We start from the raw sequence: 111,323 nt of genomic DNA on the forward strand, positions 1-111,323 counted from the left end.
GAATCGAGCAGTTATCATCAAGAACCATGCTTGCAGCACGTTGCTTGAACTCACGGGTATAGGTCTTTCGTTCTTGCATGGAACCTCCTGATTGGGCGAATCATATCGCCCTTAAGAGGTGTCCGGGATCATTAGGCCAGTTCAGCATGCCCGCGAAAGGGCCGGTGCAGGCGCAATACATCAGCTACGGATAAACGCCAGCAAATCCGCATTGATCACATCAGCATGGGTAGTCGGCATGCCATGCGGGTAGCCTTTGTAGGTTTTCAGTGTGCCATTGGGCAGCAACTTGGCCGACAGCACCCCGGAGTTTTCATAGGGCACGATCTGGTCATCGTCCCCATGCATCACCAGTACCGGCTGCTGAATGCCCTTCAGGTCTTCAGTAAAGTCCGTCTGGGAAAACGCCACGATGCCATCGTAATGAGCCTTGGCGCTGCCGATCATGCCCTGGCGCCACCAGTTTGCGATGATGCCTTCGCTGGCTTCGACACCGGGCCGGTTGTAGCCGTAGAACGGCCCGGCTGGCACATCCCGGTAAAACTGCGCCCGGTTGCTGGCTACCTGGTTCTGGAAATCATCGAACACCGACTTGGGCAGGCCGCCGGGGTTGCCGGGCGTCTGTACCATCAATGGCGGTACCGCGGCGATCAGCACCGCTTTGGCCACCTTGTCTTCAGGGTAGCGGGCCATGTAACGCACCACCTCGCCACCACCGGTGGAGTGGCCGACATGCACGGCGCCCTGAGTGCCCAGGTGGGTAACCACGGCGGCTACGTCGTCGGCGTAGTGATCCATGTCGTGGCCATCCCATACCTGGCTGGAGCGGCCATGACCTCGGCGGTCGTGGGCCACCACGCGGTAGCCCTGAGCGAGGAAGAACAGCATCTGCGCGTCCCAGTCGTCGGCACTGAGCGGCCAGCCGTGGTGAAAATGGATCACCGGCGCGTCGCGCAGGCCCCAGTCCTTATAGTAAATCTGTACGCCGTCTTTCGTGGTTACATGGCTCATGGTCGGGTCTCCTGTGTGCAGGAACCTAAGGGAGCTATTGAGAATAGGAGGAATTTTGCATGGCACCGGGATTTGTGGTGGCTCAGCCCTGCGCGGCCCCTTGTAGGAGCGGCCTTGCGTCGCGAAAGGGCTGCAAAGCAGCCCCAGGGTATCAGCGCAGATGCACAAATTGCCGGGGCCGCCTTGCGGCCCTTTCGCGACGCAAGGCCGCTCCTACAGGGGACCGCGTTAGAGGGTCAGGCGCGGTCGCGCATTCTGTACCAGGCTTTGGCGGCAGCCTCCAGCGGTGCTGCCAGCAGATCTCCGCCGGGGAAGCGGCCGTTGTCGATGCCTTGGTACAGCGCCAACAGATCGTCGTCGCCAAGAATGGCATCGCTGACCGCTCGCGCCGCGGCCAGGGTCGGCAGTACGCCATGGCCGGAGAAACCCTGCAGCCAATAACGCTGGCCCTCGCGCCCGACGTCCGGGGTGCGCTGGATGCTGCAATCGATATGGCCGCCCCAGGCATAGTCGATGGCCACCCCGGCCAGTTGTGGGAACACCCGCTCCAAGTAGGGGCGGGTGGCGCTGGCGACGTCCTTGGGAATGCCGCCCAGGTACGTACAGCCGCCGCCGAATAGCAGGCGGTGGTCCGGGGTGAGGCGGAAGTAGTCGGGCACGAACTGGTTGTCGATCACGCAACTGTTACGCGGAAGAAGCGACTGGGCGAAGTCGGGGTCCAGTGGCGCGGTGGCTACCTGATAAGAGCCGACCGGCAACAGGCGGCGCGACAGGCCACGGTCGAGGCCGTCGATGTAGGCGTTACAAGCCAGCACCAACACTTGGCAGCGCACTTCGCCGGTTTCGGTTCGGGCGACATAGCCGTTGCCGGCTTGCTCATAGCTGAGTACCCGGCTCTGTTCGTAGATGCGCCCACCGCCAGCTTCGATGGTGCTGGCCAGGCCTTGGGCCAGCTTCAGCGGGTTGAGGTGGGCGCCTTTGGCGTCATACAGCGCAGCCTGGTAGCGCGGGCTGTCGATCCATTGCGGCAGCTCGTCGCGGCCGATCAGGCGCAGGGCGTCGTAGCCCCATTTGTGTTCGGCGTCGTGCAGGGCTTCTTCAAGCATTTTCACCCGGCGCGGCAGTACGGCGGTCCAGAGGCTGCCCAGCCGGTAGTCGATATCGAAACCATGGCGCCGGGGCAGCTCGCGCATTTCGTCGGCGGCCCAGCACATGCTGGCCCACAGGCGTTGGGTGCGTTCCACGCCCAGGGCCTTTTCCAGTGGCGGCATGTCGCACGACCAGCCCAGCAGTGCCTGGCCGCCATTGCGCCCGGAGGCAGCCCAGGCCACCCGGCTAGCTTCCAGCAATGTTACGCGCTTGCCGGCCTGGGTCAGGCGCAGGGCAGTGTGCAGGCCGCTGAAACCGGCGCCGATAATCAGCACGTCGGTGTCGTGGGTGCCTTGCAGGGTAGGGCGCAGCGGAATGTTGGCGGGGTAGGTCTGGGCGTAGTAGCTGGCGACGTGCTGGGCGGATTGTTTGAACATGCAGAAGCCTCGTGAAAATTATTGTGATTATTTTCATGAAAACTTAGCAGGGAAATTTCATGGTGCCAATGTGTCGGGCAGGGTTTTGTGGTTTGCCTGTTATTAATTTGCTGCCTGAGCTGGCCCTATCGCCGGCAAGCCAGCTCCCACAGGTACCCCACAGGCTTCAGCACCTGTACAAGACTTGGGCTCTCACAAGTACCCCACAGGCTTCAGTACTTATGCAGGCTTGTGGGAGCTGGCTTGCCGGCGATAGGGCCAGTAATGCCAGTGCAAAAACTTCAGGTTGTCGCTTTTTTCCGGGGCTGACGCGGCTTGCTTGCTGCCGACTTGCTCCCGGCGGCTTTGCTTTTCCCACCTCCACCGCGACGCTTCTTCTTCCAGGGCGGCGCTGCTCCGGCTGCCGGCCCGCTGATGGTCATGCGCATGCCGCTGCAACGCTCGACCAGCTTGCCCATCCACGCCGACTGCCGGGCCACGAACTCTTCCAGGCTCATCTCGCCGCTTTGCACCATGTCCAGCGCCTGCTCCCAGATCGCCGTGGTGCCGGGGTCGGCAATGGCGCGGGGGACGGCATCGATCAGGCTGAAGGCCGCAGGCGTGGCCGCCAGCGCCTTGCCGTTCTTCACCAGATAGCCGCGGTCTAGCAGGCCCTGGATGATGCTGGCGCGGGTGGCCTCGGTGCCGATGCCGGTGGTTTCCTTGAGCTTCTGCTTCAGGCGCGGGTCGTCCACCAGCTTGGCCACGTTTTTCATTGCCTTGATCAGGTCGCCTTCAGTGAACGGCTTGGGCGGCTGGGTCCACAGGTCTTTCAGTTGCAGGCCTTGCACGTTGCAGTCCTGGCCTTCGCGCAGCGCTGGCAGCACCTGGGCTGGTGGTGCCTCGCGGCCTTTGGCCGGGGTAAGCGCTTCGGGCAGGGCGCGGCGCCAGCCCGGCTCGACGATCTGCTTGCCCACCGCGCGCAGGGCATGGCCGGCGCAGTCGAAGTCGGCCTGGGTGCGATCATATTCATGGTTGGGCAGGAACTGCGCCAGGTAGCGGGCGCGGATCAGGGTGTACACCGCCTTGTGCTTGGCCGGCAGGCGCGAAGGGTCACTGGCAGCGGCGGTGGGGATGATGCCGTGGTGGGCGCTGACCTTGGCGTCGTTCCACGCCCGCGAGCGGCGCTGCGGCTCCAGGTGGGGCTGCAGTGGCGCGAGGCTGGCATCGGCCCGTTGCAGGGCGGCGAGGATGGCCGGCGCTTCGGTGTGCTGGCTCAGCGGCAGGTAGCCGCAGTCGCTGCGCGGGTAGGTGATCAGCTTGTGGGTTTCGTACAGGGCCTGGGCAATGTCGAGGGTTTCCTGGGCGCCGAGGCCGAACTTTTTCGAGCACAGCTCTTGCAGGGTGCCGAGGTCGAAGAGCAGGGGCGCGGCTTCACGCACGCGCTCGGTGGTCACCTTTACGGCCCGTGCCGTGCCGGCATTACCGATGGCGGCGGCGGCCTGTTGCGCCAGACCCTGGTTCAGGCAGCGGCCCTGGTCGTCGCAGGCGTCCTCGGGCGCACGCCACTGGGCGTTGAAACCCTGGCCTGCGTGTTCAAGCGGTACGTCGATGGCCCAGAACGGCACCGGCACGAAGTCGGCGATGCTGCGGTCGCGGTCGACCACCAGGCGCAAGGTGGGGGTTTGCACCCGGCCCACCGGCAGCACGCCCTGGTAGCCGGATTGGCGGCCAAGCAGGGTGAACAGCCGGCTCATGTTCATGCCGATCAGCCAGTCGGCGCGGGAGCGGCCCAGCGCCGAGTGGTACAGGTTGAACGTTTCGTGGCCTGGCAGCAGGCGTGCCAGGGCCTTGCGGATGGAGGTGTCATCCAGTGCCGACAGCCAAAGGCGCTGCACCGGGCCGCGGTAGCGGCAATGCTCGACCAGCTCCCGGGCAATCATTTCGCCTTCGCGGTCGGCGTCGGTGGCAATCACCAGTTCCCGCGCTTCGCCGAGTAGGCGCTTCACCGCCTTGAACTGGCTGGCGGTCTTGGGCTTGACCAGCATCTTCCACTTGTCGGGGATGATCGGCAGGTCGGCCAGGTTCCAGCGCTTGTAGCGTTCGTCGTAGCTGTGGGGCGGGGCGGTTTCCAGCAGATGGCCGATGCACCAGGTTACGCAGACGTCAGTGCCTTGCCAGCAGCCGTCGCCCTTGCGGGTGGCGCCGAGCACTTTGGCGATGTCTTTTGCCTGTGAGGGTTTTTCGCAGAGGAACAGGCGCATGGCCGGGGACGCTTCATCGGGGGTGATGGGCACTAGGATGCGCAAGCAGGGGCGCGGAGGCAAGTTTTATCTGGATGGATGTACAGGTTTTTGTGAGCGGGGGGTGTCATTGACCTGTACTGGCCTCTTCGCGGGCAAGCCCGCTCCCACAGGGACCGCACAGCATTTGGAAACTGTGGGGTCCCTGTGGGAGCGGGCTTGCCCGCGAAGGGGCCGGTGCAGTTATGGATCAGACGCGCGAGTCGCGCACCATGTCCACGTGCGGGATGCCGGCTTCGAGGAATTCCTCGCTGACTACGCGAAAGCCAAGCCGCTCGTAGAACGGCGTAGCGTGTACCTGGGCGCTGAGCATCTGCTGCTTCAGGTCGCGGTCCTGCGCTTCGACGATCACTGCGTTCATCAGCGCGTCACCCACCTTCAGGCCGCGCCAGTCTTTCAATACCGACACTCGACCGATGGTGCCGTCTGGCAGCAGGCGGGCGGTGCCGATCGGGTAGTCGCCTTCCAGGGCCAGGAAATGTGCGGCGCTCGAGTCATCCGCGTCCCACTCCAACTCTGGCGGCACGTGCTGTTCGGCAATGAACACGGCCTCGCGGATACGGCGGATGTCGGCGTTGTCTTTCTGCCAGTCGGCCAGGCGAACGCTGATCTTATTCATTGGCGAATCCCAGGCTTCCTTGTTTGACCAGTTGCTGTAGAAGCATAAGGCCATCTTCGTCCTGCAGCCAGTCTGCGAGGTTGTCGATGTGCAGGGCGTCGGCCGCGCACACCAGCTTCAGCAGCTCGCGCAGTTTGCCTGGCAGCGGGCAGCTGCGGCCGCTGGCGAACAGCAGCAGGTCGTCTTCGAACTCCGACCAGGCCATGCGCGCGCTCGGGTTGCGGATCAGGATGGCGCCTTGCTTAAGGGCGTCCACCAGCTCTTCCTCGCTCAGCTCTTCGCCAACGATCTGCTCGGGGTAGCGCGGCTCGGTCATGAACTGGCCGAACCAGGTCAGCAGCAGGTCCTTGTCGCCCATGTGCTTCTCGAGCAGGGCCTTGAGGCGGTCGAGGGCGTCGTGCTGGATCTGGTGCGGGTCGCTGACCGGCTGGGCGTCGGCGTCACTGTAACGCTCTTCGTCCGGCAGGAACTGGCCCAGGAAGTCGGTGAAGTGGGTCAGCACTTCGGCGGCGCTTGGTGCACGGAAGCCCACCGAGTAGGTCAGGCAGTCGTCCACGGCCACGCCGTAGTGGGCCAGGCGTGGTGGCAGGTAGAGCATGTCACCTGGCTCCAGAGTCCACTCTTCGCTCTGCTCGAATTCGGCAAGAATGCGCAGGTCAGCGTGCTCCAGCAGCGGGCTGTCGCTGCTGCACATCTGGCCGATCTTCCAGTTACGCTCGCCGTGGCCTTGCAGCAGGAACACGTCGTAGTTGTCGAAGTGCGGACCAACGCTGCCACCAGGGGCGGCGAAGCTGATCATCACATCGTCGATACGCCAGCTGGGCAGGAAGCGGAAGTTTTCCAGCAGTTCGGCCACTTCCGGGACGAACTGGTCCACGGCTTGTACCAGCAGGGTCCAGTCTTTTTCCGGCAGCTCGGCGAAGGTGTCTTCGTTGAACGGGCCGCGGCGCAGTTCCCACGGGTGCGCGCCGTGCTCGAGCACGATACGCGACTCGACTTCCTCTTCCAGGGCCAGGCCAGCCAGTTCGTCGGGGTCGATCGGGCTGATGAAGTCCGGGAAGGCCTGGCGCACCAGCAGGGGCTTCTTCTGCCAGTAGTCGCGCATGAATTCGCGGGCCGAGATGCCGCCGAGCAGCTGCAGTGGAGTATCAGGATTCATGTTCAACCTATTGAAAAAACGTAATTTTCGTCCGGGAATAAAAACGCCCGGCCAGGCCGGGCGTTGCACGCGACGGTCAGCTTAGATGCGTTTGGCCTGGGCTGCCGCGTTACCGATGTAGGTAGCGGGGGTCAGCTGCTTGAGCTCGGCCTTGGCTTCGGCTGGCATGTCGAGGCCGTCGATGAAGGTGAGCAGCGCGTCCGGGGTGATGCCCTTGCCACGGGTCAGCTCTTTGAGCTTCTCGTAGGGGTTTTCGATGTTGAAGCGGCGCATTACGGTCTGGATCGGCTCGGCCAGTACTTCCCAGCAGGCGTCCAGGTCGGCGGCGATGCGGGCTTCGTTGACTTCCAGCTTGCCGATGCCTTTCAGGCTGGCTTCGTAGGCAATGACGCTGTGGGCGAAGCCCACGCCCAGGTTGCGCAGCACGGTGGAGTCGGTCAGGTCGCGCTGCCAGCGCGAGATCGGCAGCTTGCTGGCCAGGTGCTGGAACAGTGCGTTGGCGATACCCAGGTTGCCTTCGGAGTTTTCGAAGTCGATCGGGTTGACCTTGTGCGGCATGGTCGACGAGCCGATTTCGCCGGCAACGGTTCTCTGCTTGAAGTAGCCCAGCGAGATGTAGCCCCACACATCACGGTCGAAGTCGATCAGGATGGTGTTGAAGCGGGCGATGGCGTCGAACAGCTCGGCGATGTAGTCGTGCGGCTCGATCTGGGTGGTGTACGGGTTGAACTGCAGGCCCAGCTCGTCTTCGATGAAGGCGCGGGCGTTTTCTTCCCAGTCGATCTGCGAGTAGGCCGACAGGTGGGCGTTGTAGTTGCCCACGGCGCCGTTGATCTTGCCCAGCAGTGGTACGGCAGCGACCTGGGCGATCTGGCGCTCCAGGCGGTACACGACGTTGGCCAGCTCTTTACCCAGGGTGGTCGGCGAAGCCGGCTGGCCGTGGGTGCGCGACAGCATCGGCACGTCGGCGTGGGCGTGGGCCAGGGCGCGGATGGCGTCGGCAATTTGGCGCATCAGCGGCAGCAGCACGTCGTCACGGCCGGCGCGCAGCATCAGGGCGTGGGACAGGTTGTTGATGTCCTCGCTGGTGCAGGCGAAGTGGATGAACTCGCTGACCTTGGCCAGCTCAGGCAGCTTGGCGGCCTGCTCCTTGAGGAGGTATTCGATCGCCTTGACGTCGTGGTTGGTGGTGCGCTCGATTTCCTTGACGCGCTCGGCGTGCTCAAGTTTGAAATCGGTGGCCAGGTTGTCCAGCAGGGCGTTGGCTTCGGCGGAGAACGCCGGCACTTCGCCGATCTGCGGGTGGGCGGCCAGGCGCTGCAGCCAGCGCACTTCGACCAGGGCGCGGAAACGGATCAGGCCGAATTCGCTGAAAATGGGGCGCAAGGCCTGGGTTTTGCCGGCATAACGGCCGTCTACAGGGGAAACCGCAGTGAGCGAAGAAAGCTGCATGGGGTGTTCTCGGACAGTCAGGCTTTTGGAGGGCGCATATCATACATGAAATTTGCGCCCGGGTCGGGTGGCTGACCAAAGGTCGGCCCAATTTGACTCCGGTGGCAGACCCTGTGGGAGCGGGCATGCCCGCGAACACCGGCGTAGCCGGTGCCATCCACCGAGTCGCCTGCTTCGCGGGCACGCCCGCTCCCACAAAGGGGCAGCTCAGCCGTTAGTTGGAGCTGCGCATCATGTCGTACAGTTCGTTCAGCAGCTTGCGCCGGCTGAACACCAGCTGCCAGCGGTGCCCGCCCAGCTGGCGCCACAAGCGTGCGGCGCGGATGCCGGCCAGCAGCAGGGCGCGGATCTTCGAGGCATTGCTGGGCTGTTGCAGGAAGCGCATGTCGCCATGCACCTGAATGCGCTGGCGCAGAGTGCTCAGGGTGTCCTGGTACAAGGCTCCACTGGAAGCAATGACGTTTTCATGAACCAGGCCAAAATGGTCGGCCTGGGACTGGATTTGCGGCAGGCGGTTGCCGATGGTGTCGAGCAGGTCGCCACGCTTGTTCAGCTGGCGCTCCAGGCCCAGCATCGACAGTGCGTAGCGCAGTGGCTCGCGCTGCAGGCTGTTGGGGTCGCGCTCCAGGGCGCCGATCAGCGCGCGGTAGCCGTCGCGCAGGTTCAGGTCGTCACCGCCGAACACCTCCAGGGTGTCCTTGGGGTCACGTACCAGCAGGCTACCAAGCATGCAGCCGATGTTGGCCTCACTGGCCTGGCCGGTGCGGGCGATGCGGTCTACCAGTACAGCGGCCTGAAACACACCGCCCAACGCGATCAGCTGCTCCTGCAGGTTGCTCATGCGCGCGGGCTCCACGGCTCGGCGGCTTCGATCACGCCGCCGCCCAGGCACACTTCACCGTCGTAGAACACCACAGATTGGCCTGGGGTAACGGCGCGCTGCGGCTCGTCGAACACCGCGCGGTAGCCGCTGGCCGTAAGTTCCAGGGTGCACTGCTGGTCGCTCTGGCGGTAGCGTACCTTGGCGGTAAGCTGGCGCGGGCTGCTGAGGTCGATGGGGTTCACCCAGAAAATTTCCGAGGCGAGCAGGGCGCGGGAGAACAGCCAAGGGTGTTCGTTGCCCTGGCCGACCACCAGCACATTGCGGGTCAGGTCCTTGTGCAGCACGTACCAAGGTTCGTCACCGGCATCCTTCAGGCCGCCGATGCCCAAACCCTGGCGCTGGCCGATGGTGTGGTACATCAGGCCGTGGTGGCGGCCGATCACTTCACCTTCGGTGGTTTCGATTTCGCCCGGCTGGGCTGGCAGGTACTGCTTGAGGAAGTCGCTGAAGCGGCGCTCGCCAATGAAGCAGATGCCGGTGGAATCTTTTTTCTTGGCAGTGGCCAGGCCGTGTTTTTCGGCGATGGCGCGCACTTCCGGTTTTTCCAGCTCGCCGACCGGGAACAGGGTGCGGGCAATTTCCTTGCCGCCGACGGCGTGCAGGAAGTAGCTCTGGTCCTTGTTCGGGTCCAGGCCCTTGAGCAGTTCGGTAAGCGCGCCGGTGTCGCGGCGGCGCACGTAGTGGCCGGTGGCGATCAGGTCGGCACCCAGCGACAGGGCGTAGTCGAGGAACGCCTTGAACTTGATTTCGCGGTTGCAGAGGATGTCCGGGTTGGGCGTGCGGCCGGCCTTGTATTCTTCAAGGAAGTGCTCGAACACGTTGTCCCAGTATTCGGCGGCGAAGTTGGCGGTGTGCAGCTTGATGCCGATGCGGTCGCACACGGCCTGGGCGTCGGCCAGGTCTTCACGGGCGGTACAGTATTCGGTGCCGTCGTCTTCTTCCCAGTTCTTCATGAACAGCCCTTCCACCTGGTAGCCCTGCTCGATGAGCAGAAGGGCGGAGACGGAAGAGTCCACGCCGCCGGACATGCCGACGATGACGCGGGTCTTGGCGGGGTCTTTGAGTGCTGGGCTGGTCATGGGTACCGGTGTGTATCAAGGGAAAAACGTCGATTCTATCAAACCCGTGGCGACGCGTCAGTCGCGGAGCAGGGTAAGGCTGTGCAAGGGGCCGTTGAGGTAGTCGTCGAGGCAACGCGGCACCAGCTCGCTGCGCCAGCGGGCCGGGTCGGCCAGCAGCTCGTCGCGGGTCAGCCACACGGCGCGAACGATGTCGCTGTCCAGCGCCAGGTCGGCGTGGTGGCGTACCGGGCGGGCGGCGAAGCAGATGCGCTGGTAGGTCACCCCGTTGCTGGGGGCGGTGTACAGGTAGATGCCGACCACGCCGGTGAGTTCGACTTCCCAGGCGGTTTCTTCCAGGGTTTCGCGCAGGGCGGCCTGGGGCAGGGTCTCAAAGGGTTCGAGGTGGCCGGCGGGTTGGTTGAAGACGTGCTGGCCGGCTTTGAATTCTTCGACGAAGAGGAACTTGCCTTCGTGCTCGACGATGGTGGCGACGGTGATGTGGGGTTGCCAGGACATGAGCATTTCCTAGGGTTGGCGCAGGTTCTGTAGGAGCGGCCTTGCGTCGCGATGGGCTGCGAAGCGGCCCCAGATTTTCGGCTTCGCAGCGGATATCGGCGGGGCCGCTTTGCGGCCCATCGCGACGCAAGGCCGCTCCTACAGGGAGCCGTGTACGCACTTTAAGAAAGCAAAAACCCCGGTGCGTGGCCGGGGTTTTTGCTGTTACTTCAAGCGAACCTTACAGGGCAGCAATGGCGCTGTTCAGGGTCTGGCTTGGGCGCATCACCTTGGCGGTCAGCTCGGCATCCGGGGCGTAGTAGCCACCGATGTCGGCCGGCTTGCCCTGAACGGCGTTGAGCTCGGCGACGATGGTCTCCTCGTTCTCGGCCAGGGTTTTTGCCAGGGGGGCGAAGCGTGCCTGCAGGGCAGCGTCGTCAGCCTGGGCAGCCAGGGCCTGGGCCCAGTACAGGGTCAGGTAGAAGTGGCTGCCGCGGTTGTCGATACCGCCAACTTTGCGCGAAGGCGACTTGTTGGTGTCGAGGAACTTGCCAGTGGCTTGGTCCAGGGTGTTGGCCAGCACTTTGGCGCGCGGGTTGTCGTAGGTGTTGCCCAGGTGCTCCAGGGAAGCGGCCAGGGCCAGGAATTCACCCAGCGAGTCCCAACGCAGGAAGTTCTCTTCCACCAGCTGCTGTACGTGCTTCGGTGCCGAGCCGCCGGCGCCGGTCTCGAACAGGCCACCGCCGTTCATCAGCGGTACGATCGACAGCATCTTGGCGCTGGTGCCCAGTTCCATGATCGGGAACAGGTCGGTCAGGTAGTCGCGCAGCACGTTGCCGGTCACCGAGATGGTGTCCTTGCCTTCGCGGATGCGGGCCAGGGAGAACTTGATGGCGTCGACCGGGGCCAGAACACGGATGTCCAGGCCAGCGGTGTCGTGATCTTTCAGGTACTGCTGCACCTTCTCGATCATCACGCCGTCGTGGGCACGGGCCGGGTCCAGCCAGAACACCGCAGGGGTGTTGCTCAGGCGGGCACGGTTGACGGCCAGCTTGACCCAGTCCTGGATCGGCGCGTCTTTGGTCTGGCACATGCGGAAGATGTCGCCGGCTTCGACGTTCTGCTCCAGCACAACGTTGCCCTTGCCATCGACCACGCGCACGACGCCGTCGGCCTTGATCTGGAAGGTCTTGTCGTGGGAACCGTACTCTTCGGCTTTCTGCGCCATCAGGCCAACGTTCGGCACGCTGCCCATGGTGGTCGGGTCGAAGGCGCCGTGCTGCTTGCAGTCTTCGATGGTGGCCTGGTAGATACCGGCGTAGCAACGGTCAGGGATCACGGCCTTGGTGTCTTGCAGCTCACCGGCGGTGTTCCACATCTTGCCCGAGTCACGGATCATGGCCGGCATCGAGGCGTCGACGATCACGTCGCTCGGCACGTGCAGGTTGGTGATGCCTTTGTCGGAGTTGACCATGGCCAGGGCCGGGCGCTGTGCGTACAGGGCCTGGATGTCGGCTTCGATCTCGGCCTGCTTGTCGGCTGGCAGGTCTTTGATACGGGCGTACAGGTCGCCGATACCGTTGTTGGCGTTGAAGCCTACTTCAGCCAGGGCTGCGGCATGCTTGGCCAGCACGTCGTTGTAGAACTCTTCGACGATGACGCCGAACATGATCGGGTCGGAAACCTTCATCATGGTGGCTTTCAGGTGCACCGACAGCAGCACGCCGGAGGCCTTGGCATCGGCGATCTGTTCGGCGATGAAGGCTTTCAGGGCCTTGCGGCTCATGGTGGCGCAGTCGATGATTTCGGCGGCCTTGACGGCGGTTTTTTCTTTCAGGACGGTGGTGGTGCCGTCTTTGCCGACCAGCTCGATGCGCAGGCTGTCGTCAGCTTCGATCAGTGCGGCTTTCTCGCTGCCGTAGAAGTCGCCCTGAGTCATGTGGGCGATGTGCGACTTGGAGTCGGCGGCCCAGGCGCCCATCTTGTGTGGGTGCTTGCGGGCGTAGTTCTTGACCGACAGCGGCGCGCGGCGGTCGGAGTTGCCTTCGCGCAGCACCGGGTTCACGGCGGAGCCCTTGATGCGGTCGTAGCGGGCACGGGACTCTTTCTCGTCCGCGGTGGCCGGCTCGTCGGCGTAGTCAGGGATGTTGAAGCCCTTGCCTTGCAGTTCCTTGATCGCGGCTTTGAGCTGCGGTACCGAGGCGCTGATGTTAGGCAGCTTGATGATGTTGGCTTCAGGGGTGGTAGCCAGTTGGCCCAGTTCCGCCAGGTGATCGCCTACTTGCTTCTCTGCGCCCAGTTGCTCCGGGAAGGCGGCAAGGATACGGCCGGCCAGGGAGATGTCGCGAGTTTCGACGGCGATGTCAGCCGAAGCGGTAAAGGCTTCGACGATCGGCAGCAGCGAGTAGGTGGCGAGGGCAGGGGCTTCGTCGGTGAAGGTATAGATGATCTTGGAACGGGTGGGCATGCGGGTTAACTCTCTGTGTGCTGAGCGTGCTCGAGTCTCGTGGTGCGCAGGGTAGGCGCATCGCCCTGGCAGCGCCATGAGCGGAAAGTCGAGAGGCTGCGAGCGGTGATGGTGGATGCATCAGTCGAGCGTCAATGCTGAGCTGCGGTAACAACCCAGGCTTTTCGGCCATTCATGGCCAAGGGCGGTCCGCATTTTCCTGGGATTCGCCCCGATGACCCTACGGTCGCGGCGGAGTATATCAAACCATTCGGGCTAATCAGCAAGGCCAAGTGATATCGGCCCATTTATAAGACCAAAGACGTAGCGGCAATGTGGCGGGTTGTCGCATGCCTTGCAGGTCGGCAGATGTGGTTTAGGCTCAGTGGATCGCACGATGTCCAATCACACCCGACAGCGGAGTAGTGCAAGCATGGGATACCAGAAAATCAAGGTTCCGACCGACGGCGCCAAGATCACCGTCAATGCAGACCATTCGCTCAACGTTCCTGACAACCCCATCATTCCTTATATCGAAGGCGACGGGATTGGCGTCGATGTCTCGCCGGTAATGATCAAGGTGGTCGATGCCGCCGTCGAGAAGGCGTACGGCGGCAAGCGCAAGATTGCCTGGATGGAGGTATATGCCGGCGAAAAAGCCACCCAGGTTTACGATCAGGACACTTGGTTGCCGCAGGAAACCCTCGATGCCGTGCGTGATTACGTGGTGTCGATCAAAGGCCCACTGACCACCCCGGTGGGGGGTGGCATCCGTTCGCTCAACGTGGCGCTGCGCCAGCAACTGGACCTGTATGTGTGCTTGCGCCCGGTGCTGTGGTTCCAGGGTGTGCCGAGCCCGGTGAAAAAGCCCGGTGACGTGGACATGGTGATCTTCCGCGAAAACTCGGAGGACATTTATGCCGGTATCGAGTGGAAGGCCGGCTCGCCAGAGGCGAACAAGGTGATCAAGTTCCTCAAGGAGGAGATGGGCGTCACCAAGATCCGCTTCGACCAGGACTGCGGCATCGGCGTCAAGCCGGTATCGCGCGAGGGCACCAAGCGCCTGGTGCGCAAGGCCCTGCAATACGTGGTGGACAACGACCGCGAGTCGCTGACCCTGGTGCACAAGGGCAACATCATGAAGTTCACCGAGGGTGCCTTCAAGGACTGGGGTTACGAAGTGGCCCGGGACGAGTTTGGCGCCGAGCTGCTCGATGGCGGCCCGTGGATGAAGTTCAAGAACCCCAAAACCGGCCGCGAGGTGATCGTCAAGGACGCCATCGCCGACGCCATGTTGCAGCAGATTTTGCTGCGCCCGGCCGAGTATGACGTGATCGCCACCCTCAACCTCAACGGTGACTACCTGTCCGACGCCCTGGCGGCGGAAGTGGGCGGTATTGGCATCGCGCCGGGCGCCAACCTGTCCGACACCGTGGCCATGTTCGAGGCTACCCACGGCACCGCGCCCAAGTATGCCGGGCAGGACAAGGTCAACCCGGGCTCGGTGATCCTCTCGGCAGAGATGATGCTGCGGCACATGGGCTGGGCCGAGGCGGCCGACCTGATCATCAAGGGCACCAACGGGGCCATCGGGGCCAAGACCGTGACCTACGACTTCGAGCGCCTGATGGACGGCGCCACGCTGGTGAGCAGTTCAGGCTTTGGCGACGAAATGATCAAGCATATGTAAGGCAATACAAAACCGGCCGCTTCCTGTAAAGAAGCGGCCGGTTTTTTCGTATACCGGCAGAAAGCAGGGATCACGCATTAGCGGTCGTGGGCGAGTTCGGTACTCCCGTTGAAGCGCTGACGTTGGCGCCCTTGATTTCGACAGCATGCAGGCCCTTGGGGCCCTGGATGATGTTGAAAGTCACGGCCTGTCCGGCTTTCAGCGTCTTGTAACCGTCCATCTGGATCGCCGAATAATGGGCGAACAGATCTTCGGTTCCGCCGTCTTCATTGATGAATCCATAGCCCTTGGCATTGTTGAACCACTTGACTTTACCGCTTGCCATCCCTATGTCCCTCTGCAAAGGACTCCATCACTGGAGTATCATCCACTTCATCCGCATACGAACCTTGCGAAAAATCTGGTTGACTGCGCGGATCTTTATCGACCACGGTGGGTTCTTATTGGTTGTAACACCGTTTTGCCGATAGTCAAGGTCGCCCGGCGCCTGCGCTGGCCGTGGCCTATGCCGTCAACCCACAACCTTAACCTGACGCTCATGATGAAATTCTTTCCATGCATGCACCTAGTGAGATTCGACTAACATTCAATCAGGATCGCCCGCAAACGAATGAGGACGACGGCTCGGGTCTTGCAGTCCAGGAAGCCAAGCCGATCCTGCAGGCGCCACCGATGTACAAGGTGGTTTTGTTCAACGATGACTACACGCCAATGGATTTCGTCGTCGAAGTGCTCGAGACGTTCTTCAGTCTGAACCGCGAGCTGGCGACCAAGATCATGCTGACCGTCCATACAGAAGGGCGGGCAGTGTGCGGATTGTTTACCCGTGACATCGCCGAAACAAAGGCTATGCAGGTCAACCAATACGCCAGGGAAAGCCAGCATCCGCTACTCTGTGAAATCGAGAAGGACGGTTAATCGCCGACCACTTGGGTATGAGGTGAAGCTATGTTAAACCGCGAGCTCGAAGTCACCCTCAATCTGGCCTTCAAGGAGGCCCGTTCGAAGCGTCATGAGTTCATGACCGTCGAACATCTGCTGCTGGCACTCCTTGACAATGAGGCTGCCGCGACCGTTCTGCGCGCCTGTGGCGCCAATCTCGACAAGCTCAAGCACGACCTGCAAGAGTTCATCGATTCCACCACCCCGTTGATCCCTGTCAACGACGAAGACCGTGAAACCCAGCCGACCCTGGGCTTCCAACGCGTGCTGCAGCGTGCCGTGTTCCACGTGCAAAGCTCTGGCAAGCGCGAAGTGACCGGCGCCAACGTGCTGGTGGCGATCTTCAGCGAACAGGAAAGCCAGGCCGTGTTCCTGCTCAAGCAGCAGAGCGTGGCCCGCATCGACGTGGTCAACTACATCGCCCATGGCATCTCCAAGGTGCCGGGGCATGGCTCGCAGTCTGACAGCGACCAGGAAATGCAGGACGAAGAGGGCGGTGAAACCTCCTCTTCGAGCAACCCGCTGGATGCCTATGCCAGCAACCTGAACGAGCTGGCCCGTGCCGGCCGTATCGACCCGTTGGTCGGCCGCGAGCAGGAAGTTGAGCGCGTGGCGCAAATCCTTGCCCGTCGGCGCAAGAACAACCCGTTGCTGGTGGGTGAGGCGGGCGTGGGCAAGACGGCCATCGCTGAAGGCCTGGCCAAGCGCATTGTCGATGGCCAGGTACCCGACCTGCTGGCGCAGAGTGTCGTGTACTCCCTCGACCTTGGCGCACTGCTGGCCGGTACCAAGTACCGCGGCGACTTCGAGAAGCGCTTCAAGGCGCTGCTCGGTGAGCTGCGCAAACGCCCGCAGGCGATCCTGTTCATCGACGAAATCCACACCATCATCGGTGCCGGTGCGGCTTCAGGCGGGGTGATGGATGCCTCCAACCTGCTCAAGCCGTTGCTCTCGTCGGGTGAGATCCGTTGCATCGGCTCCACCACCTTCCAGGAGTTCCGCGGCATCTTCGAGAAGGATCGTGCCCTGGCACGGCGCTTCCAGAAGGTGGACGTCAGCGAGCCGTCGGTCGAAGACACCGTGGGCATTCTGCGCGGCCTGAAGGGTCGCTTCGAAAGCCACCACAACATCGAGTACAGCGACGAAGCCCTGCGCGCCGCCGCCGAACTGGCCTCGCGCTACATCAACGACCGGCACATGCCGGACAAGGCCATCGACGTGATCGACGAAGCCGGTGCCTACCAGCGCCTGCAGCCGGAGGCTAATCGCGTCAAGCGCATCGAGGTGCCGCAGGTCGAGGACATCGTCGCCAAGATTGCGCGGATTCCGCCGAAGCATGTCAGCAGTTCCGACAAGGAGTTGCTGCGTAACCTTGAGCGTGACCTGAAACTGACCGTGTTCGGCCAGGACCCGGCGATCGACTCGCTGTCTACCGCCATCAAGCTGTCCCGCGCCGGCCTCAAAGCGCCGGACAAGCCTGTCGGTTCGTTCCTGTTTGCCGGCCCTACCGGCGTCGGCAAGACCGAAGCGGCGCGGCAGCTGGCCAAGGCACTGGGCGTGGAGCTGGTGCGTTTCGACATGTCCGAGTACATGGAGCGCCACACCGTGTCGCGCCTGATTGGTGCGCCGCCTGGTTACGTTGGCTTCGACCAGGGTGGTTTGCTCACCGAGGCGATCACCAAGCAACCGCACTGCGTATTGCTGCTTGATGAAATCGAGAAGGCCCACCCGGAAGTCTTCAACCTGCTGCTGCAGGTGATGGACCACGGTACCCTGACCGACAACAACGGGCGCAAGGCCGACTTCCGTAACGTGATCCTGATCATGACCACCAACGCTGGCGCGGAAACCGCGGCACGGGCCTCGATCGGCTTCACCCATCAGGACCATGCGTCCGATGCCATGGAAGTCATCCGCAAAAGCTTCACGCCAGAGTTCCGCAACCGCCTGGACACCATCATCCAGTTCGGCCGCCTGAGCCACGAAACGATCAAAAGCATCGTCGACAAGTTCCTTATCGAACTGCAGGCGCAGCTGGAAGACAAGCGTGTGCTGCTGGAAGTCAGCGATGAGGCACGCGGCTGGCTGGCGGCGTCTGGCTACGACGTGCAGATGGGTGCGCGGCCGATGGCGCGGTTGATCCAGGACAAGATCAAACGGCCGCTGGCCGAGGAGATCCTGTTTGGTGAGCTGGCCGAGCATGGCGGTGTGGTGCACATCGACCTGCGCGATGACGAACTGGTGTTCGACTTCGAGACCACGGCTGAGGTTGCCTGATAGCGGGGCCCCTGTGGGAGCGGGCGTGCCCGCGAACACCGGCGAAGCCGGTGTCATGCACCGCGGAGTCTGCTTCGCGGGCACGCCCGCTCCCACAGAAGGCGACGCAATACTGCAATCATGAAGGCACAAAAAAGCCCGGCACATGGCCGGGCTTTTTCATGGCTGGAGCTTAGCGCGCACGGTAAGTGATGCGGCCCTTGCTCAGGTCGTACGGCGTCAGCTCGACGCGGACCTTGTCGCCAGTGAGAATACGGATGTAGTTTTTGCGCATCTTTCCGGAGATGTGCGCGGTTACGACGTGCCCGTTTTCCAACTCCACGCGGAACATGGTGTTGGGCAGGGTGTCGACGACAGTACCTTCCATTTCGAAGCTGTCTTCTTTCGACATGCAGTTGAGCCCTCGGATCCAGTGTTAGCCCGACGCATATCCGCACCGGGCAAAAAAGTGGCGCCGATTATGCCGGAAATCTGCGTGTCAAGCCAATGCTTTCAGTTGAGGGTGACCCAGCGCTGGTTTATCAGCAGCTCGATAGGTCGATACTGCGTCTTGTAGTTCATTTTCTTGCAGTTCTTGATCCAGTAACCCAGGTAAACCGCTTCCAGGTCCTGACGCACGGCCTCGGTGATCTGCCAGAGGATGGCAAAGCGGCCAAGGCTGCGTCGCTCCTCGTCCGGCTCGTAGAAGGTGTACACCGCCGACAGGCCATTGGGCAGCAGGTCGCACACTGCCACCGCCATCAGCCGGCCTTGCAGGCGAAACTCGTAGAACCAGCAGAACGGCAGGTCGCGCACCAGGAAGGTGGAAAACTGGTCGCGGCTGGGCGGGTACATGTCACCGTCGGCGTGGCGCGTTTCGATATAGCGCCGGTACAGCTCGAAGTACTCCTCCTTGAACGTCGGGCGCGCTGCGCTAACGGTCAGGTCGGCGTTGCGCTTGAGAATGCGCCGCTGCTGGCGATTGGGGATAAAGCGCGCCGCCGGGATGCGCGCCGGCACGCAGGCGTTGCAGTTTTGGCAGTGGGGGCGGTACAGGTGGTCGCCACTGCGCCGGAAGCCCATTTCCGACAGGTCGGCGTACACGTTCACGTCCATCGGCTGGCTGGGGTCGAGGAACAGCGTGGTCGCTTGCTCGTCAGGCAGGTAGCTGCAGGAGTGGGGCTGAGTGGCATAGAACTTCAACCGCGCCAGCTCTGTCATGATCAACCCCCCTCGGTGAGACTTTGTTTTAAGTGTAAGCCAGCTATGGGAACTCGACTAGGGCGCCCATGTAGCGCTGTTGGGCTGATCGAGGTGGCGTGCCAGGTAGCTGGCGAATTCGGCGCGGCTGATGGCATGTGCGCCCAGGCTGTGCAGGTGGTTGGTGGGCATCTGGCAGTCGATCAGCACGAAACCGGCCTGGCGCAGGTGATTGACCAGCGTCACGAAGCCGACCTTGGAGGCGTTGTCGGCGCGGCTGAACATCGATTCGCCGAAGAACAGCTGGCCCATGGCCAGGCCGTACAGGCCGCCGACCAGCACGCCGTTCTCGCGTACCTCCACCGAATGGGCGATGCCACGGCGGTGCAGTTCGCAGTAGGCGTTGCGCATGGTGTCGGTGATCCAGGTGCCGTCGGCGTAGTCGCGCGGTGCGGCGCAGGCAGCGATGACGGCGGCAAAGTCGGTGTCGAAGCTGACCTGGTAGCGGCCCTGACGGATCAGCTTGGCCAGCGAGCGCGACACGTGCAGCTGGTCGGGCAGCAGCACCGTGCGCGGGTCGGGTGACCACCACAGGATCGGCTGGCCGTCCTGGTACCACGGGAAGCAACCATGGCGATACGCCTGCACCAGGCGCTCGGGGCTCAGGTCGCCGCCGGCGGCCAGCAGGCCGTTGGGGTCGTGCAGGGCCTTTTCCAGGGGCGGGAAGGTCAGCGAGTCGCGGGTCAGCCAGGTGAGCATGGTCTATCGTGCGGTGGGGGAGGGGAGAGGGCAGCATGGCGCGGGTGAAAAGCAGGGTCAATCTCTTTGGCTTCTTCGCGGGCATGCCCGCTCCCACAGGAACATCACGGTCTTCTGGTTTGCGCGGGACCTGTGGGAGCGGGCGAGCCCGCGAAGAGGCCGGCACAGGCGATGAAATCAGGCAATTTCCTGCACATTCATGAAACCGCAGGCACCATCCGCTACATTTGCTGTCACACCTGTGCAAAAACACAGCATAAGCCTTTGTCACAAAAGAAAATGCATGCTCAAATTGCAGCCATGTGAAAGTCGCCCCCGGCAAACCCCCATGCGGCGTGCCGCCATGGCGGCTGGCGGGCAGTAATGTTAAAAGTAGTGGTTCATTGGCCGCACCGCCGGCCGATCACTATTGGACGCGCACCACGCGCAGGAATAGACGCGTTTTGAAGAAATCCACCGCAACCCCAGCTCCTTTGCCTGTGCCCCTGTGGCGGCAGCAGCTGCATTACCGCCTCAAGGAAGGTGCGTTGATCGCGATCGGCGCCCTGTGCCTGTACCTGTGGATGGCGCTGCTGACCTACGACACCTCCGACCCGGGCTTCAGCCATACCAGCAACGCCGACCAGGTGCAGAACGCCGCCGGGCGAGCCGGTGCCTACTTCGCCGACATCCTGTTCATGGTGCTGGGTTACTTCGCCTACATCTTCCCGCTGTTGCTGGCGGTCAAGACCTGGCAGATTTTCCGCGAGCGCCATCAGCCGTGGGACTGGAGCGGCTGGCTGTTCTCCTGGCGATTGATCGGCCTGGTGTTCCTGGTGCTGTCCGGTGCAGCGCTGGCCCATATCCACTTCCATCCGCCGGCGACCATGCCGTTTTCCGCGGGTGGCGCGCTGGGCGAAAGCCTTGGCGAACTGGCGCGCAACCTGCTGAACGTGCAGGGCAGCACGCTGATGTTCATTGCCCTGTTCCTGTTCGGCCTGACCGTGTTCACCGATTTGTCGTGGTTCAAGGTGATGGACCTGACCGGCAAGATCACCCTCGACCTGTTCGAGTTGGTGCAGGGCGCCGCCAACCGCTGGTGGGAGGCGCGCAACGAGCGCAAACGCCTGGAGGCGCAGCTGCGTGAGGACGAACCGGTGTTCAAGGCGCCGCCGATGGCCGCCGACAAGCGCGAGCCAGCCAAGCCGGCGCTGCGTGAGCGTATTTTCAAGCGTGAAGAAGCGCCCGCCCAACCTGTTGTGCAACGCGAACCGACCCTTGCCCGTGAGCCCGTGGTGCCGCGCGAGCCGGTAGTGGCGCGTGAAGCCGTGGCGCCCCGCGAGCTGCCTGCGGCCCCGACCATCGTGCCACCGGCAGCGGCCAGGGCGCCGGAGCCGAGCAAGCGCGTGATGAAAGAGAAGCAGGCGCCGCTGTTCGTCGACAGCGCCGTTGAAGGCACCCTGCCGCCGATTTCTATCCTTGACCCTGCCGAGCAGAAAAAGATCGAGTACTCGCCAGAATCCCTGGCCAGTGTCGGCCAGCTGCTGGAAATCAAGCTCAAGGAATTCGGCGTTGAAGTCGCGGTGGACTCGATCCACCCGGGCCCGGTGATCACCCGTTATGAAATCCAGCCGGCCGCTGGCGTGAAGGTGAGCCGCATCGCCAACCTGGCCAAGGACCTGGCGCGTTCGCTGGCCGTGACCAGCGTGCGGGTGGTTGAGGTCATCCCTGGCAAGACCACCGTGGGTATCGAGATCCCCAACGAAAACCGGCAGATGGTGCGCTTCTCCGAAGTGCTGGCCACGCCGCAGTTTGAGGAGCAGAAATCGCCGGTCACCCTGGCCCTGGGCCACGACATCGGCGGCAAGCCGGTCATCACCGACCTGGCCAAGATGCCGCACCTGCTGGTGGCCGGTACCACCGGCTCCGGTAAGTCGGTGGGTGTGAACGCGATGATCCTGTCGATCCTGTTCAAATCGGGCCCGGAAGACGCGCGTTTGATCATGATCGACCCGAAAATGCTCGAGCTGTCGATCTACGAAGGCATCCCGCATCTGCTGTGCCCGGTGGTCACCGACATGAAGGACGCCGCCAACGCCCTGCGCTGGAGCGTGGCCGAGATGGAGCGGCGCTACAAGCTGATGGCGGCCATGGGCGTGCGTAACCTTGGCGGTTTCAACCGCAAGATCAAGGATGCCGAGGAAGCCGGCGAGGTCATTCATGACCCGCTGTTCCGCCGCGAGAGCATGGACGACGTGCCGCCTGCGCTGAAAACCCTGCCGACCATCGTGGTGGTGGTCGACGAATTCGCCGACATGATGATGATCGTCGGCAAGAAGGTCGAAGAGCTGATCGCCCGTATCGCCCAGAAAGCGCGGGCGGCCGGTATCCACCTGATTCTTGCCACCCAGCGCCCGTCGGTGGACGTGATTACCGGCCTGATCAAGGCCAACATCCCGACCCGCATGGCATTCCAGGTGTCGAGCAAGATCGACTCGCGCACCATCATCGACCAAGGTGGCGCGGAGCAGCTGCTGGGCCACGGTGACATGCTGTACATGCCGCCGGGTACCAGCCTGCCGATCCGCGTGCACGGTGCGTTCGTCTCCGACGACGAAGTGCACCGCGTGGTGGAAGCGTGGAAGCTGCGTGGCGCGCCGGACTACAACGACGACATCCTCAACGGCGTGGAAGAGGCCGGCAGCGGCTTTGAAGGCGGCGGCGGCGGTGGCGATGGCGATGATTCGGAAAGCGACGCCCTGTATGATGAGGCCGTGCAATTCGTGCTGGAAAGCCGCCGCGCGTCGATCTCGGCCGTGCAACGCAAGCTGAAGATCGGTTACAACCGCGCCGCCCGCATGATCGAAGCCATGGAAATGGCCGGCGTGGTCACCCCGATGAACAGTAACGGCTCGCGGGAAGTGATTGCCCCGGGCGGCCCACGCGACTGATGAACACCTTGCCGGGCGCCAACGGTGGCGCCCGGCCTTTTCAATGCTCAATGAGGATTACCATGCGCGCGATTCGCATGCTGTTGGTTTCTGCCCTTGCTCTGGGCAGCGTTTCGGCTTTTGCCGGTGAGCAAGATGTACAACGCCTGACCCAGCTGCTGGAAAAGTCGCAGACTATCGAGGCCAACTTTTCCCAGCTGACCTTGGGTGCCGACGGCACCAGCCTGCAGGAGACTGCTGGCCAGATGATCGTCAAGCGCCCGGGCCTGTTCTACTGGCACACCAATGCGCCACAGGAGCAGGTGGTGGTGTCTGATGGCAAGATGGTTACCCTGTGGGACCCGGACCTGGAACAGGCCACCGTCAAAAAGCTCGACGTTCGCCTGAACCAGACCCCGGCACTGCTGCTGTCCGGTGACGTGTCGAAGATCAGCCAGAGCTTCGACATCGCCTCGAAAGAGCAGGGCGAAGTCATGGACTTCACCCTCAAGCCGAAGACCAAGGACACCCTGTTCGACTCGCTGCGCGTGTCGTTCCGCAAGGGCCTGATCAATGACATGCAGCTGATCGACAGCGTCGGCCAGCGCACCAACATCCTGTTCAATGGCGTCAAGGCCAACCAGGCGGTGCCGGACAGCAAGTTCAAGTTCGACATCCCCAAAGGCGCGGACGTGATCAAGGAGTAACCGGAGCTCGTCATGGACCTGTTTCGAAGCGAACCCGTCGCCCAGCCACTGGCCGCCCGCCTGCGCCCGTCCAACCTGGACGAATACGTCGGCCAGGAGCACCTGCTGGCACGCGGCAAACCGCTGCGTGAGGCGCTGGAGCAGGGTGCGCTGCACTCGATGATATTCTGGGGGCCGCCTGGGGTGGGCAAAACCACCCTGGCGCGGCTGCTGGCGCAGTTCTGCGATGCGCACTTCGAAACCGTGTCGGCGGTACTGGCCGGGGTCAAAGAGATTCGCCAGGCGGTCGAGGTGGCCAAGCAGCAGGCAGGCCAGTATGGCCGGCGCACCATCCTGTTCGTCGACGAAGTGCACCGCTTCAACAAGTCGCAGCAGGACGCCTTTTTGCCCTATGTGGAAGACGGCACCCTGCTGTTCATCGGCGCCACCACCGAGAACCCGTCGTTTGAGCTGAACAACGCGCTGCTGTCGCGGGCGCGGGTGTATGTGCTCAAGAGCCTGGACGAGGCGGCCCTGCGCAAGCTGGTCAACCGTGCGCTGACCGAAGAGCGTGGCCTGGGCAAGCGCAACCTGCGGGTGGGCGACGACGCCTTCAAGATGCTGATGGCCGCCGCCGACGGCGATGGCCGGCGCATGCTCAACTTCCTCGAGAACGCCTCGGACCTGGCTGAAGACGGCAGCGAAATCGACGTCGAGATGCTGCAGAGCCTGCTGGGTGACAGCCGTCGTCGCTTCGACAAGGGCGGCGAGGCGTTCTACGACCAGATTTCCGCGCTGCACAAGTCGGTGCGCGGCTCCAACCCCGATGGTGCCCTGTACTGGTTTGCCCGCATGCTCGACGGCGGCTGCGACCCGCTGTACATCGCCCGCCGCGTGGTGCGCATGGCCAGCGAGGACATCGGCAACGCCGACCCGCGTGCGCTCAGCCTGTGCCTGGCAGCCTGGGATGTGCAGGAGCGCCTCGGCAGCCCCGAGGGCGAGCTGGCGGTGGCCCAGGCCATCACCTACCTGGCCTGTGCGCCGAAGAGCAACGCGGTGTACATGGGCTTCAAGACCGCCCTGCGCGAAGCGGCCGAGCATGGCTCGCTGGAGGTGCCGTTGCACCTGCGCAACGCCCCGACCAAGCTGATGAAGCAACTGGGCTATGGCGACGAGTACCGCTATGCCCACGATGAGCCCGACGCCTACGCCGCCGGGGAGGATTACTTCCCTGATGCGTTGGAGCCGCGCCAGTACTACCAGCCGGTGCCCCGTGGCCTGGAGCTGAAGATTGGCGAGAAGCTGCGCCACCTCGCCGACCTCGACCGCAACAGCCTCCGCCAGCGGAGAAAACCGTGATTGCACTCATTGCTGCGGTCAGCGCGGGCGGTATTGCCGGTACCTTGTTGCGCTTTGCTACCGCCAACTGGGTAGCAGCCCACTGGCCACGGCACTTCTATGCCGGTACGCTGGCGGTCAACCTGGTTGGCTGCCTGCTGATCGGCCTGCTCTATGGCTTGTTCTTGCACAAGCCGCTGGCGCCGGTCGAATTGCGCGCTGGCCTGATTGTCGGCTTCCTCGGTGGCCTTACAACCTTTTCTTCCTTCTCGCTCGATACCGTGCGCCTGATGGAAAGCGGGCAAGTGCCCCTTGCCTTGGGCTATACCAGTATCAGCGTGGTGGGCGGGCTGCTCGCAACCTGGGCCGGCCTGTCCCTGACCCGATTCTGAACCAACACCTACCTATAACGAGAGAACGATATGCTCGATTCCAAACTGTTACGCGGCCAACTTCAGGAAGTGGCGGAACGCCTGGCCTCCCGTGGCTTTAGCCTGGATGTCGCGCGCATCGAATCACTGGAAGAGCGCCGCAAGGCGGTGCAAACCCGCACCGAGCAGCTGCAGGCTGAGCGTAACGCCCGTTCCAAGTCCATCGGCCAGGCCAAGGCCAAGGGCGAAGACATCGCGCCACTGATGGCCGACGTCGAGCGCATGGCCAATGAACTGGCCGCCGGCAAAATCGAACTGGACGGCATCCAGGCCGAACTGGACGGTATCCTGCTGACCATTCCCAACCTGCCGGACGCCAGCGTACCGGTCGGTGCCAGCGAAGACGACAACGTTGAAGTGCGCCGTTGGGGTAAGCCGACCGCCTTCGATTTCGAAATCAAGGACCACGTCGCCCTCGGCGAAGTGAGCGGTGGCCTGGACTTCGAGGCCGCAGCCAAGCTGTCTGGCGCCCGCTTTGCCGTGCTGCGTGGCCCGATCGCCCGCCTGCACCGCGCCCTGGCGCAGTTCATGATCAACCTGCACACCGGCGAGCACGGCTACGAGGAGCACTACACCCCGTACCTGGTGCAGGCGCCTGCCTTGCAGGGCACTGGCCAGCTGCCGAAGTTCGAGGAAGACCTGTTCAAGATCACCCGCGAAGGTGAAGCGGACTTCTACCTGATCCCGACTGCCGAAGTGTCGCTGACCAACCTGGTAGCGGGTGAAATCCTCGACGCCAAGCAGCTGCCGCTGAAACTGGTTGCCCACACACCTTGCTTCCGCAGTGAAGCCGGTGCTTCCGGCCGTGACACCCGCGGCATGATCCGCCAGCACCAGTTCGACAAGGTCGAGATGGTGCAGGTGGTAGAACCGGCCAAGTCGATGGAAGCCCTGGAGGGCCTCACCGGCAACGCCGAGCGCGTACTGCAGCTGCTGGAGCTGCCGTACCGCGTGCTGGCCCTGTGCACCGGCGACATGGGCTTTGGCGCCGTGAAAACCTACGACCTGGAAGTGTGGGTGCCAAGCCAGGACAAGTACCGCGAAATCAGCTCGTGCTCCAACTGTGGCGACTTCCAGGCACGCCGCATGCAGGCCCGCTGGCGCAACCCGGAAACCGGCAAGCCAGAGCTGGTGCACACCCTCAACGGCTCCGGCCTGGCCGTAGGCCGTACCCTGGTTGCCGTGCTGGAAAACTACCAGCAGGCCGACGGTTCGATCCGTGTACCGGACGTGCTGAAGCCGTACATGGGCGGCGTCGAGGTCATCCGCTAAATGGATTACCTGCCGCTGTTCCACAAGCTGCAGGGCGGCCGCGTGCTGGTCGTCGGTGGCGGTGAGATCGCCTTGCGCAAGGCGCGCCTGCTGGCAGATGCCGGTAGCGTCCTGCGCGTGGTGGCGCCGGACGTCGACGGCCAGTTGGCCGCGTTGGCCCGGGAAGGTGGCGGTGAGGTGCTGGTGCGTGGCTACCAGGCAGCCGACCTGGTCGGTTGCCGGCTGGTGATTGCGGCTACCGACGACCCTGGGCTGAACGCCCAGGTGTCGGCGGATGCGCAGGCCCTCAGCCTGCCGGTCAACGTGGTGGATGCACCGGCCCTGTGCACGGTGATTTTCCCGGCGATTGTCGACCGTTCACCGCTGGTGATTGCGGTGTCCAGTGGCGGTGACGCCCCGGTTTTGGCGCGTTTGATTCGCGCCAAACTGGAGGCCTGGATCCCGTCGGCCTATGGTGAGCTGGCCGGGCTGGCTGCGCGTTTCCGGCACAAGGTCAAAACCTTGTACCCGGACGTTAACCAGCGCCGCGGCTTCTGGGAAACTGTGTTCCAGGGGCCGATTGCCGAGCGCCAGCTGGCCGGGCAGGGCGCCGAGGCCGAACGCCTGTTGCAGGCGATGGTAGACGGCGCGCCGGTGCAACAGGGGGGTGAGGTGTACCTGGTAGGTGCTGGCCCGGGCGACCCGGACTTGCTCACCTTCCGCGCCTTGCGCCTGATGCAGCAGGCCGACGTGGTGCTGTACGACCGCCTGGTGGCACCCGCCATCATCGAGATGTGCCGGCGTGATGCCGAGCGCATCTACGTGGGCAAGCGCCGCGCCGATCATTCCGTGCCGCAGGACCAGATCAACCGCCTGTTGGTTGATCTGGCCCAGCAGGGCAAGCGTGTGTTGCGGCTTAAGGGGGGCGACCCGTTCATCTTCGGCCGGGGTGGCGAAGAGATCGAAGAGCTGGCCGAGCATGGCATCCCGTTCCAGGTGGTGCCCGGCATTACTGCGGCCAGCGGGTGTTCCGCGTATGGCGGCATTCCGCTGACCCACCGCGACTACGCCCAGTCGGTACGCTTCGTCACCGGGCACCTGAAGGATGGCACCAGCAACCTGCCGTGGAATGACCTGGTGGCGCCGGCGCAGACCTTGGTGTTCTACATGGGGTTGGTGGGTTTGCCGACCATCTGTGCCGAGCTGATTCGCCATGGGCGGGCGGCAAGTACCCCGGCGGCGTTGGTGCAGCAGGGGACTACGCGTAACCAGCGGGTGTTCACCGGTACCCTGGCAGATTTGCCAGACCTGGTGGCCCGGCATGAAGTGCATGCACCGACCCTGGTGATTGTGGGGGAAGTGGTGCAACTGCGTGAAAAGCTGGCCTGGTTCGAAGGTTCGCAGAACAGCTGACATTGTTGGGGCCGCTTCGCGCCCCATCGCGACACAAGGCCGCTCCTACAGGGGGGCGCGTGAAGCCTGAGGCTTGCGCGGTCCCCCTGTAGGAGCGGCCTTGCGTCGCGATGGGCTGCAAAGCAGCCCCGACAATCTCAACCCTGCCAAATCCCTTTGCCCGCCAACCGTTCCCGATCATGCGCCAGGTTGAAATCCTGCAACGGCCCTTTAGGCACGATCCCGGTCGGGTTGATGGTCTTGTGGCTCATGTAGTAATGCTTCTGGATATGCTCCATATCCACCGTCCCCGCCACCCCCGGCCACTGGTACAGCTCACGCAGCCAGTTCGACAGGTTGTGGTAATCACTCAAGCGCCGCAGGTTGCACTTGAAGTGCCCGTGGTACACCGCATCGAAGCGCACCAGCGTGGTAAACAGGCGTACATCAGCCTCAGTCAGGTACTCACCGGCCAGGTAGCGATTGCGGCTCAGCAAGTCTTCCAGATAATCCAGTTCGCTGAACACATCGTCGAACGCCGCCTCGTAGGCGTCTTGCGTGGTGGCAAAGCCTGCGCGGTACACGCCGTTGTTCACCGCCGGGTAAATGCGCTCGTTCAACGCCTCGATGGTCGGCCGCAGTGGCTCGGGGTACAGGTCCAGCGTATTGCCGGTCAGCTCGTTGAACGCGCTGTTGAAGATACGGATGATCTCCGACGACTCGTTGTTGACGATGCGTTTCTCTTTCTTGTCCCACAGCACAGGCACGGTCACGCGGCCGGTGTAGTGCGGGTCATCCTGGGTATAGCGCTGGTGCAGATACTGCTGGGCGTCGAGGTGGTCACCGCTGGAGCCTTGCTGCTGGTCGAAGGTCCAGCCATGGTCTTGCATCAGCCAGCTCACCACCGACACGTCGATCAGCGGCTCAAGGCCTTTCAGGGCGCGCAAGATGAGGGTGCGGTGGGCCCATGGGCAGGCCAGCGAAACGTACAGGTGGTAACGGCCAGCCTCGGGGGCGGGGAGTTGATTGCGGCGCTGGGCGTTTTCGCGTTTGAACGTGCCGTCCTTGCCGTTTTCATACCACTGGTCATGCCAGCGCCCGTCGATCAAAAGGCCCATGAGTGAACTCCTCGGAACAAAGTTGTTTGTCGTTGGAGCCCAGTCTAGGCCAAATCGTTCGAACAAATAGCGCAAAGAACGGGGTGGTATGATCGGTTAAATCGATCTATTGCGCGTATTCCAATAGCCTTGAGCTGTCGCGAACGCCTGCTCGCGCTCTAGCCCCAGGCCGCGCAAGCACAGGGCCATGGTCGCGATCAGGGCTTTCTCGCCGTAGCTGTCTTCCACTTCACCACGCCAAAACGCCAGCAAGTGCTCGGCCTGCAAGCTAGGTGGTTTGACATGACGGCGCTCGCTCAGCGCTGGCCACTCTTCATCCCAGGTTTCGCCTGCCGTGGTGCCGTAGAGGTGGCTGATGACATCGGGGTTGACCTCGATCTCGCCGCCATCGCCCTTGATCACCACAGCATGGTCGCCCAGCAGGCGGCTGGCCTCACGGTGCACGGCCTGGTAGCCAGGGTGGAAGATGCTTTGCAGGCCACAGCGTGCGCCCAGCGGGTTAAGCACCCGGGCCAGCGAGTGGATGGGCGAGCGCAGGCCCAGGGTGTTGCGCAGGTCGATCATGCGCTGCAGTTGCGGCGCCCAGTCGTGCAGCGGGAAGAACGCCAGCTGGTGCTGGTCGAGGGCGTTGCCGACGGCGGCCCAGTCGCGGCACAGCGGGATCTGCAGCAGGTCGAGTAGTTGCTCGCTGTACATGCGCCCGGCGGTGTGTGCGCCGCCGCCGTGCATCAGGATGCGCACGCCATTGCCGGCCAGGCACTTGGCCGCCAGCAGGTACCAGGGCAGGTGGCGCTTCTTGCCGGCGTAGGTGGGCCAATCCAGGTCCACCGCAATGCTCGGTGCCTGCAGGTGGGCGCGCAGGGCCTCGGTGAAGCCGGCCAGCTCTTCGGCGCTTTCTTCCTTGTGGCGCAGCAGCATCAGGAAGGCCCCCAGCTGGGTGTCTTCGACCTTGCCTTCCAGCAGCAGGGTCATGGCTGCGCGGGCTTCTTCGCGGGTCAGGCCGCGCGCGCCGCGCTTGCCTTTGCCGAGAATGCGCACGAATTCGGCGAACGGGTGTTCGGCGGGGGTTTCCAGTGTCAAAGGGCGAGGTTCGGTCATATGCAGTTGGTCGGCTTGGGCAGGCCCGCCAGCTTGGCGGCGAGTTTGGCGGGGGTGCCATTGAACAGGCGGTTCAGGTGCGGGCTGTTGCCCTTTTCCGGGCCCAGTTTCATGGCCGTGTACTTGATCAGCGGGCGCGTGGCCGGGGACAGCTGGTATTCCTGGTAGAACTGGCGCAGCAGTTCGAGGATTTCCCAATGGTCCGCCGTCAGCGGGATACCCTCGCGCTCGGCCAAAGCTTCGGCGGCGGCGTGGGACCAGTCTTGCAGGTCGACCAGAAAGCCGTCCTTGTCCAGGGCGATCGCCTGATCGCCAACGTTGAGCGTACTCATAGCCAGCTGTTGACCTTGTCGTAATGCAGCGACAGCTCGACGAACCCGGCGTAGTCCACGGCTTTGGCCAGGTCGTTACCGACCGCGCGGGCTTGCACATCCTCGTCCAGGGCGAACAGGCGCTGGGCCAGGCCGGCGGCTTGCAACTGGCGGTGCGGCTCACTGCCGCTGCGCAGGGCATACACCGCATCGCCGCACAGCAGCAGCGCGTCATCGGTGCCGAGCAGGCGCAGGCAGCTGGCCAGGCGCTCGTCGCCAAACGGGGAGTGGGCAATTACATGCAGGGTTGTCATCAGAGCGTTACCACCTGGTCGAAACGGGCGATCAGCGCGGCAAGGGCCGCGTCATCCAGCACTTGCACCGGCAGCGCCAGGGTATCGGCTGCCAAGCCGCGGCGGGTGAGGCTGTGGCTGCAGGCGAACAGCTCCTCGACACCGAACATCGGCAGCGCCTGCAGGTTGGCGGCCAGGTTCTTCTGCTGCACGGCGGTGGGTTGCTGGCCGGGCGCGAGCTGGAACACGCCATCGTCGAGGAACAGCATGCCCAGCGGCAGGTCGAACGCACCGCCAGCCAGGGCGATGTCCAGCGCTTCGCGGGCCGATGGGCCGTTCCACGGAGCTTGGCGGCTGATGATCAACAAGGATTTGGCCATTTTAGTCGCCTCCGAAGCAGACAAGGCGGTCGGCAACCTGCGCCGCTTCATGCAGTTGGCCAAGCCCGGACAGTTCCCAAGGCTTGGGCAGGTTCACGGCCGGGCGCTGGTAACGGTTGGCTTCGGCTTCATCGAGTACGCCACGGCGCAGGGCCGCGGCGATGCACACCACGGCGTCCAGCTGGTGGGTCTCGATAAAGGTACGCCATTGGCCGGCCACGTCCAGTTCGTCCTGGGGCGCGACCACGTTGGCCGAGGCACTGTGCACCCCGTCCTGATAGAAGAACAGCCGGGCAATCTCATGCCCGCCGGCCAGCACCGCCTCGGCGTAGCGCAAGGCGCGCCGCGAGGAGGGCGCATGGGCCGGGGAGAACACCGCGATAGCGAATTTCATGGCTAACTCATGCAAAGGAATGCCGCCATGATAAAGCAAAAAAGCCCGCGCCCGCTTGTGCAAGCGGCGCGGGCCTTCTACGTATCTGCACGCCCCCTGTAGGAGCGGCCTTGTGTCGCGATGGGCTGCAAAGCAGCCCCATGGCCCTAACAGGCAGGCGCCAGACTCAAACCTGTTCCTTGCTCTCAGGCAAGAACCAGTTCAACACCAGTGCACAGATCCCCCCGGTAGCCACACCCGACTCCAGCACATTGCGAATCGCCGCCGGCATATGCGCCAGGAACTCCGGCACCTGCGCCACACCCAGGCCCAGCGCCAGCGACACGGCAATGATCAGCAGCGCACGGCGGTCCAGACGAGTGCTGGCCAGAATATTGATACCCGAAGCCGCAACCGCCCCGAACATCACCATGGCCGCGCCACCCAGCACCGGCTCCGGCACTGCCTGGATCACCCCGGCAACGCTAGGGAACAGCCCCAGCACCACCAGCATCACGGCAATCCAGATACCGATATGGCGGCTGGCAATGCCGGTCAGCTGAATCACCCCGTTGTTCTGGGCAAAGATCGAGCTGGGGAAGGTGTTGAACAAACCGGCCAGCAGCGAGTTGGCACCGTTGACCAGCACGCCACCCTTGATCCGCTGCATCCACACCGGCCCTTCGACCGGCTGGCGCGACACCTTGCTGGTGGCCGTCACGTCACCAATGGCTTCCAGCGAAGTCACCAGGTAAATCACCAGCATCGGAATGAACAGCGCCCACGAGAAGCCCAGGCCGAAGTGCAGCGGCGTCGGCACCTGGAACAGCGCGGCCTCGTGCATGCCGGTGAAGTCCAGGCGGCCCATGTAGCCGGCCAGCGCATAGCCAACCGCCAGGGCGATGACGATGGCGCAGCTGCGCATCCACACCACCGGGACGCGGTTGAGGATGACGATGATCGCCAGCACCACGCCCGACAGCAGCAGGTTTTCGCCATTGGCAAAGGTGCCATTGGCCATGGCGCCGAAGCCGCCGCCCATGCTGATCAGGCCGACCTTGATCAGCGTCAGGCCGATCATCAGCACCACGATACCGGTCACCAGCGGGGTGATCAGGCGTTTGACGAACGGCAGGATGCGCGACACGCCCATCTCCACGAATGAGCCAGCAATCACCACACCGAAGATGGCCGCCATCACACCTTCTACCGGCGTGCCTTGCTTGACCATCAGCGCACCGCCGGCAATCAGCGGGCCGACGAAGTTGAAGCTGGTGCCCTGCACGATCAGCAGCCCGGCGCCGAACGGGCCAAAGCGTTTGCACTGGACGAAGGTGGCGATACCCGAGATCACCAGCGACATGGAAACGATCAGGTTGGTATCACGCGCCGAAACGCCCAGCGCCTGGCAGATCAGCAGGCCAGGGGTAACGATCGGCACGATGATCGCCAGCAAGTGCTGCAGGGCTGCCAGCAGGCCGATCAACAGCCGTGGCTTGTCCTCTAGGCCAAGCACCAGTTCATTGGCAGGCGCCGCCGCGCCTGGGCTGTGTTCTTGTGAGCTCATTGCTGAAAGCTGCCCCGGAAGAAAAAAGGAGCGCATTCTACGGGGTGAAGAGAGATTGCGGTAGAGAAAAGCACGATGGCGGCATGATCGGCGACCATTCGCCTTGTTATCTGACTTTTTGGTCAATTATTTGATGCGGACTTATCAGGGAAACACAGACAGAACCTGCACCGCCGCCCTCTGTGGGAGCGGGTTCACCCGCGAAGAATGTGACGCGGTGTATGGCACCGGCTGCGCCGGTGTTCGCGGCTGAAGAAGCCGCTCCCACAGGTACAGCCATAGCTTGGAATTTGCGCGATACCTGTGGGAGCGGGCAAGCCCGCGAAGAATCCAACGCGGTGCCTGACAACGGCTGCACCGGTGTTCGCGACCAAGCGCCCCCAATTTCCAGCGCCCACAAAAAAGCCCGCCGAAGCGGGCTTTCTCACACAGCAATCAATCAGTCATCGCGACTCATGATGCCAAACAACTGCAGCAGGCTGACAAACAGGTTGTAGATCGACACATACAGGCTGATGGTCGCCATGATGTAGTTACGCTCGCCACCATGAATGATCGCGCTGGTCTGGAACAGGATGCAGACCGACGAGAACAGCACGAAGCCAGCGCTGATCGCCAGTTGCAGGCCGCTGATCTGGAAGAAGAAGCTGGCAACAACCGCACCCAGCAACACGAAGAAGCCAGCAGTGATGAAGCCACTGAGGAAGCTCATGTCCTTGCGGGTGATCAGCACATAGGCCGACAGACCACCAAACACCAGCGCAGTCATGGCAAACGCCGAGCTGACCACTTCAGCGCCACCGGCCATGCCCAGGTAACGGTTGAGAATCGGGCCGAGGATGAAGCCCATGAAACCGGTGAGGGCGAAGGTGGACACAATGCCCCAGGCCGAATCACGCAGCTTGTTGGTAAGGAAGAACAGCCCGTAGAAGCCGATCAGCACCACGAATATGTTCGGGTAGCCGACGCGCATCTGTTGGGCAACGAAAGCCATGACACCGCTGAAGGCGAGGGTAAGCGCCAGCAGGCTGTACGTGTTGCGCAGGACTTTGCTGATCTCCTGCTGCTCGACCTGCTGGCCGTGGTGGACGGCATAATCCTGTTCGCGCATGGCGACACTCCTTGGTAAACCTGTGGTTTCAGACGTTCAGATGCTAGGAGTCTATCAGAGCTCCTGCAACCCGCGACACAGAGAGTTTGACAGCGTGTTTCATTACGGTATTATGGCGACCGCAAAACGAGCTGGAAGCGTGGCCGAGTGGTTTAAGGCAACGGTCTTGAAAACCGTCGATGGGCAACTATCCTAGAGTTCGAATCTCTACGCTTCCGCCATATTTTCAGCAAAAGCCCCGATTATTCGGGGCTTTTGTGTTTCTGGGGTTGTCAGGGTGCCGCTAGTCACCCCAATCAGCGCATCATGCCCAGCTCGGCATCATCCATCAGCGCCTTGGCCAGCGCACTCAGGTAATGCGCAGCCCAGATCATCATCGGCTTCTCTTCCATCAACCCGGCAATGGTCAGTTCCCGCACGTACCCCATCAGCTCCGAAGCCTGTTCGCGGGCGTTTTGGCAGGGAATGCCGGCTTCGATGCGAAACAGTGGGTGGGTCTGGTTTTCACCCTGATAGAACGTGGTCTTGCCTACGGTCGTTTTCTCGTTCGATTCGTCAGTCGTCATGGGTCCATCTCCCTGATCATCTAAAACCCGGGCGAGCCCCTTCGCTGGCAATGGCCCAACCCAGGTATCACATAGCGTTCGGCTTAGTGCGGCGTTCGCGGCTCGTTCGGCGCCTGTGCCTGAATCAGTGCGAATTCAATCAACGAGCGCAGGGACTCAAGTTCATGTGTCGTCGCCATCATCAGCACCGCTGCAGGTGACTTGGGCTGCATCAGCATCGCTTGTTGCGAAATGGCTAGCGCACAGACGGCATGTTCCGCGGCTTGGATGAGGGTGTCTTCGAGGGAGTGGAGGGTGTGGGGTGGATCTGGGACCATCTTTAACATCGTTCAATTCCCTGTTGGTGCTGCCACCTGTCAGCCGTCAAGCAGAAGGGTGGCAGCTGTACGTGGGTTGACGGACCGGCGGAATTGAGAAGCTCCGGCGCACGCAAGCGTGCCCGCACGTACAGCCACCATAAAGAGGCGCCATAACTCAAAACCATCGCGGCCCGTCAAAGCCGTGTCGCTGATGAGCAGCGACGGGCCCAGACTAGAGCCCCAATAGGGCACCCGCAACGGAAAATAGGCGGCAACAGTATCTTTGGGAAATGCCCTACAAGAAAGCGAAACATTCTGATTTTTCGAAGCAAATAGACATCATTTTGGATGGGGTAGCCTGCGGCAGATTGCGGCCTGAGATGGGGGAAGTCTTGGGAGTGCGGTTGCTAGTTGCCAACTAGGGGCGGTGCGCAGATGCCCAGGTTTATGTAGGCGCTTTCCTGAATGTCTGCGGCCACGCGCTGGGCCATCTCGGTGCGGAAGAGCTTTTTGGTGATGGTCATGGCAGCCCTCAAACAGCTTTACCTGAGTCGACAGTAACCTGCCCCCTGCCTACCATTGAAGCCACCACTGACATCAATCAAAGGAATGATTCATGCAACGACGCGACGTACTCAAGACGGTTGCAGGGGCCGTGGCTGTAGCGATGGCTGTTCCTGTGATGGCTGCTGAACAAAAGCATGAACACCACCACGAGCAGGGTGCCGGGGGAGATAAAAAGTACGGGCGTCTTGTCGACAGCAGCAGTGACTGCCAGAAGACGGGGGAAGCGTGCCTGGCTCATTGCCTGGTGCTGCTGAGCCAGGGCGACAAGGATATGGCTGCCTGTGCCCAGTCTGTCAGTGAGTTGTTGGCAACCTGCAATGCCTTGATGAAACTGGCCCTGCAGGGTTCCAGGTTCACACCCGCCATGGCAAAGGTCGCCGCCGATGTTTGCAGCAGTTGCGAGACGCAATGCCGCAAGCATGAAACAGAACACGCCGAGTGCAAGGCTTGCGCCGATTCCTGTGCGGCATGCCTCGACGCGTGCAAGGCTGTAGCGGCGTGAGTTGACCCTGGCGACTACGCCAATGAGGTACTGACTTGAGCGCTGGTCTTTGCCGGGTGCTCAGGCAGTACTGCGGCTTGCAGCTGTTGCCCTGCAGGATGGTCGAACGAAAGGTCGGCGTTCACCACCCGGTCCTCGACGATGCGCCCCCCGTCAAGCACTACAACCCGCTGGCAGAAGTACCGCACCAGGCTGAGGTCATGGGTAATCAGCAGGAAGGCAGTACCCTTGTCGCGACGCAGTGCATTCAGCCTTTGCAGCAGTTGCAGCTGCAGCACACGGTCCAGGTTCGACAGTGCCTCGTCGAGCACCACCAGCTTTGGTGAGATCGCCAGCGCCCGGGCGAGGTTGGCACGCTGCAGCTGCCCACCGCTGAGCTGTTGCGGCAAGCGTTCGGCATGCTCTGCGCGCAGGCCCATGTGTTCCAGTAACTCGACGGTGCGGGTGCGCCGGGCTGCGTCACCCAGATCGCTCAGGTGACGCAACGGTTCGGCAATGCTCCAGCCGATGCTGCGCTGCGGGTTGAATGCGCCGGGGGCGTCCTGGAACACCAGCTGCACGTTGCGCTGGAAGGCCCGTGCCTGTTCGCCGCGCAGTTGGTTGACGGCTTGTCCGGCGAAGGTTACCTGGCCCTGGCTCGGTGTTTCCAGCCCGAGCAGCAGGCGGGCGAGGGTGCTTTTGCCACTGCCGCTAGTGCCCAGTAAACCGACCGATTCGCCCGGGTGAAGCTGAAGGTCGATGTCGTCGAGTACCGGCAGCCAGTCACGTTTGTGTAGCAGCCCGCCTGTACGGTAGCGGTGACTGAGTTGGTGGACATGCAGCAGGCTCATGGCTGGCTCCCGCAGAGGATTCGATGGGCTTCGAGCAAGGTGCGCGCGGTGTCGCTGGCAGGGCGGGTGAACAGTGCATGCACGGGTTGGCGCTCGACGATGCGGCCCGCGTCCATCACTGCGACCTGACCGGCGCAGCGAGCGACCACACCCATGTCATGGGTCACCAGCAACACCCCGAGGCCATGCAGTTCAACCAGCTCCATCAGCAAATCGAGAAACCGCGCCTGGCTTACGGCGTCGAGGTCGCTGGTGGGTTCGTCGGCCAGCAGAAACGGGGTTTCGGCCATCAGTGCCAAGGCGATCATCATGCGCTGCAGCATGCCGCCGCTGAGTTGAAAGGCGAACGATTGCAATACGCGAGCGTGATCCGCCAGGCCGACGGCTGCAAGGCAATGGGCCATGCGCTCACGGGCGTGTGCGCCGGTGGTGCCGCGTTGGCGAAGGGTTTCCAGCCCGTGGCTGGCCATGTTGCGTACCGGGTTGAACGCACTGCGTGGGTTTTGCAGCACCAGGCTGGCCAGGCGGCCGCGCGCCTGGGTGGCGCTCACCGGTTGGTCGTCGAGCAGCAACTGGCCCTGGGTGCGCATTACCCCAGCAGGCAGCAGGTCGAGCATGCCCAGGCAGCTGAGCGACTTGCCCGAACCGCTGGCCCCGACCAGTGCACACACTTCACCGCGCTGCAGTTGCAGGTCAACGCCATGCACCAGCGTGCCGGCCTGGGCCTCGATGCGCAGGTCACGGACTTCGAGGGTAGATGGGGTCATCTAATGGTGCTCCCGGGTCGGGTCCAGGCGGTCGCGCAGCGCATCGCCCAGCAGGTTGAAGGCCATCACCGAGAAGAAAATCATCAGCCCCGGCAACAGCAGCAGCTGTGGGTGAGTCCAGATGAACTCCTTGGCATCGTTGATCATCACGCCCCATTCGGCGGTGGGCGGTGTCACGCCCAGGCCGAGGAAGGACAGGCCCGAGACGTGCAGCATCATGTGGCCGATGTCCATGGTCGCCAGTACCAGCAGAGGGCCGGCGATGTTTGGCAGCACGTGCTGGCGCAGACGGGTCAAACGTGAGGCACCGGCCAGCCGCGAGGCCAGCACGTATTCGCGGCCGCGCTGGGCAATCACCATGCCGCGTACCATGCGCGCATACCAGGCCCAATGGGACAAGGCGATGGCGATGATCACGTTGGTCAGGCCGGTGCCCAGCAAGGTGACGAAGAAAAACGCCAGCACCAGGGTCGGGAAGGTCATGAACATGTCGCACAGGCGCATCAGCAGCAGGTCGGTGCGCCCGCCGACGAAGCCGGCCACGCCACCCACGGCCAGCCCGAGCGCCAGTACCAGCGCCAGTGTCAGCATCACGCTGCCCAGCGATAGCCGGGTGCCGACGATCAGGCGCGACAGCAGGTCGCGGCCCAGGTGATCGGTGCCCAGCCAGTGACTGGCGTCCGGTGGCAGCAGGCGCTGACTGAGGTCCACCAGATCGGGATCATGCGGGGCCAGCCACTGGCCAAACAGGGCCAGTACCACCAGCAGGCCCACCAAGACCGCACCGAGGACCAGGCCAGCATGGCCCCCCAGTGCCGGCCGACGGATTGCAGAGAGAACGCTCATGCGCTTGCGCCCTCCAGCCGGCTGCGCGGGTCGAGCCAGGCGTAGCACACGTCTACCAACAGGTTGCACACCATCAGCAGGCCGGTCAGCAACAGGGTGAAGCATTGCATCACCGGGAAGTCGCGGTTGAGCACCGCCGAGACGGCGAAACGACCCACCCCGGGCCAGGCGAAGATGGTCTCGATCACCAGTGCACCGCCGATCAGTTCGCCCACGTGCATGCCGGTGGCCGTGACAAATGGCAGCCAGGCGTTGCGCAGCACATGGTCGCGCCACACCTGGCGCTCGGGCAGGCCGCGGGCGCGGGCGTAGGTGACATGGCGTTGGCCGCTGGCTTCTAGCAGGCTGGCGCGTAGCAGGCGGGCGTTGATCGACATCGACATCAGCGCAATGGCCAGCACCGGCATCACCAGCTGCCCGGCCGTGCCCCGGCCCAGCGGCGGCAGCCAGCCCAGCCACAGCGAGAACAGGGCGATCAGCAGGAATGCCAGCCAGAAATTGGGCATCGACACGCCAAGAAAGGTGACCGCTCTCACCGCATGGTCGGGCCAGCGCCCTTGCCAGCGCGCGGCCATGAGCCCAAGCGGAATCGACAGCAACAGCGTGCAGGCCAGTGCCAGGCCGCCCAGTTGCAGGGTCGCAGGCAGGTAGTACAACAGGTCATCGAGTACTGGCCGACCGGTCAGGTAGGAAATACCGAAATCCAGGTGCAGGGCTTTCCAGAGCCAGGTCAGGTACTGCTCGTACAAGGGACGATCCAGGCCCAAGGCATGGCGTACCTCGGCGATGGCCGCGTCGGTCGGCGGGATATGCGACAGCCGCAGATAATCCAGGGCAGGGTCCGTGCTGCCCAGGTGCAGCAGTACGAACACCAGCAGCGACACACCGAACATTACCGGCAGCAGTAACACCAGGCGCAGCAGAATGTAGCGCAGCATGTCAGTGTTCCTGCTTCGGCGTCATGGCCTCGAACGGCACATCGAACAATGTGCTGCCGAACTCGACGTGTTCAACCGAACTACGGCGCACGCTGATGGCGGTGAGGTGTGAGATGGGCAGGTACACCGCTTGTTCATGCAGGGTGGTGAGGATGAAGCGGTACTGCTCGGCGCGCTGTTTCTCGTCGGTGCTTGCCAGCACTTTGCCGATGCGTTGATCCAGCTCGTTCTTGATCGCCAGGCCGCGCTGGGCCATGTAGTCGGCGTGGCCGGCATAGCGCATGGAGCTGACGAACGAGTGCGGATCGTAGGGCGCGCCCCAAGTGTCGGCGAAGATCATGCCGAAATCGCCGTCGCGCTGCCTGCGTACCAAGGCACCTTCCTCAACGGCGCGCAGCTCGATGTGGATGCCGACCTTGGCCAGTTCGCCTTGCAGCACTTCTGCGAGGCTTTTTTGCAAGGCACTGGTGCCGAGGAACACCAGTTCGATCGAAAGCGGCTCCCCGCCCTTGCTGCGCACAGGGGCGCCGGGCGCGAGTGCCCAGCCGGCAGACTCCAGTGCTTGCTTCGCCTGAGCGGGGTCGTACGGATAAGGTTTCAGGCCGATGTCTGCATAGGGCATGTTGCGGGCGAACAGCGTGTCAGCCCGTGGCTCCAGGCCGTAGAGGATCTTGTCGATGATGGCCTGCTTGTTCACGGCCTCATTGATCGCCTGGCGCACTGCCAGGTCGCGGGTGGCGCCACGGCCGGTATTCATGGCCAGTGTACGGGTGGCCAGCGGTGCGGAAAGGGCAGTGGCGTAGCCCTGGTCGCGCAGGCGGACGAAGGTGCCGGCGGTGATCTCGCCAGCGGCACCCTGGATCAGCTCGACTTCACCGGCCTGCAGGGCCAGGGCACGGCTGTTTGGGTCGGGAATGACCTTCACCATGACTTCGTCGAAGGCCGGTTTCGGCCCCCAGTACAGGGGGTTGCGCACGAAGCGGTCGAATTCGCCCAGGCGTGATTCAGCGCGCATCCAGGGCCCGGTACCGACTGGCTGGCCAGGCTTGGTATCAACGGCGCCGAAGCGCAGCGGGCGAACTTGTGCCAGCTCCATCAGGGTCGGGTAGTAAGGGTGCTTGAGCACCAGGCGCAAGGTCAGGCGATCGGGGGCCTCGACATGCTCGAGGGTGCTGACCAGCTCCATCCAGCGATGGCGTTGCCTATTGGCCAGGACCGCGTCCAGGTTGGCCTTGGCAGCTGTGGAGTCGAACGGCGTGCCATCGCTGAAGCGCACCCCGTCGCGCAGGGTGAAGGTGTAGGTCTTGCCATCTTCGGAGACGTACCACCGGGTAGCCAGCCACGGCTCAACAGTGCCTGCGTGGGTGTAGCGCACCAGGGGCTCGTAAACCATGGCCTGGGCGTACATCTGATTGGGCGAGTAACCGCGCGGGTCAAGGGGGCCGGCGTTGACGGGCCAGGAGTACACCAGTGTCCGGCCTGGCGGCGTGGTGTCAGCGGCGTGAGCGAAAGCGCTCACTGCGAGGAAAAGGATGCCCCATAGGGCGGGCTTTTTTTTACCAGGCTGCTGCTTCACACTGCGTCCCCCACTTCAACGGAGGCCGTAGGCTAAAGAGCGGTGGGTATGATGTCTATGCAAAATCATCTTACTGGAAGTTACAAAATGCAACGGATCACCATCACGCTTGACGAAGAGCTGCTCGATCTCATCGACCGGCGGGTGGAGACTCAAGGCTATCAGGGGCGCTCGGAGGCGATTCGTGATCTGCTGCGCAATGGCCTGCGTGAAGCCGAGACCCAGCCGAACGATACGCCTTGTGTAGCAGTGGTCAGTTACTTGTACGACCACGCCACCCGTGAGTTGCCCAAACGGCTGAACCAGACCCTGCACGCTCACCATGACCTGACCCGCTCCACGCTGCATGTGCATCTGGACGCGGGCCATTGCCTGGAAGTGTCGGTGTTGCAGGGGGAAAGCGGCCCTGTTGGCGAGCTGGCCCGTCAGTTGATGGTCGAGCGTGGCGTAGAGCACGGTCACGTCCAGATCATGCCTTCACCGGTATCGGCCTGTTTGGCGGCGGGTAAGCACCACAAATAAAGTTTCAGCATGCAGCACCGGGGCTGCGCAGTGCTTCAGTGACAGGCGCATGCGTGGCCCTTTTTCAGAGGTTCAGGGTAAGGCTGACACTGAGGTTGCGCGGCTCACCGGGCATCACCCAGGCGCTGTTGTAGGCGCGCTCGTAGTATTTGCGGTCGAACAGGTTGTTCAGGTTCAGCCCGAGGGTTAACTGTTCGCTGGCTTTGTAATGGGCAAGCAGGTCGACGGTGCTGTAGGCGGGCAGGGTGAAGCGGCTGCCAGACTGCCCGGAGCGTTCACCCACATAGTTGAACGCGGCCCCCACATCTGACCCGCGCAGTGCGCCTTTCTGGAACTCGTACACGCCCAACAGGCTGCCGCTGTGGCGCGCGATACCGAGCAGGTCGCTGCCTGCGGGTACGGCGGCATCACCCTTGGTCACTTCAGCATCGATGTAGGCATACGCGCCGATGATGCGCAGGGCATCGCTGGCCTGGCCGCTGAACTGCAGGTCCAGGCCCTGGCTTCGTGCCTTGCCGGCGGCCACGCTGTCACCCAGCGCGTCGGTGGTGACGACGTTTTCCTTGTCGATGTGGAACAGGGCGACGGTGGCGCCGATACGGCTGTCGAACAGGTCGAGCTTCAGGCCGGTTTCATAGCCCAGGCCTTTCTCCGGCTTGTACACCTGGCCCTGCGTGCCGATGGTGTTGGGCTTGAACGAGGTCGAGGCGTTGGCAAACACGCCCACCTGCGGGGTCAGCTGGTAGAGCACGCCAGTGCGCGCAGTGGCGACATCCTTTTGCTGGCTGTTGCTGACACCCGTAGCGCGGTTCAGCGCGGTCTGCTCGAACCGTTCAAGGCGCACGCCGAGCAGGCCGCGCAGGCGTTCTGTGAAGGCGATCTGGTCCTGCAGGTTGAGGGCATAGCTTTCGGTATGTTCGTGGAAGTCGTTGGCCCGGGTCAGCGTCGGCTTGGGCTGGCCGTACACAGGGTTGTAGATATCCAGCCCATACTCCCGCAGCGTCGCGCTTTGCGGGTACTTCTGGCTGTTGCGGTAGTTCTCGTATTCCAGGCCCGCGAGCGTCTGATGTTGCCAGCCGGCCCAGTCGAAGCTGCCGTGCAGTTCGGCCTGGGTAATGCTGTCGTTCCATTCGAAATCGCGCTCGCGGTAGAAGCGGGTAATGGTGGTGCCGATCAGGGCCTGGGGCTCGGAGCTTGCGCCCTTCAGCGTGCCTTGGGTGTAGTGGTTGGCCAGGCGCAGTTTCAAGGCGTCGTTCAGGTAGTGCTCGAGTGCCAGGTCGATGGTCTGGTTATCGTTGCGGATCTGCCCGTCGTTCGGCTCGCCCATGAACGTCGAGCGCTTGACCGAGCCCAACTCGCCATTGACTGCCGGGATGCCGCGGTCGAACACCGTTTCGGTGCGGGAAAATTCGGTGTCCAGCAACAGTCGGGTATCGGGCGAGAGCTGCCAGCTCAACGACGGGCTGATGATGCGCCGCTGGCTGTCGACATGGTCGCGAAAACTGCCGTTGTCCTCGACGGCCATGTTCACCCGCCCCAGCAGGTTGCCTTGGCTGTCGAGCGGCGAGTTGACGTCGAGGCTGCTGCGGTAGCGGTCCCAGGTGCCGGCGCTGACGCTCAGGTTGCTGAACGCCTCGGCCTCGGGGCGCTTGCTCACGATGTTGACCAGGCCGCCCGGGTCGCCGCGCCCGTACAGGCTGGCCGCAGGGCCCTTGAGCACCTCGATGCGTTCGATGCTTGCAGCGTCGGGCGCGCTGTAGCTGCCACGGTTGATGGCGAAGCCGTTTTTGTACAACTCGCCGGTGGTGAAGCCGCGCACGCTGTAGTTGAGAAACGTCAGGCCACCGAAATTGTTCTGCCGCGAAACGCCGCCGGCGAAATCCAGCGCGCGGTCGATGCGCGTGGTGTTGAGGTCCTTGAGCACCTGGGCGGGCACCACGTCGATGCTCTGCGGGGTGTCGCGGATGTCGGTGTCGGTCCGCGTTGCAGTGGCCGAGCGTGTCGCGCGGTAGCCCTGTACCGGGCCATCGGCGCGCTCCTCGAGGTAGGAATCGGTGATCGAAAGTTCGTCCAGTGTCAGGGGTTGCGCCGCCGAGACCGGTTGCCCGATAAGTCCCAGGGTGAAGCCTGCCAGCAGCGGTGCACGATGTTTCAAGGTAGAGCCTCCAAAGTAGATGTAATAACATAACATTAGAGATTTGAAGAAATCCAGCCCCGACAGTTACGTTGCTGCGTGCACAGGTCAGCAACGCGCGACTTGCGCGCTGATTCAGGAAATTGTGTGTTGGCCTATGGGTGAGCGGCGCATCCGGTGATAATGGGGGCAATGACAAGGGCCATACCATGCTGATCATCTCCAATAACGTGCATCTGCCGGATGCCGAAATCGAGCTCACATACATCCGCGCGCAAGGCGCGGGTGGGCAGAATGTCAACAAGGTGTCCAGCGCCGTGCACCTGCGTTTCGACATCCCGGCCTCGTCGTTGCCCGAGTTCTACAAGGAACGGTTGCTGGCGCTGCGTGACAGTCGCATCACCGGCGACGGTGTGTTGATCCTCAAGGCCCAGCAGTACCGCACCCAGGAGCAGAACCGTGCTGACGCACTGGCGCGTCTCGCCGAGTTGATCATCGCTGCCGGCAAGACCGAGAAGAAACGCCGCCCCACCAAGCCGACCCTTGGCTCGAAGACCCGGCGCCTCGACGGAAAAGCCAGGCGGGGCACTGTGAAGGCGGGTCGGGGCAAGGTGGATTTCTAGTGCTGGGGATTCAGATATCGCCTGAGTGAGCACTGTAGAGCAGGGGTCTCCTACACCACCTGCCGGCTGTAACTTTCGGTTGTTTTCGATGTCCGATCTTTCCGATGCCGAACCTGGGGAACTGCCTCAGGTAGCGTCCACTATTGATGAAAAGGAGCTTCGAATGTTCTCAGCACGGATTACCGCCGTTTCGCTTTGCCTGGCTACCTTGGGCATGGCCAGTGCGGCCCTCGCCGATTCGAAGGCCGAAAATCACAAAACTGCCGTGACGATCCTCGCCATGGAGCAGGTATGCAACAAGGCCATCCCCGCGTTGAACGGTAGTGTTGATAACGCTTTGGCCAACGAACCGATGGACGATGCTTTGAAGGCCGAGATCATGGCGGTGCGCTCGGCACCGGGCGGCAAGAATGAAATCGATGATATGGCTAACAGGCTGTCGGGTTCGCCGTTGTCGGCAATGGTGGTGGAGCAGGGCACTTGCAAGATGTACTCTGCCAAGTAGGCCTTTTGAAGCTTTACGCTTGCGCCATTTCGTAGGTCTTGGTCAGGTGGTCTATCATCACGAACACTTGGCGGGCGCCTCCAGGTATTGCACTGCTTTCGATGCTGGCGCATCAACCTGTAGGAGCGGCCTTGTGTCGCGAAAGAGCCGCAAAGCGGCCCCCGGATTTTAGCGTTACATCAACTATTGCTGGGGCTGCTTTGCAGCCCTTTCGCGACACAAGGCCGCTCCTACAAAGGTCCGCGATAGCGTGTAAGTCAACATTTTTTGATGGGGTAGCCTGCTGTGGTCGCGGGCTGAAATGGGGTGAGGCTTGGGGGTGTGGCTTTTGCTCAAGGCCATGGGGGCTGCTGTGCAGCCCATCGCAGGCAAGCCAGCTCCTACAGGTATTGCATAGCTTTCGAGGCTGGCGCATCAACCTGTAGGAGCGGCCTTGTGTCGCGAAAGGGCCGCAAAGCGGCCCCCGGATTTTAGCGTTACATCACCTATTGCTGGGGCTGCTTTGCAGCCCTTTCGCGACACAAGGCCGCTCCTACAAAGGTACGCGTAAGCCAGCAGATACCGTGTAAGCCAAAGGATCACTTGATCAGCGGCACACCGCTCAGCTTCTGCAACTCATCAAAATCGATGTCCGCGCAGATCTCGACCACTTTCAGCCCTTCAGGCGTCACTTCCAGCACGGCCAGGTCGGTGTAGATGCGGCTGACGCAAGCAATGCCGGTCAGCGGGTAGGTGCACTCGGGCACCAGCTTGCTTTCGCCGGTCTTGGTCAGGTGGTCCATCATCACGAACACCTGGCGGGCGCCGGTGGCCAGGTCCATCGCGCCGCCTACGGCCGGGATCGAGCCTTCGGCGCCGGTGTGCCAGTTGGCCAGGTCGCCCTTGACCGACACCTGGAAGGCGCCCAGTACGGCGATGTCCAGGTGGCCGCCACGCATCATCGAGAACGAGTCGGCGTGGTGGAAGAAGGCACCACCGGTCAGCAGGGTGACGTGCTGCTTGCCGGCGTTGATCAGGTCATCGTCTTCCTCGCCCGGCGCAGGGCTTGGGCCCATGCCCAGCAGGCCGTTTTCGCTGTGCAGGAACACTTCCTTGTCGCCCAGGTAGTTGGCCACCAAGGTGGGTGCGCCAATGCCCAGGTTTACGTAGGCGCCTTCCTGGATGTCTGCGGCCACGCGTTGGGCCATCTCGGTGCGGGAGAGCTTTTTGGTGATGGTCATAGCAGGCCTCAGACAGCTTTGGCGATCGAAGAAGCGGCAGCGCCGGTGACGGCAACCACACGCTGGACGAAGATACCCGGGGTGATGATGTGCTCCGGGTCCAGTTCACCGAGTTCGACAACCTGGTCGACCTGGGCGATGGCGGTCTTGGCGGCCATGGCCATGATCGGGCCGAAGTTACGGGCGGCCTTGCGGTAGGTCAGGTTGCCCCAACGGTCACCCTTGTGCGCCTTGATCAGTGCGAAGTCGGCGTGCAGCGGCATTTCCAGCACGTACATGCGGCCGTCGATTTCACGGGTTTCCTTGCCTTCGGCAAGCAGGGTGCCGTAGCCGGTCGGCGAGAAGAACGCACCGATGCCCGAACCCGCGGCGCGTATACGCTCGGCCAGGTTGCCTTGCGGTACCACTTCCAGCTCGATCTTGCCGGCGCGGTACAGTTCGTCGAACACGTAGGAGTCGGACTGGCGCGGGAACGAGCAGACCACCTTGCGCACGCTGCCCGCCATGAGCAGGGCGGCCAGGCCGATTTCGCCGTTGCCGGCGTTGTTGCTGATAATGGTCAGGTCGCGGGCACCGGTTGCGATCAGGCCATCGATCAGCTCGGACGGCATGCCGGCAGTGCCGAAGCCACCGACCATGATGGTCGAACCGTCGGTGATCCCTTCCACCGCGCTGGCGATGGACTCGTACGTTTTATTGATCAAGGCGAGCTCCTGGTTGTTCCTGGAGTGTGGTTGTCGGGCTGGCCGGCGCGTGTGAGGCGATGGGGCCAATCAGCGCTTAAAATTGTTTGCTGACATTCGCTATAGCGTGCCGCAAGATAGGGCAACAGTAGAGGGGGTTTAGCGGAATTTGTGCGATTATCGAACTGTTGTGCGATATGCGAGCAGTTCTGAGGGCCTGTTTGCGTCCATAAGGCCCGACCTCCGCTGAGCTCATCTGGAAGACGAAATGAATAAACTGATTCTCCCTGTCGCCATCTTCGTAAGCGTCATTGCCGCTGGGAAACTATCCGAGCACTTCGGCCTGGAAGGCGGCTGGAAAATAGGCGTGCTGTGCCTGGTGGCAGGTGCTGTTCAAATCGTGGTTACGCGCTTTCAACGACCCTCCCGCAAAAACGCCTGATCGTAAGCACTGCGCTGCGCCCGAGTATGCAAGGAGACCACCATGATCCGGCTGGCCATAGCCACTGATGAGCCAGAGGTCAGGCAGTGCGCCGAACAGGCCTACGCCCGCTATGTGCCACTGATCGGGCGCAAGCCAGCCCCGATGACCGCAGACTTTGCCCGGCAGATCGCACAAGGCGTGGTCTACGTTGCGACGGATGACCAGTCGACCTTCCAGGGCTTCATTGTGTTCTATGCCGAACCGGGGCACATGCTGCTGGAAAACGTGGCAGTCCTGCCCAGTGCCGCCGGGCGTGGTGTAGGCAAGGCGCTGATCGGCTTCTGTGAAGATGCCGCCCGGCAGCGTGGGATAAACGCCGTGCATCTCTACACCAACGAGATGATGACCGAGAACCTCTCCATTTACCCCAGGCTCGGTTATGTGAAGGTGGGGTAGCGCACGGAAGACGGTTTCAAGCGCGTTTACTTCGAAAAAGCCCTCGTACCCTAAAAGCCCGTGTTCGCGGTCAATAGACGTCACTTGTGCACGCGTACAAAGCGCATCCCGCGTCAGGGCAATGCGTAATGCATGCCTGCTTCAGGCATCATGCAGCAAGCCCCATTCCAAAAGCTGAACCCGCCAAATGTCAGAATCCACCAACCCCAATCGAGCCATCTACGACCTGGACATGCTCCGCACCGTGGTCATGGTGGCCGACTGCGGTAGTTTCACCACCGCCGCAGCCCGCCTGCATTCCACCCAGTCCACGGTCAGCCAGAAGGTGCGCAGGCTGGAGGAACTGGTCGGCCAGCAACTGCTCGACCGCAGTAACCGCGAAGTGCACCCGACGGATGCCGGTGAAACCCTGCTGCGTTACGCACGGCATTTGCTGGCGGTGAGCAATCAGCTGACCGAGGCCATGTCGGGCGGGGTGACGGTGACCGTGCGCATTGGCCTGCCGGACGATTTTGTCGCGGGCAAGACGATGCAGGCGTTGGCAGCGTTCAACCGGCGCAACCCGACGGTGAAGCTGGAGATTACCGGTGGGTTGAGCCGCGATTTGATGAGCACCTACGACCGTGGCGAACTGGACCTGGTGTTGATCAAGCAGCGGCGCCACAGCCGCGAGGCGAATGCCTGCCAGCCGGAGCGCATCGAGTGGATCGACAGTGCGCAGTACCCGTGTTTTGCCCAGGACCCGATTCCGCTGGTGACCTTTCCGCCGCGCGGTTTGTACCGGGATGACATGATCAGCGCAGTCGAGGCCATGGGGCGGAGTTGGCGTATTGCTTTCACCAGTTCTAGCCTGGCAGGGATTCAGGAAGCGGTGGCCAATGGCCTGGGGGTGAGCCTGTTGCCCTCGCGGGTGGTGACGGCAGGGCATCGGGTGCTGGGGGCAGAGGAAGGGTTCAAGCCGATCAAAGTGTTTGAGGCGGCAATCTTTCACCGGCCTACGGCGGATCCGTTGGTCATGGAACTGGCTGAGATTTTGATTGGCATTTTGCGGGCTGAGGCAGAGTAAGTCTTGGTCTAGTGGCTGTCAGTCAGGGCCCCGGGGAAAGCCATGCAGCCCATCGCCGGCAAGCCAGCTCCCACAGATACTGCGCTGATCTTCAGCATGGTGCGGTTCCTGTGGGAGCTGGCTTGCCGGCGATGGGGCGCAAAGCGGCCCCAGGGTTTTTTGCCTGTCAGTGGCGGCGAAGTTCGGTAGCAAACTGCGCGGCCTTCAGCTGCAACTGCGCAGGCCCGCCCCAGAACGCGCCGTGGCGCACGATCACCCGGTCATGAATGGCCGCCGCTACCGCCGCAGCGGCGTTCGGTGCCTTGAACAGCACGAAGCTGGCTTCGTTACCCACCTTCAAGCCGTAATCCTGTTTGCCGATCACCCCGGCACTGGCTTCGGTCGCCATGTGCAGCGCTACCCGCAGTTCCTCATCGGTGTTGAAGCCCGAGCGGTAGCTGACCAGCATGGCCCGCTGCAGCATGTCGCCATTGCCGTAGGGCCACCAGGCGTCCTGGATGTTGTCGTTGCCGGTAAATACCCGCACGCCGCCGTTACGCAGGCGCAGCACGGGTGGGAAGGCGTGTTCGCCGGGGGCGTTGGTCATGATGGATATGCCGGCGCCCGCCAGTACTTCGGCGGTGCGGTCGACTACGTCATCTGAGACGTCGCCCAGGCCATAGGCGTGGCTGACCGCCACCAAGCCTTGCATGCCCAGTGCCTGGGTGCGCGCGGCGATGCGGTCGAGTTGGGCGATGCAGATGTCGCCGGGTTCGTGCAGGTGGATGTCGACCTTCACACCATGCCGCTCGGCGATGCCGAACACGATGTCCAGCTGGGCGTCGGCGTCGCCGTCCAGGGTGGTCGGGTCGATGCCGCCGACTACCTGCACGCCTTCGCGGATGGCCGCTTCCATCACTTCAGCGGTACCGGGGCAGCTCACCACGCCGGCTTGGGGGAAGGCCACCAGCTCGATGTCGATCAGGTCTTTCCACTTGTCCCGGGCTTCGAGAATGGCGTGCAGGTTGGTCAGGCCGGTGGTGGCGTCCACGTCCACATGGCAGCGCATGGCCAGGGTGCCGAATGAGGCGGCCTGGCGGATCAGCGCATCGGCGCGTTCGACGATGGGCGGGGCGCTGGCGAGTTCGCGCTTTTCCACGGCCAGGCGTTCGCGCAGGCTGGCGACCGGTTGGTGCGGGCGCCAGCAGTCGCCGACGAAGCTTTTGTCCAGGTGGATGTGGCCGTCGACAAAGCCTGGCAGTACCAGCAGGCCTTCGAGGTCGATGGTTTCGCGGGCCGCAGTGCTGGCGCGTTGTGGGCCGATGTGGGTGATGCGCCCGTTGGTTACGGCAATGTGCAGGGGCAGGCCATCGGCGTCGATGGCGTTGATGAACTCACGGTCGTTCATGATCGGGCCTTTTTTACTGAGGCTTGGGTGACGTACCACGGTAGGGGGGATGCCGACAGGTCTCCAATTAATTATCAGGATCGGGTGCAGTGCATTTCTGGATGCAGGCCAAGGAAGTTTGGCGTGCATTAAAAAGCCCACTGAAGTCGATTCCGATAATTAACTTTCAAAGCCTTCGATCTCGGCCCACGATTGCCCACGAGACCCGCCCAGCCGCCAGCTACGGCGCCTTCCAGGGCAGGTTGCCACACACAATAAAAACAAATGCCGTGTCGGAGTCCCCATGACGCAAGATTCCAAGCTGCTGCGTGCCGCGCTGATTTTCATTGCCTGTACTTCCTTCATCGTCTGTGGCGTGCAACCCATCTTCATGGGCCTGGTCACAGAGCAACTGAGCCTGTCACTCGACCAGCAGGGCTGGGTGGTGTCGGTCGAAATGATCGGCATGACCCTGGGCACCTTGCTGTGCCCGGTGCTGATGAAGCGCCATGGCGGGCGCAGCCTGTGCCTGTTCGTGGGCGCGCTGTGCGTGGCCCTGAGCATCGCGACCGCCTTTGCCACCACCAATAACATGCTGCTGATCGTGCGCCTGGCGGCCGGTGCCTGTGCGGGGCTGGTGTATGCCTACGCGGTGTCCACGCTGGGGCGCTTGCCCAACCAGGACCGTTCGTTCGGGTTGATGCTGTTGCTGCAAACGCCAGAGTACTCGCTGTTTTCCGCAGCGTTGCCGTTGCTGGCCGCGCAGAGTGGCACGGTAACCGCCTTGTGCGCGTTCGGCCTGTGGTACTTGCTGATCTGCGGCGCCAGCCTGGTGCTGCCGCGTCGCCCGGCGGCGTTGCTGGCCAATGGCGAAGCCTCGCCTGCCCAGGGTGGTTCGGCGCGCACCGGGCGCACTGCGTTGGTGGGCATGCTGTTCATGCAGATCGCCATCTACTGTGTGTGGGGCTTTATCGACCAGTTGGCGCGAGACCAGGGCATCAGCGGGGTGGATATCGGCTGGGCGTTCGGCCTGTCGGCCCTGGGTGGTTTGCCGGGGGCGGGGCTGCCTAGCCTGTTGGGTGCGCGGGTCAATCGCCAATTGATGATCGCCGTGGGGCTGGTGGCGGTGTTCATTTCCATCGCCATGCTCACGGGCCATACCCGCACGCCGATGCAGTTGTTCGTCGCGTTGCTGCTGATCAACTTTGGCTGGGTGCTGTCGCTGTCGTACTACATGGCGTTGATTACCACCAACGACCCGACTGGCAAGCTCACGCCGCTGGTCAGCATCACGTTGATGGGGGCCGCAGCGGTGACGCCGGCACTGATTGCCATGCTGGTGGAGGGCTCCAACCAGCAGCTGATTTTCCTGTTAGGTACCGGGGCGTTGGTGATTGCCTTTGCGGTCACTTGCCTTGGGGCAGGGCGCAGGGGGATGTCCAGCAAGGCTGCTTACTGAACATACCCCTGGTGGCAGCCACTGCCGGCCCAGGCTTCAGCCCCCGGCAATCGGCTCCGGCAAGCCTTTTACGCCGGGGTTGAGCGCGAACACGCCGCCGGCCAGTGGCTGGTCGCTCAGGTCGATGCCTTGTGGGCGGATCGACGTCACGAACAGCGTCTCCAGCTGTGGGCCGCCGAATGCGCACATGGTCGGTTTCTTTACCGGTAGCGGCAGGGCGCGGTCCAGTTGCCCTTCGGGGGTAAAGCGCAGTACCTGGCCGGCATCGATCGCGCAGATCCAGTAGCAACCTTCGGCATCTACCGCAGCCCCGTCCGGTCGGCCGGGGTGCTGGTTCATGTCGACGAATAGTCGGCGGTTGTGCGGTGTGCCGCTGTCGATGTCGTAGTCGAAGGCCCAGATCAGCTGCACGCTGGGGTGTGAGTCGGAGACATACAGTGTTTTGCCGTCCGGGCTGAACGCCATGCCGTTGGGCACGATCAGCTTGTCCAGTCGTGCTTGCAAGGGCTTTACGGTTGCGTCCGCCGTCGCGTCATATCGGTAAAGCGCACCCACCGGCTCGGCGCCCATGTTTGTTTGCATCGTACCGGCCCAGAAGCGCCCCTGGCGGTCGCAACGCCCGTCATTAAAACGCATGCCGGGCCTCGCGTGTTCGACGCTGGCGCGCTTGTCGGCAACCAGGCGACCGTCAGCCTGGGGGGTGAGGTGGAAGACCCCGCTCTCCATGGCGCCAAGCCAGTGGCCTTGCTGGCTGCGGACGATGCAGCCGAGCATTTCGTCTGCGGCCCAGTGATGGGTCTGGCCGTCTGGTTGCCAGCGGTGCAGGCGGCCTGCCGGTATATCCACCCAGTACAAGGCATTTTCCTGCGAGTGCCAGACCGGGCTTTCGCCTGTGGCATTGCGTGCGTCGGTAATCAGTTCGGCTGTCATGGAAAAATTGCGCACTCCATCAGGGTTTAGTCGCCAAAAGGGCCGGCAGCGGTGAAGGCGCCACCTTGCAGGTGAGCCGTCGGGTCATCTGTGGCGGGCTTTGGCTGCTGCTCCAGAGCCGGGCGGAAGCGCTCGGCACTGTCTTTCGGATTGAAGTCCAGGTGTGCGGCATGGCGGTTGTTCCACCAGAGGTCGCGGTTGGCCGAGACGCCGTACACCACGGTATGGCCGACGTTTTCGGCAAGCAATGCGCGCTCTACCAGGTGCGCCAGGTCGCCGTAGCTAAGCCAGGTGGACAGCATGCGCACATTGCGTGGTTCGGGGAATGAAGAGCCGATGCGCAGGCTGACGGTTTCGATGCCGTAGCGGTGGAAGTAGAACGTGGCCAGGTCTTCGCCGTAGGCCTTCGACAGCCCGTAGTAGCAGTCTGGTCGGCGCGGCGAATGCGCATCTACCTGTTCGCCTTGGGGGTAAAAGCCGGTGACATGGTTCGAGCTGGCGAACACCACGCGCTTGATGCCGTGCTTACGGGCCGCCTCATAAATGTGGAAGGTGCCGACGATGTTGGCTTGCAGAATCTCTTCGAAGGCGCGCTCGGTGGAGATGCCGCCCAGGTGCACGATGGCGTCCACATCCTGGGCCAGGGCCAATACGCCGGCCTTGTCGGCCAGGTCGCAGTTGATGACTTGCTCATGCTCGCCCGCAGCCGCGGCCATGGGGCTGATGTCTGATACGCGGACGATGTTGGCGTGTGCTTGCAGTGCTTCGCGAAGCGCTTGCCCGAGCCCGCCGGCGGCGCCGGTGAGCAGTAGGCGGTTGAAGGGTTTGCGGGTGGTCGTGGTCATTGTCGGATGCCTTTTACTGAAACTGCATGTGGGTGCCGTGGTGCAACGACACCGGCATGGTCGGGCGTTTGCCCTTACAGGAAGTTGTACTGGATACCCAGGCGCCAACGGGCCTGGCGATCGTCGGTGTAGCTGTTGACCTTGATGTCACCCACTTCCATGAACGGCGCCCACTGTTTGTTGAGCTTGTACTTGATGATCAGGTTCTGCTCGTAGTCGCGCTTCTTGTTGTCGTAGCGGATGTAGTCGGTGGTGAAGTGGATGTACTGGTACTCGAATGCCCACGGGCCGCTGGGGGTATAGCCGAGCCAGCCTTCAAGGCGGGTGGTGTTCTGGTCGTCCTTGGCGCGGTCAGCCTTGCTGTGGTCGACCTGATCCCGGTCGAGGCTGCGTGCGTCGTGGCGTACGCGGGTGGCGACGTACCAGGTGTCGCTGAGTTTGTAGTTGTACTTCAAGCCGAACTTGTAGGTGGTCGCGTCCTTGGAGCTGTCCATCTGGAAGGCGGGAGTCCAGGTCGACTTGGGGCTCATCTTGTAGTTGTAGTCCACGGTGAACTCATGGCCGTTGTTGACCATGTTGTCGTAGGCGACGTCTTCGCGGTCGCCGGCAGTCTTGTATTTGATTTCTGCGGCAAACCCCAGGCCGCTGTCCTTGCGGTAGCTCAGCTTTATCCGGTCGGAGTGATTGCTGTCGTCTTCGGTGTACCCATGCCGGTAGTTGATGCTGGCGGAGTCCGCGCAGGCGTAGAACGACAAGCCGAGGGTACTGGCGGCGATAAGGCGGCGAAGTGTGTTGTTCATGCGATCTCTTTTTTTGTTTTTGTTGAGGACGTGATGAGGTGTGTTACCGGGGTGAGGTGGGTGCGGCGCTCCGTGATTTTTCAAATAAGTTATCGTACGACTCTGGGGCTGTCTACGAATTATTGAAATGTTGTCTGATCACTTTGTTTGAAGGCTCTGGTGCAGTGGTTTTGGCTTTATGTGTGCATTGTGATGGGGGTCACAGGGTGGGGTTTAGCAGGTTCATATCGACGATTTCGTCGGCTTGAAGAGGTGCTTTTCAAATGTTGTATGATGACGTAGGATTGCCCCCAGAGCGTGACTCACCCGCCACAAATCCAATAAGAAGGCTCAGACGTCCATGATCATTACTGCTGTAAACGTCCAGGTGTTTTCCTACCCCACGCGCCGCGCTGTAGACAGCGCCGGCCATGCCCATCCGGGCGACGTGACCCAGGCCAAGATGGCCTTGCTGCGAATCAGGACTGAGTGCGGCAACGAAGGCTTCGCCTTCGGCGCTCCCGAGCTGATCCGCCCGTATGTGCTGGATGGCTTCGTGCGCAAGGTGCTGGTCGGCGCCAATGCCTTCGACCGCGAAAAGATCTGGCACGACCTCGCCCACTGGCAGCGCGGCAGCGCAAGCCAGCTCACCGACCGCGCCCTGGCACTGGTCGAACAGGCCCTGTGGGACTGGGCCGGGCGCAAGCTCAAGGTGCCGGTGCACAAGCTCATCGGTGGCTACCGCGACAAGGTCCCGGCCTACGGTTCGACCATGTGCGGTGACGAGCTGCCGGGCGGCCTGTCGACCCCTGAAGAGTACGGCCGCTTCGCCGAGACCCTGGTCAAGCGCGGCTACAAGGCGATCAAGCTGCACACCTGGATGCCGCCGGTGTCGTTCGCCCCGAGCGTGAGCATGGACATCAAGGCCTGCGCCGCCGTACGTGAAGCGGTCGGCCCGGACATCGCGCTGATGATCGACGGCTATCACTGGTACAGCCGCACCGAAGCGCTGACCGTCGGCCGTGCCCTGGAGAAGCTGAATTTCGCCTGGTTCGAAGAGCCGATGATGGAAGACTCGGCCGAGTCCTACGCGTGGCTGGCCGGCCAGTTGGACATCCCCGTGCTGGGCCCGGAAAGCCTCGGTGGCAAACACCTGAGCCGCGCCAGTTGGGTCAAGAACGATGTCTGTGACATCCTGCGCGCCGGCGTTGCCGGGGTCGGCGGTATCGCCCCGTGCCTGAAGGTCGCGCACATGGCCGAAGCGTTTGGCATGGATTGCGAGATCCACGGCAACGGCGCGGCCAACCTGGCGGTGGTCGGCGCGATCAAGAACTGCACCTGGTACGAGCGCGGCCTGCTGCACCCGTTCCTCAACTATGACGAAGTACCGGCCTACCTCAAGCGCCTGGTCGACCCGATGGATGAAGACGGCTTCGTGCACCTCTCCGACTTGCCTGGCCTGGGGGAGGAGATCGACTTCGACTACGTCGAGACGAACACGCTGCAGAGCTTCTGATTCGTGCATGGCGGCACGCCTCGGTGCGTGCCGCCCGAGAGTCCAATAACTATAAAAAGGCTATCTCACATGAGCGTTCTCCCCAAATTCTGGGCGGGGGTCCTGGCCGCATCGCTGGCGATGACGTCGGTACCTGCCGCTTTCGCCAAGACCCCCGCCGACCAGTTGATCGTCGGCATGAGCATGATCAACCTGCTGTCGCTCGACCCGGCCGCCGCCACCGGCCTGGATGTCTCCGAGGTCAATGCCAACCTCTACGACATGCTGCTGGTGCAGGACGTCAAGCAGCCGGACCAACTGGTACCGGCCCTGGCGCAAAGCTGGCAGGTCAGCGACGACCGCAAGACCCTCACCTTTACGCTGCGCCCCGGCGTGACCTTCCAGTCGGGCAACCCGCTGACTGCCGAAGACGTCGCCTGGTCGTTGCAGCGCGTGCTCAAGCTCAATCTGGCCCTGGCCTCGACATGGAAGGCTTACGGCTTCACCGCCGGCAACGCCGCCCAGTACCTGCGCGCGACCGACGAGCACACCTTTGTCCTCGAACTGCCGCGGCCAACCGACCCGATGTTGGTGCTCAACACCCTGGCGACCTCGCCCAGCGCCTTTATCCTCGACCGCAAAGTGGTCCAGCAACACCAGAAGGGCGACGACATGGGCGGCGCCTGGCTGACCACCCACGCCGCCGGCAGCGGCCCGTTCATCCTCAATGACTGGCGCGCCAACGATGTGATCCTGATGAGCCGTTACGACGGTTACTGGGGTGGCCCAGCCAAGCTCAAGCGCGTCGTCATGCGCAACATGACCGAATCGCAGTCGCTGCGCCTGATGGTCGAGCGCGGTGACCTGGACCTGGCCAAGGGCATGTCCGCACCCGACATCGAAGCCCTGGAGAAGTCCGACCAGGTGCGCACCCAGACCGTGCAGCGCGGGACCCTCTACTACGTTGCCCTGAGCGTCAAGAACAAGCCCTACGATGACGCCCGCGTGCGCCGCGCGGTGCGTTCGCTGATCGACTACCAAGGCATCAACCAGACCGTCATGCCGCACTACGGCCAGCTCAACCAGCGCCCATTGCCGCTCGGCCTGCCGGCACGGCTGGACGATCCGGGCTACACCCTGAACGTCGCCGAGGCGAAAAAACTGCTGACCGAAGCCGGTTACCCGAATGGCTTCAAAACCACCATCCGCGTGCTCACCGAGCCGCCATTCATCAACATCGCCTCGAGCCTGCAGGCGACCCTGGCCCAGGCCGGCATCCAGGCGACCATCGTCACCGGCACCGGCAACCAGATCTACGGCGCCATGCGCGAACGCAGCTTCGACATCCTGGTCGGCCGCGGCGGTGGCGGGGCCGAGCGCCATCCGCATTCGAGCCTGCGGACCCTGGTGTACAACCCGGACAACCGCGACGAAGCCAAGCTGAGCAACTTCCAGGGCTGGCGCACGTCGTTCTACAGCCCCGAGCTGAACGCGTTGATCGAGCAGGCCGAAGTCGAGCCTGACAAGACCCGGCAACTGGCCCAGTACCAGCAAATCCAGAAGACCCTGGACGCGCAGGTGGGGGCGATCCTGCCGGTGTCGCAGATGACCGACACCGTGGTGGTCTACCACGATGTTCAGGATTACCAGACCCACAGTGCGGCCACCACCCGCTACAAAGACGTCTACAAGTCGCGATGAGCGGGAGCGGGGCGTGCGCGCCCCGAACGCCTCGGTGTTGGCTGAACGCATTTTCAGGAGCCTGTTATGTTAGTTTCGACTGCCTCTGTGCTGGGCACGCGCGTGTCTGGCACTGCCCGCCGGGCCAGCACGGTCCTGGTGACCCTGCTCGGTCTGTTGGCGCTGACCTTCTTCATTGGTCGGGTGATGCCGCTGGACCCGGTGCTGGCCGTGGTCGGTCCGGACGCCGACAGCTCCACCTACGACCAGGTGTACCGGGCGATGGGCCTGGACCAGCCGATCTGGGTGCAGTTCGGGCTGTACCTCAACGACCTGCTCCACGGTGATTTCGGCAACGCCCTGCTGACCGGCCACCCGGTGCTGGACGACATCAGGCGGGTGTTCCCGGCGACCATCGAGCTGGCCACCCTGGCGATCCTCTTCGGCATCGTCATCGGCTTGCCACTGGGCGTGGTCGCGGCCAGCAACCAGGGCCGCCTTGGCGACCATGTGGCACGGGTGATCACCCTGTTCGGTTACTCCACGCCGATCTTCTGGGTCGGCATGATGGGCCTGCTGGTGTTCTACGCCTGGCTCGGCTGGGCCGGCGGGGCAGGGCGCATCGACCTCGCCTACGACGGCATGGTGCCGGACATCACCGGCCTGCTGCTGATCGACACGGCCCTGGCCGGCGATTGGGAAGCCTTCACCAGCGCGCTGCGGCACATCGTCCTGCCGGGGCTGATCCTGGGTCTCAACTCGGTCGCCTACATCAGCCGCATGACCCGCAGCTTCATGCTTGAACAGCTGTCCCAGGAATACATCATCACCGCCCGGGTCAAGGGCCTGTCACGCCGCCAGGTGGTCTGGGGCCATGCGTTTCGCAACATCCTCGTGCAGCTGCTGACGGTGGTCGCTCTGGCCTACGGCTCGCTGCTCGAAGGCGCGGTACTGATCGAAACGGTGTTTGCCTGGCCCGGTTTCGGCCAGTACCTGACCAGCAGCCTGATGCTCGGTGACATGAACGCGGTGATGGGCTGTGTGCTGGTGATCGGGCTGATCTTCGTCGCCCTGAACCTGATCAGCGACGCCCTGTACAAGGTGTTCGACCCAAGGACCCGCTAAGCCCCGCGCGGCCAGCGCGAACACAGTGCATGACTATAAAAACAAGGACAGCCACATGAAAACTGTACTTCCGATCCTGCGCCTGAGCCTGCTGGGTGCGATGCTGGCACTGGGGCCGATGGCCGCCGTGCAGGCCAAGACCCCCGCCGACCAGTTGATCGTCGGCATGAGCATGGTCAACCTGTTCTCCATCGACCCGGCCAACGCCCCGGGCCTGGATGCCTCCGGGGTCAACGCCAACCTGTATGACACGCTGGTCAAGCGCGACCAGGGCAACCCGGAAAAACACCTGCCACAGTTGGCCGAACGCTGGGAGATCAGCGAAGACGGCAAGCAGGTCACCTTTCACCTGCGCAGCGACGTCAAGTTCCATTCCGGCAACCCGCTGACCGCCGAAGACGTGGCCTGGTCGCTGTACCGCGTGATGAAACTCAACTTCGGCCTGGCCACCACCTGGAAGGCCTACGGCTACAGCGTCGACAACATTCAGGGGCTGATCCGCGCCACTGACCCGCACACCCTGGTGGTCGAGCTGCCGCAGCCCGCCGACCCGCTGCTGCTGATCGACTCGCTGGCGATCTCGCCCAGCGCGGTCATCGTCGACCGCCAGGAAGCCCTGAAGCACGAGAAGGACGGCGACCTCGGCGCCGCCTGGCTGGTCACCAACGAGGCCGGCAGCGGCCCGTTCACCCTGACCAAGTGGAGCGCCAACGACGCCTTGGTGATGACCCGCTTCGACGGCTACTGGGCGGGCCCTGCAAAAATGAAGCGGGTGCTGGTGCGGCACATGACCGAGTCGCAATCACTACGGCTGATGCTCGAGCGCGGTGACCTCGACCTGGTCTACGGCATGGCCGCGCCAGACATCAAGGCCATCGAGCGCTCGCCCAAGCTGCAGGTGCAACCGCTGCAGCGCGGCACCATGTACTACGTGGCGATGAGCATGAAGCAGCCCGAATTCGCCAACCAGAAAGTCCGCGAAGCGGTGCGCAACCTGATCGACTACAAGGGCATCGACGAGCAGGTCATGCCGCACTACGGCATGCTCAACCAGCAGCCGATGCAGCTTGGCCTCGACGCCCGCCTGCCGGACCCGGGCTACAAGATGGATGTCGCCAAGGCCAAGGCGTTGCTCGCCGAAGCCGGCTACCCGCAAGGCTTCACCACCACCATCCGGACCTTGTCCGAGCCGCCGTTCATCGACATCGCCGCGCGCATGCAGTCGACGCTCGCCGAAGGCGGGATCAAGGCCAGCATCGTCACCGGCACCGGCAACCAGGTGTATGGCGCGATGCGCGCGCGCAACTTCGAGATGATCGTCGCGCGCGGTGCCGAGCGCTACCCGCACCCGTACTTCAGCCTGCGCACCTTTGTCTACAACCCCGACAACAGCGATAGCGCCGGCCTGCCCAACTTCCAGGGCTGGCGCGCGTCGTTCTTCGATCAACAGCTCAATGCGCTGATCGACCAGGCGGGCGTCGAGCGTGACGCCGCCAAGCGCGTGAGCCTGTACCACCAGGCCCAGCAGCGCTACGACCAGCAGGTCGGGCCGATCATGATGCTCTCGCAGATGACCGACACCGCGGTGAGCGCGGTGGACGTGAAGGGCTTTACCGGCGATGACGCCGAGGCGACCCGTTACCTGGGCGTCTACAAGCAACGCTGAACCTGTCCGGGGGCGCCTGCGGGCGCTCCGGGCGGCCATGATTTCACACCGAGAACATGCCGATGATTGCCAACATGTCTTCTACCCAAGCAAGCGCCAAGCCGCAGGCCGACACCACGCCGGCTTCCAGCCTCGACGCCTTTTACAAAAGCAGCCTGCGGGTGCTGCGCCACCTGTTGCGCAACCCGATGACCCTGGCCGGGCTGCTGGTGGCCGTGCTGCTGATCGTGGTCGCCACCTTCGCCCCGTGGATCGCCACCCATGACCCGGTGGTGCAGAACCTCGCCAACGCCCTGCAGGCCCCCGGTGCCGCGCACTGGTTCGGCACCGACGAATACGGCCGCGACATCTTCAGCCGGTTGGTCTACGGCTCACGCATCACCCTCTACATCATTACCCTGGTGACCGTTATCGTCGGGCCGATCGGGCTGTTCATCGGCACCGTGTCGGGCTACTACGGGGGCATCGTCGACACGGTGTTCATGCGCATCACCGACATCTTCATCTCGTTCCCCAGCCTGGTCCTGGCACTGGCGTTCATCGCTGCCCTTGGCCCTGGCCTGGAGCATGCCGTGGTCGCTATCGCGCTCACCTCGTGGCCACCGATCGCACGGCTGGCAAGGGCGGAAACCCTGTCGCTGCGCAAGGCCGACTTCGTTGTCGCGGTCGAGCTGCAGGGCGCCTCGTCGACGCGCATCATTTTGCGTCACATCGTGCCGATGTGCCTGTCGTCGGTGATCATCCGCCTGACCATGAACATGGCCGGGATCATCCTCACCGCCGCGGCGCTGGGCTTCCTCGGCCTTGGCGCACAGGCGCCGCTGCCGGAGTGGGGCGCGATGATCTCCACCGGTCGCCGCTACATGCTCGAATGCTGGTGGCTGGTGGCGGTACCGGGTGCGGCGATCATGCTGGTGAGCCTGGCGTTCAACCTGCTGGGCGATGGCCTGCGGGACATTCTCGACCCGCGTAGCGAGTAACTGGAGGCTTTATGTCGTCGCTCAAACTCAACGTCGAAGCGCTCAACGTACGCTTCGTCAACGGCAAGAAAGAAATGCACGCGGTGCGCGATGTGTCGTTCACCCTGGGCCGGGAAAAACTGGCCATCGTCGGTGAGTCCGGCTCGGGCAAGTCGACGGTCGGGCGCAGCTTGCTCAAGCTGCACCCCGGCAGCACGCAGATCACCGCCAAGGCCCTGCAGTTCGACGATGTCGACCTGCTCAGCGCCAGCGAAAAGGCCATGCAGAAGATCCGCGGCCAGCGCATCTCGATGATCATGCAAGACCCCAAGTACTCGCTCAACCCGGTGGTCAAGGTTGGCGACCAGATCGCCGAGGCGTACCTGGCGCACCACAAGGCCAGCCGCAGCGAGGCCCGCGAGCGGGTCATGCTGATGCTGGAAAAGGTCCATATTCGCGACCCGAAACGCGTCTACAACCTGTACCCGCATGAAGTCAGCGGCGGCATGGGCCAGCGCATCATGATCGCCATGATGGTCATCACCAACCCGGAGGTGATCATCGCCGACGAGCCGACTTCGGCGCTCGACGTGTCGGTGCGCCAGCAGGTGCTCAACGTGCTCGAAGAGCTGGTGGTCGAGCAGCAGATGGGGCTGATCTTCGTCAGCCACGACCTCAACCTGGTGCGCAACTACTGTGACCGGGTGTTGGTGATGTACGCCGGGCGGGTGGTCGAGTCGCTCGCCGCGTGCGACCTGCAGTATGCCGAACACCCGTATACCCGTGGCCTGCTGGCGGCCTTGCCGAGCATGGACAACCGCCGCCCGCGCTTGCCGGTGCTGCAACGCGACCCGCTCTGGCTCACCTGCTGAGGTAACTGACATGTCCATGATCCAAGCACAATCGCTGAACCTGAGCTTCGGCGTTGGCGCCACCCTCAACCAGGTGCTGCACGACGTCGACCTGACCGTCGAGGACGGCGAGTCGTTCGGCCTGGTCGGCGAGTCGGGCTCTGGCAAGACCACCGTGCTGCGCTGCCTGGCCGGCCAGTACCGGCACTGGAGCGGGGCGCTGAGCATTGCCGGCGGTGCGTTGCAGCACAAGCTGCCCAAGGAGCACTTTCGCAAGGTGCAGATGGTCTTCCAGGACCCCTACGGCTCGTTGCACCCGCGGCACACCATCGACACCGCCTTGCGCGAGCCGCTGACCATTCACGGCATGGCTGATCGCGACGACCGGATCAACGACATCCTGGTCAAGGTCGGCCTCAATGACAGCTTTCGCTACCGCTATCCGCACCAATTGTCGGGCGGGCAGCGCCAGCGGGTGGCGATTGCCCGCGCGCTGATCCTTGAGCCGCGTGTGTTGCTGCTGGATGAGCCGACCTCGGCGCTGGATGTCTCGGTGCAGGCGGAGATCCTCAACCTGCTGGCAGACCTGCGCCAGCGCGAGAAGCTCACCTACCTGATGGTGACCCACGACCTGGGGGTGGTCAGCCACCTGTGCGACAAGGTCGCGGTGATGCAGCAGGGGCGTATCGTCGAGCGCCTCGACAGCCAAGCGTTGAGCCAGGACCTCGCCCGTCATGACTACACCCGCATGCTGGTCCAGGCCAGCCGCGACTTCAGCGCCGAATCGCCGCGCGCCGCCTCTGCCTGAACCCCTCCCAAGCCTGTGCGCCTGAGCCTGCGGGGCAGGGTGCACAGGGCTGCCGATCAAGGAATCCACCGTGCCTCATTGCATTATCGATTGCCCGGCCAGCTTGGCTGAGCGGGTTGGCGAGCAGACGCTGCTGGCCGCCGTGCACGATGCCATCGATGCCAGCGGGCTGTTCAAGCCCGGCGACATCAAGGCGCGGCTGAACACCTTCAGCCATTACCGCTGCGGCGCCGGGCAGGATGATTTCGTGCATGTCGCGCTGTACCTGTTCGCCGGGCGCAGCGCCGAGCAGCGGCGCAGCCTCGCTTCGGCGGGGGTGGCGGCGCTGGTCGGCCTGCTGCCCGAGGTCGAGGCGCTATCAATGGATGTCAGGGAAATGGCCCGGGAGACCTTCGTCAACCGCAGCCAGTACCTCGAGCAAGCCGCGTTGACGGTTTGAGCCACGCGGCTCGGCCGCTCAAGCGTGGCGTTATCAATGGCAAAAACAAGGAAGATAAAAACCATGCCGTATGCACACCCTGCTGTCGCTGCACGCAAACACCCACTGGCGCGTGCACTGCTGAGTGCCCTGGCCATGGGCTGCAGCCTGCCGCTCTGGGCGCTGGACGCGCCCACCAAACTCCAGGTGCCGACGCTGGCCTACGATGAGCAACAGATCATCCTGGTCTGGGAGAAGCCGGCCGACCACGCCGAGATCGTCGATTACCATGTCTATGCCAATGGCAAGCTGCTCGGTGGCAGCAACGCCAATAACGACCAGGTCTCACCGGCCAAGCCTTACATCGACCACTTCTACCAGCAGGACACGCAGAACTTCCACCACCGCATCGCCATTCACAGCTTCACCGCCCAAGGGCTTGCGCCCGATACTGAATACCGCTTCACCGTGCGTTCGGTCGATCGCAACGGCAAGGAGTCGGCCGACAGCCCTGTGGTGGTGCAGCGTACCGTGGCCGTACCGGCGCTGTTCAACGTGCAGCGGTACGGTGCCAAGGGCGATGGCAAGGCGCTCGACACGGCCGCCATCCAGCGTGCCATCGAGGCGTGCAGCAAGGGCTGCAAGGTGCTGCTGCCTGCCGGCACGTACAAGAGCGGGGCGCTCTACCTCAAAAGCAACATGACCCTGGAAATCGCCGAGGGCGCTACCCTGCTGGGCTCCGAGCGTGCCGAGGACTACCCGCGCGAGGGCTATATCCAGTACCCGTATTCCACCACCGTGCGCCCGGCCTCGCTGATCAACGCGTTGCCGCGCGACCCGCAGGCGCATCAGGCCTTCGAGAACATCCGCATCGTTGGCAAGGGCACGATCGACGGCAACGGCTGGAAGCGTAACCCGGACGTGATCGACCAGCGCGGGCAAGCCTTGCCCTTCTACCTGCCCAGCGACAACACCCGCTACATGCACGACGGCGTGCTGGCCAAGGCGCAAGTAGAGCGGGCGGTGGCCGAGGGCATGAACGTCAAGGACGCCTACGGCCAGATGCGCTCGTCGCTGATTACCCTGCGCAATGTGACAAACGTGTTTTATGGCGGCTTCACGGTGGTCAACCCGGCTTATCACGGCATCATGAACCTGGAGACGCAGAATGTGGTGCTGGCCAACACCACGCACCGTACGTACGACGCCAACAACGGTGACGGTATCGAATTTGCCAACAGCCGCGGGGCCTTGGTGTTCAACAACTTCTTCGATACCGGTGACGACTGTGTCAACTTCGCCGCTGGCACCGGTGAGGGTGCGGTCCACCAAAAGCCGCAGGAAGATGCCTGGATCTTCAACAACTACTTCCGCAAGGGCCATGGGATGATCGTGGCGGGCAGCCACACCGGTGCCTGGATCCAGAACATTCTGGCCGAAGACAACGTTTCGGACGGCACAGATACCGGCTTGCGCATGAAAAGCACCAACTTCATGGGCGGTGGCGCACGCCACGTGACCTTCCGTGATTCAGCCATTCGCAATACCGCAAAACAAGCCTTTATCTTCACCCTGGATTACAACGACCCGAATGCCAAGCTCGATTACAAGCGCTCGACGGTGGCGGGGCAGTTCCGTGACATCACGGTCAGCGACGTGAGCGTGGAAAACGCCAGCACCGCGGCCATCGAGGTGAAGGGCGATAGCAGCCATGGCGCCTATCATCAGGGGCTGGTGTTCGAGCGTGTACGCTTCAGCGGGCCGGCCCCGGTCAAGATCGATGGCCTGAAAGATTCGCGCTTCGTCGGGCTTCGCTTCACCCACACCGGGGGCGCCAACCCTTGGCAGGTACAGGGCAGCCAAGGGCTGGCCTTCACCGATGTGGAGCCTGCGCCTTAGCCTCAGGCCTCGCTGTAAAAAGCCTGTAGCCGTTGCGCCTCACGCAGGCGCGTACGGCTGTTGCTCAGGTGCAGGTACATCGCAGCGCGCGCCGCATCGACCTGGCGGCTGGCGATGGCGTCGTAAATCTGCTGATGCTCGATGTTGATGCCGGCCAGGTAGGTGCTGCGGTTGCTTTGCCCGGTGTAGGCAGAGTTCATGCGCGTGCGGGGGATCATCTTGGTACCCAGATGCTTCATGATATCGATCAGGTACTGGTTGCCCGCGGCCTTGGCAATTTTCAGGTGAAACTGGAAATCAGCGTTGGTGGTGCTGCCGGATTTTTCCGGGCCCTGCATCAAGGCTTCAAGTGCTTGATGCAGTTCCTCGACCGCCTGCGGTGTGGCCCGTTCGGCTGCCATGCCTGCAGCTTGCACTTCAAGGCTGAGGCGGTATTCCAGCAGGTCGAGCACATCGGACAACAGGCTGATGGTTGCCGGCCCCACGTTGAAGCTCTCTGGCGCCGGCATGTCCAGTACGAAGGTGCCGACACCATGGCGAGTCTCGACCAGGCCCGCGGCCTGCATGCGTGACAAAGCCTCGCGTATCACCGAGCGGCTGACACCTTCGGTTGCGATTAGCGTTGCTTCGGTGGGCAGCTTGTCGCCACGCTTGAGTGTGCCTTCGCGCATGCGCTCGGCGAAGCGTTCGACCAGCGCTTCGGCCAGGCGGCGGGGCGGTTGAGACGGGCTGGCGGTGTGCTCTGGCATTGCTGTGCTCGTGTGTGAACAGCGGCCAGTATAGTGCGTTTTGGCCCCAGGCTGCGGGTATACTCCGGGGTCTTCCGCTTACCAAGGGTTCACCCAATGGCATCCGCCGCCCCGGAAAAACGCCTGAATCTCGCCCAGCAACTGGTGCATGACCTGTCGCAGCAGATTCGCTCGGGTGAATTGCCAGCGGGTAGCAAATTGCCCACCGAAGAAGCCGTGACCAAAGCGCGAGGCGTAAGCCGTACCGTGGTGCGTGAAGCCATTTCCCGGTTGCAGGCCGAAGGCCTGGTAGAAACCCGTCGTGGTATCGGCACCTTCGTTGTAGACGCCATCCCGGCAGGTGACTTTCAGAGTACCAGCCCTGGAATGGGCGATGCTTACAACGAGGTGGCGATCATCGAGCTGCGGCTTTGCCTGGAGGTCGAGGCGGCTGCCATTGCTGCCCAGCGTGCTACCGCAGAGCAACTGGCTGCCATGCGGGCGGCGCTGGATGAGGCTGTTGATACCCAGTCTGCGCCATGCCTGCGAACCGACTTCGAGTTTCACCTGCAGATAGCCCAATGTACGGGCAACAGTTTTTTCATCGACACCATGACCCACCTTGGGCATACCTTGTTGGCGGTGGCGCAGCAGGCAATGCCGGCGTGCGATGCCGAGCAGCGGGCACTGGAGGCGCGGGAGCGCCAGCAAGTGCATGACGCGATCACCCGCAAGGATGCGGGTGCCGCCCGCGCTGCCATGCGGCTGCACCTGATCAACTGCCTGACCCGCGCCCAGCGAGCGGTCAGTGAGTGTCCGAGAACAGGTCGAACATCAACTGCCTGAGCCACCGGTTTGCCGGGTCCTTGTTGTAGCGCCCATGCCAGAACAGGTTGATCTCGATGTTCGGCAACGCCACCGGTGGCGGCAATACGCTCAGCCCAAACGGCGCTTCGCAACTGGCGGCAAACCGCTCGGGCACCGTCGCCAGCAGATCAGTGCGCTGCAAGATATGCCCCACCGCCACAAAATGCGGCACCTCCAGGCGAATGTTGCGCACTACCCCCGCCCGGGCATAAAACGTGTCGACCTCACCATGCCCCGTATTGGCCGCCACCACGTTCACATGATCGAAGCCTACGAATCTCTCCACGGTGAGCGGCTGCTGTGTGGCGGGGTGCCCTTTGCGGCACAGGCACACGTAGCGATGGTGAAACAGCCGCCGCTGGAAGAACCCCGCCTGCAAATGCGGCAGCAGGCCAACCGCCAGGTCGATGGTGCCGTTTTGCAGCCCTTCGGCCAGGGTGTCCGCCGAGTTGCGCAGCGTGCTGATGGTGCACCCGGGTGCCAGCGTGGCAAAGGCGTCCATCAGCTTCGGCATGAAGTAGATCTCGCCAATGTCGGTCATGGCCATGGTGAAGCGGCGGTTGCTGGTGCGCGGGTCGAAGGTGTCTTGCCTGGCAAACGCATCGCGCAGCGTGTGAATGGCTGTGGTCACCGGCTCTGCCAGTTGCAGGGCGTAGGGGGTTGGCTCCATGCCCTGGTAAGTGCGCACGAACAACTCGTCTTGCAGCACAGTACGCAAGCGCTTCAGTGCATTGCTCATTGCCGGTTGGGTCAGGCTCAGGTTTTCGGCAGCGGTCGAGACTTTGCGGTCGATCAGTAGCTGGTTGAAAACCAGAAGCAGATTCAGGTCTAAATCGCGTAATTCCATGATACCTCTCAGGTATTGATCGAGACGTGACGGGTATTGTTTTCAGGTTTTATCAGCGTCCCTGATACAACGCTACCCGAAACAAGACCCACCGGGTATGCCTGAATAATATTCACATCCGAAATAGCCAGTATTCGAGTGGCTGCATGTAAGCACTCTTGCGCGTTGTTCATGATGGTTCGCGCTAGCGATTTGGGGGCAAGCCCCCCACCCATAACAACTACAAGAACGAGCGATGCCATGCGAAACATCAATGCAGCAGCCCTGCTGGACGGGGCGCGGTTCAATGCCTTTCACGCGCGTTTACTGTGCTGGTGCGCGCTTATCATCATCTTCGACGGCTATGACCTGGTTATCTACGGCGTGGTGTTGCCGTCGCTGATGGCCGAATGGAACCTGAGCGCCGTGCAGGCGGGGGCGTTGGGCAGTTGTGCGCTGGTCGGGATGATGGCGGGGGCGCTGTTCTTCGGTTCGCTCTCGGACCGCATCGGGCGGCGCAAGACCATCATGGCCTGCGTGCTGCTGTTCAGCGGGGTTACCGCGTTGAACGGGTTGGCCACTTCCCCCGAAACCTTCGCGCTGTGCCGCTTCATTGCCGGGCTTGGCATTGGTGGCGTCATGCCCAATGTGGTCGCGTTGATGAACGAATACGCACCTGGCAAGTTGCGCAGTACCTTGGTGGCAGTCATGTTCAGCGGGTACTCGCTGGGCGGCATGTTGTCGGCCGGGCTGGGCATGTTGTTCATCCCGCAGTGGGGATGGCAGGCGGTGTTCTACGTGGCAGTGATCCCGCTGTTGCTGTTGCCTTTGCTGATAAACCAGTTGCCAGAGTCCATGGACTTTTTATTGCGTAGCGGGCAAACCGAGCGGGCCAGGGTTTTGCTGGCGCAGGCAACGCCGGCGTATTTGCCGAATGACGCTGATCAACTGAGCCTGGCCTCTGCGCGTGGGGCAAAAGTATCGATCCGCGAAATATTCAATGAAGGCCGGACGATCAATACGCTTGCATTGTGGGTCGCATTCTTCTGCTGCCTGCTGATGGTTTATGCATTGAGTTCCTGGTTGCCCAAGTTGATGGGCAGTGCCGGCTACGGGCTGAACTCAAGCCTGGCGTTTTTATTGGTGCTCAACTCGGGCGCGATCATTGGTGCGGTAGCGGGTGGCTGGTTGGGTGACCGTATCGGTATCGCCAACGTGTTGTTGTGCTTCTTCGCCTGCGGGGCGTTATCCCTCTGCCTGCTTGCGCTCCAGGCGCCAGTGGCGGTGCTGTACCTGCTGATTGCCGTGGCGGGCGCTTCTACCATCGGCACGCAGATTCTGGCCAATGCCTGCGCGGTGCAGTACTACCCGCCGCACATACGCTCCACCGGCCTTGGCTGGGCGATGGGCATAGGGCGACTTGGCGCGATTGTCGGGCCGGTGTTGGGCGGGGTACTGCATGGTGCGAACTTGCCTTATCAAAGCAGCTTCCTGGCGTTTGCCGTACCCGGTGCCGTCGGCGCAGTTGCCGTTCTGGTGTTTATCCGGCGTCAGGCTGCTGCCCCGGCATTTGTCGCGTTCGGCAAATAGCCGGCCGAGGGATATTCAGGCGGGTGATGCCGTTTATGGGTTTCGCAATATTTATCAATGGCTGGCCAGCCGTAATGATTGGCGCATTCCAATAACAATCAGCCCCGAGGTACCTTGCAATGCATAAAGCTACTGCGCTTGAAGTTTCCATTATTGGTGGGGGTATCGCAGGTGTTGCACTTGCGCTCGACCTTTGCCGGCATGCGCACCTGAAGGTTCAACTGTTCGAATCGGCCGCTGCATTGGGTGAAGTGGGCGCGGGCGTGTCTTTTGGTGCCAATGCCGTGCGCGCCATTGCCGGCCTGGGCATTGCCGAGCCCTACGCCAACATTGCCGACAGCACGCCAGCACCTTGGCAGGATGTGTGGTTCGAATGGCGTGACGGGCGCGACGCGCACTACCTGGGCAGCAGTGTGGCGCAAGGGGTCGGCCAGTCATCGGTGCATCGGGCCGACTTCCTCGATGCACTGGCCAGCCAGTTGCCCGCAGGCATCGCACAGTTCGGCAAGCGTGCCCAGCAGGTCGAGCAAGTGGGCGAACGCGTGCGTGTGTGCTTTACCGATGGAACAGAACACCACTGCGATCTGTTGATTGGTGCCGACGGCATCAAGTCGTCCATCCGTGACCATGTGCTCGATGGCCTGGGCGTGCCGCGGGTTTCGCCCCGGTTCAGTGGCACGTGCGCCTACCGTGGGCTGATCGACAGCGAGCGCCTGCGCGAGGCCTATTGGGCGCGTGGTATCGGCGAGCACCTGATCGATGTGCCGCAGATGTACCTGGGGCTCGACGGGCACATTCTGACCTTCCCGGTCAAAAAAGGGCGGTTGATCAACGTGGTGGCGTTTGTGTCGGATCGCACCCAGCCGAACCCGCTATGGCCGCACGATGCGCCCTGGGTGCGGCAGGCCACACAGGCTGAAATGCTGACGGCGTTCGAAGGCTGGGGGGAAGCGGCGCAGGTGCTGCTGGCGTGCATCGCGACGCCATCGTTGTGGGCGCTGCATGACCTTGCCGAGTTGCCGGGGTATGCCCACGGCCGGGTCGGGCTGATCGGTGACGCGGCCCACGCCATGCTGCCGCACCAGGGCGCGGGGGCCGGGCAGGGGCTGGAAGACGCCTGGCTACTGGCGCGGCTATTGGCTGACCCGGAGGTTTTACAAGGCACCCCGCAAGCGGTACTGCAGGCGTATGACGCTGTGCGGCGGCCGCGTGCATGCCGGGTGCAGCGCACATCGTGGGAGGCGGGCGAGCTTTACGAATTCCGCGACCCGGCTGTGCTGGACGATCGGCAAGTGTTGGGCAAGGTGCTGGGCGAGCGCTTTGACTGGCTGTGGAACCATGATCTGCAGGATGACCTGAAGCAAGCGCGGAAATTGCTGGGGTTGCAGGTACAGGCAGCCTGAGTGGAAGGGAGTGGCATCGGCTTTACCGGCGTTAGCGGATAAAGCTCGATGCCCGTCCTTTCACTGCAACGTGACGGGTTTCAAGCTGCCCGGCAATTGCCGAAGAGCTGCTTCCATCGTCGCGATCGGCCCCGCGAGTTGGTCCGCTTCCTTGTCCTTGCCCTCCATTTTCAGGCGATCACGTTCAAGGCGCAGGTTAAGCAAATTCTTCTGCAGTTGCAGGGCCGAGGCATTGTACGGGTCCATGCTTTTCTCACGCTGTGGGCGTCCGTGCCGTTGTAGGAAAAGCGGACCGTAACAGCTCGAATTTCCTGTAGAAACTGATGTTTCATACAGGAAAACCCTTCTTACGCGATGATTCCGACATCGTGCGGTAAAAGATCCTACAACCCGCATTTCCAATCGTGTCATGCAGACCAGGCCCAACTCCGCGTGGTAGCGGGCCACAATCGGTTTTTGGCAAAGCAGGCCCTCAATCAGTCCCGGCCTCGGCCTGCCGTGTTTTTCGAAACCTTATGTAGCAATTGCTGGCCTGCAGGCTTCAGGTGATCCGCATCCACCACCGCCTGCGCAAATGCCTGCGCCGCTTCCTGCGGCAAATTGTGGCCAGCCAGCGGTTCGGTTTGATGGCTGCCAGTAAAGTTGATGCCGGTAACGCCGATATGTCGGATTAGCCCGCAGAAAACGTTCTTGTGTATCAGGTGCCAATTTGTACGCATGACGATACAAATACAGTGCGGCGGCGGGTGTGCCCACCTCTGCTACGATTGAAGGTTTTCCGGCCAGGGAGAGGCCCATGCATTACGTTGTCACTGAACCCCACCGCAGCGAATATCCGCGGCCCATCCGCTTTGCCAAGGGCACTTTGCTGGAGATCGGTCCGCGCTACGAGGGCGAGCCAGGCTGGCAGGACTGGTACCTGTGCAGCTGCACAGGTCAGGAACCAGGCTGGGTGCCGTCGCAGCTGATCGAGCGGCTCAGCGTGTGCCAGGGCAGGGCGCTGGACCATTATTCTGCGCACGAGCTGGATGCCGACCCGGGGCAACTGGTGCAGGTGGTGCGGCCGCTCAACGGCTGGGTATGGTGCCGGCGCCATGGTAATGGCGAGCTAGGCTGGTTACCGGCGGAAAAACTTCAGCAACTGACCTGAGGTGCAAACCGCCAGCACCTGCTGCGCGCCAGCTCATCTGATCCGCTTTTTTTCCACAAACCTGAATCTGTAACCGTATCAGCTCAAGACCGACAATATGCCCATTCCCGCATCACAACTGTAGAGGTTCCAATGGGCAAGCTGGCGCTGTTCCTGGGTGGTTTTCTGCTGCTGACCATTCTGATTGGTATTCTTGGCACCATTCCGCCAAGCTGACTTCAACTGCGTTTTTCCTGCGCGGCCCGTCTATTTCACCTGACGGGCCCAATCCCTGACCAATTGGCCAGTATTCCCCCCGCTTGCACTGCTGGACCAGCGGTAGCTGCAAGTCATTCTCAAGTGCAAAAGCCTCGTGTAGTCTCCCGCCGCCGCTCATTCGGGCCGGTCTTTTTGCCTTGGAGTCGATACATCAATGGAGTACAAGAAAGGCACTTCAGCCATGCTGGAGTGGCGTAGCCGTTTTCTTGCCGAAGGCACACTTGATGAGCAGGGCTATGACCAGGCATTGCGCGATGCTTTGGTGCTGGAACAGGCTGGAGTGATCAGTACGTCGGAGTGGATCGAGCTGGTCAAGCTGGCCAACACGGCCTTGCTGGTTGTGCGATAAGTCGTTCTTTGCGTTGGGAAATCTGTCCACAAAAAACGTGGGTAGGTCTGTGGATAAAGTGCTGTAACCCAGGCCCGCGGCGGGCTCTGTTAAATTGAGCAGAAATTGAACAGTCATTTCAGGGGGCTGTTTCAGCAGGCGAGGCCGGCACGGCGCAATGCCGTTAGCAGGTCGCGTACCCGCGCCGGCAGCTCGCCAGCAGGGTACACGGCATGCATTTGCGGGTCCTGGCCGCTGCTGGAAGTCAGGCGGTATTGTGGGCACACCCGCACCAGCCGCCCGGCCTTGACCTGCGCTTCGCCAACCCAGGCCGCCAGGCGGGCTATGCCTGCGCCGGCCAGGGTGCTGTGGTACACAGCGTCACCGGAGTCCAGGCGCAGCCTGGGCCTGGGGCGCAGGCTGGTGATCTGCTCGTCGCGGCAAAAATGCCAGGCCTTGAGAATGCGCGGGGCGGTGTGCAGGATCAGTGCATGCCCTTCGAGGTCTTCAGGCTGCTGTGGCGTGCCGGCAAAGGCCAGGTACGTCGGGCTGGCATACAGATGGCGCTGGTAGGCCCACAGCGGGTAGCCGATCAACTCGCTGGATTGCGGGAAAGCCCCGCGCACCACGAAATCGAACCGGCCTTGCAGCGGGTCGCGGGTTTCGTCGCAGTACTGTACGTCCAGGGTGACCTTGGGGTGGCAGCGGGAGAACTCGGCGAGCACCTGTGGCAGCACATGTTCACCCAGCAGTTGCGGCACGGCAAAGCGTATCCAGCCTTGGGCGCTGCCGCTGAGCGCAGCCAGCTCGTCGGCCGCATCACGTTGCACATCCAGCAAGCGTTCGGCATGGGGCAGCAGGCGCTCGCCGGCTTCGGTGAGGCTTACGGCGTTGGCGTTGCGGTTGAGCAGCTTGCTTCCGGCGTTGTCTTCCAGGGTTTGTACCGCGCGGGTTACCGCACTGGGCGAGCGCCCCAGTGCACGGGCGGCGGCGACGAAGCTGCGCTTGTGCGCCACGCTGACGAACGCCTGGATTTCCCGCAACATGTCCAATGCCATTGCCTGCTCCTTGTTGCAGTTTTCGCAATATGGCATTTCAACACAAGCGCGGCACTTTGATTAGCCTTGCAGGCGTCTTCACTGCCTGGAACCGCGTCATGATGGATATTGCTGTGCTTTCTGTGTTCGCCTTTGCCGCTGGGCTGATCGACGCCGCAGTGGGGGGCGGCGGGCTGATCCAGATCCCGGCCTTGTTCAACGTGCTGCCCACCGCGCAGCCGGCGGCTTTGCTCGGCACCAACAAGCTGGCGTCGGTCTGTGGTACGGCCTTCGCGGCGCGCTCGTTCATTCGCAAGGTGACGCTGGACTGGGGGCTGATCGTGCCGGCGGCGCTCAGCGCCTTTGTCATGTCGTTCGCAGGCGCGGCCACGGTATCACTGGTGCCGCCCAGTGTGATGCGCCCGGCAGTGCTGGTGATGATCGTGCTGATGGCCATCTACACCTTCTGCAAGAAAGACTTCGGCACACTGCACAAACCCGCGAAGATCGGCCGCAAGGAGCAATGCCTGGCGGTGCTGATCGGTGGCGCAATCGGTTTTTACGATGGCCTGTTCGGCCCGGGCACCGGCAGCTTCCTGATCTTCCTGTTCATCCGCTTCTTCGCCTTGGACTTCCTGCACGCCTCGGCCTCGGCCAAGGTGGTGAACATTGCCACCAATCTGGCGGCGCTGGTGTTCTTCGTGCCCTCGGGCAACGTGCTGTATGCCATTGCCCTGCCCATGGCGGTGTGCAATGTGCTCGGGGCACTTACCGGCACCTGGCTGGCGGTACGCAAGGGCGCAGGCTTTGTGCGCGGGCTGTTCCTGATACTGCTGTGCGTGCTGATTGCCAAGTTGTCGTGGGACTTGCTGGCCGGTTGACTCAGACCACCTGGCGCTGCGCTTCGGCCTGCTCCACGCGGTTGCGGCCATGGGCCTTGGCCCGGTACAGCGCCTGGTCGGCACTTGCCAGCAATGCATCCAGGCTGGGGGCCGGGATATTGGCGTCGCAGCCGGCCAGGCCGATACTCACGGTAATCTGCAGGCGCTGATCGGCCTGCACCACATGCAGGTCCTGTACGGCGCGGCGCAGGCGTTCGGCGGTGAACTTGGCACGCTCTAGGGCAAGGCCCGGGAGGATGACGACAAACTCCTCGCCGCCCAGGCGGGCGAGCAGTTCATCGTTGTGCAACTGGTCTTGCAGGGTACTGGCGAACTGGCGCAGCACCTGGTCACCGACCCCGTGGCCGTGGGCATCGTTGATCGACTTGAAGTGGTCGATGTCCAGCATCATCAGGGTCAGCGGCAGCGCCTGGGCATGCTGCTGGCGGCTGTCCAGCAGTGCGTTGGCGCGGCGGGTGAAGGCACTGCGGGTGAGCACGCCGGTCAGGTGGTCGATGGTGGCCTGATGCGCCAGGCGGGCCATCAGGCTACGGTTGGCCTGGCTGACACAGGCCACCACCAGCGGGCCAAGTACCAGCATGGCAATGCCCAGGCGCGCCGACATCAGCGTGGTCACACCTGGCTCGCTTTGCGGCACGCTGAAGTGCATGAGGTTTTGCGCCACCGCCACAATCAAGGTGCTGCCGGCGGTGAGTGTCAGAAACGAAACCATGAACGGCGAGTACGTCCAGGCACACCACAGCAAGGCGGCAATCGGGAAGGCAATGGCACCGGGGCCGCCAAAGGCAATGCTGACCGCCAGCGAGACCAGCAGCACCAGCAGCGGCGCCAGGCGGATGGCCTGGGCACCACCGCGCACCAGGGCCCGTACCGAGGGCGCGGTGAGCAGCACCGGCAGCACCAGCACGCTGGTCGAGAATTGTTCGCTGAACCAGGCCAGCCAGGTGGCGCGCAAGGACTGCTCGAACCACGGTGCGGCCATGACCGCTGCCATGCTGGCCGCCACCATGGCGGCGGCGGCACAGGCGGCGAACACGCTGAGCACACCGTGCGGGGTGCGCATGCGCCGGTGCAGCCGTGGCAAGCGCGACAGCAACTGCCAGAGGGTGACCACCACGGCAAGGTTGCACAGGTTGAACCACAGGGCCGGCACCCAGGCACTGCCACACAACAGGTCGGCGCCGACCATGGCCAGCCACACCAGGCTAAAGCCGGTCAGCGTGGCCTGGCGGGGGTAGCGCAGCAGCACGCCGGCCAACACAGCATTGACTGGCCAGAACAGCGACAGTGATTCGATCGGGCGTGCCAGGATGCCGCCCAGGGTAAGGGCAAAGGTCAGGCAAAGCAGAACGACGTAAGGCAACAAGCGCGATTGGGCTGGAAAAACCATGAACTCGACCGGCAAGCGGAAACGAAATCCAGGACAACGCCTTGAAGCACCTGGGGCAATAACCCGCAGTGTGTTTCGTCAGGCCAGTTGATGTCAATCTGCCGCGATCGGTCGAGATAATGTCAAATTGCTTCTACTCCCTGCTGCTTTTCTTACAGTCCGAAGAACCACGGCACCATCACAACGGTGACCAACATCACCAGCACGGTGAACGGCACGCCGATTTTGACGAAGTCGGCGAAGCGGTATTGCCCGGGCCCCAGCACCAGTGTGTTGACCGGCGATGACACCGGCGTCATGAACGCCGCCGACGCGGCCAGCGCCACGGTCATGGCAAACGGGTAGGGCGACATGCCCAGTTGCGCTGCGGTGCTGACAGCCACCGGCGCCATCAATACCGCAGTGGCCGTGTTGGAAATGAACAGGCCAATCACCGCCGTGACGGCGAACAGGCAGGCGAGGATGGCACTGGGGCCGGCATCACCCAGCACGCTGACCAGCCCGCCTACCGCCAGGTCGATACCACCGGTTTTCTGCAGTGCCTGGGCGAACGGCAGCATGCCGACGATCAGCACCAGGCTTTGCCAATGAATGGCCCGATAGGCGCTGTTCATGTCGATGCAGCGGCCGGCGCCCATCAGCAGGCAACCGATCAGCGCTGCGATGACATTGGGCACGGCACCGCTGACCATCAGCCCGACCATCACCGCCAGGCTCAGCAACGCCTGCGGCGCGCGGGTGCGGGCTGGCGCGACCTGGTCGATCTCGGCGGGCAGGCTCAGCACCAGGAAGTCCTTGGGTTTAGTTTGCAACTGGCGTACAGCTTTCCACGGGCCGACCACCAGCAGCGTGTCGCCCAGGCGCAGCTTTTCTTCGACCAGTTGTTCTTCGATAGCGGCCTGTTCGCGGCGCAGGCCGACCACGTTGAGGTCGAAGCGGGTGCGGAAGGCCAGTTCGAGAATGCTCTTGCCGATCAGTTGCGAGCCCGGTGGCAGCGAGACCTCGGCCATGCCCAGCTCCTGGGACTGATCGATGAAATACGCCGCCTTGAAGTGCAGTGGCTCCAGTTGCATGGTCTGGCACAGGCTGCGCAGGTCGTCGCGGTTGGCGAACAGGTCGAGCAGCAGCACGTCGCCCTCGTGCAGCACGGTATTGGAGTCGGCGGAGATTACCCGTGTGGTGAACTTGTGCTGGCGCTCGATGCCGATCACGTTGGCGCCGTGCCGGGTGCGCAGCTCCAGCTCGCCGAGGGTGTGGCCGATCAGCGGCGAGTGAGGGCGGATCCGCAGGCGCCGTTCACGGCCGTTGAGCTTGTAGTCCAGTACCAGGTCCAGCAGTGTCCGGCGGGTTTCCACGCGGCCGTCCTTGCGTACTTCGCCGTTCAGCCAGTGCCGGGTCAGCAGCATGTAGCCGATGCCCAGCACCAGCACCACCAGGCCGAACGGGGTAAAGCTGAAGAAGCTGAAGCCCGCTTCGCCGTTGCGCACCAGCTCGCTGTGCACCACCACGTTGGGCGGTGTGGCCACCAGGCTGAGCATGCCGCTGATCAGGCCGGCGAAAGCCAGTGGCATCATCAGGCGGCTGGGCGAGAGCTGCAGCCGGGCGGAAATGCTCAGCACCACCGGTATGAAAATGGCCACCACACCGGTGGAGCTCATGATCGACCCCAGCCCGGCCACGGCCACCATCAGCAGCACCAGCAGGCGTGTCTCGCTATTGCCGGCCCGCTCGCTCATCCATTCGCCGATACGGTAGGCAATACCGGTGCGCACCAGGCCTTCGCCGATCACGAACAGGGCGGCGATCAGTACCACGTTGGGGTCGCTGAAGCCGGCCAGGGCCTGCTCCACAGTGAGGATGCCGAGTAGTGGCAGGGCCAGAATTACCATCAGCGCGACCACGTCCATGCGTGGGCGATTGATGATGAACAGGAAAACGACGATGGCCAGCAGGCCGAGGACCCAGAGCAGCTCTTGGTTCATGGGGAGGGGGTGTTCCTTCACACGGGGGCACGATAGACAGTAGCAGCCAGTGTGCCAGCTTGTGATGAAGGGGGTGTTGATGTGCTGCAACAAAAAGGGCCGCTATGCGGCCCCTTGGTCATGTAATCAGTGACGGTGACGGCGGTGCTTCTTGCTGCCGCGGTTGTCGTCACCCAGGTGGTTGCCGAGGGCACCACCGGCCGCGCCGCCCAGGCCGGCACCCACGGTCGAACCGGTCTTGCCGCCCACCGCGCCGCCCAGCAGCGAGCCGCCAGCCGAACCCAGGCCACCGCCGATCGCGGCTTCAGTACGGTTACCCTTGCGAGCACCTACCGCACTGCCGGCTGCGCCGCCGACGCCGGCACCGATGGCCGCGCCGGTCTTGCCGCCGAGTTGTTGACCGACAACGTTACCCAGGACACCACCCAGGCCACCGCCAATGGCGGCAGTACCGTCACCGGCGAAAGCGCCCTGGCACAGCAGCAGGCCGAGGGCAAGGGAAGGCAGAGTCAGACGCATGATACGAACCTCAAAGGAATCATCAGGTTAAAGTGCCGCGTAACGGGCGGCAGGTCAGGGGTGCAAAGACGCTTCAGCGGTAGCCGCGGTCACCGCGGTACTGACGATTGTCATCGTCATCGCGGTCATGCCGATGGTGGTGGCGATGGCCACGGTCACGGTCACGCCAGCCATCGTCGTCGTCATGGTAGCGATGGCTGTGGCAGCCTGCGGTCAGCAAAAAAGCAGCAATCAGCGAAAGGCTTGCAAAGCGGGTCATCACGATATAGGTCCTTGATCCGCAATGGTTTACGGGACACTTCCTGAGACTGGGAATGATCCATTTGGTTTCCCGGGAAGGTAAAAATTTGTCACGCCAGTGATGAGCGGCGTGCTTGCAGGCTGTTGTTCTGTCCCATTCGGTCATGGTCGAGTCGGCAATGTCCCCCTAAACTGTGGGGTAAGCCGCAGCCAAGACGGCAATCTGCCACACAGTGAATCACGATGATCGCCCATACCCCCACGCTGTTCGCCGCCGTTGCATTGGTTGCAACCATTCTCGCCTTCTGCCTGTTGCTGGTCGGGCGCAGCAACCGCCGTGACAACCTGCTGCTCACCGGTTGCGGGCTGCTGGTGCATGCCTTGGCTTATGTCTGCTACACCGTCTATGCCCAGGCCCCGCTGTGGGTCAGCTATGGTCTGGGCAACAGCTTGCTGTCGCTGGCCCTGGCGTTCTACACCGCCAGCCTGTTCCGGGTGCGTGAGCAGGTGGTGCCCTGGCGTGTCATCTTCGTGATCCCCGCCTGCATGCTGGTGGGGCTGATGCTGCTGCTCGATACGCTGGAGCCGCGCATGCTGCTGGCGTCGCTGGTATTGATGCTGCAGTGCTCGATGATCCTTTACTGGGCGTGGCGCCATGCCGAGCGGCCGGGCAGGGCTCACCTGCTGCTACAGATCGGTGCGTTGATCAGCCTGATCGGCCTCGGTATGCGTGTGGTGGCGGTGGCCAACGGCACGGCGGTGGAAATGCGCTATGACACCAGCAACCTCAAACAGAGCATTTCGGTGGCAATCGGTACGGCGACGGTAATGATGTATTCGATCGGGCTGGTGCTGATGGCCAAGGAGCGCAGCGAGTCCCGCTTGCAGCACCTGGCCCTGCACGATGTGCTGACCGGCACCTTCAACCGCAGGGCGATCCTGGAACGGTTTGCCGTGGAACTGGACCGTGCTCGTCAGCAGCAGGCCAGCCTCGCCGTGGCAATGATCGACATCGACCATTTCAAGCGCATCAACGACCTGTATGGGCACCTGGCCGGCGACGAGGTGCTTTGCCATTGCGTGCGCCAGTTGCAGCAGCGGCTGCGCCAGGGTGACAGCCTGGGCCGTTATGGCGGTGAGGAATTCTTGCTTTTGCTGCCGGGCACTGACCGCAGCGGGGCGATGGCTGCGCTGCAAGGGCTACGCGAGGCCATTGCGCGCAGCCCGGCGCGCTTTGCCGGCGACCAGATCGAACTGCGCTTCAGCGTCGGCCTGTGGTGTGGCGTGCCGGGCCCCAAAGATGGCACCGCCAACCTGCTGGCACAGGCCGATGCTGCGCTGTACCAGGCCAAGGCCGCCGGGCGCAATACGGTGCACATGGCGGCAGTGGTCGAGGCGGGTTGAGTCAGGACGCCGGCTGAATCGCCAGCACCACACCATTGGTGATCTGCACCAGCACGTAGTGCTCGCCCATGCGTACCCAATGGCTTTCCTTCTCGGGTGCGGGCAGGCCTTTGGCTTTCCAGTCCTTGATAGCCTGCTCGTCACGTTTGTACTGGTCCGGTGCCTTGTCGCCGACGCTCAGCTCGCGATTGTGGGTTTCCGGGGCGGTGATGCTTTCTTCGCTGGAGGGGGCGGCGCTGACAGCCAGGGGCAGGCAGGGCAGGGCGGCGAGTAACAGATAGTGAAGCTTCATGTGGTGCTCCTTATGGCGGCATGCCTTATCTGCGACAGCGGCATGTGCGTGACAATTCACTCGCGATGCCCGCCAGTGCTAGAGTCGCTTCTTTTTCAATACCCTGAGGATTGAACATGCGTGCGATTCTGCCGATGGCCGCAGCGCTGATGCTGGTCGGTTGTGCTTCTGCGACCATGGAAACGGCCCGTGACGGCAAGCCGACTGCGCAGCTTGATTCGCACAAGGCGCCGGAGCTGGTGTCGCAGTGCATCCAGTTCAGCTGGCAGGAAGAGAAGGTGTTCGGCGACGATGCCAGTGGTTACCTGGAGCCGCGCAAGCAGGGCGGATTCACGGTGTACACCCGTGAGGCCGAGGCGTTTGTAGATGTTTACCCGCAGGCAGGTGGGGCGCGGGTCGACTACTACGCGCAGAAGAATGACGGCGTGGCGCTGCAGCGCCGGGCGGCGGCGGCTACCTGCCTGTAAAGGCCGGAGCCTGTACCGGCTTCATCGCCGCCCTGTAGGAGCGGCCTTGCGTCGCGAAAGGGCTGCGAAGCGGCCCCAGGGTTTCAGCGCAAATGCACAAATTGCTGGGGCTGCTTCGCAGCCCTTTCGCGACGCAAGGCCGCTCCTACAAGGGCCCAGTTGTTTGCCCGGTGGGTGTTTTCGGGCTTTACAATTTTTAGCAAGGCAGTGGTGTCGTGGGGACGTAGGTGGAAGCTAGCATTAGCCGTCCCCACTCAAGGAAGGCCCCATGGATCGCTCACTGCAACTCAACCGCACCAGCTGGGACGAACGCGCCCCGCTGCACGCTGCCTCGAAGGACTACGAAGTCGAGATTCTGGTGCAGCGCCCGGGGCACCTTTCCGAAACCGTCCGCTTCGACCTGCCGTTGCTCGGCGACATCAACGGGCTGAACACGGTCCACCTGCAGTGCCACATCGGCACCGACACCCTGTCGCTGGCACGCCTTGGCGCCAAGGTCTGCGGCCTGGACTATTCCGCGGCTTCGCTGGTAGAGGCGCGGGCACTGGCCGAGCGTTGCGCGGTGCCCATCGCGTATGTCGAGTCCGACGTCTATGCCGCCGACAAGGTACTACCGGCAGGCACGTTCGACCTGGTCTACACCGGCATTGGCGCGCTCTGCTGGTTGCCCCGCATCGAGCCGTGGGCGCGTGCGGTCGCGGCGCTGCTGAAGCCTGGCGGGCGGTTGTTCCTGCGCGATGGGCACCCGATGCTGATGGCTGTCAACGAAGACCACCCGGACCGCCTGCAGCTCGAATACCCGTATTTCGAGCACGAAGCGCCGACGGTGTGGCACAACGACCAGACCTACGTTGAAACCGAACAGCGCCTTGCCCACACCGAAACCCACGAATGGAACCACGGCCTGGGTGAAGTCGTGACTGCCCTGCTGGCGCATGGGCTGCAGCTGACGGCACTGGTCGAGCACCAGAGCATCCCCTGGGAGGCGCTGCCGGGGCAGATGGTCAAGGGCAGCGATGGTGAGTACCGCTTGCGCGAGCAACCTGCACGCCTGCCCCTGAGCTACACCTTGGTGGCGGTCAAAGCCTGATCAGGACAGGTAGCCGCCGTCGACGTTGAGTGCCGTGCCGGTGGTGTAGCTGGACGCATCGCTGGCCAGGTACAACACCGCGCCGGCCATTTCCTTGGGGTCGGCCACGCGCTTGAGCGGGATCTGCTGCAGTGCGGCGTTCAGGATGGCATCGTTCTTCACCAGTGCAGAGGCGAACTTGGTGTCGGTCAGGCCCGGCAGCAGGGCGTTGCAGCGAATGCCGAACTGGGCGCACTCCTTGGCGAAGACCTTGGTCATGTTGATGACCGCCGCCTTGGTCACCGAATAGATACCCTGGAAGTGGCCGGGGGACACGCCGTTGATGGACGCCACGTTGATGATGCTGCCGCCGCCATGCTCGCGCATCAGCTTGCCGGCTTCCACCGACATGAAGAAGTAGCCGCGGATGTTCACGTCCACGGTTTTCTGGAAGGCATTCAGGTCGGTGTCCAGCACGTTGCAGAACTGCGGGTTGGTGGCAGCGTTGTTGACCAGAATGTCCAGGCGCCCGAACTGTTCGCGGATGCCGGCGAACACCTGCTGTATCTGTTCCATCTCACCGATGTGGCAGGCCACTGCCGTTGCCTTGCCACCCGCCGCGATGATCGCCTCGGCCACCTGCTGGCAACCGTCCAGCTTGCGACTGGAAACGATCACATGGGCACCTTGCTGGGCCAACAGGTGGGCGATGGCTTCGCCGATGCCGCGGCTGGCGCCGGAAACAAAGGCAATCTTGCCGTCGAGGTCGAACAGGTGGGTCTTGGACATGCTGTTTTCCTTGTTATCCGTCGTCGTGGGCGTTGTTCAGAGGCTGGACTTGGCTATGACCTGCAAGCTCATCTGCTCCAGCAAGCGGTTCATGTGGATGAACTGGGCGAAGCGCTTGTCCTGGGTCTGGCCGTGGAAGTAGCGGTAGTAGATCTGCTGGACGATGCCAGCCAGGCGGAACAGGCCATAGCAATAGTAGTAATCAAAATTGTCCAACTGGATGCCCGCGCGTTCGGCGTAGTAATCCACGAACTGGCGGCGGGTGAGCATGCCCGGCGCGTTGCTCGGCTGGCGGCGCATCATCTGCACCGGCGCCGGGTCGTCGACCTCGATCCAGTAGGCCAGGCTGTTGCCCAGGTCCATCAGCGGGTCGCCCAGGGTGGCCATTTCCCAGTCCAGCACACCGATGATGCGCATGGGGTTGTCGGCGTCGAGGATCACGTTGTCGAAGCGGTAATCGTTGTGCACGATAGCGGGCTGCGGGTGGTCGGCCGGCATTTTGTCGTGCAACCAGGCCGTCACCTTTTCCCAGCGCGGGGCATCCGGGGTCAGGGCTTTTTCGTAGCGGCTGGTCCAACCCTCGACCTGGCGCTGCACGTAGCCTTCCGGCTTGCCCAGGTCGGCCAGGCCACAGGCGTTGTAGTCCACCTGGTGCAATTCGACCAGGCGGTCGATAAAGCTTTTGCACAGGGCCTCGGTGCGGCCGGCGTCCAGGTTCAGCTCGGCGGGGATGTCCGAGCGCAGGATGATGCCCTTGACCCGTTCCATGACGTAGAACTCGCCGCCGATCAGGCTGCTGTCGGTGCAGTGCACATACGCCTTGGGGCAGAAGGGGAAGCCGCTGTTCAACTGGTTGAGGATGCGAAACTCACGGCCCATGTCGTGGGCCGACTTGGCCTTTTGCCCGAAGGGCGGGCGGCGCAGCACAAAGTCCCGGCCCGGGTAGCTGACCAGGTAGGTGAGGTTGGAGGCACCCCCCGGGAACTGGCTGATGCGCGGCAGGCCGTCCAGGCCGGGGATGCTGGCCTTGAGGTAAGGGTCGATGACGGCCGCGTCGAGTTCTTCGCCGGGGCGTACCTGGGTGGACTGGTCGGTGAGCGTCATGCGTTTTCCTTATTCTCGATCGCAAGGACTATTGGCTAATCTAATGGCCTGCCGGCGTTGGAACAAGCGTGCCAGGTGCCATATAGGTGAGGGTGTTGCTGCCTGATCAACTGCCTTGATGTAAACCACCGATAGCCTGATCGCATCCCCGTGTAGGAGCGGCCTTGTGTCGCGATGGGCCGCAAGGCGGCCCCGGATTTGCGCACCATGCAAGATTGCCGGGGCCGCCTTGCGGCCCATCGCGACACAAGGCCGCTCCTACAAATAGCCAGCGCAGTTAAATAGCCAGCGCAGTTCTGGACCAGGCAAAAAAAAACCGAAGCCGCCAAGGCTTCGGTTTTTCGATCAGCCGGTGTACCCAGCCCTCAGGACGGGAACAGCTCGCTGAGTTTCATCGACAGCATCATGTCGCCTTCAACGCGCAGCTTGCCACCCATGAAGGCCTGCATGCCGTCGGTTTCGCCACTGACGATGCCCTTCAGGGTTTCGCTGTCCATCACCAGGGTGCAGTTGGCGTCCGGGTTTTCGCCTTCCTGCAGGTCGCAGGTGCCGTCTTTGACGATCAGCGCGTATTGCTTGTCTTCGTCGGTGATGTTGAAGCCGAACACCAGGTCCAGGCCGGCGGCAGCGGATGGGTTGAACTTCGCTTGCATTGTTTTGACGGCATCAGCTACGGAGGTCATGGCGCATTCCTTATAGAGTTATTTACACGTCCCCGCAGGGACACAACAAACCGGGCTCATCGATAGGTGACAAGCTCCGGTACCCTCAACAGCTGCACATGGGCCTGGCTGTTGAAGGAGGCCAGTGCCACGTCGCGGCCGCGGAACTTCAGCTGGCTGAGCGACGTGTTGATGATCTGCCAGTTCAGCGCGAACGCCTGGCTGGGGGTAATACGGGTAACCAGGTGGAGCAGGGCGGCAATGGTGCCGCCCGAGGTGAAGACGGCGACATTGTCGCCGCTGCCGGCGGCATCGAGCACGCGCTGCAGGCCACCTTGTACACGGCTGGTGAACGCCTGCCAGCTTTCCAGTCCATCGTCGGCATGTTCGCCCGCGTGCCAGCGCTGCACCATCAAGGCGAACAGGCGCTGGAACTCGCTGCGGTGCTGCGCAGCATTGCGCAGGATGTGCAGGGCATCGGGTTCTTCTGGCAACAGCCCGGGCAACAGGGCGCGAATGACGCCATCGGCATCGAACTCATTGAACGCGGCGTCGGTCTCAACAGCCGGCACCGGGCAGCCACTGGCATGCAAGGCCTCCAGGGCCAGGCGTGCGGTATCCTGCTGGCGGCGCAGGTCGCCTGCCACGCAGCGGTCCAGCCGAATACCCAGCTGGGCCAGGTGCTCACCCAGGGCCTGGCTCTGGCGCACGCCCACGGGCGAGAGGACGTCGTAGTCATCGGCACCGAAGGAGGCTTGGCCATGTCGGATCAGGTAGAGGTTGCCCACGAAAGGTTCCGGCCTGTTTGGAGGTTGCTGCGAGGTTAGGATGCAGCACACGGGCTGTCAACGAAAAAACATACAAGCGTTTGAAAAGGTTGTTTGAAAGGTGTTGCCAGCGTTTACACCAGCTGGCAGCGCCTCAGGTGCAGCGGTATGCTTGCAACAGTTACGCGCCACTTTGGCGCAGGTATTTAAGGAGTCAACGTGGAGTTTCTTGCCGAGTACGCAAGCTTTCTCGCCAAAACCGCCACCCTGGTCATCGCCATCCTCGTGGTGCTGTCGGCCATCGCCGGGTTGCGCAGCAAAGGGCGGCGCAAACCGGGTGGGCAGCTGCAGGTCACCCGCCTGAACGAATTCTACAAGGACCTGCGCGAGCGCCTGGAGTCCGGCCTGCTCGACAAGGCCCAGCTCAAGGCCTTGCGCAAGCAACAGGCCAAGGCGGAAAAACAGCAGAAGAAAGGCAAGGCCGAGGAAAAGGGCCGGGTCTTTGTGCTGGACTTCGATGGCGACATCAAAGCCTCTGCCACCGAAAGCCTGCGCAACGAAATCACCGCGCTACTCACCCTCGCCACCCCGCGTGACGAAGTGGTGCTGCGCCTCGAAAGCGGTGGTGGCCTTGTGCACAGCTACGGCCTGGCGGCGTCGCAACTGGCGCGCATTCGCCAGGCGGGCATCCCGCTGACCGTGTGCATCGACAAGGTGGCCGCCAGTGGTGGTTACATGATGGCCTGCATCGGCGAGAAAATCGTCAGTGCGCCGTTCGCCGTACTGGGTTCGATCGGGGTGGTGGCGCAGTTGCCCAACATCAACCGCCTGTTGAAGAAGCACGACATCGACTTCGAAGTGCTGACCGCCGGCGAGTACAAGCGCACCCTGACCGTATTTGGCGAAAACACCGACAAGGGCCGGGAGAAGTTCCAGGAAGACCTGGACATCACCCACCAGCTGTTCAAGGATTTTGTCGCCCGCTATCGCCCGCAGTTGCACATCGACGAAGTGGCCACAGGTGAAGTCTGGCTCGGCGTTGCAGCACTCAACCGCCAGCTGGTGGACGAACTGCAGACCAGCGACGAGTACCTCAGCGAGCGCGCCCGCAACGCCAACCTGTTCCACCTGCATTATGCCGAACGCAAGAGCCTGCAAGAGCGAATCGGCATGGCTGCCAGTGGCACCGTGGAGAACACCGTGGTGGGCTTGTGGAGTAAACTCAGCCGCCTGCGCTAACACCTTGAGCCCGTTGAAATTTTTTTCGTTCAGGGGGTTGCAAGGTTAAAAGAATGAAGACATAATGGCGCCCATCGAAACGCAGCAAACTTTGAAAAAGGTTCAGCGTTTCAAGGAGATAGCAAAGCGCAAGCAGCTAGATCCGACCTTTGAGGCCGAGTAGCAAAGTGGTTATGCTCCGGATTGCAAATCCGTCTACGCCGGTTCGATTCCGACCTCGGCCTCCATTATTCGAAAGCCCCGCAGATTAACGTCTGCGGGGTTTTTCTTTGTGCGCTGGAAAACCTGACCGGTTACGCCCCCGAGTCCAGGCGGCCAAGAAGGGCGCTAAGCAGGAAATAACCCGCATCTCCTTCACGATGCGGTCGACGAATTATTACTCAAGGATTGAGATCTATGAACAGGGCTTTGAAAGCGGGTTTTCTAGGGGCGCTACTGGCAGCCAGTGCCGCGTATGCGGATGTTGGGCGAGAAGAGTCTCTAGATGAGGCGGTGCGTCAATTCGCTGCGAAGGTGGAGGCCGAGTGGCAGCAGTGCCTGAAGAATCCGAATACGCGCACGACGCATGATAGTGATCTGTGTCTGTCGGTGATGGTGCGCGCGAGTAACGAAAAGGTCGACCAGAAGTATCAGGAAAAGATGGTAACCGCTCAGCATATGGCTGACCATCCTGACGCATTTGCTACCTATGAAACTGTTCCGTCCCTGCTGCAGGATTCTCAATCGCTGTGGAAGCAATATGTCAAAGCTGACTGCGACGGAATTTACGCAGAGAGCGCGGCTGGAACCGCTCGTTCTGGGTATGCCCTCTTTTGCAAGTACAAACACGCGCTTCATCGCCTGCGCGCACTGGATGAATGGTTTTGAAGCCATTTGTCTTCCGTCCATGAATCATCGGCTTTTAGCGGCGTTCTACGTGGGGCAGGCAGGAGCAGCGTGACCCGGTTGCGCCACTTCTTGCCGCTTCCAGCTGACGTGGTGGACGCCACCTGCGCGCTCGACACTGAGCTGGCCAAGGCTATTGCGAGGCCCGAGCGCGTCATGACCCTGATCGAGGTGTCGGTATAGCTGGCACGAAGACGCTCGCCAAGTTGGCCAACCACGGCCAAGCGCCTGCAGGCGCAGACTGGCGGTGTGGTCGACATTACGGACCCTTTCAAGCGCAATTGGGTGCTGCGCAACAGCGAGGTGAAAGAGGTGTGGGGCGTAGGCCGGCGGATGACTGCCCACCTTGAGGCGATGGGGTTCACACGGCTATGGATCTGGCCAAGCTGATGCCAGAATGCGGCGCCAGAAATTCAGTGTGGTGGTGGAGAAGACTGCCCGCGAACTGGCTGGCACGCCATGCCTGGAGCTGGACGAGGCAGAGCATCCGAAGCAGGAGATCTTCGATCAGCTGTGGACGGTCAAATGTTAAGCCTGCCATCGGCGTGGCTGGGCGAACTGAATGACCAGTCGGCCTTGGTGGCGGATCCCGATGGGCGTGCTGCAGTACTTGCCGAACTCGCGGTGTCTGCGCACCGACGGAGCGATGTCGACGCCGGCCAGTTGGCCGACATGCTGGAGTTCGCCGAGGCTGCCAGGCTGTGGGCGCTGAGCGAGCATCCGTAGGTAGCTTCGCTGTCTCCTGCTGGGGACAAAGCACTGAGTCGACACTGTCGGCTGTCGACCCTTCGGCAGCCGGTCGCGGTGTCAGGCTACGATGGGCGACTTGGTGCCCACCTCAGTATTTTTCACTAGGGGTAGCCTGAAAAATTTGTAATTTAAGTCGTTGACGGCAGAATGGAGTGGTGGTTCGACTAAAGGAATGACCGATCCGATGTATCTTGCACGCACTACTGATGGCAGGCGTATATCAGCGACTCGTGAAGAGAGCGGCTATTGCCCCTATTGCAATGAGCAACTGGCCGCCAAGCTGGGCGATATCTACGAGTGGCATTGGAGTCACAAACCAAGCCAAACTTGCAGCTACCGACAGGCAGTGAGTTTCTGGCAGTACGGCTGGATACGTCACTACTATGCCTTGGGTGGATGGGAGATGGAGACAAGTGTAAGCGGGTTTGACTTCGATGGGATTCAACCCGAAAAACGTCTTGCCCTAAAGCTTGCCCCTAAATTTGACTTTATTTCGCTCAAGACGTTCATCGATGCATCCGCTCAGCGAGACCTAAAACCGGTGGTGATTTTCCAAGCGAAGGCCTTCGAGCGATTCCGGTTTGACAACTATCGCTTTAAACACCCTAGACGATCGGATACCAGCTGGATTTTCTTCTTCTCGCATGCCTACCAAGGCCAAAAGCGAACGGCTTCGTTGTGGCTCGACATACAGCGTGACCAACACCCACACTTTGGGTTAAAAAGCGGAATCTACAATCTCGGTTACACGAAGGACTGCCACGGCGCTATCACTGTTTGTCCCGAACCGAAGCTCAGATCGAGGATGTAGCGTACTGGGGGGTTAACCAAAGCTCGAATGGACTCTTTTGAATGGAATTGAATCGCCCAACTGTCTTCGACATCGCATTTCACTTTTGCGCCAGCCGCATCACTGGTGCGACTATTCCTGGCTCGCGCCTGAGCAATATCCTCGAAAACATGTTTCGTGGACGTGCGCTCACTGCACTATCACGGAGCTATTTACAGACGCAGAACCTTACCGAGCTCCTTCAACTGGCGACCGGCCAGATTACATATGAGGCTTTTATCGCAGCTTTAGATCCAGTGTTAGTTACCTCTGAACAGGCTGCGAAAATTGAACACCAAGCCAAGGAGGCTGAGAGGTTGGTCCAAGAAGCCGATTGGCGGGTGGAGGTCCAGCGCAAGGCAGAAGCAGCAGAGGCCACTCGTATCGCCCGTGCCGTTCGAAAAAACGAGCAGGTGGAGCAGCACAGTCGTGAGCGCGACGCTGATGAAAAAGCTCGCATCGACCGTGAAGCCGAGTGGGAGGTGCTTTGCAGCCGTAACCGTGAGGCGGTTGAATCAAATTTTAAGGCTCGCAGGAACAAACCGGATTACATCGCTCCGACACCCTACGACATCGCCCGACATTACCGTGTGAATCATCTCCGAAGTGCAGTTACTTCGCCGCTGAGTAACATCCTTAATGCCATCTATCAAGGGCGTCCGCTAGCAGCGGCATATCTCAACTATCTTAAGATCAAGGGGCTCGCCCGCCTGTATGCATTGGCTATTGGCGAAGCTACCTACGAGTCCTATATTTCAGGTCTTGAAGCAGACGAGGTAGCACGCAGAAACGCCAACGCAGCTCGCCTTAACCAGGCCGAAGCACAAAGATTACGGGATGAGGCTGCCGAAGTCGCTCGCATTGCCCGCGAAACCGATCCCACCAACATCCTGCTTAGGAAATATGGGATTCTCTCGCTGGACGAGCTTTTGATGCCCCGCATGATAGACGTTCTGCAGAAAATCGACTGCGGAAATCGCCTAGCCGATGACGATGTTGTTTGGCTCAATACTGAGGTCCAACAGCATTTTACTGCAGAACTTAGGAGGGCTTACCACCTGCGCGAGGCCGATTTCTGCGGCAATGAGTACCGCCGCACTCAAGACCCGTGGGACGCAATAAATGCTAGTGCCCACTATCGAAAGTGCGACCATCCAAGGTCAGCACTCGAACTGCTCGCCGGTATACCGGCCAGTCAACTCAGAGATCCTAGGATCCACTCGGCTTTGTGCACCACCCACGGTGGAGTCATGCGTGACTTGGGGCGCAGTAACGAAGCCCTTCAGCTCGGCAAGCAGGGGCATGCATTACAGCCGCGAAACTTCCGTCCCTGTACTTTGCTAGGCGCAGTATGCATGGAGCTAGGTAAATTTGGGGAGGGGCACGACTGGTACGCCAAAGCGGAGCAGCGCGGTGCCAGCAAACAGGGCATCGACGCCGAAGTACGCCGCATTTTCCTTCGACTGGACAAAACTAAACGTGAAGCGATGAAAGTTTCCTTGCTGGCAAAAGATTCCAAACGCTACCGCTGGGTGAGCGATAAGAAGTCTTAGCGGAAATCGAGGTCGGTTTCGTAGAGGGGTCACGCACCCGCTGTTGGTCGATAGCGGACTGTGAGTGGAGGAGGTAACTGACGACCCAAAACGGATCGAGGTCGACCGCTTGGATAAGGGTGCAGAAGCTGTCTAAAACTGCTCGAAAGCTTCATGGTTTTACTCGGGGATAAGTCACTGAAACTGGCTGAACTGTATTAGACAGCGGCCATGCAGAGGCTGCTTGTGGCGCGGCCTGAGGCTAGATTTTCACGCTACTGCTGCATTGTTGGTGCCTGCTGATCACCTAATGACGAGAGTGGAGTTATGGAAGCTAGGCCCATATGAGAGTGGAAACTGCACATCAAACCCGTGGCACAGCACCTCCATTTTTTCAAGTGGACTCAGCCTCTCTAGGACAACCCATACAGGCATGTGTCGCACCCCGAGATGATCCATGTGGGCCTCGAAGCAAAAGGCTGTGAGCTAGAGAGAAAACTGCCAGGAGCAGCCCCTGGGGTCGGCTAGCCCGACATCAAGAACGCACCTGGACGCCTGCCACAATTCTGAATAGGTGTGCACGGTGCGTTGTTATGTGACATTTACTCCCGGGTGTCAGAGGCTGTTCGACGGGGGCGAGATGATGTTAGCGGGGTCGGCGGATAATGGTTAGTCATCGTGCAAAAAATCAGTTCCCAAAATTTTCGGGCGCCCCTTGCAGAATGCGGGTTACAGCGCGGTATATCCTGCTTCGTTTTGGAACTGCAGTTCACGCCCAGCCCGCATGAACCGGCGACTCTTGCATCAGATTGCAAATCCGTCTATGCCGGTTCGATTCCGACCTCGGCCTCCATTATTCGAAAGCCCCGCAGATGAGAATCTGCGGGGTTTTTCTTTGTGCGCAGAGAACCCGGATCGTTTCCGCATCAGCGCTCCCTGGAGTAGGGGATCTGCCGACTTAACGCTCAGGGTCGTCACTCCACGCTGCAGATCCACCGGTGGTTGTACCGGTAAGGGGCTCTGATGAATGCAACGTCTGATACTAGGGTCATGCCGCGCTTTTGAAGCGCTTCGGTCAGTTGAGCGAGTGTCTCTGCCTGGATAGTCATCGCTGTCACCTCGTCAGATTTACTGCGTTCATAATTCCTGACCGATTAGGCAACTGCCGGATTCAATTTTTTTTGGCTCGCCGCACGATTGCGAGGAGGATCTCGCGACAGCGCCTGAGCGCAGTTGTCAATCTGCGGTCCAGGTAGCCTGCCTGCAGGCTACCCCGTTGACGCCTTAAAGCTTGTATTGAATGGTGTAGGACTCATCGGTCCTAGGCTCTATGGTGATAGGGATGCCGAATATCTTTCCTTTACATTCACTGACGACACAGCGGTACACGGCCCCCTGCCTGAGCTGGGTCCACAAGCCTTCATCATGTATCACGATACATGACACACGTTCTTCCGGATCATTTCTGACCTGAGCAACGTGGTGGTCGAGGTCGCAGCCGAACTCGGCAGTAGTGAACTCTGGATCGTAGCCTATCAGTACCCCGTGCCTTTGCAGGTCGTCCCTTATACGTTCAATCACGTCGTCTGCTTCTTGTTTTAACATGATGGTCATCTCACGATGCTTGTACCCATCAAACTCTAGCTGACCCTACACATTTTCGTTGTCTAGTGGCGCAACCAACGATTCCCCCTCATTCCTGACATTACCCACCGCCTTGCTGACCGGGTACCAGCGAAAATCTGCTGCGGGTCGGCAGCCCTGTTCCACGATTGCCGCAGCCCGCTGCAGCGATGTAGTGGGATCGATCCATTCTCGGGCGAGCTCAGGGGGCAAGACCAAGGGCTTCCGGTCATGGATATCGATCAGCCCTTGATCCGCTGCTGCTGTGATGATCACAAAACCATCGCGCTCGTCAGGCTCGATATTCTGGTGCACTTCTGCAAGTGCAGCGAAATACAGCGGCGCGCCATCCGCGCTCGTGATGTAAAAAGGCTGCTTTCGCTTGGGATCCGCTGGATCAGGAATCCACTCGAACCAGCCATTCGCCGGTGCCAGTGCTCTGCCTGCGGGCCACAGCCCTTTGAAGAACTTACCCGTTACCACCGTTTCGGCCCGAGCATTGATCGGGTCCGGACGTTTCCCTTTCGCCCAGAACGGCGACCATCCCCATTTGACCCGATCCACACTGAGGCCACCGTTTACCTGGCGTATGACCTCTACCCGGGTCGACGGCGCCACGTTGTAGCGGCTGATTGGTGCGTGGTCGTAGCCATTGATTACCACCAGGTCCAGCGATAGCTGGCGCAGGTAGTGATCCATTGACTCATAGATCGAGTAGCGTCCGCACATTTCCCACCTCTCGCCCGTCAGAAATTTCATCGCCCAGGATTGACCGGGCACCCGATGCCAGATTTACTGTATATGCATACAGTTTGCATTGGACCTTCCGTCATGACCATCACATTCTTGGGTACGCCAACCGGCGGCACCGAACCGCTACCGCTCTATTCGTTTCACGTTCCTGCCGGGTTCCCATCGCCTGCAGCGGACCATCTGGAAGGTCATATTTCCCTTGATGAATTGTTCGACCTCCGCGCACCCCATGTGTATCTGGTGAAAGTTGAGGGTGACAGCATGCAAGGTGCAGGGATCTACTCGGGCGATATCGTCATCGTAGACCGCGGCCGTGAGGCCGAGCATGACGATGTGGTGATTGCCGCTGTAAACAGCGAGCCGGTCTGCAAGCGCCTCCATCGTCGCGACGGCGTGGTGATCCTTAAATCGGAAAACCCTGCCTACCCACCACGGTACATCATGGAGGGCGACGAGCTCGTCATCTGGGGCGTTGTGCGTTACAGCGTTCGCGACCATGCGCAGTGACCCGGTATTTGCGCTGATCGATTGCAACTCGTTCTATGCGAGCTGCGAGCGGGTATTCCGGCCGGACCTGACCAAGACCCCGATTGTCGTGTTGAGCAACAATGACGGCTGCGTGATCGCCAGGTCGTACGATGCGAAGCCATACGTGAAGATGGGCGAGCCGTATTTTCAGGCAAAGGACAAGCTACGCCGGCACGGCATCATGGCCTTCAGCAGTAATTACGCGCTGTACGGCGACATGAGCGAGCGCGTGATGACCTTGATCGAGTCGATGGTGCCAGCCACCGAGATCTACAGCATCGACGAATGCTTCGCTGACCTGTCCGGTATTCAGGAAAATCTGACCCAGTTCGGGCGCAAGGTGCGGTCCAGGATTTTCCAATGCACCGGCATCCCAGTGGGTGTCGGTATAGCTGGCACGAAGACACTGGCGAAGCTGGCCAACCACACCGCCAAGCGCCTGCAGGCGCAGACGGGTGGGGTGGTCGACATTACCGATCCATTCAAGCGCGATTGGGTGCTGCGCAATACTGAAGTGAAAGAGGTGTGGGGCATTGGCCGGCGCATGACCGCCCACCTCGAGGCGATGGGTATTCACACGGCGATGGACTTGGCCAAGGCGGATGCCTGGACGCTGCGTCAGAAATTCAGTGTGGTGGTGGAGAAGACTGCCCGCGAACTGGCTGGCACGCCGTGCCTGGAACTGGACGAGGCCGAGCCCCCGAAGCAGGAAATCTGCTGCAGCCGAATGTTCGGCAAGCGTCTCACTGAGCTGGCGCCCATCAAGCAGGCGGTGGCCACCTACGTTGGCCGAGCAGCGGAAAAGCTCCGGGCCCAGGGCTCAGTGTGCAAGCGCATGCGCGTGAGCATTCGCACCGGTATGTTCAACCCCGACGAGGCGCACCACGCTCAGGGCGCTTTGGTAGAACTGCCATACCCGACTTCGGACACGCTACTGATGACCCGGCTGGCCACCGATGCGGTTGGCCGGATCTTCAGGCCTGGGTTTCGCTACAGCAAAGCCGAGGTGCTGCTTATGGACTTGCGGCAGCCAGGTGAATTTTCACAGGACTTGTTTGCGCTCAAGCAATCGGTGGCATGTGACCGGCTGATGCAGGTGATGGATGACATCAACGGGCGCTGGGGCAGGGGCACAATGCGAGCCGCCAGCGTGCCGGCAACACCGGACTGGGGAATGAGGAGGGAGATGATGAGCCAATCCTATACGACGCGGATCGATCAGCTGTGGACGGTCAAGTGTTGAGCCTGCCAGCGGCCAGGTTGGCCGAATTCAATGACCAGTCGGCCTTGGTGGCGGATCTTGCGAGGATCAAACACGATGATGGTTAATGGCTACTATGCCCGCTATCATCCGGTGCTTTAGCGTTATTCAAGGATGAAACCTGCATGCCTTCACCCGCGTCTCAAGGAGGCTTTGACCGCTTTCGTCACCTCTTCTCGGATAAAAAACCCCAAGGCCCGTCAGGTCGTCTGCGAGAACGACTCATGGTCCGCAGGTGGCGCGAGCGCGGTGTGTGGATACTGTCTGCGTTTACCTTCATGTACCTGATTGTCGAGTTCTCCTTCAGCGCCTGGCTGCTGGAAAAGATGGCTCAGGACAGAATCACTGGGCTGGGTTGGTTAGAGACTCAGGGGCGCGCACTTTCGGGCTTCGCCGTGGCGCTGCTGTTCTGGCCGCTGGTTTTTGCTCGCACTCGTACTTGGGTCAGCACATTCTTGTGGTTATCAGTTGGCTCGGTGCTGATCATGATCCTCGTCTCTCTGGGCGAGCGAATGCTGATCGATCGCCTGGTTGAACAATCATCGGCCGAGGACCGTGCGGCTGCGGTGACGGGGTCCTTGCTACGCAAGGGGTTGGCCAGCGGCGCGATCAATGGCGACATGCTTGATGGCCTTTGGGCCGAGCCCACCGCCAACTCGGTGGCGGGTAAGGCTTTCGTTGGGGTGGTCGCATACATGGCAGCTGGGTCCGCGCCAGCGCTGCGGCAAACCCAGGCGCTGGCGCAGGATGTGGTCAGGGGGGTGGTCGAGCAGGAAATGGGAGGGCTTGACGGTGAGTACCAGCGTTTCCTGGACAGCCAGTACAGGATCAATTTGTCCCATGGTCAATATCAGTATTGGCTGAAATGGTACGCCGAAGACATGCAAAAAGTCCCGGCGCGTGCCAACCGTTTGTGGGAACACTACCTGGACCGCCTGGCGATCAAGAATCGTGACTGGGGTAGGGCGCGCATCGGTCGCTCACGTGGGGGGGGAGCTAGTACCGGGGTTCGTTGCCCCCAGCGTACGCGCCGAGGTCCGTAAATTGGGGCTCGACGTGAAAGACTCGTGGAGCACCGGTGACAAGGCAACCTTCGTCCGCCTTGCAGAGGAAAAAGAGCGTAAGGCAAGGCGCGCGGGGCTCGAGCGGCAACTCGATGGTTTACCTGTCAACCTCAGTCTGGCGGCATTCGCCGCGCACCCTAAAACACAGAAAAAGTGGCGCGAGGGGCTTGAGTACCCTGACAACATAGGCAGTTTGCCGTTGGCGGAGATTACCCGCGAACAGTTCGAGCAGCGCTTCTACCATCGAGCGCTTGCCGGGCGTACACACGATGGCCTGCGCAATTACACCCATCAAGTCGGCGACTACCGTGATGGAGGGTCGCAGGCAGACGAAGGAAAAGAGGCTTACGAGGCCATGATTGCCCCGGTGTTCGCCCTGACCTTGTCGTTGCTGGGGGCGCTGGTGCATATAGCCAAGAGCGCGTTGCTGGGTGTGCAGTTGAAGAGTGGTTGGCGCTTCAGGAACCCTGTGCTCAAAACAGGTGCCATTGTCGCCGTGGTGCTGTTGGCACTGGCGCTGGGCAGGACTTTTATCAGTACCAGCCTGACGTCTCACCCCACTTACCAGGCCTGGACCGGCACTGCTAGCGAGCAGAGCAGCGGCACGCTGATGCTGGACACCATGATCAGGATGCAGACGCTTGCCTATCCGGTGTTCAAAGTGCCTCTGTCGATGATGGCTTACGTAGCCGCTACGGCAAAGGACTGGAAGCGTCAAGCACCAGCCGTTCAGTAGTTTCTACCACGCATGCCCGTCAGATGGCCCAGGCCAGAAAGCCCGCCAGTTTTGCCGTCAATTGGACAGGGTGTCGTGATCGGCTCGAATGCATGGGATTGGGGCACGCAGCATGTGGGAGTCAAGGCCCTCCAGTACAGTCGCATGGTCACCGGGTAACGATATGACCTGGACGCAGCGCAGCCTGTGGTCTTGCGCATAACCACGCGTTAGCGCGGGGGCAATGTTGCGGTCGTTGTTGGCGCTGAAGTGCCGTTGGGGAGTGTTGGCGAGTCTGGCTATATCGGCTATCGGATCAAGCGACCCCGCCAGCGGCGAAAAACCGTGATAGCTAACCCAGGCGGTAGGGTCCAGGTTGCCGGCAATACTTTGGACCTGGCTGACATCATGGCGGCGCTCGGCAATCAACAGGGCGATCGCTGCCCCCCCAGAATATCCGATGAGCTCTACAGATGTGGCGCTGTACTTCTGTACGAGCTGCTCAACCGCGGCATTCATGGCCTCGACAACAGGTGAGCTGAAACGGGCGTCAGTCCAGACAGCACGGTTACAGGCCGGGCTCATGATGAACTGGCACGGTCTGGCCAGGTAGATGCCTGGATATCGACCCATTGCCAGCTTGGCCAGCGCGAATGAGCGCGGTGAAGGGTCCAGGCTAGGTTGGCTACTGGTCGCCCACGCATGGCCGTCGCCTTCGATGTAGAACGTCAACCGACTGCCGGGTTTGAGGTTGGTGGGTATCACGGTCTGAATCGGAAATTCGACCGTGTTGATGACTGGGGTGGTAGCCCCGCTGGTCTGGGCCCATTGCGCCAGTTTTTGCTGCGGGCTTGTACAGCCAGCCAGTAACATCATCAGCGACAATGCTGTAACGGTAAAAAGGCGCGGCAGCATTCGGTCGGTTTCCATGACGCGTCAGCCCGCCAAAGGGCGGGCTGACGGGTTGCAGGCTTCTGGTGTCAGAAGTCGTAGCGCACCTTCGCGGTGAAGGTATCTGCATCGAAGCCTGTCTTCAGCAGGCGCTCGTAGCTACCACCGATGGTCACTGCGCCCAGCTTGTAGTTGGCGCCAACGCCCACTTCATAGCTGTCGCGGGCCGGGGTAACACCTGTGGCCACGAAGGAAGTGCCACCCAGTGTGAACACCGAGGTGGTGCTTGATTTGTCGCCAATGAAGTCGTGGTAACCCATCAGCTTGAACTCGGGCTCCAGGGTGCCTTGCCCCAGGTCGAACGAACCTGCCACCCGCACACCTGCACCGAGCTCGCCCACTTCCAGGCGCTGGTCGCTGGTTTTGAGTGCCGCTGAAGAGCCGTGCTCCGAGAAGCCGTCGATGGACAGGTTGGTATAGCGGGCTGTTACTCGCGGTTCTACCAGCAGGTTGTGGTCGAAGTGGAAGCCATAACCTGCCATGACGTTCAGGCCGACCATGTCGCTGTCGTAGCTGCCCTTTGCCGTGGTGCCAGAGACAAAACGCTTTGAGTCGTTGCGCCCTTTGCCATACGACAGGCCGGCGTCGACAAAGTAGTTGCCTTTGGTCCAGGTGCCATAGGCGGTCAGGGTGTTGTTCTCGACATCGGTCTTGTTGCCATTGTCAGACTGCACATTGGACTTCACGTAGCTGTAAGCCACACCCAGCACGGTGTTGTCGTTCAGGTTGTGGTCAGCGCCCAGGGCAAAGCCGCGGGAGTTGGCGTCGTAGCCATCGACGCCCGAACGTGCATCCTGGTTGGCCTGGCTGGACAAAATCTGGAACCACGCCCCGGTGCCCGAGAGCATGTCGCCCGAAGACTGACCCGCACGCAGGTTGCTGGAGCGGCTGCTGATTGCATTGTTGACCAGCGTGATGCTCGAATTGGCAGCAGAAGCTGCGCCGCCATTCACTTCAGGGGTCAGTTGCTTGGCCACGTTGGCGATGGCCTGTGCGTCGGATCCCGCAGCTATCAAGGCTTTGAGCACGGCGTCATTCGGGTTGCTGTGGGCCAGCAGCTCGGCGACCGACATGAAGGATTGTGCAGCGCCTTGGACGCTGGCGTCGCCGCCGCCGGTCTCGATGACAGCGCCGGTCTCTTCGTCGCCCACGCCGGTTACCTTGATGTTCAAGGTGCCGTCAGCCAAGGTCGAGCTGTCGACGGTCAGCAGAGACGAGCTGCTCTTGATCACCACGTCCGGGGCGATGTTCAGCGTCTGGGCGCTGATCAGGTCGTAGTTGGCGCCACCTTGGGCAAAGTCCGAACCCTTGGCGTTGATCACCACTGTCGAGCCGCTGGCCAGGTCGGCGGTACCGGTCACGGTCAGCACAGGCGTGTTTGCCTGGGTTTCTGCGCTCAGCGGCAGGCCCAGCGTTGCGCCCTGCATGAGGTTGAAATTACCGTCCACGGTGGTGTGCGTCGCCGCCAGGGTCAGGGTGGCGTTGTCGCTGACGCGCAGTCGGTTAGCTTCGATCAGGCTGGCGTCGATCAGGCCGTTGCCCGCGACCAGAATGCGGTCGATGCCATTGATATTGCCCACGATGCTGGAAAGCTCGCTGCTCTGCGCTTCGCCGATGTTCAGGTCGACATTGCCATCGCCACCGTAGATGGCATAGCTGCCGCCCTGGATCAAGCCGGAGTCGGCGTTGATCTGCAGGCGTTTATTGTCGACTGTCGGGAGGTTGTAGCCACTGGGGTTCATCGAGAACTGGTCAAGATCGATGCCGATCTCCCCGCCTCGAATGGTGCCGGTGTTGGTGATGCCTTTTTCTGGGTTGGTGAAGTTCACTCCGTCCACCAAAATGCCGCGCCCCGAGAGGCCGTCGGCACTGACACCGATGATATCGCCCGCGTTGTCGATACTCTGGATGGACGACGGCAAGCTGCTCTTGTGGTCTTCATCCTCGGCGTCGCCGTTGCGCGTGCTGTCCAGGTCCAGGCCAACGCCCTCACCGGAAATTACGCCATCGTTCTGAACAACGCCACCCAGCACGGCACCGGATAGGTGCAGGCCTGTAGACCCTTCACCCACTGCCTTGATCGTACTGTTTTTACCGTTGATGAACGAGCCGGCCATGACCTTGTAGAAGTCCGGGCGAGGTGTCTGCTCGATGGTAAAAGCGCTAGCGTCGACGCCGCTGGCCGTCACGTTGGCCGAGTTGGTGATCGTCCCGTTGTACAGCCCCGCATTCTCGGCTTCCCTGTTGCCCACTACGACATCAAGCAAATGCAGACCTATCGAGTCTTTTCCGCTTCCGCTGACCGAGGTCGAGTTGGTGAGCCCGTTATCAAAGTGCTGGTTGGCGATAACTCGGCCATCGGAGGCATGAGCGGCGGATGCATAGGCGACGGATACGGCAACCGCCAACAGGCTCTGCTTGAGCTTCATTTAAATCCTTATTTTCACAGCGTGGTGCATACGTGGATTGCTATAGCAGTGGCGCCCTCATCGGGCAGGCACGCGCTTCAGGCGACGCGCAATGTACAGGGCGTGGCAAAATAGTGTCAAATAGACATCATTCAGTTAGGCCGCTCTATCTCGGGCTTTCCAGGGCCTGGCGTTGCTGAGGCCATACGCTTTTCTACTCCCGCGGGTGACGGGAGATTCCAGATTAAGCGCTGAGGGGGAAGAGGAGGCTGCACGGATGCGCCGAAGAAATTTCCTTGCCGAAGCCTAAGCTCAACACTGTGGCTTGAGCACTTATCTTGAACCTCAGCTCTGAGGCGACGGTCATCAGCAGGAGGACGAGTGATTTCGTCTCGGCGCCCTCATCAAAAATTGAAACGTTCTCAAGCTAGGGTGAACTCAAGCCAAATCCAACATTGATGGAGTCAGGAAATGGATTATTCCAGCATGGTTGAAGCGTTGGACAAGATGCTGAAAGACGCGGCTACAGCACAAACCTGCTTGCAGGCATCAGGCGCCGGCTGTCATCGATGGATTCGCTGCCATTCGTCCGCGACTTCGCCCATCGTTGAGGGTGCCCCGCTTTTGATCCATGCCATAAATGCACGATCGAACTTGAATCCCGCACCACATTCGCCGAGCAGAAACTGACGAACCTTCTGCGTGTTGCGGTAATACTTGTCCAGCGGTGTGGCTCTGGTAATCGGCCCGGCGTGCCAGTCGAAGCTCATGGTCTGTTCCTTGACTGTTGAGAAGGCAAAAAGCCCGTAGAGGATCATCTACGGGCTTTGTGGTCGTGCGAAATGATCTGCTTTCAGGCTATCAACCTTCGAACTGGATCACCATGCGGCCTTTGATCTTGCCTTCCAGCATCTCGTCGAAGATCTGGTTGATGTCTTCAATCGGCCGCAGGGTCACCTTGGGCACCACTTTGCCTTCAGCCGCAAACTGGAAGGCTTCCTGCAGGTCCTGGCGTGTACCTACCAGCGAGCCCACCACTTCGATGCCATCCAGCACCAGGCGGGGAATGTTCAGGTCCATGGACTCCGACGGAAGCCCGACGGCAACCAGTCGCCCGCCAGCGCGCAGGGCATCGACGGCCGAGTTGAACGCGCCTTTGGCGACGGCAGTCACCACGGCGGCGTGGGCGCCACCGGTCTTGGCCTGGATAACCTTCGCGGCGTCTTCGTTGAGCGGGTTGACCACCAAGTCTGCGCCCATCTCGCTGGCGAAGCGCAGTTGCTCTTCATTGACGTCGATGGCGATCACTTTGGCGTTGAAGACGTTCTTGGCATATTGCAGGGCCAGGTTGCCCAGCCCGCCGAGGCCGTAGATGGCGATCCATTGGCCTGGGCGGATGTTAGAGATTTTCACCGCCTTGTAGGTCGTGACCCCGGCGCAGGTGATGCTGCTGGCGGCAGCGGAGTCGAGGCCGTCGGGTACTTTGACCGAGTAGTCGGCCTTGACGATGCAGGCCTCGGCCATGCCGCCGTCCACGGTGTAGCCGGAATTTTTTACTTCGCGGCACAGGGTTTCGTTGCCGCTATTGCAGTACTCGCAATGCCCGCAGCCTTGGTAAAACCAGGCCACACTGGCACGGTCGCCCGGCTTGAGCGAGGTCACGCCCGGGCCGACTTCCTGGACCACGCCGATGCCTTCGTGGCCCAGCACGACACCGGTCTTGTCACCGAAGTCGCCATTCTTCACGTGCAGGTCGGTGTGGCAAACACCGCAGCATTGCATCTTCAGCAGCGCTTCGCCGTGTTCGAGGGGGCGCAGGGTTTTCTCTACCACGTCCACGCGACGGCCTGGTGCAACAACAGCAGCTTTCATAAGAGCCTCCGTGTCTATCCGAGTGAGCTTGGGTTATCGCTGGGTTAGCATAGCCCTTGCCGGGTCGGGCAAAACTGCTACAGGTCATGCTTCAAGATCGCCGCAAAAAGAAAAGCCCGCGGCAAGGATGCGGCGGGCTGCAAGAACGTACGGAGCGGGGCCAGTGTGCCGATCCGGTTGTCAGTATTTCGTGAAGCTCAGGTCATGAGGTTGTCATGCTCCCAGGCCCATAAAAAAGCCCGCCATTAAAGGCGGGCAAAAGACGTTTGAAGGGAGAGCTTGCAGGCTGCGCCTGGCCGGTTAACCCAGGATTAAGCGGCCACACATTGACCTCGGAACCTGATGCGCCTATACAGGCCTGCCATCACCCCAGGAGCCAGCATGCACGACGAAGACGACCTGCACGAACCCGAGCACGATCACCTGCTTGACCATGAATTTCTCGACGACGACATGGAGCCCGAGGCAGATGCCCAAGGCGCCGAGGATGAAGTGGAGGAAGACGAGGAAACGCTGGATGACCTTGATGACGAGGAGCGTGATCACCCAGCCTGGTTCGATGACTGCGAAGACGACTGACTCAGCGCCCGTCCACCGAGAAACGCCCTGGGCCGCTCACGGCCAGCAACAGCAGGCCGCCCATGATGCTCATGTTTTTCAGAAACTGGGTCATGTTGGCGCTGCGCTCGGGGTCGACCATGTTCCAGAACGGGTGGCCCAGCAGCGCCGTGCCCAGCACGAACAGCGCGAACAGAAACGCCAGCGGACGGGTGTAGAAGCCCAGGATCAGCAGGATGGCGACGACAAATTCCATGATTACGGCAATTGCAGCCGCCAGCATGGGGGCAGGGGCGCCCAACGATGTCATGTAGCCAACCGTGCCATCAAAGCCGGTGAGCTTGGCCCAGCCAGACAAGACGAACAGGATCATCAGCAGTACGCGGGCGATCAGGATAATGATGTCGCGTTGGCCATCGAACAGGGAGTAGCGCATGGTGGCGTTCCAGTGGACGGGGACACGTTCCACTCTAGCAGCTGCGCAAGACATTGCTGGCAGGCAGCAAAAAGGCGCCGCAAGGGCGCCTTTTCAACGAAGTTTGGTGCGAGTGGCGGGACTCGAACCCGCAAGGCTCACGCCGACAGATTTTAAGTCTGCTGTGTATACCAATTCCACCACACTCGCACGCTTGAAAGGGCCGCAACGACCAGCTCGCTTCTAAGCAGAAGGGCTTTGCAATCAAGCGCGCTTTATAACCCATTGTTATAGTTGAGTCAACTGCAGCACCTATGATCAACACAATGAAGGGTCTAACTACCGGGTAATTGACACCTTGCTGTCATTACGCCACTGTTGCCCCTTTATTGGATCCAAGAGTATGTGGCGATGGCTCAGTCCGACGCTAGCGAGCGTGTCGTGCGCCCACGGCTGTTCTGGCGGCTGCTGTTTGCGCTGGTGATCGTGTTGGGGGCTTTTCTCTACCTCAGCCTGATCAGCCTGGGTGGCTACCTCGTGATGCTCGGTGTCGATGCCGAACACCCACAGCCGCAGCGGTGGATGGCTCTGGCTGGCGGCGGGGCGATCATGCTGGTTGGCCTGTGGTTGCTGAAAGTCGCCATGCCACGGCGTATCAGCCCCGCGGTGGTCGAGCCTAGGCGCTGACCATTCGGTAGCCAGAGGGGGCTGTTGGCGGTTACCCTCGGCTAAGCTCATATCGTCCCTGCTGCTGTGCCAGTGGAGTTTTCATGGTTTCAGCTGACTGCCTCGACCACCCCGTCATGCCTGCCCAGCGCTATGAACAGCTGGTGCAGTCTGTGGTGGATTACGCCATCTACATGCTCGACCCGACCGGCCATGTGGTGTCGTGGAATGCCGGCGCGCAACGAATCAAGGGCTACCGCGCTGATGAAGTGATCGGCCAGCATTTCTCGCTGTTCTTCACCCCCCAGGATTGTGCCGACGGCCGCCCCGAGCGCTTGCTGCGCCAGGCGCTGGAGCAGGGTGTGGCGCAGGATGAGGGCTGGCGCGTGCGCAAGGATGGCACACAATTCTGGGCCCTGGCGGCGCTGGACGTGATCCGCGATGACCTTGGCCAGATCATCGGCCTGGCCAAGGTCACGCGGGACATCACCGACCGCCGCGAGTCGGCGATGCAGCTCGATGCGGTGCGCGCCCAGCTGTTCCAGGCGCAGAAGCTGGAAGCCCTCGGCCAATTGACCGGTGGGCTGGCGCATGACTTCAACAACATGCTGACCATCATCATCAGCTCGGCGCGCCTGGCGCTGGCCAGCCAGGACCCGGCGCGTATCCAGCGCATGCTGCAGCACATTCTCGATGCCGGGCAGCGGGGCACCGAACTTACCCAGCAACTGCTCAGCTTTGCCCGCCACCGCCAGCTCGATGTGGCTTGCGTCGCACCGGCAGACCTTGTAGCCGCTACCCGCGGTCTATTGGAGCATGCACTGCCCAGTTCGATTGAACTGCAGGTGCAGTTGCAAGCGGGCTTGCCGTTGATCGAAGTGGATGCCGGGCAGTTGCAGATGGTGCTGCTGAACCTGCTGTTCAATGCCCGCGATGCCATTGTCGGGGAGGGCCGGATAGGCCTGACAGCCGAGGTGGTCGAGTTGGCGGGTGAGGTAGAAGGGCTGCACGGCAGTTTCGTGCGCTTCGTGGTGGAAGACAGCGGCGAAGGGATTGCCCCAGAAGTATTGCCGCGCATCTTCGAGCCATTCTTCACTACCAAGCCCTTCGGCAAGGGCACTGGCCTGGGCCTTAGCCAGGTGCATGGTTTTGCCAGGCAGAGCGGCGGCGCCATTTGTGTCGCCAGTGAGCTCGGCCATGGAACTTCCATGCAGCTTTACTTGCCAACGTATCAGGACAAGACCAACAGCCCACTCGACAGGTAAGCATCATGGCGCAGGCACTCAGGCGGTTGGTGACAGGTATCGAAGGGCTCGATGCGCTGCTCAAGGGCGGCCTGGTAGCCGGCGCCTCCTACATCATTCAAGGCCCGCCGGGTGCCGGCAAGACCATTCTGGCCAATCAGCTGGCCTGCGGGCACGTGCGCGCGGGCGGCCGGGTGCTGGTGGCCACCTTGCTGAGCGAATCGCATGAGCGGTTGTTCCAGTACCTGTCCACCCTGGACTTTTTCGACCCGACACTGGTCGGCAATCAAATACAGTTTGTCAGTGCCTTCGACACGCTCGAGCAGGAAGGGCTGGATGCCGTGGTGCGGCTGCTGCGCCAGGAAATTGCCCGTCAGCAGGCCAGCCTGCTGATCGTCGACGGTGTGCTCAATGCCCGGGTGCGTGCCGAAACCGCGCTGGACACCAAGAAGTTTGTCTCCGAGCTGCAGGGCCATGCGGCCTTTGCCGGCTGCACCGTGCTGCTGCTCACCAGCGCCCGGCTGGACGAGGGCAGCCCGGAACACACCATGGTCGATGGGGTGATCGAGCTGGGTGAGCAGTTGGTGGGCAGCCGCGCCGTGCGCCATATCCAGTTGCGCAAGACCCGCGGCAGTGCGGCGCTGTCGGGGCGCCACGAATGCCTTATCGATGAGGCCGGCATGCATGTCTACCCGCGCCTGGAGGCGTTGTTCAGCCACCCAAGCCAGATGGGCAGCGCCACCCCGGCGCGCATCAGCAGCGGTGTGCCAACCCTGGATGAGATGCTCGACGGCGGCCTGGCCATGGGCTCGGTCACCCTGTTGATCGGGCCTTCGGGTATTGGCAAGACGTCATTGGGGCTGGCCTTTCTTGGCGCCAGCACCGTGCAGGCACCGGGGCTGCATTTCGGCTTTTACGAAACGCCCGAACGCCTGCGCGGCAAGGCTGCGTCGCTGGGTTACGATTTTGCAGCAATGGAGCGGGACGGGAGCCTGCAGTTGTGCTGGCAACCGACCACCGAGGGGCTGCTGGACCAGATCGGTGCGCGCCTGCTCGAACGTGTCGAGGCGCAAGGCAGCAAACGCGTGCTGATTGATAGCCTCGGGGCGTTCAGCCGCCTGGCTGTCGAACCGACGCGGCTCAATGCGTTTTTCCGCGCCATCGCCGGCGAACTGCGTGCGCGTGATGTGAGCGTGATGCTGACCTGGGAAATGCGCGACATCTTCGGCGCGGAAATCAGCGCCCCGGCCCCCGACCTGTCGAGCATTGTCGACAACCTGATGCTGATGCGCTTCGTCGAGCTGGATTCGCAGCTGCGGCGCATGCTGTCGATCCTCAAGGTGCGTGACAGTCACCATGACCCAGCCTTGCACGAGTTGCTGATCGGGCCGCAGGGCATGACCTTGCGCAAGGCGTTCGAAGGCGCCTGTGGTGTGCTCTCGGGAACGCCGGTGCCGCAAGGGAGCGGGTGACGGAGCGAGCCGATGAACACCATCCTGATCGTCGATGACGAATACCTGATTGCCGATATCCTCGGTTTTGCGCTGGAGGACGAAGGCTACCTGGTGGAAAAGGCGAGCAACGGCTGCAAGGCGCTGGAGGCGTTGAAGGAAAAGCGCGTTCAGCTGGTGATCACCGACTACATGATGCCCCTGCTCAACGGTGAGGAGCTGGTACGTGCCATGCGCGAAGACCCGACGCTGTGCGAGTTGCCGGTCATTCTGATGAGCGGCGCTCAGGCCAGCCAAGGATGCCCGGCCCTGTTCGCCGCAATATTCGACAAGCCGTTCGACATGGACGAGATGATCGCCAAGGTGCGTCAGTTACTGGGCACCTGAGGCTGGCGGTCGAGCGCGTCCTTGCACGCTGGGAGGGTAGGCTCAGTGTGAGTCGTCGTGCTTTTCCGGGGCTGGGCTACCGGCCTGGATGCGTTTGAAAATTTCTTCGCGATGGACCTGGACATCTTTCGGTGCATCGATCCCGATCCTCACCTGCATCCCTTTGACGCCCAGAATGGTGACTTTGATGTCATCGTTGATGACGATGCTTTCGCCAACCTTGCGGGTGAGTATCAGCATGTAGTTCTCCTTGGTGATGTAAAAGACCGCTGGGCCAGTTGCCACGGCGGCGGGAGCTTGTCCCTCTTCCTTCTCATTAAAGACGCTTTCGGCGGATAGTAATTCCCCGACAGACAAATTCTGTTGCATGTCTTCAGTTGCAGGTGCCGAAACAAACCGCCAGCGGTTTGTCGGCCAAGGTGCTCGATGGCAAGAATAGGGGGCTTGGCGGCCAATGGGAAATTTCTTCGCATCATCGGCTAAATAGACAGGCTTAATGGTCATCCTGTTCCTCAAGTGCCTGAAGAAATAACAGCAAGGCTACTTCTTCAGGACCCAGGCCTTTGCGCATACGGCGCTTCGGCAAGTTGCCCAGCCGCCCCAGGGCATAGTGCTCAAGTACCGCCGGGTGAATGTAACAGCGCCTGCATACCGCGGGTGTATTGCCCAGCCGTGTAGCCACCTCGCGAACGATGGCAGCGACCTGGCGCTTTGCCTCGGTTTCGGGCTCCCAGGCCAAGGGCCTGAGCAGGTTCAAGGCCAGGCTGCTGCCGGCCCAGGTGCGGTAGTCCTTGGCCGTGAAATCGGCGCCGGTCAGCTCCTGCAGGAACTGGTTGACCTCGCTGGAGCCGATGCTGTGGCGCTGGCCGTTTTCATCCAGGTACTGGAACAGCGCTTGGCCGGGCAGCTCCATGCAGCGCTTGAGCAGGTTGGCCAGGCGCCGGTCGGTGAGGGTGACGTCGTGCTCGACACCCCGCTTGCCGCGAAACTGGAAGCGGATGCTGCTGCCTTTGACCTGGACGTGGCGGTTGCGCAGGGTGGTCAGCCCGTAGGACTTGTTGTCGCGCAGGTAGCGCTGGTTGCCGATGCGGATCAGGGTGTGGTCCAGCAGGCTCACGACCAATGCCATGACCTTTTCCCGGTCCAGGCCTGGGCGTGCCAGGTGGGTTTCCAGTTGCGCACGCAGTTTTGGCAACGCCTGGGCGAAAGCCAGCATGCGCCCGTACTTGTGCTGGTCGCGCAGTTCGCGCCACTGCGTGTGGTAGCGGTACTGCTTGCGGCCACGGGCATCGCGCCCGGTTGCCTGCAAATGGCCCTGCGGGTCGGTGCAGATCCACACATCTGTGTACGCCGGCGGAATCACCAACGCGGCTATGCGTGCAAGGGTGGCGCTGTCGCGCACCCGCTGGCCATCAGCATTCAGGTAGATGAAGCGGTCGCGCCAGCGTCGCCGGGTCAGGCCCGGCTGGCTGTCGTCAACGTAGTGCAAGCTGCGCGGCAGGGGGCAGTCGAGCATGGCGGGCAGGCCTCGATCAGGTCACTGATCAATGGACAACGCCCGTGCGCAGGATGCTCAGCCCAGTAACGCCACCGACTTTATCTGGGCGAACAGCAGCTGGCCCGGGTGCAGGCCAAGCTGGTCTGCCGAGAAGCGCGTGATGCGCGCGAGCAAGGCATTGCCGCCGGCATCCAGGCTGACCAGCACGTGGGCCGGGTTGTCGGCCGGGCGGCTTTCACGCACCTGCACCGGCAGGCGGTTGAGGATGCTCGATGTGCTGTCGGCCGCCAGCGCCAGGCTGACGTCACGGGCCTGCACCTTGACCCGCAGGGTGCTGCCCATCACGTGGGCCGGGTGGGCGATGCGCAGCAGCGGCCCGGTGCCGCCGGGCAGGCGCAGGTCGAGCAGGTCGTAGTGCGGGTCGTGGCCGACCACCAGGCCTTCGAACACCACGCCAGCGTCCTCGCCCTGGGCCAGCGACAGGTCGAGGCGGGCCAGGGTTTCGCCGATCGGGCCGCTGGCGACCACCAGGCCTTGCTCCAGCAACACCAGGTGGTCGGCCAGCCGTGCCACTTCATCCTGGGCGTGGCTGACGTACACCAGTGGAATGTCCAGTTCGTCGTGCAGGCGCTCAAGGTAGGGCAGGATTTCGCGCTTGCGCGGCCCGTCGAGGGCCGCCAGCGGCTCGTCCATCAGCAGCAGGCGCGGGCTGCTGAGCAGGGCACGGGCAATGCCCACCCGCTGCGCCTCGCCGCCAGACAAGGTCGCGGGGCGGCGGTCCAGCAAATGGCCGATGCCCAGCAACTGGCAGGCCTGGTCGAGGCTCACCTTGCGTTCAGCCGCCGCCACGCGGCGCCAGCCGAACTCCAGGTTGCCGCGTACCGACAGGTGCGGGAACAGGCTGGCCTCCTGGAACACATAGCCCACCGGCCGCAGGTGCGGGGCCTGGAAGTAGCCGCGGGCGCTGTCTTCCCAGACTTCGCCATTGACCTCGATGTAGGCGCTGGCGGCCCGCTCCAGCCCGGCCAGGCAGCGAAGGCAGCTGGTCTTGCCGGAGCCCGAGTGGCCGAACAGCGCGCTGATGCCGCGCCCGGGCAGGTACAGGTCAACGTCCAGGGTGAAGTCGTCGCGCGCCAGGTTCAGGCGCGCCACTATCGATGCGGTCATTTCAGCTCCAGCCAGTTTTGCCGCGGCGTCCGGCGTACAGCAGAAGCAGCACCAGGAAGGAAAACACCAGCATGGCACCGGCCAGCCAGTGGGCTTGCGAATACTCCATGGCCTCGACGTGATCGAAGATTTGCACCGAAACCACGCGGGTCTTGTCGGGGATGTTGCCACCGATCATCAGCACCACGCCAAATTCACCTACGGTATGGGCGAAGCCGAGGATGCTGGCAGTGACGAAACCGGGGCGGGCCAGCGGCAGTACCACATGCACGAAGGTGTCCCATGGGCTGGCGCGCAGGGTGGCGGCGACTTCCAGCGGGCGCTGGCCGATCGCGCCAAAGGCATTCTGCAGCGGTTGCACCACGAACGGCATGGAATACACCGTCGAACCGATCACCAGGCCCGTGAAGCTGAACACTACAGTGCCCAGGCCCAGCGCCTGGGTCGCCTGGCCGAGCCAGCCGTGCGGCCCGAGGGCGATCAGCAGGTAAAAGCCGATCACCGTCGGTGGCAATACCAGCGGCAGTGCCACCACCGCACCTACCGGCCCGCGTAGCCATGAGCGCGTACGCGCCAGCCACCAGGCGATGGGTGTGCCGATAACCAGCAGGATCAGGGTGGTCAGGCTGGCCAGTTTGACGGTCAGCCAGATTGCACCCAGGTCACTGGCGTCCAGTGGCATCAGAGTTCATAGCCGTAGGACTTGATCACCGCTGCGGCCTTAGGGCCTTTCAGGTATTCCACCAGCGCCTTGGCGGCCGCATTGTCCTTGCCTTTGTTGAGGATCACCGCGTCCTGGCGGATTGGGTCGTGCAGGTTGGACGGTACGATCCAGGCCGAGCCACTGGTTACCTTGCCGTCCTTGTAGATCTGCGACAGGGCGACGAAGCCCAGTTCGGCATTGCCGGTGGAGACGAACTGGAAGGCCTGGGTGATGTTCTGGCCTTCGACGATCTTGCCTTTGGTGGCTTCGGTGAGCTTCAGCTTGCCCAGCACCTGGGTGGCGGCCAGGCCGTAAGGTGCCGCTTTCGGGTTGGCGATGGACAGGTGTTTGTATTCGTTTTTCTTCAGAACGTCGCCCTTGGCATCTACGTAGCCTTCTTTAGCCGACCACAGGGCAAGGGTGCCGATGGCGTAGGTGAAGCGTGACCCGGGGACGATTTCCTTTTCTTCTTCAAGCTTTTTCGGGGTGCTGTCGTCAGCGGCGAGGAACACTTCGAACGGTGCGCCGTTTTTGATCTGTGCGTAGAACTGCCCGGTGGCGCCGTAGGCCGCGACCAGTTTGTGGCCGGTGTCTTTTTCGAAGTCTTTGGCGATGGCCTGGATGGGGGCTGTGAAGTTGGCTGCGACCGCGACCTGGACTTCATCGGCCCAGGCAGTGTTGAAGGCGAACAGGCTGGCCAGGGCAGAGAAGGCCAGGTGGGACGGGCGGATACGCATGAAGACAGCTCCTTGGGGTTATCGTTATATCTTCAACTATATAGCGATAGGCCATTTGCCGGGAAGGGGCTGGGTGATGCATTTGCAGGCCCGGCCCTTTCGCAGCACAAGGCTGCTCCTACAGGCACCGCAACCTTTGTAGGAGCAGCCTTGTGCTGCGAAAAGGCCGAACCTGCATATGAAGATGCCTAACGATTAACCAAGGCCAGTGCCTTTTCGGCAATCTCCCGGGTCAACTCCCCAGCAGGCATATGCCGCCCCAACCGCAACGCCTGCCCCGACCACAGATTACTGAAGTCACTGTTACCCTGCGGATCGGTAATCGCCCGCAAAGGCATCAATGCCCCGCCCGCCAGCGGGAAGCGCGGTGCCAGGTCGCTCATCGGCCCCAGCTCGCGCATGATGCGGTTGTTGATGCCACGCGCCGGGCGGCCGGTAAACAGGTTGGTCAACGCCGTGTCGCTGGCGGGCGCGCTGTCCAGCGCCTGGCGGTGGGCCGGTGAAACCTTGGCCTCGGGGCAGAACAGGTAAGCCGTGCCGATCTGCACTGCCGAAGCGCCAAGTGCAAGGGCCGCTACCAGGCCACGGTGGTCGCCGATACCGCCTGCGGCAATCACCGGCACGCTGACCGCGTCCGCCACCTGCGGCACCAGGGCAAAGGTGCCAATCTGGCTGGTAATGTCGTCGCTGAGGAACATGCCCCGATGGCCGCCGGCTTCGTAACCCATGGCGATGATCGCGTCACAGCCATTACGCTCCAGCCAAACCGCTTCTTCCACCGTAGTGGCGCTGGACAGTACCTTGGCACCGCTGGCTTTCACCCGTTGCAGCAAGTCTGCCTGGGGCAGGCCGAAGTGGAAGCTCACCACCTCCGGGCGCAGTTGCTCCACCAGCTGGCAGCTTTGTTCGTCGAACGGCGCACGGTTGGACACTGGCGTGGGGGCCGTGAAATCGGCGCCCGTTTCGCTGTAGTAAGGCGCCAGGGCCTGCTTCCAGCGTGCATCGCGCTCGGCGTCGGGCGCTGGCGGCTGGTGGCAGAAGAAGTTCAGGTTCAGCGGGCGGCCCGGGCAGCCGGCGCGAAAGGCCTCGATCTCGGCACGCACCTGCTCACCGGTGAGCATGGCGCAGGGCAGGGCACCCAGCCCGCCTGCCAGGCCCACGGCAATGGCCATGGGCGAACCGCTTGCCCCCGCCATGGGTGCCTGCAGAATGGGCAGCGCGATGCCCAGCAGGTCGAGGATGCGGCGGTCTGGCCAGTGGCTCATGCGGTTCTCCTTGCGCGGGGCGAGCGGTGCGCGGGTTTTACAGGGCCTTGCTGACCTGGATATCGCTGATTTTTTCGGCGTCTTCGCCGTGGATCTTGCGCAGTGCTTCCAGGGCTTGCTCGTGGGAGGCATCGGGCATCAGCGCGAAGTCCCAGCGGCGCTGGCCGTCGAGCTTGTATTTGATGACGTACTTGATGGTCTGGGA

The 111,323-nt window shown here is 62.1% G+C and carries 113 protein-coding genes, 3 tRNA genes and 2 pseudogenes (1 of these 118 running past the window's edge); 52 read left to right on the plus strand and 66 right to left on the minus strand.

Annotated features, from left to right (window positions below; genetic code table 11):
• Nucleotides 1-180 precede the first annotated feature (180 nt).
• The 10 genes from AK81_RS12545 to AK81_RS12590 all read right to left on the minus strand — a co-directional run bounded on the left by AK81_RS12545 (nt 181) and on the right by AK81_RS12590 (nt 12,955).
• The gene (locus AK81_RS12545; RefSeq protein WP_043199454.1) at nt 181-1,011 is read right to left on the minus strand and encodes an alpha/beta fold hydrolase; all 831 of its coding nucleotides are present in this window, start codon (nt 1,009-1,011) and stop codon (nt 181-183) included.
• A 236-nt stretch (nt 1,012-1,247) separates the two neighbouring features.
• Complete coding sequence (locus AK81_RS12550) at nt 1,248-2,537, minus strand: NAD(P)/FAD-dependent oxidoreductase (RefSeq protein ID WP_043199456.1); 1,290 nt, start codon at nt 2,535-2,537, stop codon at nt 1,248-1,250.
• Between the two features lie 281 nt (nt 2,538-2,818).
• Nucleotides 2,819-4,780, minus strand: a complete 1,962-nt coding sequence (locus tag AK81_RS12555) for a DNA topoisomerase III (RefSeq protein WP_043199457.1) — start codon at nt 4,778-4,780, stop codon at nt 2,819-2,821.
• Nucleotides 4,781-5,009: 229 nt separating this feature from the next.
• Nucleotides 5,010-5,438, minus strand: a complete 429-nt coding sequence (locus AK81_RS12560; RefSeq protein WP_043199458.1) for a GNAT family N-acetyltransferase — start codon at nt 5,436-5,438, stop codon at nt 5,010-5,012.
• Complete coding sequence (locus AK81_RS12565) at nt 5,431-6,597, minus strand: cupin domain-containing protein (RefSeq protein WP_043199459.1); 1,167 nt, start codon at nt 6,595-6,597, stop codon at nt 5,431-5,433. Before AK81_RS12565 ends, AK81_RS12560 begins: the two co-directional genes overlap by 8 nt.
• Nucleotides 6,598-6,678: 81 nt before the next feature.
• On the minus strand, nt 6,679-8,049 hold the full coding sequence (gene purB / locus AK81_RS12570) for an adenylosuccinate lyase (RefSeq protein ID WP_041167991.1): 1,371 nt from the start codon (nt 8,047-8,049) through the stop codon (nt 6,679-6,681).
• A gap of 214 nt (nt 8,050-8,263) precedes the next feature.
• On the minus strand, nt 8,264-8,890 hold the full coding sequence (gene hflD / locus AK81_RS12575) for a high frequency lysogenization protein HflD (RefSeq protein WP_043199461.1): 627 nt from the start codon (nt 8,888-8,890) through the stop codon (nt 8,264-8,266).
• Complete coding sequence (gene mnmA, locus AK81_RS12580) at nt 8,887-10,011, minus strand: tRNA 2-thiouridine(34) synthase MnmA (RefSeq protein WP_043199463.1); 1,125 nt, start codon at nt 10,009-10,011, stop codon at nt 8,887-8,889. The genes hflD and mnmA overlap by 4 nt, the downstream gene beginning before the upstream one ends.
• A 57-nt stretch (nt 10,012-10,068) precedes the next feature.
• Entirely contained in the window at nt 10,069-10,509 is a 441-nt protein-coding gene (locus AK81_RS12585; RefSeq protein WP_043199464.1) for an NUDIX hydrolase, read from the minus strand.
• A gap of 220 nt (nt 10,510-10,729) precedes the next feature.
• Entirely contained in the window at nt 10,730-12,955 is a 2,226-nt protein-coding gene (locus tag AK81_RS12590; RefSeq protein WP_043199466.1) for an NADP-dependent isocitrate dehydrogenase, read from the minus strand.
• Between the two features lie 412 nt (nt 12,956-13,367).
• Between AK81_RS12590 and icd the strand changes: the two genes are divergently transcribed.
• A complete protein-coding gene (gene icd, locus AK81_RS12595) occupies nt 13,368-14,624 on the plus strand; it encodes an NADP-dependent isocitrate dehydrogenase (RefSeq protein WP_043199468.1) in 1,257 nt (418 codons plus the stop codon).
• Nucleotides 14,625-14,694: 70 nt separating this feature from the next.
• Here icd and cspD read toward each other — a convergent pair whose 3' ends face one another.
• Nucleotides 14,695-14,949 carry a cold shock domain-containing protein CspD gene (cspD, locus tag AK81_RS12600; protein WP_043199470.1) on the minus strand — a complete coding sequence of 85 codons (255 nt, stop codon included), beginning with the start codon at nt 14,947-14,949 and terminating at the stop codon, nt 14,695-14,697.
• Nucleotides 14,950-15,179: 230 nt separating this feature from the next.
• Between cspD and clpS the strand changes: the two genes are divergently transcribed.
• Nucleotides 15,180-15,542, plus strand: coding sequence for an ATP-dependent Clp protease adapter ClpS (gene clpS, locus AK81_RS12605; RefSeq protein ID WP_016488124.1), 363 nt, complete (start codon nt 15,180-15,182; stop codon nt 15,540-15,542).
• Between the two features lie 30 nt (nt 15,543-15,572).
• Complete coding sequence (gene clpA, locus AK81_RS12610) at nt 15,573-17,843, plus strand: ATP-dependent Clp protease ATP-binding subunit ClpA (RefSeq protein WP_043199474.1); 2,271 nt, start codon at nt 15,573-15,575, stop codon at nt 17,841-17,843.
• A 172-nt stretch (nt 17,844-18,015) separates the two neighbouring features.
• Here clpA and infA read toward each other — a convergent pair whose 3' ends face one another.
• The 3 genes from infA to aat all read right to left on the minus strand — a co-directional run bounded on the left by infA (nt 18,016) and on the right by aat (nt 19,781).
• Nucleotides 18,016-18,234, minus strand: a complete 219-nt coding sequence (gene infA, locus AK81_RS12615; protein WP_002553999.1) for a translation initiation factor IF-1 — start codon at nt 18,232-18,234, stop codon at nt 18,016-18,018.
• A 101-nt stretch (nt 18,235-18,335) separates the two neighbouring features.
• The gene (locus AK81_RS12620; RefSeq protein ID WP_043199476.1) at nt 18,336-19,043 is read right to left on the minus strand and encodes an arginyltransferase; all 708 of its coding nucleotides are present in this window, start codon (nt 19,041-19,043) and stop codon (nt 18,336-18,338) included.
• A 57-nt stretch (nt 19,044-19,100) separates the two neighbouring features.
• Nucleotides 19,101-19,781 (minus strand): leucyl/phenylalanyl-tRNA--protein transferase, encoded by a 681-nt coding sequence (gene aat / locus AK81_RS12625; RefSeq protein ID WP_043199478.1) that lies wholly within the window; start codon nt 19,779-19,781, stop codon nt 19,101-19,103.
• 383 nt (nt 19,782-20,164) lie between these two features.
• Here aat and AK81_RS12630 point away from each other — a divergent pair, with 383 nt between their 5' ends.
• The 6 genes from AK81_RS12630 (at nt 20,165) to cysG (ending at nt 27,809) form a co-directional block, all read left to right on the plus strand.
• Nucleotides 20,165-22,711, plus strand: a complete 2,547-nt coding sequence (locus AK81_RS12630) for a DNA translocase FtsK (RefSeq protein ID WP_430298134.1) — start codon at nt 20,165-20,167, stop codon at nt 22,709-22,711.
• Nucleotides 22,712-22,773: 62 nt separating this feature from the next.
• The gene (lolA, locus tag AK81_RS12635) at nt 22,774-23,397 is read left to right on the plus strand and encodes an outer membrane lipoprotein chaperone LolA (protein WP_043199480.1); all 624 of its coding nucleotides are present in this window, start codon (nt 22,774-22,776) and stop codon (nt 23,395-23,397) included.
• 12 nt (nt 23,398-23,409) lie between these two features.
• Nucleotides 23,410-24,735 (plus strand): replication-associated recombination protein A, encoded by a 1,326-nt coding sequence (locus AK81_RS12640; protein ID WP_043199481.1) that lies wholly within the window; start codon nt 23,410-23,412, stop codon nt 24,733-24,735.
• Nucleotides 24,732-25,106: a fluoride efflux transporter CrcB gene (gene crcB / locus AK81_RS12645; RefSeq protein ID WP_016711494.1), complete on the plus strand. Its 375-nt coding sequence runs from the start codon at nt 24,732-24,734 to the stop codon at nt 25,104-25,106. The genes AK81_RS12640 and crcB overlap by 4 nt, the downstream gene beginning before the upstream one ends.
• 30 nt (nt 25,107-25,136) lie before the next feature.
• A complete protein-coding gene (gene serS, locus AK81_RS12650) occupies nt 25,137-26,417 on the plus strand; it encodes a serine--tRNA ligase (RefSeq protein WP_043199482.1) in 1,281 nt (426 codons plus the stop codon).
• Nucleotides 26,418-27,809 (plus strand): siroheme synthase CysG, encoded by a 1,392-nt coding sequence (cysG, locus tag AK81_RS12655; RefSeq protein WP_043199484.1) that lies wholly within the window; start codon nt 26,418-26,420, stop codon nt 27,807-27,809. It abuts the gene before it with no gap.
• A gap of 137 nt (nt 27,810-27,946) precedes the next feature.
• Here cysG and AK81_RS12660 read toward each other — a convergent pair whose 3' ends face one another.
• The 8 genes from AK81_RS12660 to AK81_RS12695 form a co-directional block, all read right to left on the minus strand.
• Nucleotides 27,947-28,906: a glutathione S-transferase family protein gene (locus AK81_RS12660; RefSeq protein ID WP_043199485.1), complete on the minus strand. Its 960-nt coding sequence runs from the start codon at nt 28,904-28,906 to the stop codon at nt 27,947-27,949.
• 96 nt (nt 28,907-29,002) lie between these two features.
• Nucleotides 29,003-30,004, minus strand: coding sequence for a glycosyl transferase family protein (locus AK81_RS12665; protein ID WP_043199488.1), 1,002 nt, complete (start codon nt 30,002-30,004; stop codon nt 29,003-29,005).
• The gene (locus AK81_RS12670) at nt 30,001-30,336 is read right to left on the minus strand and encodes a TusE/DsrC/DsvC family sulfur relay protein (RefSeq protein ID WP_043199490.1); all 336 of its coding nucleotides are present in this window, start codon (nt 30,334-30,336) and stop codon (nt 30,001-30,003) included. The genes AK81_RS12665 and AK81_RS12670 overlap by 4 nt, the downstream gene beginning before the upstream one ends.
• Nucleotides 30,333-30,629 carry a sulfurtransferase complex subunit TusB gene (gene tusB, locus AK81_RS12675; RefSeq protein WP_043199492.1) on the minus strand — a complete coding sequence of 99 codons (297 nt, stop codon included), beginning with the start codon at nt 30,627-30,629 and terminating at the stop codon, nt 30,333-30,335. The genes AK81_RS12670 and tusB overlap by 4 nt, the downstream gene beginning before the upstream one ends.
• The gene (gene tusC, locus AK81_RS12680) at nt 30,629-30,988 is read right to left on the minus strand and encodes a sulfurtransferase complex subunit TusC (protein ID WP_043199494.1); all 360 of its coding nucleotides are present in this window, start codon (nt 30,986-30,988) and stop codon (nt 30,629-30,631) included. Before tusC ends, tusB begins: the two co-directional genes overlap by 1 nt.
• A gap of 1 nt (nt 30,989) precedes the next feature.
• A complete protein-coding gene (gene tusD, locus AK81_RS12685; RefSeq protein WP_012273202.1) occupies nt 30,990-31,382 on the minus strand; it encodes a sulfurtransferase complex subunit TusD in 393 nt (130 codons plus the stop codon).
• Nucleotides 31,383-31,548: 166 nt separating this feature from the next.
• Nucleotides 31,549-32,928, minus strand: coding sequence for a nucleobase:cation symporter-2 family protein (locus tag AK81_RS12690; RefSeq protein WP_043199496.1), 1,380 nt, complete (start codon nt 32,926-32,928; stop codon nt 31,549-31,551).
• A gap of 439 nt (nt 32,929-33,367) precedes the next feature.
• The gene (locus AK81_RS12695; protein WP_043199498.1) at nt 33,368-34,039 is read right to left on the minus strand and encodes a Bax inhibitor-1/YccA family protein; all 672 of its coding nucleotides are present in this window, start codon (nt 34,037-34,039) and stop codon (nt 33,368-33,370) included.
• A 133-nt stretch (nt 34,040-34,172) separates the two neighbouring features.
• Here AK81_RS12695 and AK81_RS12700 point away from each other — a divergent pair.
• Nucleotides 34,173-34,260, plus strand: a tRNA-Ser gene (locus tag AK81_RS12700).
• A 75-nt stretch (nt 34,261-34,335) separates the two neighbouring features.
• Here the strand turns inward: AK81_RS12700 and AK81_RS12705 are convergent.
• From AK81_RS12705 to AK81_RS29425, 3 genes and pseudogenes are all read right to left on the minus strand, one after another.
• On the minus strand, nt 34,336-34,605 hold the full coding sequence (locus AK81_RS12705) for a DUF3077 domain-containing protein (RefSeq protein ID WP_043199499.1): 270 nt from the start codon (nt 34,603-34,605) through the stop codon (nt 34,336-34,338).
• Nucleotides 34,606-34,688: 83 nt separating this feature from the next.
• Nucleotides 34,689-34,931, minus strand: coding sequence for a hypothetical protein (locus tag AK81_RS12710; RefSeq protein WP_043199501.1), 243 nt, complete (start codon nt 34,929-34,931; stop codon nt 34,689-34,691).
• 383 nt (nt 34,932-35,314) lie between these two features.
• A pseudogene (locus AK81_RS29425) lies at nt 35,315-35,428 on the minus strand (3-oxoadipate CoA-transferase); the annotation flags it as partial.
• A 92-nt stretch (nt 35,429-35,520) separates the two neighbouring features.
• Here AK81_RS29425 and AK81_RS12715 point away from each other — a divergent pair.
• Nucleotides 35,521-35,973 carry a four-helix bundle copper-binding protein gene (locus AK81_RS12715; RefSeq protein ID WP_043199502.1) on the plus strand — a complete coding sequence of 151 codons (453 nt, stop codon included), beginning with the start codon at nt 35,521-35,523 and terminating at the stop codon, nt 35,971-35,973.
• 14 nt (nt 35,974-35,987) lie between these two features.
• Here the strand turns inward: AK81_RS12715 and nikE are convergent, their stop codons facing one another.
• The 5 genes from nikE to nikA are packed head-to-tail and all read right to left on the minus strand — an operon-like array spanning nt 35,988 to nt 40,822.
• Nucleotides 35,988-36,803, minus strand: a complete 816-nt coding sequence (nikE, locus tag AK81_RS12720; RefSeq protein WP_043199503.1) for a nickel import ATP-binding protein NikE — start codon at nt 36,801-36,803, stop codon at nt 35,988-35,990.
• Nucleotides 36,800-37,570: a nickel import ATP-binding protein NikD gene (gene nikD, locus AK81_RS12725; protein WP_043199504.1), complete on the minus strand. Its 771-nt coding sequence runs from the start codon at nt 37,568-37,570 to the stop codon at nt 36,800-36,802. Before nikD ends, nikE begins: the two co-directional genes overlap by 4 nt.
• Entirely contained in the window at nt 37,571-38,416 is an 846-nt protein-coding gene (gene nikC, locus AK81_RS12730; protein WP_050491870.1) for a nickel ABC transporter permease subunit NikC, read from the minus strand.
• Nucleotides 38,413-39,354, minus strand: coding sequence for a nickel ABC transporter permease subunit NikB (nikB, locus tag AK81_RS12735; protein ID WP_043199505.1), 942 nt, complete (start codon nt 39,352-39,354; stop codon nt 38,413-38,415). The genes nikC and nikB overlap by 4 nt, the downstream gene beginning before the upstream one ends.
• Before the next feature lies 1 nt (nt 39,355).
• Nucleotides 39,356-40,822, minus strand: coding sequence for a nickel ABC transporter substrate-binding protein (nikA, locus tag AK81_RS12740; protein ID WP_430298142.1), 1,467 nt, complete (start codon nt 40,820-40,822; stop codon nt 39,356-39,358).
• A gap of 195 nt (nt 40,823-41,017) precedes the next feature.
• Here nikA and nikR point away from each other — a divergent pair, with 195 nt between their 5' ends.
• A complete protein-coding gene (nikR, locus tag AK81_RS12745) occupies nt 41,018-41,452 on the plus strand; it encodes a nickel-responsive transcriptional regulator NikR (protein WP_043199508.1) in 435 nt (144 codons plus the stop codon).
• A 64-nt stretch (nt 41,453-41,516) separates the two neighbouring features.
• On the opposite strand, the gene AK81_RS12750 is transcribed toward nikR, so the two are convergent.
• Nucleotides 41,517-43,607, minus strand: coding sequence for a TonB-dependent siderophore receptor (locus AK81_RS12750; protein WP_043199510.1), 2,091 nt, complete (start codon nt 43,605-43,607; stop codon nt 41,517-41,519).
• A 188-nt stretch (nt 43,608-43,795) separates the two neighbouring features.
• Between AK81_RS12750 and arfB the strand changes: the two genes are divergently transcribed.
• Both arfB and AK81_RS12760 read left to right on the plus strand, forming a co-directional pair.
• Nucleotides 43,796-44,209, plus strand: a complete 414-nt coding sequence (arfB, locus tag AK81_RS12755) for an alternative ribosome rescue aminoacyl-tRNA hydrolase ArfB (protein WP_043199629.1) — start codon at nt 43,796-43,798, stop codon at nt 44,207-44,209.
• Nucleotides 44,210-44,297: 88 nt separating this feature from the next.
• Nucleotides 44,298-44,714, plus strand: coding sequence for a hypothetical protein (locus AK81_RS12760; RefSeq protein ID WP_154100775.1), 417 nt, complete (start codon nt 44,298-44,300; stop codon nt 44,712-44,714).
• Nucleotides 44,715-45,292: 578 nt separating this feature from the next.
• On the opposite strand, the gene AK81_RS12765 is transcribed toward AK81_RS12760, so the two are convergent.
• Together AK81_RS12765 and AK81_RS12770 are read right to left on the minus strand one after the other, a co-directional pair.
• A complete protein-coding gene (locus AK81_RS12765) occupies nt 45,293-45,934 on the minus strand; it encodes a 3-oxoacid CoA-transferase subunit B (RefSeq protein WP_003251131.1) in 642 nt (213 codons plus the stop codon).
• Nucleotides 45,935-45,942: 8 nt separating this feature from the next.
• On the minus strand, nt 45,943-46,638 hold the full coding sequence (locus AK81_RS12770; RefSeq protein WP_010954768.1) for a 3-oxoacid CoA-transferase subunit A: 696 nt from the start codon (nt 46,636-46,638) through the stop codon (nt 45,943-45,945).
• A 247-nt stretch (nt 46,639-46,885) separates the two neighbouring features.
• Here AK81_RS12770 and AK81_RS30245 point away from each other — a divergent pair, with 247 nt between their 5' ends.
• From AK81_RS30245 to AK81_RS12780, 3 genes are all read left to right on the plus strand, one after another.
• A complete protein-coding gene (locus AK81_RS30245) occupies nt 46,886-47,059 on the plus strand; it encodes a hypothetical protein (RefSeq protein ID WP_193393759.1) in 174 nt (57 codons plus the stop codon).
• A gap of 42 nt (nt 47,060-47,101) precedes the next feature.
• Nucleotides 47,102-47,497 (plus strand): GNAT family N-acetyltransferase, encoded by a 396-nt coding sequence (locus AK81_RS12775; RefSeq protein WP_050491871.1) that lies wholly within the window; start codon nt 47,102-47,104, stop codon nt 47,495-47,497.
• A 187-nt stretch (nt 47,498-47,684) separates the two neighbouring features.
• Nucleotides 47,685-48,563, plus strand: coding sequence for a LysR substrate-binding domain-containing protein (locus AK81_RS12780; RefSeq protein ID WP_043199512.1), 879 nt, complete (start codon nt 47,685-47,687; stop codon nt 48,561-48,563).
• Between the two features lie 166 nt (nt 48,564-48,729).
• Here the strand turns inward: AK81_RS12780 and AK81_RS12785 are convergent, their stop codons facing one another.
• A complete protein-coding gene (locus AK81_RS12785; RefSeq protein ID WP_043199513.1) occupies nt 48,730-49,950 on the minus strand; it encodes an amidohydrolase family protein in 1,221 nt (406 codons plus the stop codon).
• A 283-nt stretch (nt 49,951-50,233) separates the two neighbouring features.
• Here AK81_RS12785 and AK81_RS12790 point away from each other — a divergent pair, with 283 nt between their 5' ends.
• Nucleotides 50,234-51,388, plus strand: coding sequence for an MFS transporter (locus AK81_RS12790; protein ID WP_043199514.1), 1,155 nt, complete (start codon nt 50,234-50,236; stop codon nt 51,386-51,388).
• Nucleotides 51,389-51,424: 36 nt separating this feature from the next.
• Here AK81_RS12790 and AK81_RS12795 read toward each other — a convergent pair whose 3' ends face one another.
• The 3 genes from AK81_RS12795 to AK81_RS12805 form a co-directional block, all read right to left on the minus strand.
• Nucleotides 51,425-52,318: an SMP-30/gluconolactonase/LRE family protein gene (locus AK81_RS12795; protein ID WP_043199515.1), complete on the minus strand. Its 894-nt coding sequence runs from the start codon at nt 52,316-52,318 to the stop codon at nt 51,425-51,427.
• A gap of 26 nt (nt 52,319-52,344) precedes the next feature.
• The gene (locus AK81_RS12800; protein WP_043199516.1) at nt 52,345-53,163 is read right to left on the minus strand and encodes an NAD-dependent epimerase/dehydratase family protein; all 819 of its coding nucleotides are present in this window, start codon (nt 53,161-53,163) and stop codon (nt 52,345-52,347) included.
• Between the two features lie 74 nt (nt 53,164-53,237).
• Entirely contained in the window at nt 53,238-53,963 is a 726-nt protein-coding gene (locus tag AK81_RS12805; RefSeq protein WP_043199517.1) for an oligogalacturonate-specific porin KdgM family protein, read from the minus strand.
• 340 nt (nt 53,964-54,303) lie between these two features.
• Between AK81_RS12805 and AK81_RS12810 the strand changes: the two genes are divergently transcribed.
• From AK81_RS12810 to AK81_RS12850, 9 genes are all read left to right on the plus strand, one after another.
• A complete protein-coding gene (locus tag AK81_RS12810) occupies nt 54,304-55,458 on the plus strand; it encodes a mandelate racemase family protein (RefSeq protein WP_043199518.1) in 1,155 nt (384 codons plus the stop codon).
• 69 nt (nt 55,459-55,527) lie between these two features.
• Nucleotides 55,528-57,138: an ABC transporter substrate-binding protein gene (locus AK81_RS12815; protein ID WP_043199519.1), complete on the plus strand. Its 1,611-nt coding sequence runs from the start codon at nt 55,528-55,530 to the stop codon at nt 57,136-57,138.
• A gap of 66 nt (nt 57,139-57,204) precedes the next feature.
• Nucleotides 57,205-58,242, plus strand: coding sequence for an ABC transporter permease (locus AK81_RS12820; protein WP_043199520.1), 1,038 nt, complete (start codon nt 57,205-57,207; stop codon nt 58,240-58,242).
• A gap of 55 nt (nt 58,243-58,297) precedes the next feature.
• Nucleotides 58,298-59,908, plus strand: a complete 1,611-nt coding sequence (locus AK81_RS12825) for an ABC transporter substrate-binding protein (protein ID WP_016487990.1) — start codon at nt 58,298-58,300, stop codon at nt 59,906-59,908.
• A 62-nt stretch (nt 59,909-59,970) separates the two neighbouring features.
• Nucleotides 59,971-60,888, plus strand: coding sequence for an ABC transporter permease (locus AK81_RS12830; protein ID WP_023047280.1), 918 nt, complete (start codon nt 59,971-59,973; stop codon nt 60,886-60,888).
• An 11-nt stretch (nt 60,889-60,899) separates the two neighbouring features.
• Complete coding sequence (locus AK81_RS12835) at nt 60,900-61,739, plus strand: ABC transporter ATP-binding protein (protein ID WP_043199523.1); 840 nt, start codon at nt 60,900-60,902, stop codon at nt 61,737-61,739.
• Nucleotides 61,740-61,749: 10 nt separating this feature from the next.
• A complete protein-coding gene (locus AK81_RS12840; RefSeq protein ID WP_028613317.1) occupies nt 61,750-62,526 on the plus strand; it encodes an ABC transporter ATP-binding protein in 777 nt (258 codons plus the stop codon).
• A gap of 70 nt (nt 62,527-62,596) precedes the next feature.
• Nucleotides 62,597-62,965, plus strand: coding sequence for a 5-carboxymethyl-2-hydroxymuconate Delta-isomerase (locus AK81_RS12845; RefSeq protein WP_043199524.1), 369 nt, complete (start codon nt 62,597-62,599; stop codon nt 62,963-62,965).
• A gap of 63 nt (nt 62,966-63,028) precedes the next feature.
• Nucleotides 63,029-64,843 carry a glycosyl hydrolase family 28 protein gene (locus AK81_RS12850; RefSeq protein WP_043199525.1) on the plus strand — a complete coding sequence of 605 codons (1,815 nt, stop codon included), beginning with the start codon at nt 63,029-63,031 and terminating at the stop codon, nt 64,841-64,843.
• A 2-nt stretch (nt 64,844-64,845) separates the two neighbouring features.
• Here the strand turns inward: AK81_RS12850 and AK81_RS12855 are convergent, their stop codons facing one another.
• The gene (locus AK81_RS12855; protein ID WP_043199527.1) at nt 64,846-65,592 is read right to left on the minus strand and encodes a FadR/GntR family transcriptional regulator; all 747 of its coding nucleotides are present in this window, start codon (nt 65,590-65,592) and stop codon (nt 64,846-64,848) included.
• Nucleotides 65,593-65,688: 96 nt separating this feature from the next.
• Here AK81_RS12855 and AK81_RS12860 point away from each other — a divergent pair, with 96 nt between their 5' ends.
• Nucleotides 65,689-66,417 carry a FadR/GntR family transcriptional regulator gene (locus AK81_RS12860; protein ID WP_043199528.1) on the plus strand — a complete coding sequence of 243 codons (729 nt, stop codon included), beginning with the start codon at nt 65,689-65,691 and terminating at the stop codon, nt 66,415-66,417.
• Here the strand turns inward: AK81_RS12860 and AK81_RS12865 are convergent.
• Nucleotides 66,377-67,285, minus strand: coding sequence for a LysR family transcriptional regulator (locus AK81_RS12865; protein WP_043199530.1), 909 nt, complete (start codon nt 67,283-67,285; stop codon nt 66,377-66,379). The two genes, AK81_RS12860 and AK81_RS12865, sit on opposite strands and share 41 nt — an antisense overlap.
• A 240-nt stretch (nt 67,286-67,525) precedes the next feature.
• Here AK81_RS12865 and AK81_RS12870 point away from each other — a divergent pair, with 240 nt between their 5' ends.
• Nucleotides 67,526-68,854, plus strand: coding sequence for an MFS transporter (locus AK81_RS12870; protein ID WP_043199531.1), 1,329 nt, complete (start codon nt 67,526-67,528; stop codon nt 68,852-68,854).
• A gap of 119 nt (nt 68,855-68,973) precedes the next feature.
• Nucleotides 68,974-70,257 carry a salicylate 1-monooxygenase gene (gene salA / locus AK81_RS12875; protein WP_043199533.1) on the plus strand — a complete coding sequence of 428 codons (1,284 nt, stop codon included), beginning with the start codon at nt 68,974-68,976 and terminating at the stop codon, nt 70,255-70,257.
• A 60-nt stretch (nt 70,258-70,317) separates the two neighbouring features.
• On the opposite strand, the gene AK81_RS12880 is transcribed toward salA, so the two are convergent.
• Together AK81_RS12880 and AK81_RS29430 are read right to left on the minus strand one after the other, a co-directional pair.
• Nucleotides 70,318-70,503, minus strand: coding sequence for a hypothetical protein (locus tag AK81_RS12880; RefSeq protein ID WP_043199534.1), 186 nt, complete (start codon nt 70,501-70,503; stop codon nt 70,318-70,320).
• Nucleotides 70,504-70,733: 230 nt separating this feature from the next.
• Nucleotides 70,734-70,976 carry a hypothetical protein gene (locus AK81_RS29430; RefSeq protein ID WP_154100776.1) on the minus strand — a complete coding sequence of 81 codons (243 nt, stop codon included), beginning with the start codon at nt 70,974-70,976 and terminating at the stop codon, nt 70,734-70,736.
• Between the two features lie 77 nt (nt 70,977-71,053).
• Between AK81_RS29430 and AK81_RS12885 the strand changes: the two genes are divergently transcribed.
• Together AK81_RS12885 and AK81_RS12890 are read left to right on the plus strand one after the other, a co-directional pair.
• Nucleotides 71,054-71,407: an SH3 domain-containing protein gene (locus AK81_RS12885; RefSeq protein WP_043199535.1), complete on the plus strand. Its 354-nt coding sequence runs from the start codon at nt 71,054-71,056 to the stop codon at nt 71,405-71,407.
• A gap of 412 nt (nt 71,408-71,819) precedes the next feature.
• Nucleotides 71,820-72,014 (plus strand): hypothetical protein, encoded by a 195-nt coding sequence (locus AK81_RS12890; protein ID WP_043199536.1) that lies wholly within the window; start codon nt 71,820-71,822, stop codon nt 72,012-72,014.
• A gap of 131 nt (nt 72,015-72,145) precedes the next feature.
• On the opposite strand, the gene AK81_RS12895 is transcribed toward AK81_RS12890, so the two are convergent.
• Nucleotides 72,146-73,051, minus strand: coding sequence for a LysR family transcriptional regulator (locus tag AK81_RS12895; RefSeq protein WP_043199537.1), 906 nt, complete (start codon nt 73,049-73,051; stop codon nt 72,146-72,148).
• A 98-nt stretch (nt 73,052-73,149) separates the two neighbouring features.
• Here AK81_RS12895 and AK81_RS12900 point away from each other — a divergent pair, with 98 nt between their 5' ends.
• Nucleotides 73,150-73,911 carry a sulfite exporter TauE/SafE family protein gene (locus AK81_RS12900; RefSeq protein WP_043199538.1) on the plus strand — a complete coding sequence of 254 codons (762 nt, stop codon included), beginning with the start codon at nt 73,150-73,152 and terminating at the stop codon, nt 73,909-73,911.
• Nucleotide 73,912: 1 nt separating this feature from the next.
• Here AK81_RS12900 and AK81_RS12905 read toward each other — a convergent pair whose 3' ends face one another.
• The 4 genes from AK81_RS12905 to AK81_RS12920 form a co-directional block, all read right to left on the minus strand.
• On the minus strand, nt 73,913-75,337 hold the full coding sequence (locus tag AK81_RS12905) for a GGDEF domain-containing protein (RefSeq protein WP_043199540.1): 1,425 nt from the start codon (nt 75,335-75,337) through the stop codon (nt 73,913-73,915).
• A 137-nt stretch (nt 75,338-75,474) separates the two neighbouring features.
• Nucleotides 75,475-77,304: an SLC13 family permease gene (locus AK81_RS12910; RefSeq protein ID WP_043199541.1), complete on the minus strand. Its 1,830-nt coding sequence runs from the start codon at nt 77,302-77,304 to the stop codon at nt 75,475-75,477.
• A gap of 126 nt (nt 77,305-77,430) precedes the next feature.
• Entirely contained in the window at nt 77,431-77,823 is a 393-nt protein-coding gene (locus AK81_RS12915) for a glycine zipper domain-containing protein (RefSeq protein WP_016498896.1), read from the minus strand.
• A gap of 73 nt (nt 77,824-77,896) precedes the next feature.
• A complete protein-coding gene (locus tag AK81_RS12920) occupies nt 77,897-78,082 on the minus strand; it encodes a hypothetical protein (RefSeq protein ID WP_043199543.1) in 186 nt (61 codons plus the stop codon).
• Between the two features lie 224 nt (nt 78,083-78,306).
• Here AK81_RS12920 and AK81_RS12925 point away from each other — a divergent pair, with 224 nt between their 5' ends.
• The gene (locus AK81_RS12925) at nt 78,307-79,467 is read left to right on the plus strand and encodes a GGDEF domain-containing protein (protein WP_043199544.1); all 1,161 of its coding nucleotides are present in this window, start codon (nt 78,307-78,309) and stop codon (nt 79,465-79,467) included.
• 1 nt (nt 79,468) lies between these two features.
• On the opposite strand, the gene AK81_RS12930 is transcribed toward AK81_RS12925, so the two are convergent.
• A complete protein-coding gene (locus AK81_RS12930; protein WP_043199547.1) occupies nt 79,469-79,759 on the minus strand; it encodes an RcnB family protein in 291 nt (96 codons plus the stop codon).
• Between the two features lie 116 nt (nt 79,760-79,875).
• Here AK81_RS12930 and AK81_RS12935 point away from each other — a divergent pair, with 116 nt between their 5' ends.
• The gene (locus AK81_RS12935; RefSeq protein WP_043199549.1) at nt 79,876-80,226 is read left to right on the plus strand and encodes a hypothetical protein; all 351 of its coding nucleotides are present in this window, start codon (nt 79,876-79,878) and stop codon (nt 80,224-80,226) included.
• Between the two features lie 268 nt (nt 80,227-80,494).
• Nucleotides 80,495-81,316, plus strand: coding sequence for a class I SAM-dependent methyltransferase (locus AK81_RS12940; RefSeq protein WP_043199551.1), 822 nt, complete (start codon nt 80,495-80,497; stop codon nt 81,314-81,316).
• Here the strand turns inward: AK81_RS12940 and AK81_RS12945 are convergent, their stop codons facing one another.
• From AK81_RS12945 to AK81_RS12960, 4 genes are all read right to left on the minus strand, one after another.
• Nucleotides 81,317-82,084 (minus strand): SDR family oxidoreductase, encoded by a 768-nt coding sequence (locus tag AK81_RS12945; protein ID WP_019470688.1) that lies wholly within the window; start codon nt 82,082-82,084, stop codon nt 81,317-81,319.
• Between the two features lie 36 nt (nt 82,085-82,120).
• A complete protein-coding gene (locus tag AK81_RS12950) occupies nt 82,121-83,188 on the minus strand; it encodes a phosphotransferase family protein (protein ID WP_043199552.1) in 1,068 nt (355 codons plus the stop codon).
• A 365-nt stretch (nt 83,189-83,553) separates the two neighbouring features.
• Nucleotides 83,554-83,871: an SCP2 sterol-binding domain-containing protein gene (locus AK81_RS12955; RefSeq protein ID WP_043199553.1), complete on the minus strand. Its 318-nt coding sequence runs from the start codon at nt 83,869-83,871 to the stop codon at nt 83,554-83,556.
• Between the two features lie 56 nt (nt 83,872-83,927).
• Nucleotides 83,928-84,638 (minus strand): histidine phosphatase family protein, encoded by a 711-nt coding sequence (locus tag AK81_RS12960; RefSeq protein ID WP_043199554.1) that lies wholly within the window; start codon nt 84,636-84,638, stop codon nt 83,928-83,930.
• 198 nt (nt 84,639-84,836) lie between these two features.
• Between AK81_RS12960 and sohB the strand changes: the two genes are divergently transcribed.
• The 7 genes and pseudogenes from sohB to AK81_RS12990 all read left to right on the plus strand — a co-directional run bounded on the left by sohB (nt 84,837) and on the right by AK81_RS12990 (nt 89,873).
• A complete protein-coding gene (gene sohB / locus AK81_RS12965) occupies nt 84,837-85,856 on the plus strand; it encodes a protease SohB (RefSeq protein WP_043199556.1) in 1,020 nt (339 codons plus the stop codon).
• A 153-nt stretch (nt 85,857-86,009) separates the two neighbouring features.
• Nucleotides 86,010-86,083: transfer RNA gene (locus AK81_RS12970), tRNA-Cys, on the plus strand.
• A 169-nt stretch (nt 86,084-86,252) separates the two neighbouring features.
• Nucleotides 86,253-86,723 carry a lysozyme inhibitor LprI family protein gene (locus AK81_RS12975; protein WP_043199557.1) on the plus strand — a complete coding sequence of 157 codons (471 nt, stop codon included), beginning with the start codon at nt 86,253-86,255 and terminating at the stop codon, nt 86,721-86,723.
• A gap of 188 nt (nt 86,724-86,911) precedes the next feature.
• Nucleotides 86,912-87,243: pseudogene (locus AK81_RS30410) on the plus strand (DNA polymerase V subunit UmuC); the annotation flags it as partial.
• Nucleotides 87,244-87,266: 23 nt separating this feature from the next.
• Entirely contained in the window at nt 87,267-87,467 is a 201-nt protein-coding gene (locus tag AK81_RS12980) for a hypothetical protein (protein WP_043199558.1), read from the plus strand.
• Between the two features lie 196 nt (nt 87,468-87,663).
• The gene (locus tag AK81_RS12985; RefSeq protein ID WP_154100779.1) at nt 87,664-88,302 is read left to right on the plus strand and encodes a competence protein CoiA family protein; all 639 of its coding nucleotides are present in this window, start codon (nt 87,664-87,666) and stop codon (nt 88,300-88,302) included.
• Nucleotides 88,303-88,343: 41 nt separating this feature from the next.
• The gene (locus AK81_RS12990) at nt 88,344-89,873 is read left to right on the plus strand and encodes a hypothetical protein (RefSeq protein WP_043199562.1); all 1,530 of its coding nucleotides are present in this window, start codon (nt 88,344-88,346) and stop codon (nt 89,871-89,873) included.
• A 1,263-nt stretch (nt 89,874-91,136) separates the two neighbouring features.
• Here AK81_RS12990 and AK81_RS12995 read toward each other — a convergent pair.
• Together AK81_RS12995 and AK81_RS13000 are read right to left on the minus strand one after the other, a co-directional pair.
• Entirely contained in the window at nt 91,137-91,466 is a 330-nt protein-coding gene (locus AK81_RS12995) for a hypothetical protein (protein ID WP_241496075.1), read from the minus strand.
• Between the two features lie 36 nt (nt 91,467-91,502).
• Nucleotides 91,503-92,204, minus strand: coding sequence for an SOS response-associated peptidase (locus AK81_RS13000; protein WP_043199633.1), 702 nt, complete (start codon nt 92,202-92,204; stop codon nt 91,503-91,505).
• Nucleotides 92,205-92,306: 102 nt separating this feature from the next.
• Between AK81_RS13000 and AK81_RS13005 the strand changes: the two genes are divergently transcribed.
• The 4 genes from AK81_RS13005 (at nt 92,307) to AK81_RS13020 (ending at nt 95,817) form a co-directional block, all read left to right on the plus strand.
• The gene (locus AK81_RS13005; RefSeq protein WP_043199564.1) at nt 92,307-92,735 is read left to right on the plus strand and encodes a LexA family protein; all 429 of its coding nucleotides are present in this window, start codon (nt 92,307-92,309) and stop codon (nt 92,733-92,735) included.
• Complete coding sequence (locus AK81_RS13010) at nt 92,725-93,999, plus strand: Y-family DNA polymerase (RefSeq protein ID WP_043199565.1); 1,275 nt, start codon at nt 92,725-92,727, stop codon at nt 93,997-93,999. Before AK81_RS13005 ends, AK81_RS13010 begins: the two co-directional genes overlap by 11 nt.
• A gap of 143 nt (nt 94,000-94,142) precedes the next feature.
• Nucleotides 94,143-95,060: a hypothetical protein gene (locus tag AK81_RS13015; protein ID WP_154100780.1), complete on the plus strand. Its 918-nt coding sequence runs from the start codon at nt 94,143-94,145 to the stop codon at nt 95,058-95,060.
• A 13-nt stretch (nt 95,061-95,073) separates the two neighbouring features.
• Nucleotides 95,074-95,817, plus strand: a complete 744-nt coding sequence (locus AK81_RS13020) for a hypothetical protein (RefSeq protein WP_154100781.1) — start codon at nt 95,074-95,076, stop codon at nt 95,815-95,817.
• A gap of 57 nt (nt 95,818-95,874) precedes the next feature.
• Here the strand turns inward: AK81_RS13020 and AK81_RS13025 are convergent, their stop codons facing one another.
• The 4 genes from AK81_RS13025 to adhP form a co-directional block, all read right to left on the minus strand.
• The gene (locus AK81_RS13025; RefSeq protein WP_050491872.1) at nt 95,875-96,711 is read right to left on the minus strand and encodes a hypothetical protein; all 837 of its coding nucleotides are present in this window, start codon (nt 96,709-96,711) and stop codon (nt 95,875-95,877) included.
• Nucleotides 96,712-96,776: 65 nt separating this feature from the next.
• Complete coding sequence (locus tag AK81_RS13030) at nt 96,777-99,176, minus strand: autotransporter outer membrane beta-barrel domain-containing protein (protein WP_050491873.1); 2,400 nt, start codon at nt 99,174-99,176, stop codon at nt 96,777-96,779.
• Between the two features lie 542 nt (nt 99,177-99,718).
• Nucleotides 99,719-99,925: a DUF6434 domain-containing protein gene (locus AK81_RS13035; protein ID WP_043199637.1), complete on the minus strand. Its 207-nt coding sequence runs from the start codon at nt 99,923-99,925 to the stop codon at nt 99,719-99,721.
• 91 nt (nt 99,926-100,016) lie between these two features.
• A complete protein-coding gene (gene adhP, locus AK81_RS13040) occupies nt 100,017-101,027 on the minus strand; it encodes an alcohol dehydrogenase AdhP (RefSeq protein WP_043199571.1) in 1,011 nt (336 codons plus the stop codon).
• Between the two features lie 381 nt (nt 101,028-101,408).
• On the opposite strand from adhP, the gene AK81_RS13045 reads away from it, so the two are divergent.
• Nucleotides 101,409-101,606 (plus strand): hypothetical protein, encoded by a 198-nt coding sequence (locus AK81_RS13045; protein ID WP_043199573.1) that lies wholly within the window; start codon nt 101,409-101,411, stop codon nt 101,604-101,606.
• Nucleotide 101,607: 1 nt separating this feature from the next.
• Here AK81_RS13045 and AK81_RS13050 read toward each other — a convergent pair whose 3' ends face one another.
• Together AK81_RS13050 and AK81_RS13055 are read right to left on the minus strand one after the other, a co-directional pair.
• Nucleotides 101,608-102,021: a DoxX family protein gene (locus AK81_RS13050; RefSeq protein WP_016498950.1), complete on the minus strand. Its 414-nt coding sequence runs from the start codon at nt 102,019-102,021 to the stop codon at nt 101,608-101,610.
• A 104-nt stretch (nt 102,022-102,125) separates the two neighbouring features.
• A tRNA-Leu gene (locus AK81_RS13055) sits at nt 102,126-102,210 on the minus strand.
• A 201-nt stretch (nt 102,211-102,411) separates the two neighbouring features.
• On the opposite strand from AK81_RS13055, the gene AK81_RS13060 reads away from it, so the two are divergent.
• The 4 genes from AK81_RS13060 to AK81_RS13075 all read left to right on the plus strand — a co-directional run bounded on the left by AK81_RS13060 (nt 102,412) and on the right by AK81_RS13075 (nt 105,748).
• Nucleotides 102,412-102,687, plus strand: coding sequence for a hypothetical protein (locus tag AK81_RS13060; protein ID WP_043199575.1), 276 nt, complete (start codon nt 102,412-102,414; stop codon nt 102,685-102,687).
• A gap of 83 nt (nt 102,688-102,770) precedes the next feature.
• On the plus strand, nt 102,771-103,931 hold the full coding sequence (locus AK81_RS13065) for a two-component system sensor histidine kinase NtrB (RefSeq protein ID WP_043199577.1): 1,161 nt from the start codon (nt 102,771-102,773) through the stop codon (nt 103,929-103,931).
• A 5-nt stretch (nt 103,932-103,936) separates the two neighbouring features.
• Nucleotides 103,937-105,382, plus strand: coding sequence for an ATPase domain-containing protein (locus AK81_RS13070; RefSeq protein WP_043199578.1), 1,446 nt, complete (start codon nt 103,937-103,939; stop codon nt 105,380-105,382).
• A 12-nt stretch (nt 105,383-105,394) separates the two neighbouring features.
• The gene (locus tag AK81_RS13075) at nt 105,395-105,748 is read left to right on the plus strand and encodes a response regulator (RefSeq protein ID WP_043199580.1); all 354 of its coding nucleotides are present in this window, start codon (nt 105,395-105,397) and stop codon (nt 105,746-105,748) included.
• A gap of 42 nt (nt 105,749-105,790) precedes the next feature.
• Here AK81_RS13075 and csrA read toward each other — a convergent pair whose 3' ends face one another.
• The 7 genes from csrA to AK81_RS30250 form a co-directional block, all read right to left on the minus strand.
• Entirely contained in the window at nt 105,791-105,988 is a 198-nt protein-coding gene (gene csrA, locus AK81_RS13080; protein WP_004375914.1) for a carbon storage regulator CsrA, read from the minus strand.
• Between the two features lie 253 nt (nt 105,989-106,241).
• The gene (locus AK81_RS13085) at nt 106,242-107,264 is read right to left on the minus strand and encodes a DNA topoisomerase IB (RefSeq protein WP_043199582.1); all 1,023 of its coding nucleotides are present in this window, start codon (nt 107,262-107,264) and stop codon (nt 106,242-106,244) included.
• A 57-nt stretch (nt 107,265-107,321) separates the two neighbouring features.
• Complete coding sequence (gene modC / locus AK81_RS13090) at nt 107,322-108,413, minus strand: molybdenum ABC transporter ATP-binding protein (protein ID WP_043199583.1); 1,092 nt, start codon at nt 108,411-108,413, stop codon at nt 107,322-107,324.
• Nucleotide 108,414: 1 nt separating this feature from the next.
• Complete coding sequence (gene modB / locus AK81_RS13095; protein WP_043199585.1) at nt 108,415-109,095, minus strand: molybdate ABC transporter permease subunit; 681 nt, start codon at nt 109,093-109,095, stop codon at nt 108,415-108,417.
• Nucleotides 109,095-109,853, minus strand: a complete 759-nt coding sequence (modA, locus tag AK81_RS13100) for a molybdate ABC transporter substrate-binding protein (RefSeq protein WP_043199586.1) — start codon at nt 109,851-109,853, stop codon at nt 109,095-109,097. Before modA ends, modB begins: the two co-directional genes overlap by 1 nt.
• Before the next feature lie 188 nt (nt 109,854-110,041).
• The gene (locus AK81_RS13105; protein ID WP_043199588.1) at nt 110,042-111,118 is read right to left on the minus strand and encodes an NAD(P)H-dependent flavin oxidoreductase; all 1,077 of its coding nucleotides are present in this window, start codon (nt 111,116-111,118) and stop codon (nt 110,042-110,044) included.
• Between the two features lie 37 nt (nt 111,119-111,155).
• Nucleotides 111,156-111,323 carry the 3' portion of a hypothetical protein gene (locus AK81_RS30250; protein ID WP_193393760.1) on the minus strand. 3 nt of this gene lie beyond the right edge of the window, so 168 of the gene's 171 nt are visible here — the last part of the coding sequence; the start codon falls outside the window, past its right edge; the stop codon is at nt 111,156-111,158.

It is taken from the genome of Pseudomonas putida W15Oct28 (genome assembly GCF_000708715.2).
GTDB lineage: Bacteria > Pseudomonadota > Gammaproteobacteria > Pseudomonadales > Pseudomonadaceae > Aquipseudomonas > Aquipseudomonas putida_R.

Coding starts and splice junctions, on each gene's coding strand:
- AK81_RS12545 (WP_043199454.1), bottom strand. CDS start 1,011: ATGAGCCATGTAACCACGAAAGACGGCGTACAGATTTACTATAAGGAC.
- AK81_RS12550 (WP_043199456.1), bottom strand. CDS start 2,537: ATGTTCAAACAATCCGCCCAGCACGTCGCCAGCTACTACGCCCAGACC.
- AK81_RS12555 (WP_043199457.1), bottom strand. CDS start 4,780: ATGCGCCTGTTCCTCTGCGAAAAACCCTCACAGGCAAAAGACATCGCC.
- AK81_RS12560 (WP_043199458.1), bottom strand. CDS start 5,438: ATGAATAAGATCAGCGTTCGCCTGGCCGACTGGCAGAAAGACAACGCC.
- AK81_RS12565 (WP_043199459.1), bottom strand. CDS start 6,597: ATGAATCCTGATACTCCACTGCAGCTGCTCGGCGGCATCTCGGCCCGC.
- purB (WP_041167991.1), bottom strand. CDS start 8,049: ATGCAGCTTTCTTCGCTCACTGCGGTTTCCCCTGTAGACGGCCGTTAT.
- hflD (WP_043199461.1), bottom strand. CDS start 8,890: ATGAGCAACCTGCAGGAGCAGCTGATCGCGTTGGGCGGTGTGTTTCAG.
- mnmA (WP_043199463.1), bottom strand. CDS start 10,011: ATGACCAGCCCAGCACTCAAAGACCCCGCCAAGACCCGCGTCATCGTC.
- AK81_RS12585 (WP_043199464.1), bottom strand. CDS start 10,509: ATGTCCTGGCAACCCCACATCACCGTCGCCACCATCGTCGAGCACGAA.
- AK81_RS12590 (WP_043199466.1), bottom strand. CDS start 12,955: ATGCCCACCCGTTCCAAGATCATCTATACCTTCACCGACGAAGCCCCT.
- icd (WP_043199468.1), top strand. CDS start 13,368: ATGGGATACCAGAAAATCAAGGTTCCGACCGACGGCGCCAAGATCACC.
- cspD (WP_043199470.1), bottom strand. CDS start 14,949: ATGGCAAGCGGTAAAGTCAAGTGGTTCAACAATGCCAAGGGCTATGGA.
- clpS (WP_016488124.1), top strand. CDS start 15,180: ATGCATGCACCTAGTGAGATTCGACTAACATTCAATCAGGATCGCCCG.
- clpA (WP_043199474.1), top strand. CDS start 15,573: ATGTTAAACCGCGAGCTCGAAGTCACCCTCAATCTGGCCTTCAAGGAG.
- infA (WP_002553999.1), bottom strand. CDS start 18,234: ATGTCGAAAGAAGACAGCTTCGAAATGGAAGGTACTGTCGTCGACACC.
- AK81_RS12620 (WP_043199476.1), bottom strand. CDS start 19,043: ATGACAGAGCTGGCGCGGTTGAAGTTCTATGCCACTCAGCCCCACTCC.
- aat (WP_043199478.1), bottom strand. CDS start 19,781: ATGCTCACCTGGCTGACCCGCGACTCGCTGACCTTCCCGCCCCTGGAA.
- lolA (WP_043199480.1), top strand. CDS start 22,774: ATGCGCGCGATTCGCATGCTGTTGGTTTCTGCCCTTGCTCTGGGCAGC.
- AK81_RS12640 (WP_043199481.1), top strand. CDS start 23,410: ATGGACCTGTTTCGAAGCGAACCCGTCGCCCAGCCACTGGCCGCCCGC.
- serS (WP_043199482.1), top strand. CDS start 25,137: ATGCTCGATTCCAAACTGTTACGCGGCCAACTTCAGGAAGTGGCGGAA.
- cysG (WP_043199484.1), top strand. CDS start 26,418: ATGGATTACCTGCCGCTGTTCCACAAGCTGCAGGGCGGCCGCGTGCTG.
- AK81_RS12660 (WP_043199485.1), bottom strand. CDS start 28,906: ATGGGCCTTTTGATCGACGGGCGCTGGCATGACCAGTGGTATGAAAAC.
- AK81_RS12665 (WP_043199488.1), bottom strand. CDS start 30,004: ATGACCGAACCTCGCCCTTTGACACTGGAAACCCCCGCCGAACACCCG.
- AK81_RS12670 (WP_043199490.1), bottom strand. CDS start 30,336: ATGAGTACGCTCAACGTTGGCGATCAGGCGATCGCCCTGGACAAGGAC.
- tusB (WP_043199492.1), bottom strand. CDS start 30,629: ATGACAACCCTGCATGTAATTGCCCACTCCCCGTTTGGCGACGAGCGC.
- tusC (WP_043199494.1), bottom strand. CDS start 30,988: ATGGCCAAATCCTTGTTGATCATCAGCCGCCAAGCTCCGTGGAACGGC.
- tusD (WP_012273202.1), bottom strand. CDS start 31,382: ATGAAATTCGCTATCGCGGTGTTCTCCCCGGCCCATGCGCCCTCCTCG.
- AK81_RS12690 (WP_043199496.1), bottom strand. CDS start 32,928: ATGAGCTCACAAGAACACAGCCCAGGCGCGGCGGCGCCTGCCAATGAA.
- AK81_RS12695 (WP_043199498.1), bottom strand. CDS start 34,039: ATGCGCGAACAGGATTATGCCGTCCACCACGGCCAGCAGGTCGAGCAG.
- AK81_RS12705 (WP_043199499.1), bottom strand. CDS start 34,605: ATGACGACTGACGAATCGAACGAGAAAACGACCGTAGGCAAGACCACG.
- AK81_RS12710 (WP_043199501.1), bottom strand. CDS start 34,931: ATGTTAAAGATGGTCCCAGATCCACCCCACACCCTCCACTCCCTCGAA.
- AK81_RS12715 (WP_043199502.1), top strand. CDS start 35,521: ATGCAACGACGCGACGTACTCAAGACGGTTGCAGGGGCCGTGGCTGTA.
- nikE (WP_043199503.1), bottom strand. CDS start 36,803: ATGAGCCTGCTGCATGTCCACCAACTCAGTCACCGCTACCGTACAGGC.
- nikD (WP_043199504.1), bottom strand. CDS start 37,570: ATGACCCCATCTACCCTCGAAGTCCGTGACCTGCGCATCGAGGCCCAG.
- nikC (WP_050491870.1), bottom strand. CDS start 38,416: ATGAGCGTTCTCTCTGCAATCCGTCGGCCGGCACTGGGGGGCCATGCT.
- nikB (WP_043199505.1), bottom strand. CDS start 39,354: ATGCTGCGCTACATTCTGCTGCGCCTGGTGTTACTGCTGCCGGTAATG.
- nikR (WP_043199508.1), top strand. CDS start 41,018: ATGCAACGGATCACCATCACGCTTGACGAAGAGCTGCTCGATCTCATC.
- arfB (WP_043199629.1), top strand. CDS start 43,796: ATGCTGATCATCTCCAATAACGTGCATCTGCCGGATGCCGAAATCGAG.
- AK81_RS12760 (WP_154100775.1), top strand. CDS start 44,298: ATGTCCGATCTTTCCGATGCCGAACCTGGGGAACTGCCTCAGGTAGCG.
- AK81_RS12765 (WP_003251131.1), bottom strand. CDS start 45,934: ATGACCATCACCAAAAAGCTCTCCCGCACCGAGATGGCCCAACGCGTG.
- AK81_RS30245 (WP_193393759.1), top strand. CDS start 46,886: ATGAATAAACTGATTCTCCCTGTCGCCATCTTCGTAAGCGTCATTGCC.
- AK81_RS12775 (WP_050491871.1), top strand. CDS start 47,102: ATGATCCGGCTGGCCATAGCCACTGATGAGCCAGAGGTCAGGCAGTGC.
- AK81_RS12780 (WP_043199512.1), top strand. CDS start 47,685: ATGTCAGAATCCACCAACCCCAATCGAGCCATCTACGACCTGGACATG.
- AK81_RS12785 (WP_043199513.1), bottom strand. CDS start 49,950: ATGAACGACCGTGAGTTCATCAACGCCATCGACGCCGATGGCCTGCCC.
- AK81_RS12790 (WP_043199514.1), top strand. CDS start 50,234: ATGACGCAAGATTCCAAGCTGCTGCGTGCCGCGCTGATTTTCATTGCC.
- AK81_RS12795 (WP_043199515.1), bottom strand. CDS start 52,318: ATGACAGCCGAACTGATTACCGACGCACGCAATGCCACAGGCGAAAGC.
- AK81_RS12800 (WP_043199516.1), bottom strand. CDS start 53,163: ATGACCACGACCACCCGCAAACCCTTCAACCGCCTACTGCTCACCGGC.
- AK81_RS12805 (WP_043199517.1), bottom strand. CDS start 53,963: ATGAACAACACACTTCGCCGCCTTATCGCCGCCAGTACCCTCGGCTTG.
- AK81_RS12810 (WP_043199518.1), top strand. CDS start 54,304: ATGATCATTACTGCTGTAAACGTCCAGGTGTTTTCCTACCCCACGCGC.
- AK81_RS12815 (WP_043199519.1), top strand. CDS start 55,528: ATGAGCGTTCTCCCCAAATTCTGGGCGGGGGTCCTGGCCGCATCGCTG.
- AK81_RS12820 (WP_043199520.1), top strand. CDS start 57,205: ATGTTAGTTTCGACTGCCTCTGTGCTGGGCACGCGCGTGTCTGGCACT.
- AK81_RS12825 (WP_016487990.1), top strand. CDS start 58,298: ATGAAAACTGTACTTCCGATCCTGCGCCTGAGCCTGCTGGGTGCGATG.
- AK81_RS12830 (WP_023047280.1), top strand. CDS start 59,971: ATGATTGCCAACATGTCTTCTACCCAAGCAAGCGCCAAGCCGCAGGCC.
- AK81_RS12835 (WP_043199523.1), top strand. CDS start 60,900: ATGTCGTCGCTCAAACTCAACGTCGAAGCGCTCAACGTACGCTTCGTC.
- AK81_RS12840 (WP_028613317.1), top strand. CDS start 61,750: ATGTCCATGATCCAAGCACAATCGCTGAACCTGAGCTTCGGCGTTGGC.
- AK81_RS12850 (WP_043199525.1), top strand. CDS start 63,029: ATGCCGTATGCACACCCTGCTGTCGCTGCACGCAAACACCCACTGGCG.
- AK81_RS12855 (WP_043199527.1), bottom strand. CDS start 65,592: ATGCCAGAGCACACCGCCAGCCCGTCTCAACCGCCCCGCCGCCTGGCC.
- AK81_RS12860 (WP_043199528.1), top strand. CDS start 65,689: ATGGCATCCGCCGCCCCGGAAAAACGCCTGAATCTCGCCCAGCAACTG.
- AK81_RS12865 (WP_043199530.1), bottom strand. CDS start 67,285: ATGGAATTACGCGATTTAGACCTGAATCTGCTTCTGGTTTTCAACCAG.
- AK81_RS12870 (WP_043199531.1), top strand. CDS start 67,526: ATGCGAAACATCAATGCAGCAGCCCTGCTGGACGGGGCGCGGTTCAAT.
- salA (WP_043199533.1), top strand. CDS start 68,974: ATGCATAAAGCTACTGCGCTTGAAGTTTCCATTATTGGTGGGGGTATC.
- AK81_RS12880 (WP_043199534.1), bottom strand. CDS start 70,503: ATGGACCCGTACAATGCCTCGGCCCTGCAACTGCAGAAGAATTTGCTT.
- AK81_RS29430 (WP_154100776.1), bottom strand. CDS start 70,976: ATGCGTACAAATTGGCACCTGATACACAAGAACGTTTTCTGCGGGCTA.
- AK81_RS12885 (WP_043199535.1), top strand. CDS start 71,054: ATGCATTACGTTGTCACTGAACCCCACCGCAGCGAATATCCGCGGCCC.
- AK81_RS12890 (WP_043199536.1), top strand. CDS start 71,820: ATGGAGTACAAGAAAGGCACTTCAGCCATGCTGGAGTGGCGTAGCCGT.
- AK81_RS12895 (WP_043199537.1), bottom strand. CDS start 73,051: ATGGCATTGGACATGTTGCGGGAAATCCAGGCGTTCGTCAGCGTGGCG.
- AK81_RS12900 (WP_043199538.1), top strand. CDS start 73,150: ATGATGGATATTGCTGTGCTTTCTGTGTTCGCCTTTGCCGCTGGGCTG.
- AK81_RS12910 (WP_043199541.1), bottom strand. CDS start 77,304: ATGAACCAAGAGCTGCTCTGGGTCCTCGGCCTGCTGGCCATCGTCGTT.
- AK81_RS12915 (WP_016498896.1), bottom strand. CDS start 77,823: ATGCGTCTGACTCTGCCTTCCCTTGCCCTCGGCCTGCTGCTGTGCCAG.
- AK81_RS12920 (WP_043199543.1), bottom strand. CDS start 78,082: ATGACCCGCTTTGCAAGCCTTTCGCTGATTGCTGCTTTTTTGCTGACC.
- AK81_RS12925 (WP_043199544.1), top strand. CDS start 78,307: ATGATCGCCCATACCCCCACGCTGTTCGCCGCCGTTGCATTGGTTGCA.
- AK81_RS12930 (WP_043199547.1), bottom strand. CDS start 79,759: ATGAAGCTTCACTATCTGTTACTCGCCGCCCTGCCCTGCCTGCCCCTG.
- AK81_RS12935 (WP_043199549.1), top strand. CDS start 79,876: ATGCGTGCGATTCTGCCGATGGCCGCAGCGCTGATGCTGGTCGGTTGT.
- AK81_RS12940 (WP_043199551.1), top strand. CDS start 80,495: ATGGATCGCTCACTGCAACTCAACCGCACCAGCTGGGACGAACGCGCC.
- AK81_RS12945 (WP_019470688.1), bottom strand. CDS start 82,084: ATGTCCAAGACCCACCTGTTCGACCTCGACGGCAAGATTGCCTTTGTT.
- AK81_RS12950 (WP_043199552.1), bottom strand. CDS start 83,188: ATGACGCTCACCGACCAGTCCACCCAGGTACGCCCCGGCGAAGAACTC.
- AK81_RS12955 (WP_043199553.1), bottom strand. CDS start 83,871: ATGACCTCCGTAGCTGATGCCGTCAAAACAATGCAAGCGAAGTTCAAC.
- AK81_RS12975 (WP_043199557.1), top strand. CDS start 86,253: ATGAACAGGGCTTTGAAAGCGGGTTTTCTAGGGGCGCTACTGGCAGCC.
- AK81_RS12980 (WP_043199558.1), top strand. CDS start 87,267: ATGTTAAGCCTGCCATCGGCGTGGCTGGGCGAACTGAATGACCAGTCG.
- AK81_RS12985 (WP_154100779.1), top strand. CDS start 87,664: ATGACCGATCCGATGTATCTTGCACGCACTACTGATGGCAGGCGTATA.
- AK81_RS12990 (WP_043199562.1), top strand. CDS start 88,344: ATGGAATTGAATCGCCCAACTGTCTTCGACATCGCATTTCACTTTTGC.
- AK81_RS12995 (WP_241496075.1), bottom strand. CDS start 91,466: ATGACCATCATGTTAAAACAAGAAGCAGACGACGTGATTGAACGTATA.
- AK81_RS13000 (WP_043199633.1), bottom strand. CDS start 92,204: ATGTGCGGACGCTACTCGATCTATGAGTCAATGGATCACTACCTGCGC.
- AK81_RS13005 (WP_043199564.1), top strand. CDS start 92,307: ATGACCATCACATTCTTGGGTACGCCAACCGGCGGCACCGAACCGCTA.
- AK81_RS13010 (WP_043199565.1), top strand. CDS start 92,725: ATGCGCAGTGACCCGGTATTTGCGCTGATCGATTGCAACTCGTTCTAT.
- AK81_RS13015 (WP_154100780.1), top strand. CDS start 94,143: ATGCCTTCACCCGCGTCTCAAGGAGGCTTTGACCGCTTTCGTCACCTC.
- AK81_RS13025 (WP_050491872.1), bottom strand. CDS start 96,711: ATGCTGCCGCGCCTTTTTACCGTTACAGCATTGTCGCTGATGATGTTA.
- AK81_RS13030 (WP_050491873.1), bottom strand. CDS start 99,176: ATGAAGCTCAAGCAGAGCCTGTTGGCGGTTGCCGTATCCGTCGCCTAT.
- AK81_RS13035 (WP_043199637.1), bottom strand. CDS start 99,925: ATGAGCTTCGACTGGCACGCCGGGCCGATTACCAGAGCCACACCGCTG.
- adhP (WP_043199571.1), bottom strand. CDS start 101,027: ATGAAAGCTGCTGTTGTTGCACCAGGCCGTCGCGTGGACGTGGTAGAG.
- AK81_RS13045 (WP_043199573.1), top strand. CDS start 101,409: ATGCACGACGAAGACGACCTGCACGAACCCGAGCACGATCACCTGCTT.
- AK81_RS13050 (WP_016498950.1), bottom strand. CDS start 102,021: ATGCGCTACTCCCTGTTCGATGGCCAACGCGACATCATTATCCTGATC.
- AK81_RS13060 (WP_043199575.1), top strand. CDS start 102,412: ATGGCTCAGTCCGACGCTAGCGAGCGTGTCGTGCGCCCACGGCTGTTC.
- AK81_RS13065 (WP_043199577.1), top strand. CDS start 102,771: ATGGTTTCAGCTGACTGCCTCGACCACCCCGTCATGCCTGCCCAGCGC.
- AK81_RS13070 (WP_043199578.1), top strand. CDS start 103,937: ATGGCGCAGGCACTCAGGCGGTTGGTGACAGGTATCGAAGGGCTCGAT.
- AK81_RS13075 (WP_043199580.1), top strand. CDS start 105,395: ATGAACACCATCCTGATCGTCGATGACGAATACCTGATTGCCGATATC.
- csrA (WP_004375914.1), bottom strand. CDS start 105,988: ATGCTGATACTCACCCGCAAGGTTGGCGAAAGCATCGTCATCAACGAT.
- AK81_RS13085 (WP_043199582.1), bottom strand. CDS start 107,264: ATGCTCGACTGCCCCCTGCCGCGCAGCTTGCACTACGTTGACGACAGC.
- modC (WP_043199583.1), bottom strand. CDS start 108,413: ATGACCGCATCGATAGTGGCGCGCCTGAACCTGGCGCGCGACGACTTC.
- modB (WP_043199585.1), bottom strand. CDS start 109,095: ATGCCACTGGACGCCAGTGACCTGGGTGCAATCTGGCTGACCGTCAAA.
- modA (WP_043199586.1), bottom strand. CDS start 109,853: ATGCGTATCCGCCCGTCCCACCTGGCCTTCTCTGCCCTGGCCAGCCTG.
- AK81_RS13105 (WP_043199588.1), bottom strand. CDS start 111,118: ATGAGCCACTGGCCAGACCGCCGCATCCTCGACCTGCTGGGCATCGCG.